Annotated in this window: 81 protein-coding genes and 3 pseudogenes; 48 read left to right on the forward strand and 36 right to left on the reverse strand. The window is 70.3% G+C overall.

What is annotated here, in order from left to right; genetic code table 11:
- A partial coding sequence (locus Pma05_RS35560; protein ID WP_203861921.1) for an FtsX-like permease family protein occupies window positions 1-2273 on the forward strand: 2273 nt, incomplete at its 5' end.
- Window positions 2274-2419: 146 nt separating this feature from the next.
- On the opposite strand, the gene Pma05_RS35565 is transcribed toward Pma05_RS35560, so the two are convergent.
- The gene (locus Pma05_RS35565; RefSeq protein WP_203861922.1) at window positions 2420-3250 is read right to left on the reverse strand and encodes an oxidoreductase; all 831 of its coding nucleotides are present in this window, start codon (window positions 3248-3250) and stop codon (window positions 2420-2422) included.
- A gap of 105 nt (window positions 3251-3355) precedes the next feature.
- On the opposite strand from Pma05_RS35565, the gene Pma05_RS35570 reads away from it, so the two are divergent.
- The gene (locus tag Pma05_RS35570; protein WP_203861923.1) at window positions 3356-4027 is read left to right on the forward strand and encodes a TetR/AcrR family transcriptional regulator; all 672 of its coding nucleotides are present in this window, start codon (window positions 3356-3358) and stop codon (window positions 4025-4027) included.
- A 78-nt stretch (window positions 4028-4105) separates the two neighbouring features.
- Here the strand turns inward: Pma05_RS35570 and Pma05_RS35575 are convergent, their stop codons facing one another.
- Complete coding sequence (locus Pma05_RS35575) at window positions 4106-4786, reverse strand: LysR substrate-binding domain-containing protein (RefSeq protein WP_239313803.1); 681 nt, start codon at window positions 4784-4786, stop codon at window positions 4106-4108.
- 39 nt (window positions 4787-4825) lie between these two features.
- Window positions 4826-5002: pseudogene (locus Pma05_RS44145) on the reverse strand (helix-turn-helix domain-containing protein); the annotation flags it as partial.
- Window positions 5003-5082: 80 nt separating this feature from the next.
- Between Pma05_RS44145 and Pma05_RS35580 the strand changes: the two are divergent.
- Complete coding sequence (locus Pma05_RS35580) at window positions 5083-6162, forward strand: 1-aminocyclopropane-1-carboxylate deaminase/D-cysteine desulfhydrase (RefSeq protein ID WP_203861925.1); 1080 nt, start codon at window positions 5083-5085, stop codon at window positions 6160-6162.
- A 43-nt stretch (window positions 6163-6205) separates the two neighbouring features.
- On the opposite strand, the gene Pma05_RS35585 is transcribed toward Pma05_RS35580, so the two are convergent.
- Window positions 6206-6439: a hypothetical protein gene (locus Pma05_RS35585; protein ID WP_203862000.1), complete on the reverse strand. Its 234-nt coding sequence runs from the start codon at window positions 6437-6439 to the stop codon at window positions 6206-6208.
- 111 nt (window positions 6440-6550) lie between these two features.
- On the opposite strand from Pma05_RS35585, the gene Pma05_RS35590 reads away from it, so the two are divergent.
- On the forward strand, window positions 6551-7453 hold the full coding sequence (locus Pma05_RS35590; protein ID WP_203861926.1) for a bile acid:sodium symporter family protein: 903 nt from the start codon (window positions 6551-6553) through the stop codon (window positions 7451-7453).
- Window positions 7450-10629 carry a BTAD domain-containing putative transcriptional regulator gene (locus Pma05_RS35595; protein ID WP_239313806.1) on the forward strand — a complete coding sequence of 1060 codons (3180 nt, stop codon included), beginning with the start codon at window positions 7450-7452 and terminating at the stop codon, window positions 10627-10629. Before Pma05_RS35590 ends, Pma05_RS35595 begins: the two co-directional genes overlap by 4 nt.
- Before the next feature lie 19 nt (window positions 10630-10648).
- Here the strand turns inward: Pma05_RS35595 and Pma05_RS35600 are convergent, their stop codons facing one another.
- Genes Pma05_RS35600 through Pma05_RS35610 form a run of 3 tightly spaced genes read right to left on the reverse strand, consistent with a single transcriptional unit; the run spans window position 10649 to window position 11906 of the window.
- Window positions 10649-10864: a hypothetical protein gene (locus Pma05_RS35600; protein WP_203861927.1), complete on the reverse strand. Its 216-nt coding sequence runs from the start codon at window positions 10862-10864 to the stop codon at window positions 10649-10651.
- Window positions 10858-11127 carry a hypothetical protein gene (locus tag Pma05_RS35605; RefSeq protein WP_203861928.1) on the reverse strand — a complete coding sequence of 90 codons (270 nt, stop codon included), beginning with the start codon at window positions 11125-11127 and terminating at the stop codon, window positions 10858-10860. The genes Pma05_RS35600 and Pma05_RS35605 overlap by 7 nt, the downstream gene beginning before the upstream one ends.
- Entirely contained in the window at window positions 11127-11906 is a 780-nt protein-coding gene (locus tag Pma05_RS35610) for an alpha/beta fold hydrolase (protein WP_203861929.1), read from the reverse strand. The genes Pma05_RS35605 and Pma05_RS35610 overlap by 1 nt, the downstream gene beginning before the upstream one ends.
- A 119-nt stretch (window positions 11907-12025) precedes the next feature.
- Here Pma05_RS35610 and Pma05_RS35615 point away from each other — a divergent pair, with 119 nt between their 5' ends.
- Complete coding sequence (locus Pma05_RS35615; RefSeq protein WP_203861930.1) at window positions 12026-12232, forward strand: 2TM domain-containing protein; 207 nt, start codon at window positions 12026-12028, stop codon at window positions 12230-12232.
- Window positions 12233-12285: 53 nt separating this feature from the next.
- Entirely contained in the window at window positions 12286-12414 is a 129-nt protein-coding gene (locus tag Pma05_RS43630) for a hypothetical protein (protein ID WP_275414805.1), read from the forward strand.
- A 173-nt stretch (window positions 12415-12587) separates the two neighbouring features.
- On the opposite strand, the gene Pma05_RS35620 is transcribed toward Pma05_RS43630, so the two are convergent.
- Window positions 12588-13271 carry a TetR/AcrR family transcriptional regulator gene (locus tag Pma05_RS35620; RefSeq protein WP_203861931.1) on the reverse strand — a complete coding sequence of 228 codons (684 nt, stop codon included), beginning with the start codon at window positions 13269-13271 and terminating at the stop codon, window positions 12588-12590.
- 107 nt (window positions 13272-13378) lie between these two features.
- On the opposite strand from Pma05_RS35620, the gene Pma05_RS35625 reads away from it, so the two are divergent.
- The 3 genes from Pma05_RS35625 to Pma05_RS35635 all read left to right on the forward strand — a co-directional run bounded on the left by Pma05_RS35625 (window position 13379) and on the right by Pma05_RS35635 (window position 16213).
- Window positions 13379-14281 (forward strand): alpha/beta fold hydrolase, encoded by a 903-nt coding sequence (locus Pma05_RS35625; protein WP_203861932.1) that lies wholly within the window; start codon window positions 13379-13381, stop codon window positions 14279-14281.
- A gap of 113 nt (window positions 14282-14394) precedes the next feature.
- Window positions 14395-14763, forward strand: a complete 369-nt coding sequence (locus Pma05_RS35630) for a hypothetical protein (protein ID WP_203861933.1) — start codon at window positions 14395-14397, stop codon at window positions 14761-14763.
- 604 nt (window positions 14764-15367) lie between these two features.
- The gene (locus tag Pma05_RS35635) at window positions 15368-16213 is read left to right on the forward strand and encodes a ribosome-inactivating family protein (RefSeq protein ID WP_203861934.1); all 846 of its coding nucleotides are present in this window, start codon (window positions 15368-15370) and stop codon (window positions 16211-16213) included.
- 86 nt (window positions 16214-16299) lie between these two features.
- Here the strand turns inward: Pma05_RS35635 and Pma05_RS35640 are convergent, their stop codons facing one another.
- Complete coding sequence (locus tag Pma05_RS35640; protein ID WP_203861935.1) at window positions 16300-17259, reverse strand: AraC family transcriptional regulator; 960 nt, start codon at window positions 17257-17259, stop codon at window positions 16300-16302.
- Window positions 17260-17381: 122 nt separating this feature from the next.
- On the opposite strand from Pma05_RS35640, the gene Pma05_RS35645 reads away from it, so the two are divergent.
- The gene (locus Pma05_RS35645) at window positions 17382-17978 is read left to right on the forward strand and encodes an NADPH-dependent FMN reductase (protein ID WP_203861936.1); all 597 of its coding nucleotides are present in this window, start codon (window positions 17382-17384) and stop codon (window positions 17976-17978) included.
- Window positions 17979-18049: 71 nt separating this feature from the next.
- On the opposite strand, the gene Pma05_RS35650 is transcribed toward Pma05_RS35645, so the two are convergent.
- The 3 genes from Pma05_RS35650 to Pma05_RS35660 form a co-directional block, all read right to left on the reverse strand.
- Window positions 18050-18985 (reverse strand): carbohydrate ABC transporter permease, encoded by a 936-nt coding sequence (locus tag Pma05_RS35650; RefSeq protein WP_203861937.1) that lies wholly within the window; start codon window positions 18983-18985, stop codon window positions 18050-18052.
- Complete coding sequence (locus Pma05_RS35655) at window positions 18985-19959, reverse strand: carbohydrate ABC transporter permease (RefSeq protein ID WP_203861938.1); 975 nt, start codon at window positions 19957-19959, stop codon at window positions 18985-18987. The genes Pma05_RS35650 and Pma05_RS35655 overlap by 1 nt, the downstream gene beginning before the upstream one ends.
- A gap of 109 nt (window positions 19960-20068) precedes the next feature.
- Entirely contained in the window at window positions 20069-21433 is a 1365-nt protein-coding gene (locus Pma05_RS35660) for an ABC transporter substrate-binding protein (RefSeq protein WP_203861939.1), read from the reverse strand.
- Window positions 21434-21626: 193 nt separating this feature from the next.
- On the opposite strand from Pma05_RS35660, the gene Pma05_RS35665 reads away from it, so the two are divergent.
- The gene (locus tag Pma05_RS35665) at window positions 21627-24161 is read left to right on the forward strand and encodes a glycoside hydrolase family 38 N-terminal domain-containing protein (RefSeq protein WP_203861940.1); all 2535 of its coding nucleotides are present in this window, start codon (window positions 21627-21629) and stop codon (window positions 24159-24161) included.
- Between the two features lie 21 nt (window positions 24162-24182).
- On the opposite strand, the gene Pma05_RS35670 is transcribed toward Pma05_RS35665, so the two are convergent.
- The 10 genes from Pma05_RS35670 to Pma05_RS35715 form a co-directional block, all read right to left on the reverse strand.
- Window positions 24183-27269: an alpha-mannosidase gene (locus Pma05_RS35670; protein ID WP_203861941.1), complete on the reverse strand. Its 3087-nt coding sequence runs from the start codon at window positions 27267-27269 to the stop codon at window positions 24183-24185.
- A 286-nt stretch (window positions 27270-27555) separates the two neighbouring features.
- The gene (locus tag Pma05_RS35675) at window positions 27556-30339 is read right to left on the reverse strand and encodes an alpha-mannosidase (RefSeq protein WP_203861942.1); all 2784 of its coding nucleotides are present in this window, start codon (window positions 30337-30339) and stop codon (window positions 27556-27558) included.
- The gene (locus Pma05_RS35680; protein WP_203861943.1) at window positions 30336-30917 is read right to left on the reverse strand and encodes a D-sedoheptulose-7-phosphate isomerase; all 582 of its coding nucleotides are present in this window, start codon (window positions 30915-30917) and stop codon (window positions 30336-30338) included. Before Pma05_RS35680 ends, Pma05_RS35675 begins: the two co-directional genes overlap by 4 nt.
- On the reverse strand, window positions 30910-31962 hold the full coding sequence (locus tag Pma05_RS35685; RefSeq protein ID WP_203861944.1) for an ROK family protein: 1053 nt from the start codon (window positions 31960-31962) through the stop codon (window positions 30910-30912). Before Pma05_RS35685 ends, Pma05_RS35680 begins: the two co-directional genes overlap by 8 nt.
- A 238-nt stretch (window positions 31963-32200) precedes the next feature.
- Window positions 32201-33244: a LacI family DNA-binding transcriptional regulator gene (locus Pma05_RS35690; protein WP_203861945.1), complete on the reverse strand. Its 1044-nt coding sequence runs from the start codon at window positions 33242-33244 to the stop codon at window positions 32201-32203.
- 22 nt (window positions 33245-33266) lie between these two features.
- Window positions 33267-35141: an MBL fold metallo-hydrolase gene (locus Pma05_RS35695; RefSeq protein ID WP_203861946.1), complete on the reverse strand. Its 1875-nt coding sequence runs from the start codon at window positions 35139-35141 to the stop codon at window positions 33267-33269.
- A 79-nt stretch (window positions 35142-35220) separates the two neighbouring features.
- Complete coding sequence (locus Pma05_RS35700) at window positions 35221-37128, reverse strand: hypothetical protein (RefSeq protein ID WP_203861947.1); 1908 nt, start codon at window positions 37126-37128, stop codon at window positions 35221-35223.
- A gap of 47 nt (window positions 37129-37175) precedes the next feature.
- The gene (locus tag Pma05_RS35705) at window positions 37176-37883 is read right to left on the reverse strand and encodes an aspartate/glutamate racemase family protein (RefSeq protein ID WP_203861948.1); all 708 of its coding nucleotides are present in this window, start codon (window positions 37881-37883) and stop codon (window positions 37176-37178) included.
- The gene (locus Pma05_RS35710; RefSeq protein WP_203861949.1) at window positions 37880-38782 is read right to left on the reverse strand and encodes a hypothetical protein; all 903 of its coding nucleotides are present in this window, start codon (window positions 38780-38782) and stop codon (window positions 37880-37882) included. The genes Pma05_RS35705 and Pma05_RS35710 overlap by 4 nt, the downstream gene beginning before the upstream one ends.
- Entirely contained in the window at window positions 38766-40346 is a 1581-nt protein-coding gene (locus Pma05_RS35715) for an FGGY-family carbohydrate kinase (RefSeq protein ID WP_203861950.1), read from the reverse strand. Before Pma05_RS35715 ends, Pma05_RS35710 begins: the two co-directional genes overlap by 17 nt.
- 89 nt (window positions 40347-40435) lie before the next feature.
- Here Pma05_RS35715 and Pma05_RS35720 point away from each other — a divergent pair, with 89 nt between their 5' ends.
- From Pma05_RS35720 to Pma05_RS35735, 4 genes are all read left to right on the forward strand, one after another.
- Window positions 40436-41299 carry a DeoR/GlpR family DNA-binding transcription regulator gene (locus tag Pma05_RS35720; RefSeq protein WP_203861951.1) on the forward strand — a complete coding sequence of 288 codons (864 nt, stop codon included), beginning with the start codon at window positions 40436-40438 and terminating at the stop codon, window positions 41297-41299.
- Complete coding sequence (gene otnK / locus Pma05_RS35725; protein WP_203861952.1) at window positions 41296-42618, forward strand: 3-oxo-tetronate kinase; 1323 nt, start codon at window positions 41296-41298, stop codon at window positions 42616-42618. The genes Pma05_RS35720 and otnK overlap by 4 nt, the downstream gene beginning before the upstream one ends.
- 306 nt (window positions 42619-42924) lie before the next feature.
- On the forward strand, window positions 42925-43653 hold the full coding sequence (locus tag Pma05_RS35730) for a response regulator transcription factor (RefSeq protein WP_203861953.1): 729 nt from the start codon (window positions 42925-42927) through the stop codon (window positions 43651-43653).
- Complete coding sequence (locus Pma05_RS35735) at window positions 43646-44668, forward strand: sensor histidine kinase (protein ID WP_203861954.1); 1023 nt, start codon at window positions 43646-43648, stop codon at window positions 44666-44668. Before Pma05_RS35730 ends, Pma05_RS35735 begins: the two co-directional genes overlap by 8 nt.
- Before the next feature lie 24 nt (window positions 44669-44692).
- Here Pma05_RS35735 and Pma05_RS35740 read toward each other — a convergent pair whose 3' ends face one another.
- Window positions 44693-45262: a DM13 domain-containing protein gene (locus Pma05_RS35740; protein WP_203861955.1), complete on the reverse strand. Its 570-nt coding sequence runs from the start codon at window positions 45260-45262 to the stop codon at window positions 44693-44695.
- 58 nt (window positions 45263-45320) lie between these two features.
- Entirely contained in the window at window positions 45321-46349 is a 1029-nt protein-coding gene (locus Pma05_RS35745) for a LacI family DNA-binding transcriptional regulator (protein WP_203861956.1), read from the reverse strand.
- A gap of 113 nt (window positions 46350-46462) precedes the next feature.
- Between Pma05_RS35745 and arfA the strand changes: the two genes are divergently transcribed.
- The 10 genes and pseudogenes from arfA to Pma05_RS43105 form a co-directional block, all read left to right on the forward strand.
- Window positions 46463-47986 carry an arabinosylfuranosidase ArfA gene (gene arfA, locus Pma05_RS44365; protein WP_203861957.1) on the forward strand — a complete coding sequence of 508 codons (1524 nt, stop codon included), beginning with the start codon at window positions 46463-46465 and terminating at the stop codon, window positions 47984-47986.
- Between the two features lie 12 nt (window positions 47987-47998).
- Window positions 47999-49336 (forward strand): ABC transporter substrate-binding protein, encoded by a 1338-nt coding sequence (locus tag Pma05_RS35755; protein ID WP_203861958.1) that lies wholly within the window; start codon window positions 47999-48001, stop codon window positions 49334-49336.
- 6 nt (window positions 49337-49342) lie between these two features.
- Window positions 49343-50299, forward strand: a complete 957-nt coding sequence (locus tag Pma05_RS35760) for a carbohydrate ABC transporter permease (RefSeq protein WP_203861959.1) — start codon at window positions 49343-49345, stop codon at window positions 50297-50299.
- Window positions 50299-51129 carry a carbohydrate ABC transporter permease gene (locus tag Pma05_RS35765; protein ID WP_203861960.1) on the forward strand — a complete coding sequence of 277 codons (831 nt, stop codon included), beginning with the start codon at window positions 50299-50301 and terminating at the stop codon, window positions 51127-51129. Before Pma05_RS35760 ends, Pma05_RS35765 begins: the two co-directional genes overlap by 1 nt.
- A gap of 74 nt (window positions 51130-51203) precedes the next feature.
- Window positions 51204-52112 (forward strand): glycoside hydrolase family 43 protein, encoded by a 909-nt coding sequence (locus Pma05_RS35770; protein ID WP_239313809.1) that lies wholly within the window; start codon window positions 51204-51206, stop codon window positions 52110-52112.
- A gap of 13 nt (window positions 52113-52125) precedes the next feature.
- Window positions 52126-53907: a family 43 glycosylhydrolase gene (locus Pma05_RS35775; protein ID WP_203861962.1), complete on the forward strand. Its 1782-nt coding sequence runs from the start codon at window positions 52126-52128 to the stop codon at window positions 53905-53907.
- A gap of 178 nt (window positions 53908-54085) precedes the next feature.
- A complete protein-coding gene (locus Pma05_RS35780; RefSeq protein ID WP_203861963.1) occupies window positions 54086-54433 on the forward strand; it encodes a DUF4190 domain-containing protein in 348 nt (115 codons plus the stop codon).
- Window positions 54434-54612: 179 nt separating this feature from the next.
- Complete coding sequence (locus Pma05_RS35785) at window positions 54613-55890, forward strand: low temperature requirement protein A (protein ID WP_239313812.1); 1278 nt, start codon at window positions 54613-54615, stop codon at window positions 55888-55890.
- Window positions 55891-56099: 209 nt separating this feature from the next.
- Window positions 56100-56249, forward strand: a pseudogene (locus Pma05_RS43635) (phosphodiester glycosidase family protein); the annotation flags it as partial.
- Between the two features lie 154 nt (window positions 56250-56403).
- Window positions 56404-56532 (forward strand): annotated as a pseudogene (locus tag Pma05_RS43105) (IS3 family transposase); the annotation flags it as partial.
- Window positions 56533-56677: 145 nt separating this feature from the next.
- Here Pma05_RS43105 and Pma05_RS35795 read toward each other — a convergent pair.
- The gene (locus Pma05_RS35795) at window positions 56678-59473 is read right to left on the reverse strand and encodes an AfsR/SARP family transcriptional regulator (protein ID WP_203861964.1); all 2796 of its coding nucleotides are present in this window, start codon (window positions 59471-59473) and stop codon (window positions 56678-56680) included.
- Between the two features lie 402 nt (window positions 59474-59875).
- Here Pma05_RS35795 and Pma05_RS35800 point away from each other — a divergent pair, with 402 nt between their 5' ends.
- Window positions 59876-60826: an LLM class flavin-dependent oxidoreductase gene (locus Pma05_RS35800; protein WP_203861965.1), complete on the forward strand. Its 951-nt coding sequence runs from the start codon at window positions 59876-59878 to the stop codon at window positions 60824-60826.
- A gap of 115 nt (window positions 60827-60941) precedes the next feature.
- On the opposite strand, the gene Pma05_RS35805 is transcribed toward Pma05_RS35800, so the two are convergent.
- Entirely contained in the window at window positions 60942-61355 is a 414-nt protein-coding gene (locus Pma05_RS35805) for a hypothetical protein (protein ID WP_203861966.1), read from the reverse strand.
- A 239-nt stretch (window positions 61356-61594) separates the two neighbouring features.
- On the opposite strand from Pma05_RS35805, the gene Pma05_RS35810 reads away from it, so the two are divergent.
- Window positions 61595-62713, forward strand: coding sequence for a hypothetical protein (locus Pma05_RS35810; RefSeq protein ID WP_239313815.1), 1119 nt, complete (start codon window positions 61595-61597; stop codon window positions 62711-62713).
- Between the two features lie 323 nt (window positions 62714-63036).
- Here the strand turns inward: Pma05_RS35810 and Pma05_RS35815 are convergent, their stop codons facing one another.
- Both Pma05_RS35815 and Pma05_RS35820 read right to left on the reverse strand, forming a co-directional pair.
- The gene (locus Pma05_RS35815; RefSeq protein ID WP_203861967.1) at window positions 63037-63747 is read right to left on the reverse strand and encodes a DoxX family protein; all 711 of its coding nucleotides are present in this window, start codon (window positions 63745-63747) and stop codon (window positions 63037-63039) included.
- Entirely contained in the window at window positions 63744-65033 is a 1290-nt protein-coding gene (locus Pma05_RS35820) for an NAD(P)/FAD-dependent oxidoreductase (protein ID WP_239313818.1), read from the reverse strand. The genes Pma05_RS35815 and Pma05_RS35820 overlap by 4 nt, the downstream gene beginning before the upstream one ends.
- Before the next feature lie 137 nt (window positions 65034-65170).
- Between Pma05_RS35820 and sigJ the strand changes: the two genes are divergently transcribed.
- The 8 genes from sigJ (at window position 65171) to Pma05_RS35860 (ending at window position 73923) form a co-directional block, all read left to right on the forward strand.
- Entirely contained in the window at window positions 65171-66139 is a 969-nt protein-coding gene (sigJ, locus tag Pma05_RS35825; protein ID WP_239313820.1) for an RNA polymerase sigma factor SigJ, read from the forward strand.
- 174 nt (window positions 66140-66313) lie between these two features.
- The gene (locus Pma05_RS35830) at window positions 66314-66496 is read left to right on the forward strand and encodes a hypothetical protein (protein WP_203861968.1); all 183 of its coding nucleotides are present in this window, start codon (window positions 66314-66316) and stop codon (window positions 66494-66496) included.
- Window positions 66497-66932: 436 nt separating this feature from the next.
- A complete protein-coding gene (locus tag Pma05_RS35835) occupies window positions 66933-67472 on the forward strand; it encodes a TetR/AcrR family transcriptional regulator (RefSeq protein WP_203861969.1) in 540 nt (179 codons plus the stop codon).
- A 104-nt stretch (window positions 67473-67576) separates the two neighbouring features.
- A complete protein-coding gene (locus Pma05_RS35840; protein ID WP_203861970.1) occupies window positions 67577-69211 on the forward strand; it encodes an FAD-dependent monooxygenase in 1635 nt (544 codons plus the stop codon).
- A 179-nt stretch (window positions 69212-69390) separates the two neighbouring features.
- The gene (locus Pma05_RS35845) at window positions 69391-69744 is read left to right on the forward strand and encodes a DoxX family protein (RefSeq protein ID WP_203861971.1); all 354 of its coding nucleotides are present in this window, start codon (window positions 69391-69393) and stop codon (window positions 69742-69744) included.
- Window positions 69745-69934: 190 nt separating this feature from the next.
- Window positions 69935-70435: an IS5 family transposase gene (locus Pma05_RS35850; protein ID WP_203861972.1), complete on the forward strand. Its 501-nt coding sequence runs from the start codon at window positions 69935-69937 to the stop codon at window positions 70433-70435.
- A 118-nt stretch (window positions 70436-70553) separates the two neighbouring features.
- Entirely contained in the window at window positions 70554-70922 is a 369-nt protein-coding gene (locus Pma05_RS44160; protein ID WP_372441611.1) for a transposase domain-containing protein, read from the forward strand.
- Between the two features lie 502 nt (window positions 70923-71424).
- Window positions 71425-73923: a golvesin C-terminal-like domain-containing protein gene (locus Pma05_RS35860; protein ID WP_203861974.1), complete on the forward strand. Its 2499-nt coding sequence runs from the start codon at window positions 71425-71427 to the stop codon at window positions 73921-73923.
- A gap of 58 nt (window positions 73924-73981) precedes the next feature.
- Here Pma05_RS35860 and Pma05_RS35865 read toward each other — a convergent pair whose 3' ends face one another.
- From Pma05_RS35865 to Pma05_RS35875, 3 genes are all read right to left on the reverse strand, one after another.
- A complete protein-coding gene (locus Pma05_RS35865) occupies window positions 73982-76114 on the reverse strand; it encodes a golvesin C-terminal-like domain-containing protein (protein ID WP_203861975.1) in 2133 nt (710 codons plus the stop codon).
- Window positions 76115-76234: 120 nt separating this feature from the next.
- On the reverse strand, window positions 76235-77293 hold the full coding sequence (locus tag Pma05_RS35870; protein WP_203861976.1) for a LacI family DNA-binding transcriptional regulator: 1059 nt from the start codon (window positions 77291-77293) through the stop codon (window positions 76235-76237).
- Window positions 77294-77426: 133 nt separating this feature from the next.
- Entirely contained in the window at window positions 77427-77780 is a 354-nt protein-coding gene (locus Pma05_RS35875) for an aldo/keto reductase (protein ID WP_239313822.1), read from the reverse strand.
- A 119-nt stretch (window positions 77781-77899) separates the two neighbouring features.
- Here Pma05_RS35875 and Pma05_RS35880 point away from each other — a divergent pair, with 119 nt between their 5' ends.
- From Pma05_RS35880 to Pma05_RS35915, 9 genes are all read left to right on the forward strand, one after another.
- Window positions 77900-79048: a LacI family DNA-binding transcriptional regulator gene (locus Pma05_RS35880; protein ID WP_203861977.1), complete on the forward strand. Its 1149-nt coding sequence runs from the start codon at window positions 77900-77902 to the stop codon at window positions 79046-79048.
- Window positions 79049-79181: 133 nt separating this feature from the next.
- Window positions 79182-80108 carry an ABC transporter permease gene (locus Pma05_RS35885; protein WP_203861978.1) on the forward strand — a complete coding sequence of 309 codons (927 nt, stop codon included), beginning with the start codon at window positions 79182-79184 and terminating at the stop codon, window positions 80106-80108.
- A 76-nt stretch (window positions 80109-80184) separates the two neighbouring features.
- Window positions 80185-81096 carry an ABC transporter permease gene (locus Pma05_RS35890; RefSeq protein WP_203861979.1) on the forward strand — a complete coding sequence of 304 codons (912 nt, stop codon included), beginning with the start codon at window positions 80185-80187 and terminating at the stop codon, window positions 81094-81096.
- A gap of 37 nt (window positions 81097-81133) precedes the next feature.
- The gene (locus Pma05_RS35895; RefSeq protein WP_203861980.1) at window positions 81134-82642 is read left to right on the forward strand and encodes an ABC transporter substrate-binding protein; all 1509 of its coding nucleotides are present in this window, start codon (window positions 81134-81136) and stop codon (window positions 82640-82642) included.
- Window positions 82639-84501 (forward strand): MGH1-like glycoside hydrolase domain-containing protein, encoded by a 1863-nt coding sequence (locus Pma05_RS43110; protein ID WP_239313823.1) that lies wholly within the window; start codon window positions 82639-82641, stop codon window positions 84499-84501. The genes Pma05_RS35895 and Pma05_RS43110 overlap by 4 nt, the downstream gene beginning before the upstream one ends.
- Window positions 84498-86111 carry an FAD-dependent oxidoreductase gene (locus Pma05_RS35900; RefSeq protein WP_239313824.1) on the forward strand — a complete coding sequence of 538 codons (1614 nt, stop codon included), beginning with the start codon at window positions 84498-84500 and terminating at the stop codon, window positions 86109-86111. Before Pma05_RS43110 ends, Pma05_RS35900 begins: the two co-directional genes overlap by 4 nt.
- A 41-nt stretch (window positions 86112-86152) precedes the next feature.
- Window positions 86153-87112 (forward strand): ABC transporter ATP-binding protein, encoded by a 960-nt coding sequence (locus Pma05_RS35905; RefSeq protein WP_239313827.1) that lies wholly within the window; start codon window positions 86153-86155, stop codon window positions 87110-87112.
- Window positions 87109-87981: an ATP-binding cassette domain-containing protein gene (locus Pma05_RS35910; protein ID WP_203861983.1), complete on the forward strand. Its 873-nt coding sequence runs from the start codon at window positions 87109-87111 to the stop codon at window positions 87979-87981. The genes Pma05_RS35905 and Pma05_RS35910 overlap by 4 nt, the downstream gene beginning before the upstream one ends.
- Window positions 87962-88906: a dihydrodipicolinate synthase family protein gene (locus Pma05_RS35915; RefSeq protein WP_203861984.1), complete on the forward strand. Its 945-nt coding sequence runs from the start codon at window positions 87962-87964 to the stop codon at window positions 88904-88906. The genes Pma05_RS35910 and Pma05_RS35915 overlap by 20 nt, the downstream gene beginning before the upstream one ends.
- 23 nt (window positions 88907-88929) lie before the next feature.
- Here the strand turns inward: Pma05_RS35915 and Pma05_RS35920 are convergent, their stop codons facing one another.
- Window positions 88930-89826, reverse strand: coding sequence for a helix-turn-helix transcriptional regulator (locus Pma05_RS35920; protein ID WP_203861985.1), 897 nt, complete (start codon window positions 89824-89826; stop codon window positions 88930-88932).
- Window positions 89827-89925: 99 nt separating this feature from the next.
- Between Pma05_RS35920 and Pma05_RS35925 the strand changes: the two genes are divergently transcribed.
- Window positions 89926-90828, forward strand: a complete 903-nt coding sequence (locus tag Pma05_RS35925) for a phytanoyl-CoA dioxygenase family protein (RefSeq protein ID WP_203861986.1) — start codon at window positions 89926-89928, stop codon at window positions 90826-90828.
- 112 nt (window positions 90829-90940) lie between these two features.
- Here the strand turns inward: Pma05_RS35925 and Pma05_RS35930 are convergent, their stop codons facing one another.
- From Pma05_RS35930 to Pma05_RS44165, 4 genes are all read right to left on the reverse strand, one after another.
- A complete protein-coding gene (locus Pma05_RS35930) occupies window positions 90941-91933 on the reverse strand; it encodes an IS630 family transposase (RefSeq protein ID WP_203861999.1) in 993 nt (330 codons plus the stop codon).
- Between the two features lie 63 nt (window positions 91934-91996).
- Window positions 91997-92485 carry a site-specific integrase gene (locus Pma05_RS35935; RefSeq protein ID WP_203861987.1) on the reverse strand — a complete coding sequence of 163 codons (489 nt, stop codon included), beginning with the start codon at window positions 92483-92485 and terminating at the stop codon, window positions 91997-91999.
- Entirely contained in the window at window positions 92466-92990 is a 525-nt protein-coding gene (locus Pma05_RS35940) for a hypothetical protein (RefSeq protein WP_203861988.1), read from the reverse strand. Before Pma05_RS35940 ends, Pma05_RS35935 begins: the two co-directional genes overlap by 20 nt.
- Before the next feature lie 750 nt (window positions 92991-93740).
- Window positions 93741-94130: a winged helix-turn-helix domain-containing protein gene (locus Pma05_RS44165; RefSeq protein WP_372441612.1), complete on the reverse strand. Its 390-nt coding sequence runs from the start codon at window positions 94128-94130 to the stop codon at window positions 93741-93743.
- On the opposite strand from Pma05_RS44165, the gene Pma05_RS35950 reads away from it, so the two are divergent.
- Window positions 94030-94584 carry an SUKH-4 family immunity protein gene (locus tag Pma05_RS35950; RefSeq protein WP_203861990.1) on the forward strand — a complete coding sequence of 185 codons (555 nt, stop codon included), beginning with the start codon at window positions 94030-94032 and terminating at the stop codon, window positions 94582-94584. The two genes, Pma05_RS44165 and Pma05_RS35950, sit on opposite strands and share 101 nt — an antisense overlap.
- 169 nt (window positions 94585-94753) lie before the next feature.
- On the forward strand, window positions 94754-97126 hold the full coding sequence (locus Pma05_RS35955) for a hypothetical protein (RefSeq protein WP_203861991.1): 2373 nt from the start codon (window positions 94754-94756) through the stop codon (window positions 97124-97126).
- Window positions 97127-97222: the final 96 nt, after the last annotated feature.

Below are 97222 nucleotides of genomic sequence, written 5' to 3' on the forward strand. Positions count from 1 at the left end.
CCGGCAGCGGCAACGGAACCGGAAGCGCTGGCGACGTCGGCGGGACCGGGAGTATCGGCGGCAGTGGTGACATCGGCGGGACGGGGAGCGGGACCCGGAGCGCTGGCGGGGGTGCTGGCGCGGCGACCGGTGGTGGGGACGGCGAGGCCGGTGGCGGTACCGAGGCGCATCCGTGGGCGGCGAGCCGGTTTCATCCGTACCGGATGGTGGCCGGTGGGCCACCGGTGGCCGACGACCAGGTGGTGCTCACCGCTCCGACCGACCGGCGGCCCGGCGACACCGTCGTCGTGTCCACCGTGGATGGTCCACGGCGCTTCACGGTCAGCGGTGTCGTCGAGACCGCCGCCGGCCCTGCGCTGTACGTCACCGGGCCCACCGCCGCCCGGCTGGCCCGGGGCCGGGTGGCTGCGGTGGCGGTGTTCGCCGCACCTGGCACCGACCCCGAGGCACTGGCCGGACGGGTGACGGCCACCCTGAGCGGCCGGTATCCGCAGCTACGGGTGCTGACCGGTGCACAGCGGCGCTCCGCCGAACCCGACCCGGACGCCGGGCTGCTGGTGGCGACGGCATCCCTGGTCGGCAGTACCGCCGGACTTGCCGGGTTCGTCTGTGTCATCGTGGTCGCCGGTACGTTCGCGTTCACCGTCGCGCAGCGCCGACGGGAGTTCGCGCTGCTGCGTACCGCCGGTGCCACGCCCCGGCAGGTGCGCCGGCTCGTACTCGGGGAGGCCGCCCTGGTCGGGATGGTGGCCGGGGCGGCCGGCTGCGGCCTCAGCCCGGTCCTCGCCCCGCTCTTCGCCCGCTGGCTGGTCGACAACGGCCTCGCACCCGCCGGTTTCACCGCCCGGCCCGCTTGGTGGCCGCTGCTCGCCGCCTTCGGGCTCGGCCTGCTCGTCGCGGTAGCCGGTGCCGGCACCGCCGCGCGCCGGGCCGGTCGGGTACGACCGATCGAGGCGCTGCACGCCGTCACGGTCGAGCTTCGCGGCGGCACCGTGGTCCGCTGGATCTGCGGGCTCGGCTGCCTCGGCGGCGTCGTCCCGATGCTGCCGTTCCTGGCCACCCCAGAGGGACCCGCCTACCTGCTGGTGGTGGTGATGCTGCTGGTCGGAGGCTGCGCGCTGCTGCTGCCCGTACTGGTCCGGCCGGTCGGTCGGCTGCTGACCCCGGGCCGGGGGCCGGTCGCGGTACTGGCCCGGGCCGGGGTGCGGACGGAGCGCCGCCGGTACGCCTCGACGATCGCCCCGGTGCTGGTCACCATAGGGCTGGCCGGCGGCTCGCTCGCCGGCACCGGGACCATCTCGGCGGCCGAGGCGGCGAGCCTGCGCGCCCAGCTCACCGCCCCGCTGCTGGTGGTACCCGCCGGGCACGCCAGGCTGCCCGAGCCGGTGGCCCGGGCGGTCGGGGCGGTGCCCGGGGTGACCGCCGCCGCCCGGGTGAAGACCACCGGCGTGTTCGACGCCGGGCGGAACAACACACTGCGGCAGCGCACCGCCTGGTACGTCGACGGCCCCGCCGCCGCCCGGGTGGTGCGGCTGCCGGTCGCCGCCGGTTCGCTGCACGACCTGGCCGGCGCGACGGTGGCGGTCAGCGCCTCGATGGCCGGCGCGGCCGGCTGGCGGGTCGGCGACCAGGCCGAGCTGTGGCTGGGCGACGGCGCGCGGGCCTCGCTGCGGGTGGTCGCGATCCTCGACGACCGGCTCGGCCTGCCGGACGCCCTGCTGCCCTGGTCACTCACCTCGGCGCACTCCGGCGTCCCGCTGCCGGACTCGGTCTACCTGGGGCTCGCGCCGGGGGCCGACCGGGCCGGCATCGAGGCGGCGGTCGCCCCGCTGGGCGGGACGGTGACGGAGACCCGGACCCGGCTGGCCGTACTCGACGAGGAGTTCGACCGGCTGAGCCGGCTGTCGCTGCTGGCGATCCTCGGCATGGCGCTGGTCTACACCGCCATCTCGATCGCCAACACGTCGCTGATGGCGACCACCGGGCGGGTACGCGAGCTGCTGACCCTGCGCCTGGCCGGCGCGACCCGCCGGCAGATCCTCGGACTGGTCGGCCGGGAGGCGCTCACGGTCGGGTTCGCCGGGGCGGTGTTCGGCGCCCTGGTGACCGGGGCAACCCTGCTGACGGTACGGATCGCGTTGGGCGGCCACTCCGACACGGTACCGATCCAGGTGCCGTGGTCGGTGCTGCTCGTCGCCGTCGCGGCCTGTTCGGTGACCGTGTACGCCGCGAGCGTCGCGCCGGCGGCCGTCGCGCTGCGCCGTCGCTCCTGACCCGGCCGACCAGGCGGTGCGGCAGGGGGCGGTCGTCGCCCTCCGCGTCGGCAGCCCGCACCGCCTCCTCGACGATGGCACCACCGATCCATGGGCCGTTCCGGCGCCGACCTGACCGTCGCCACCGCCGACGCCAGGAGGAGGGGCTAATTGCGGGGCAGGCCCATCGCGGTGCCGATGACCCGGTCGAAGGCGCGGTCGGACAGCAGCCGGCGGGTGGTGATGAGCGGTTTGGCGGTGAAGCCGATCGCGTAGCGGGTGCGGGGCCGCCGGGCGGTGACGGCCTTGCCGATGGCGTCGGCGATGACCGACGGAGGGGACTGGCGCTTGGCGATGGCTTCCGAGCGCATCGTTTTCGCGACAGCCGTGATCTGCGGGGCGTAGGCGCTGCCCCGTGCGGTCTCCTCCAGGTGGTCCGCGGCGATGCCGGCCCACTCGGTGCGGATGCCGCCGGGCTCGATCACCACGACGTTGATTCCGAACGGGGCGACCTCCATGCGCAGGGCGTCGCTGAAGCCTTCGACGGCGAACTTCGTCGCGTGGTACCAGCCGCCGAGCGGGGTGTGGAGCTTCCCGCCCATCGATGAGACGTTGACAATCGTGCCGGATTTCCGGGCACGCATCTGCGGCAGGACGAGCTGGACCAGCCGGCCCAGTCCGAACATGTTGACCTCGAACTGGCGGCGGGCCTCATCGATAGGCACGTCCTCGATCGCGCCGTAGGAGCCGTAGCCGGCGTTGTTGACCAGCACGTCGATGCGGCCGGTCTCGGCGATGATCGTCTCGATGCCGGCGGTCATCGACGCGTCGTCGGTGACATCCATGGCCAGTGGTCGGATGCCCTCGCCGGCGAGCTTCTGGAGCCGGTCGGTGCGGCGGGCCGCACCGTAGACGGTGTAGCCCAACGACTGGAGCTTGCGAGCTGTTTCTTCCCCGATGCCTGCCGATGCCCCGGTGACCAGCGCGGTCTTGGTCATGATGACCCCTCCCTGTTAAAGTGAATCAGTGTTCAGTTTGTATCATGAACCATGATTCACCTTGGCGCAAGTTGCCAGAAGGGTGCCGGCACGTGAGGGGGACGCATGACGACGCCGAGAGGCCGGCGCGCAGACGCGGTGCGTAACCGGGAGAAGATCCTGGAGACCGCGCGGGCACAGATCACGGAACACGGGCCCGAGGTCGGCATGGTCGAGATCGCCAAGGCGGCCGGGGTTGCCGTCGGGACCCTGTACCGGCATTTTCCGACCAAGACCGATCTCGTTGCCGCCGTCGTGATGGAACACATCGGACGCCTCGCCGACGCCGCCGAACACGCCTGGGACCGGGTCGAGAGCGGGCGGTCCGATGCGGGCGAGGAAGTGCTGGCGTTCGTGGGCCGGGTACTCGAAGCCTCGGCCGGTGATCAGGCCGTCAAAGCCGCCGCCCGGGCGCTGGGCGCCGAACTGGAGTACTCCGAGGACGAGGCCCGGGCTACTCAGGCTCTGGCCCGTCTCGTCGAGGCCGGCAGCGAGACGGGGCTGCTGCGCTCGGACCTCACCGTCAATGACATCTACCTGCTTGCGACGACCGGCCCCGTCGAGCACCCGGTGGAGGTCCGGGAGCGCTGGCTCACCCTGGTTCAGCCCGGTCTGCTGCGGGCTGCCGAGAACCTGAAGCTGCCGGGAAGTCGGCAGGACATCGCCGACGGCAGCGGGCGGCACGGCGGCGAGGCACCTGGACCGTACCAACCGGCGAGCCCAGAACGGGCGCCGTGACGACGGCAACCTGGAGGAGAACCCGTCGCGCGGTGGCCCACCGCGCGACGAGATCCGGTGCCCGCCACTGTTGTCGGATCAGGCTGGTGCGAGGGCTTCGTGCAGGTATTGGCTGAGCTTGCGTACCGGCAGCGGTGTGTGGGTGGTCTGTAGTCGGCAGGTGTAGATGTAGCGGTTCAGACCACGGGTGATGGGGCGGCTGACGATTCCGGGCGGGGCGTCGGCCAGTGCGAGTTCAGGCAGCAGGGCTACACCGAGGCCTGCGCCGACGAGGTTCAGTACGGTCCGGAAGTCGTCTCCGTCGAACTCGAGCCGTTGCGGACTGCCGGCATCGGAGACCCGGATGTTCGGCAGGCCCTGCGCCTCGACCGGTGTCGCGATCCATTCCGCAGTGCTGATGCCATCGACGTCGATCTCATTCTCGCCAGCAAGTGGATGGCCCGCGGGCACGACGATGAGCACCGGGTCGGTACGGATCAGCTCGCGGTGGATGCCCTTCGGTGGCGGGTCGGCCGCCTGGTCGTAGTCGAAGGTGACCGCGATGTCGAGGTCGCCGCGGAGCAGCGCGTCGTAGCTTCGCAGTGTCTCGGATTGCTGGAGCCGGACGCTGATCCCCGGGTGCTCACGCCGGAGTCGCGCGAGGGAAGCCGGGACCAGAGTCTGCGCCGCGGACACGAAGGCCCCCACCCGCAGGCTTCCGGCCGCACCGTCGGCAAGCGCACCCAACTCGGCTGACGCCCTGCTCATGGCGGCCCGCACCGACGACTCGGCGTCGAGTAGGACGGACCCCGCGGCGGTCGGCCGTACCGGTCGGCGCGTGACGACGCGGGCGCCGACGCGGCGTTCCAGCTCCGCGATCTGCTGCGACACCGCCGACTGGGTGTATCCGAGGAACTCTGCCGCGGCGGCGAAGGATCCCAGGCGGACGACTGCTTCCAACGCGACCAGGGCGCGCGGCTCGATCGGCCATGACATGACGCGAATATTAGCCACACTTCTGGCCCTGTTAGAAACAATCGTTTGATCTTATGTTCGGTGGTCCGCATGCTGGCGTCATGGAAGCTTCGCAGTTGATCAACGCGATCTCGTCGCTGCCCCGCAAGCGCATCGGGTTCTATCCGACTCCGTTCCACGGTCTGGGTAACCTCTCCACGGCGTACGGCATCAGGCTCTTCATGAAACGTGAGGACCTGGCCGGGCCAGGAACGATCAGCGGGAGCAAGACGCGCCTGTCCGAGTTCATCCTCGGTCGGGCCCTACAGGACGGGGTGACGCATGTGATCACCCAGGGTGTCTATCTCACCAACTCAGGACTGCAGTTCGCGGCCGCCTGCCGCAGCACGGGTCTGACACCGATCCTGTTCCTCACCCGCGACGCCACCCGGCACGGCGAGATCGAGCAGTACCGCGGCAACCTGCTGCTGAACATGACCATGGACGTCGAGACGCACTTCTTCACCACCAGCGGCGGCGCCTACTGGGACGCCGAAGAAGACCTGGCCCGAATGAACGACGCCATGCACGCCCGCAAGACCGAACTGGAGGCACAGGGCCACCAGGTCCTGATCGTGCCGACCGGCGGCGCCCACGAGGACGGATTCGTCGCCCATGCCCTGACCTTCGCCGAGATGATCGAACAGGCCCGAGCAGCCGACGTGGAACTCGACTACGTCTACCACACCATCGGCACCGGCACCGCCTTGCCGGGAATGCTCGCGGCCAAACTCATCACCGGCAGCCGGGCGCGGTTCCGCTCGATCGCCATCTGCTCCTATGACGACGGCGACTGGATGAATCCCCAGATCATCGTCGACCGCACCAAAACAGTTCTCGACCGGCTCGGCGTGCCGGCGCCGGACGACAGGACCATCCGCGCCGAGATCGACGTCGACCAGCGGTTCATCGGCGAGGACTACGCCGTACCCTCCGCCGAGAGCACTGCGGCGATCCGTGAACTCGCCCGCCACGAGGGAGTGTTCGTCGGGCCGGTCTACACCGGCAAGGGCCTCGCGGGAATGCTCACCCACGCTCGGGAGGGCCGCATCGAACCCGGCAGCACCGTCGCCTTCCTGCACACCGGCGACACCGGAAACCTCTTCGAGATCGGACAGGTGGTCGGCGCCGTCACCGGATAGTTCTGGTGGCTCGACGCCGGCGCCCGGTTCGTCCTGCTCCCACTCATGTCTGCCAACGACTGCTCGCCACCGGCTTCCGCAGCCCCACACCACCCGACGAACTCGCCGCACCAACTGCCGCCACCGGTGAGCTGCCCGCCATCACCTTCAACGACCGCTTCGCGGTGGCGATGAGCGTCGTCGCGGCGGCGGCGATCCAGAACGGTGTGGCCAGAGCCCGTGTGCGGGCCAGCGCGCCGCCGAGGAGTGAACCGTCACCGCCACCCAAGGACATCACGACGGGCCGCGGGATTCCACCCGGAGCCAAGCGGAAGGTGGGTGTCGGAGTCCACGCAATAGCGGCGGAACGGGCCATTGACCGGCTGCGGCGTCCCGGTGAAAATGCACCGTGAACTCCGCGTTGATCATAGCCAGCCTGCCGATTGCCCTCGGCGTCGTCATGCTCGGCTTGGGCCTGAGCCTGACGATGGACGACTTTCGGCGGGTGGGCCGGCATCCGAGGGCGGCTGTGGTCGCCCTGTTGTGTCAGCTCGTGGTTCTGCCGGTGATCTGCTTCGGCTTGGTGCTCGCGTTCCGGCTTCCGCCGGAGCTGGCGGTCGGGATGATGGTGCTCGCCGCGTCGCCGGGTGGTCCCACGGCCAACCTTTACAGCCACCTGTTCGGCGGGAACGTCGCGCTGAACATCTCGCTCACCGCGATCAACTCGGGGCTGGTCGTGGTCACCCTGCCGATCGTGGTGAACCTGTCGGCCGGGTACTTCCTGCCTGACAGTGCCACTCTCGGGCTCCAGTTCGACAAGGTGTTGCAGGTCTTCCTCATCGTGGTCGTCCCGGTCGCGGTCGGGATGCTCCTGCGCACGCGGGCGCCCGAGGTGGCGCAGCGGCTCAACCGCCCGGTCCGTGCGCTGTCCGTCGTGGTCCTGGTCGTGGTCATCGGCGCCGTGCTGTACGGGGAGCGGGCCAACCTCGCCGGCTATTTCGTCGCGGTCGGGCTGGCGGTGCTGGCCTTCAACATCGTGAGCCTGCTGATCGGCTACGCGGTGCCGCGCCTCGCCGGGGTCGACCGCCGCGCGGCGATCGCGGCCGGGTTCGAGATCGGCATCCACAACACCGCGTTCACCATCACCGTCGCGCTGAGCCCGGCGCTGCTGAACAACGCCGAGATGGCCATCCCGGGCGCGGTGTACGGCATCGTCATGTTCTTCACCGCGGCCGCGTTCGGCTGGCTGGTCACCCGCCGCCGGGCCCAGAAGTCCGTTCCCGGTGCACCGACGCCGGTCGAACTCGGGTGAACGCACCTGTGCCCCCGGCCGGCACCGACTCCCTGCGCCTGCGGATCCTCGGCCCGTTACGGATGTGGCGCGGCGCTGCCGAGCTGGATGCGGGCCCCCGGCAACAGGCGTACCTGCTGGCCCTGCTCCTGGCCCGGGTAGGCCAGCCGATGACGACGAGCGAGCTGATCGGCCTGATCTGGGGCGACGACGCCCCCACCAGCGCGCTCAACGTCATCCAGAAGTACATCGGTGCACTGCGGCGGCTGCTCGAGCCCGCGATCCCCGCCCGGGAAACCGGCTCGTACCTGCACCGCCGCGGCAACGCGTACCTGTTCAGCGCCGGCCCCGGCACGCTGGACCTGGTCGCCTTCCGGGAACTGCTCGACGCCGCCAGGGCCGCCCTGGCGCAGCAAGAGCACGAAACCGCGCTCGAGCACTACGTCGACGCGCTCGCCCTCTGGCAGGGCCCCGCGGCGGAAGGGTTCACCCACGGAACAACCGCGATGGCGATCTTCGCCGCTCTCGACGACGAGTTCCACGCCGCCTGCACGGCTGCGGCCGACCTGGCCGTGTCGCTACGCCGACCAGAACGGGTACTCCCGGCGTTGCAGCTCGCCACCAAGATGGCGCCGTTCCACGAACCCGTACAGGCCAGTCTCATCTCCACCCTGGGCGCCGCCGGTCGCCAGGCCGAAGCGCTGTCAGCGTTCCGCGTACTCCGGGATCGCCTGGCCGACGAGCTTGGCATCGACCCTGGCCCGGCGGTGCAGGCGGCATACCTGCGGGTGCTGACCCAGGCCCCGGTGTCCGCGCCCGAGGCAGTCCCGGGCGGCGCGGCTGGCGGCGCGCCCGCACGGAAGGCCGCCAGCCTGATCGGCCGGGCCGAGGAACTCGCCGTGCTGTGGCAGTCCACGGCGGCGGCGCTCACCGGCAGCAGCGGCCTCGCCGTCGTCGAGGGCGAACCGGGCGTGGGTAAGACCCGCCTGCTGGAGGAGGCCGCCGACGTGGCGGACCAGCGCGGCATGCGCGTCGTCTGGGCCTCCTGCCTGGAAGGCGACGGAACTCCCTCGATGTGGCCGTGGGAGCAGGCGCTCACCACCGTCCTCGACAGCCTGCCCGCGTCGTCGCGGGAGAAGTGGCTGGCCAGCGAACTCGGTAGCCTCCTCGAATCGCGGTACGACGACACGGCGCCGGTGGTCTCCGGCGGCCGGGCCCAGTTCCGCCTGTTCGAGCAGGTCGTCACCGTTATCGGCCAGGCCGCCGCCGAACGGCCGATACTGCTCGTCCTGGACGATCTTCAATGGGCCGATGCCGCCTCGCTCCAGCTCTTCGGCCACCTGGCGGGCCGGCTGCCGACCGGCACCGCGATCATCGGCGCCCTCCGCGACCGGGCGCCCGCACCGGGCTCCGACCTTTCCCGGGTACTGGCCGCCGCCAGCCGGCTGCCCAGCCACCGCAGGATCCGACTCGGCCCTCTCAGCCTGGCCGACGTGGCCGAACTCATCCGCCGCGAAGCCGGCCAGGAGCCCGGCGCCGACGTCGCCCGCAGCATCCACGCCCGTACCGCCGGCAACCCGTTCTACGTCCGGGAACTGTCTCGGCTGCTCAGCGACCGTGGTGCGCTCGCCGACGACACGGCACCGGTGCGGGCCGGGGTGCCGTCGACGGTGCGGGACGTCGTCCGTGGCCGGATGGCCGGCCTCGACGACGGCGCCCGCGACCTGCTACAGATCGCCGCGCTCATCGGCCGCGACGTCGACCTCGGCCTGCTCGCCCGGGCCGCCGACGCCGACGCCGCGGACTGCCTCGAACGCCTCGAACCGCTGCAAGCGCTCGGTCTGCTCGAAACGAGACCCGAGGACCCGTACTCGTTGCGCTTCGCGCACGACCTGGTACGCGAGTCGATCACGGAGACGACGACGCCACAGCGGGCGATCCGGCTGCACCTGCGCGTCGCGGACGCGCTCGAAGCACGCCAGGCGGACGACGAGTCCAGTACCGAGAGCCTCGCCTACCACCTGTGGGCCGCCGGCCCCCTCGCCGACCCGGTACGCACCGCGGAGGCGCTCAAGCGCGCCGGCCGTCGCGCGGCGGCCAAGCTCGCGTTCGCGGCCGCCGACCGCCACCTGGAGACGGCCGCCCAGGTCGCACGGAACGCCGGCCTGCCGGAGCTGGAGCTCTCCGCCCTCTCGCTGCTCGCCATCGCCCCGCGCCGGCAGGCCGGGTTCGGCGGCACGACGTTCGACCTGCTGGAGCGTGCCGAACACCTGGCCCGCCAGCTCGGCCGCGACGTCGAGGCCGCCGGCCTCCTCTTCGCTCGCCTGTTCGGGGCCTACACCTTCCTGGAGCCGGACCGCGAACGTCTGGTCCGCCGGCTGTACGAGCAGGGGGAGGCGTCTCCCGATCCGATCCTCCGGGTGTACGGCCGGCAGGCATGGGGCCTGCACCAGTGGGACATCGGCAACATCGGCGAGGCACACCGGTACTTCATGGCGAACGACCCCGCCGTGCTGCACGGCGCCGTCTCGGCGCACAGCGAGACCTCCGTCCGGCGTGACGTCTCGGGTGAGTGGCCCGGCTGGCGGGCCGTCGTGACCGCACTGCACGGTGACGCCGAGACGGCGGGCACCATGATCGACGAGTGGAACGGCCCGGCCGACCCGATGGGGGTCGCGACCTGGGCCTACTACATCACCATCATCGCCTCCATGGCCGGTGACCCGGGCTGGGTGATCCGCACGATCGAGCGGTGGATGGCCATGGGCACCGGCCGCACCGCCGTCCAGCAGGAGCACTACGTGCGACTGAACTGGTACTGGGCCCGGGCCCTCACCGGCGACGATCCGGCCGGGATCGCGGTAGAGGCCGAACAGTTGCTGGCCACGACGCTGGTCGACCCGCCGCGCTGGGGCATCGCGTACCACAACGGCCTGCTCGCCGAGATGTGGCTGGCCGCCGGGAGGCCGGACGAGGCCGGCGCCGCCCTCGACCGGGCGGACCGGGCGCTCGAGGCCCACGGCCAGCGCTACGCCGAAGGACTTGTCCGCCTGCTGCGGGCGCGCCTGTTACAGGCCCGGGGCGAGCCCGTCGACGTCGTCCGGGCCGCCGCCGAAGCGGCCCGCGCCTGGTCCGCCGATCGCGAGACCCACCTCTTCGCCCGCCGGGCCGAGGAGTTCGTGGCCTCGCTCGACTGACTCCCGTCAGTGAACCTTTTCAACCTCCCCTTGCCTTGCGGTCCGACGAACCGCAAGGCAAGGGGAGGTGCCTGAGCGCCGCGCGGTTCAGGCTGGCGACGGTCACCAGGTACAGCAACAGCCCGGCCGCGGTGAGCATGAATCCGGCCCAGACGGTGGACGGCGTGTGGTCGTCCTCGATCACCTCCAGCACCTCGCCGCGCTCCGTCTCGTTGCCGCCGGCCAAGGTCAGCACGGCGTATGTGCCGCGCCGGTCATGGCTGACCAGTGCCGGGCTGCCGGTGCTCTAGACGTGACGGTCCTGGTCACCACGCTGCTGGGCAGTGCGTCGAGCGTCTCGGTGACCGCCCGCCGGAACGCCGGGTCGTCGAACCCTTCGGTGGTCAGCGCGCCGAAGATCTGCGTGCCCCAGATGCCGCCGAACGCCATGAAGGCCACGGCCGCGCTGATCACCCACCACCGGCGGCGGTACATGGTCCGACCGAGACGCTCGAACATCAGCGCGCTGCCCGCTTGACGATCTCGGCCGTCACGTCGGGCTGCGAGATCATCGCGACGTGCGATGCGGCGACCTCCCGGACCTGCGACCCGGCCCGCTGCGCCATGAACCGCTGCGCCGCGGCGGGCAGCACCTGGTCGTCGCGGGCCACCAGGTACCAGGACGGAATCGTCCGCCACGCCGGTGCGCCGGACGGCTCGCCGAGCGTGCGCGCGTCAGCCGGCCGCTGGCCGGCCCACATCAGCTCCGCGGTCGCCCTCGGCACGTCGCCGGCGAACACGTCGCGGAAGACCTCCTTCTTGATGTACCCGTCGACAAGGCCCTCGCCGTAGGGACGGAAGTCCAGCGCCGCCTCGTTCAGCCTGCTCCCCGGGTACTTCGTCTGTAGCCCCAGGAGGGTTTCACCCTGGTCGGGTACGAACGCGGCCACGTAGACCAGCGCCTTCACGTTCGGGTTGGCGGCCGCCGCGTTCGTGATGACGATCCCGCCGTAGGAGTGCGCCACGAGCACCACCGGCCCGCTGAGCGTCGCCAGAACGCTGGCCAGGTAGGCGGCATCGCCGGAAACGCTGCGCAGTGGGTTGGCCGGGGCGATGACCGGGTAGCCGTCGCGGACCAGCCGTGCGGCGACGCCGTTCCAGCCGGAGGCGTCCGCGAAGGCGCCGTGCACGAGTACCACGGTCGGCTTCGGCTTGTGCGCCTGCGCGGCAGGCGCCCCGAGGAACGCACCGGCGGCGGCCACGGTTGATCCGGCCAGTATTGTTCTGCGAGTCGTCATTGTAGGGATTTCCTTTCCAGCAAGGGGTCGATCGCCGGCCAGCGTAGGGACGGCCACTTGACGGCCACTGACGGAGCGGATTCAGTCGCCGTAAAGTGCGCGGCCCTAGCCTTCCCACCATGCGATCGACGAAGAGCGAAGCCGCCACCAAGTGGGGCCTGCGAATCCACGCCCTGGGGTATGTCCTGGCCAATGTCGGCCAAATCTTCACCTGGTACTACGCCACGCCCGAACACTTCTTCTGGCCGCTGTGGTCAATCGTCGGCTGGGGCATCGGACTCGCGTTCCACGCCTGGGCGGTCAACCGAACCCCGCACCGGGTCTGAACGGTGTCGTTCTTCCTGGAGCCCTACAGCGGATCCGCGAACACTGCCTGCCGTTGGAGTTCCAGCGGGTGCAGGAGGCGACCGGGCAAGGCTCGTTCGTCGGGAAGATCCTTATCTTCGAACGCGAGGCGATCCCGGACCGAACGGCGGTCATCCTGATCCGGGAGCCCATCGGTTTTTGAGTCCCCTTAAGACGCACGAACGCGGACGGAGATGCCCGGACTTAGGGGCGGCACGGCCTGTCTGAGGCAAGATCAGGTGCACTCACAAGCCGCAATTCGCGTGCTGCGAAGCGTGGCTGGCTTGCCGGGTAGAGCGTCGTCTGGGCGGGCGTTCCGTATGGCTCGGCTCCTGATCAGGCGGCTCCCAGCAGGCCGGTGAGGATCCGGGCCAGGGTGTCCTCGAAGCGCTCTGCTGGTGTGGCCGGCATCAGGGAGGCTCCGGTCAGTGCCGCCGCTAGGTGGGAGTGTCGGCCTGCGGCGACCGCGTGGGCGAGGTAGGCGCCCTGCCGGTGACGGGTGCCGGAGGTGATGCTGAGTTCGTTCAGAGCGAGGGCGGCGGTGAGGGTGTTCATGACGGCGAACGCCTCCATCTTGCGCGTCGTGTCCGCCGGGTGTTCTGCGAGGACCGCCAGGACGTGTTCGAGCAGGTCGACGCCGTGTGGGCCGAGGGCGGGCCGGGTGAGCACCAGTTCGGGGAGCCAGCGGTGGCGGAGCATGAGTACCCGTCCCTGTCGGCCCACCTCCAGCAAGCCCGTCAGCCACGGGCCACCCGGGGCCGGCAGGTCGTAGCCGGCCGCGACCTCGTCGGCCATGAGGTCGAGCAGGTCGTCACGAGCGGCGACGTAGCGGTAGAGCGATGCCGCTCCGGTGCCCAGCTGAGCGGCGACGCGGCGCATGGAGACTGCCGCCAGACCCTCCCGGTCGGCCAGTGCGATCGCTGCGGCGGTGACCTCCGCCCGGGAGCGCTCCGCAGGCCGGCCCACCCCCGTTCGACGTTCCCGGAGCCATACCGGGATCGCCTGTTCCCCTGCCTCCATGGTCCTCCTCCCGTCGGTCGGGCTCACCGTACCAACGCTGTTACCATCGTTCGCGAACAGTGTTCCCAAAGGTGGTCTGCTTCCGGGCAGGGCTTCAGGAGGTCGAGATGGCCAGGACGCCGCGCATCGCACACAACGGCGACGTGATGCTCGCGGTCGACGAACTCGGGGGCGTCGGCGGCGAACCGCTACTGCTGGTCATGGGCCTCGGCGTCTCGCGGTACTGGTGGCCCGACGGCCTGGTCGACGCCCTGGTCACCGCCGGATTCCACGTAGCGGCCTTCGACGGCCGCGATGCCGGGGGCTCCACACACTTCGACGACGCCCCGGCCGGCAACCCCCTCAGCACGCTGCTGCGACCGCGACCAGCCGCCTACACCGCCGAGGACATGACCGACGACACCGTTGCCGTGCTCGACGCCCTCGACTGGCAACGTGCCCACCTCTTCGGCCTCTCGCAGGGTGGACTGGTGGCTCAGCGCACCGCGCTACGCCACCCGCAGCGGGTGCGGACGCTGACCTCCTTCGCCGCCGCGCCCAGCGACGCCCGCGGCGCCGCCGTCCTGCGGTACGTGCGCCTGCCCTTCCTGGCGCGCCTGGCGCGCCACCGCTTCCCCGCCGGCCACGAGGGCGACGTGGCGGCCGGCCTCGCTCTGGCGCGATCGGTCGCCTCACCCGGGTACCCCTTCGACGAGCAGGACGCCCGAACCCGAGTGGAACGCGAACTCGACGCCGGACTACCCAGCGGGATCCGCGACACCCGCGCCCAAGCACGGCAGACCGGCGCATCCTGGCACGGCCCACGGCTACGGGATCTACCCGTACCGACCCTGGTGCTCCACGGCGAGCAGGACCCGCTCCTACGCCCGGCCGCGGGCCGCCGCATCGCCAAAGCGGTGCCGAATGCACGCTACGTGGAACTGCCGGGCACCGGTCACGACCTGCCCCGAGCCATCTGGCCCACCGTGGTGCAGGAGATCCGCGCACTGGCAGACGCCGCACGCCCCTGATGGGCACGCCGCACCGCACGTTCACCGCCCCGGTGTCCACTCATAGCCGCGATGCGAGCGCGTGCTGCCGCAACTCTGTCGCGTACGCGGCGGACACCACCGTACGGTCGGGCGTGGACGGCACGGTGCTCCGGGTAGATCGGGCCGACGTACGGAAGGCCGATGACGAGCTGACACTGATCCTCGGCGCTGCCGGCGTCCACGTTGTGCTGATCCGGTTGCGCTACGACGGCTGGGTGGACGAGGTGATCAATAGCGCTGGCTCGGTTGCGAGAGGGCCGACTGCCTGGGCCCTCATGGATCACAACCTTTCCCTCGAACTCGATGCTCGGTCCGCCGCCGCACTCGGCTTTTCTCGCGATTGCCGACTGCGACTCGACCTGGACGAGGACACGATCCGACGGGTCCGCGCCACGCTTCTGGAGATCCTGCAATGCGCGTGCTTCGTAGTCGATACTCCGGAAGGCCGTATCGTCGGCTGAACTCCTCAGCGGGGACGAAGGCGAACTCCCGCCGTGTCCGTCGGCACGCCAAGCAAGGTCAGTTGCGCGGTAGCCGCAGAGCAGGCGCGGCGACGGGCTGTGGACCGGCCACGGAGCATGGCGGCGTACGGCTGGCGCAGCGCCCGGTCAGTCAGTAGCCGAAGAGCGGATCCGCTGTGACCGGCGTCGGGCCGGGGGCCGGCCCGTACAGCACCCCCTTTTACTGAGGCGGGGACGAGCCGCCGTAGTCTACGTTGATCATCGACGCCGGAGGCAAGATCGATGGGCGCCAAGACCGCACTGCTCGCTTTCACCTAGGCGATCTGCGCCCTGCTCTGTGCGGAGCGGTCCGGTCGGACCCGGGCACCGAACCTTGCCAACCACCGCCCAGAGGATGTCATCACCGCCGCCGATGGACTGAACGCGGACTGAACGACGAATCAACTATCCATCCAGAGTGGCATGACACGATCGCTCCGAATTCGACGGCTTGCGTCGGGCAGGGTGCCCGATCAGTACATTGTCGTCGCCGTCGGCGGAAAGGTGTGATCCGGAGATGCGAAATGCTGGTGCGCGAGGTGCGCTCGCTTGGCTCGTCTCGTTGGTGACCACGGTGGCGTTCCTGATGGCGGTACACCCGTCGGCTGCGAAAGCCGACCCATCGAGACCGCACACGACGATCGATTGGGATGTGTCTCATCTTTCGGACGAGACGAACTACGGCCGCCAGATGGCGGCGCAAGCCTACGTCAACATGGTTACCAACCTGCGTCGGGTCGCCGGCCACGAGTTCCTGAATCGAGTCGGCGAGACGACCGACCGTGGCCAGCAAGTGATCGAGATCCGAGTGCTGCGCGACGGAGCCCACGACCTGTCGATATACCTCTGGGCCCGGAGCCTGTACGTCATCGGATTCTGGGCGCGCAGCGGCGGGCTGGTCGGGCACCGTTTCTTCAACGATCCTGCGGTGACCGCGGCGGCTGGGGTCTTGGGGCTCCAGCAGCAGCCGCCGCGCCTGCCGTGGACTGGCAACTACGCGACGATGCCCGGCGGTTCGTACCGCCAGGACATGCGCTTCACGGCGGAACACCTGAACGAAATGCTCTACACCCTTGAGGACATGCCGGCCCAGTTGAACGGGAGCAACGCGCAGCGGAATCATCTCGCTCAGGAAATGGTTCGCATCATCGGCGCCGTGGCAGAGGCAGCCCGCTTCGGGGCGATCGAAAATTTTGTCTATCACCGCATCCAGGATCAGGTCGATGTCGGGCTCGGCAACGCGAACCGTGAGATCGAGAATAGCTGGGCTCGCGTCTCGGACTGGATCCTGGACATCGCCTACGACCCCTCAACGGCGCCGCTGCTCCTGAACAACACATATTTCCGCACGCTGGCGGCCCTCGTGAACACGATCCATTACGTGATGATCCGGAACCCGAGCACCAAGTAAGCGGGATTACGTCGGTGTCCTCATACGCCGCGACCAGGCGGGCGATTGAGGGCACCGGCGTTCCGGACGCCGACGCTGATCGGAACCTACGCGGCCGTCTGCTTCTGCGGCCAACCTCGGTACCGGCCTGGTGGTACGCCGTACTGGCGCTTGAACGCATTCGCGAAGGCGAACTCGGAGCCATAGCCGATCTGCCGTCCCACCGATGCCAGCGGTGCGTCGGATTCGCGCAACAGACGAGCGGCGAGGGTCATCCGCCACCAGGTGAGGTAGGTCAACGGCCCCTGGCTCACCAGGCGTTTGAACCGGCGGGCGAAAGCGGCTCGGGACATGCCGGCAAGCGCCCCCAGATCCTCGACCGTCCACTGCCGCGACGGGTCGTCGTGGATCGCCCGTAGCGCGGTGCCGACGACCGGGTCGGTGAGCGCGGCGCCCCAGCCGATGTCAGGGCTGCCTTCGTACCAGGCACGAAGCAGGTGTACCAGGAGCAGATCGAGGATCGCGGTGACCGCTGCCTGGGTGCCGGGACGGGGCGCTCCGAGTTCGTTGGCGAGTAGGTCGACCGTGGTTCGCAACTGGTGGTGCTGCCCCAGCCGGGCTGGCAGATGCACCACATCGGGCAGATCTCGGATGAGCGGGTGCGGGCGCTCCCGCGCAAAGCGGTACATGCCGCACAGCATCACGGTGCCAGGGCCGTCGTGAGCGGCGCCGTCCGGTCCGATCCGTACGGTGTGTGGATCGGTGGGCCGGCGCTGTTCCCGCGCCGGGGTCTGGTCGGGCCGGTACGTCATGGGCAGCAGGGGAGTTCCCGGCCGGTCGACCATCCCGTGCCGGTCTCCGTGTGGCAGCAGAAGGATGTCGCCGACGCCGAGTGCGACCGGTGGACCGGTCTGATCGACCAGCCAGCACGATCCTTCGAGGATGACGTGGAAGCCGGCCCCGGCGACCGGCTGGTACCGGCGGCCCCACGGCGGCCGGCACTCGACACGGTAGGACGTCGGCAGGCCGGTCCGGGCAGCGGTGACGGCATCGCTCAGTACGTCCACGGTCCGCAGACTACTCGTCTGCCCGATCGAGACGATCGCGTATGCAACGGGCACGCTGCGGCATGGCTCGTGCCCGTGCACCCGCCTAGCGTTTGCCGGCAAGGACAGACCGAGGGGGCAGGATGACGAAGATCGCCATCATCGTGGGCAGCACGCGGCCGGCTCGCGCCGGCACCGCCGTGGCGCGTTGGGTCCATGAGATCGCGCTGCGGCACGGCGACGCCGACTACGAACTGATCGACCTCAAGGAGGTGGATCTTCCCGCGCTGGACGAAGACCTGGCGCCAATGCTGGGGCGGTACAGCCAGCCACACACCCGTCGATGGTCCGAGCGGATCAGTCCGTTCGACGGGTACGTGTTCGTGACGCCCGAGTACAACCACGGAATGCCGGCGGCCCTGAAGAACGCGATCGATTTTCTCTACGCCGAGTGGACCAACAAGGCCGCCGCGTTCGTCAGCTACGGCAGTGAGGGCGGGGTTCGGGCGGTGGAGCAGCTCAGGCAGGTGATGGCCCAGGTCAGGATCGCGGACGTGGGCAGCTCCACGACGCTCTACCTTGCCGAGGACTTCGTCAACTACACGGAGTTCCGGCCCCGGCCCTTCCAGGAGCAGAGTGTGCGTACCATGCTCGCCGAACTGATCTCGTGGAGCGAGGCGCTGCGTACCCTCCGCGGCCGGTCCGGAACCGGACAGGCCACCCTCACGTCCGCCCGTTAGAAGGCCCGGCCGCGCCGGGCTCACCGTCAGGTGACCGGGTACCCGGCCGACTTCCGGGCACCTTCGGGAAGTCAGCCCTTGCGGCCCTGGGTGGCGACGCCCTCGACGAAGTAGCGCTGGCCGACGCTGAACAGCAGCAACATCGGCAGCGTGACGAGCAGCGAGGCGACCATCACGTACTGGTAGTCACCCTGCCCGCCGGCCGTCGGGCTGTACTTCGTCATCGCGTACGCGATCCCGAGCGGGGCGGTGAAGTCCTCGACCGACTCGCCGTTGAGATAGATCAGGGCGGCCTGGAAGTTGTTCCAGGCCGCCTGGAACTCGAACAGGAAAACGATGATGAACGACGGGATGGACAGCGGCATGGCGATCCGCCAGAACAGCTGCCAGTAGCTTGATCCGTCGATCCGGGCGGCCTCGAACAGTTCCCGCGGCAACCCGAGGTAGAACTGTCGTTGCAGGAAGATGTAGAAGGCGGAGCCGAACAGGTTGGCCCCGAACAACGGCACCCAGGTGCCGAGGAGGCCCGTCTCCTTCCAGATGAGGTAGGTCGGGATCATCGTGACCGAGCCCGGCAGCATCATGGTGCCGAGGACCAGCCCGAAGAGGATGTTGCGGCCGGGGAAGCGGAAGTAGGCGAATCCGAACGCCACCACCGAGCTTGCGATGGAAACCGTCGCCGCGGCGAGCAACGCGATCGACACGCTGTTGAAGATCCAGTGTAGTAACGGCAGTTCGTCCCAGACCTGGACGTAGTTGTCGAGGCGCCACGTCTCCGGGACGAGCGAGTTGTCGAAGACCTGACTGGCCGGTTTGAGACTGGCCGCGACCAGCCACAGCAGCGGGTACAGGAACAACGCGGCGAACCCGACGAGCGGGATCGTCAGCAGGACCCGTCTCACCGTCCAGCTCTGCCGTCGAGGGCCGGTTTCCCGAGGCTCCTCGGCGGGACCGACGGCCGCCGCCGGCCCCGGGGCGGGTACGGTGCCGCGGCTGATCGTCGCCATTACCGGCCTCCCTCGTAGTACACGAAGCGGTTACCGACCCTCACCTGGATGAAGGTCAGGATCATCAGGATGACGAAGAGCAACCAGGCCATGGCGGCGGCGAACCCGAAGTTGAACTGCCGGAACGCCTCCTGGAACAGGTAGACGGCGTAGAACAGCGACGCGTCCGGCGCCGCGTTGTTCTGGTCCCGCCAGAACAGCAGGTACGCCTGGTCGAACACCTGGAAGGCGTGGATCGTCAGGATGATGACGTTGAAGAACATCGCGCCGGAGATCATCGGAAGGGTGATCGAGAAGAACTTGCGTACCGGTCCGGCCCCGTCCAGCGAAGCCACCTCGTAGAGGTCCCGCGGTACGTTCTTCAGGGCCGCCAGGAAGATGACCATGGTGCCGCTGACGCCCCAGAGCGTCATCAGCACGATCGACGGTTTGACCCAGCCGGGGTCGACCAGCCACTGTGGGCCGTCGATCCCGATGGACCGGAGGCCCTGGTTGATGGCGCCGGTGTTGCCGTTGAGCAGGAGGAGGAACATCGACGCGGTGGCGACCATCGGTGTCATCTTGGGCAGGTAGTAGACGGTCCGGAAGAAACCGGCGCCACGTCCCACCCCGTTGAGCAGCATCGCCAGGAGCAGCGCGAAGCAGATCTCCAGCGGCACGGCCAACACCGCGTAGAACAGGGTGTTCCCCAACGACGTGGCGACCTTCGGGTTCTCCAGCAACTCCTGGTAGTTGCTGGTCCCGGCCGGCCGGATGACGTTCGTCGCCAGGTTGTAGTGGCTGAACGAGATGACCAGGCTGTAGATCATCGTCCCGGCCGTGAAGACGAGGAAGCCGACGATCCACGGCGAGATGAAGAGGTAGCCGGCCAACGCCTCCCGGCGGTTGTACCTGGCCGTCCTGGCCGGCCGCGTCGATCTGCGGCTGCGGCTGCGGGTGCCGGTGTCGCGCGGTGTGACGGTGCTGGGTGTCATCCAACGCCTTCCTGATCTGCCGCAGGCCGGAGGGAGGTCTCCGGAATGGGGTGTGGCGGGCCCGCGCCGCGCGGGGACCCGCCACGCCCGTCGTGAACGCCGGTGTGGGTCAGCCGCCGGTGACGGTCTTGTAGGCGTCCATCGACGCCGCCTGCGCGTCGGCGAGCGCCTGTTGGGCGGTCTTGCTTCCGAGTAGCGCCGCCGTGAGGGCGTTCAGCAACTCCTGCTTGATCTGCTGGCCAGCCGGCGACGCGCCCACGCTCTTACCCTTGTCCACGATGTCGTAGTAGGTGCTGATCACCTGGTCGAAGCCGGCGTTTCCGCTGGGCTTGACGAACTGCTCGCGGATGGCCTTGTCGGCCACGGGCGACCCGGTGAACAGCCCCGTGTCGATCGAGTTCTTCTGCTTGACGGTCGCGGCCCGGGCCTCGGCGGCTGCCGTCCACGACCCGTCCTCGGTGAGCGCCAGCGCCCACCTGCACGCGGCGGCGGGATTCTTGGCCTTGGCGGGAACGACGAAGGACGTGCCGCTCGACGCGGTGACCGGATTGCCGTCCTTGCCCCTGAACGGCACCGCGGCCAGCTTGATCTTGTCTTTGTACGGGGAGAGGACGTTCGGGTACCACTGGGCGTCCACTTCCGCGCCGACCTGGTTCTGGACGAACTGGTTCTTCTCCCCGAACATGTCGAACGAGTCGGTGAAGCTCTTGTACTTCGCGAATCCGCCCTGCGCGTCGACGATCTTCTTCAGCAGTTCGAGCGCCGCGACGTTGTTCGGGTCGTCCAGCGCCGGCTGGCCGTTTTCGTCGGCGAGCCGGCCACCCATGCCGACCAGCCAGAGGTTGGTCTGACCGATGGCCTGGGGGTTGAAGCCGAGCGTGCTGGGCACGTCACCGTTGGCCTTGTACATCTTGCCGATGGCGGCGAGCAGCTTGTCGGGGTTCGAGGTGTCGATGTCGGTGTCCTGTACGCCGGCGGCGTCCATGACGGTCTTGTTCAGGATGATGGCCGGCGGCTGGTAGAACTGCGGGACGGCCCAGATCTGGTCCTTGTACGTCACGCTGTCGACGACCGACGGGTACCAGCGGTCCTTCCCCACCTTGTTGGCCGACAGGCACGTGTCCAGCGGCAGGATGAGGTTCTGCGCGGCATAGGTCAACACCAGCTCCCGGTCCATCTGGACCACGTCCGGGACGTTGCCGCTGGCCAGTCGGGTGGTGAACTTCTGCGCGTCGAAGCCCGTCTGGTCCGATTCGATCGTCACGCCGTCGAGCTGCTTCGCCGCGTGGTCCAGCCGGGCCTGGCCGACGTCGTCGGGGTTGTCGAAGCCCCAGTAACTCATGGTGCCGGAGGGCTTCGCCTCGAAGTTCGCGGCATCGCTGCCGCCGTTGTCGCTTCCGGAACCGCAGGCGGTCGTCGCGGCAAGTGCGGCGGCAACGCCTGCGGCTACGAAGGCCGCTCGCCTCTTCCTCATCGGGGTCCCTTCGACAACGTGGGGGATCGGTGAAGCCGACCCAGAGGTGGTCAGGTAGATATGGAATCCGTACCAGGCGGGACCGTATCGGAACGAGAGACCGGACACAACAGCCGAGGTTTCCGAAAGATGTCTTAGCAGGTCAAAGGCCCTACGGGGTTGCTATCGCCACGACACTAGAGTTGGATCAGGCATGACAACGATGCCACATCCCCAGGGGGCAGACGTGCCCGCAATCGAGCAGATCCTGCTTATCGGTCATACACACCACGACGTCGGCTACACCAACAGTCCACGCATAGTGGACGAGCACCATCGGCGCATCGTGGCGGAGGTGCTGCGGCTGGCCGAGGCCGACGCCACGCCGCGGCCGGACCAGTTCCGCTGGACGTTCGAGGTGGCCCGGCCGGTCCTGCGCTTCCTCGACACCGCCGAGGCGCCAGAACGCGAGGCGCTGCGACGGCTCGTGACCGAGGGCCGGATCGCCGTGACCGGCGGCTACCTCAACATGACCCAACTGCCGTCGGACTTCGAGCTGGACGCCGCGTACGACGCCCTGGGCGCTCTTCGCGCCGCCGGGCTGCCGGTGCGTACCGAGCAGCACGGCGACGTCAACGGCATTGCCTGGGGCACCGTCGAGGCGGCACGCCGGGCGGGATTGTCCCGACTGGTGATGGCGCTGAACCCGGATCACGGCCGGCCCCCGTACGAGCAGCCCACCGGATTCTGGTGGGAGGGGCCCGGCGGGCACCGGATCTTCGTCTGGTTGTCGACGCACTACGGCTTCGGCGAGGAATGGGGGATCGTCGACGGTGACGTGGTCGCCGCCGAGCGCAACATCGCCGCCTTCGTCGAGCACCTGTCCGGCCGCCCGGACTATCCCTACGACCTGGCGCTGGTCCACGCGGGCAACGACAACCGCTGGCCGACACCGCTGTTCCTGGACGTGGTGCGGCACTGGAACTCCGTGCCCGGACGTCCACCCATGCGTACCGCGACCATCGACGAGGCACTCGACCTGCTCGAAGCGCAGGCGAGCCGCGCGGACGTCCCGGTCGTACGCGGGGAGTGGTCCGACTGGTGGGCGCACGGCCACGGGTCGACGGCCCGTGAGGTCGCCGTCTACCGGGAGGCTCGCTCCTTCGCCCGGGCGGCCCAGACGAGCCTCGGGCTGACCGTGCTCCGGCGGGCCGGCACGCCCGCCCTCGCGCACGTGCTCGGTTACCGGCGAGGCCCGGTACGGCTACGGGACGAGCGCGAGGTGGTCGCCGACCTGGCGCGGGTGGACGAGGACCTGCTGCTGTTCGGCGAGCACACCTGGGGCTCCTGGGAGACCTACTCGAAGCCGCACTCGACGTTCAGCCACTCGCACTGGAACGCCAAGGCCGGGTTCGCGTACCAGGCGTACGACCTGGCCCGGGATCTGGCGGTCGAGGGCATGTTCCGGCTCGCCGCGAGCGCGCCCGACGCGGTCACCGGCGACGGCGTACTCGTGGTCAACCCGACCGAGCGCGACCGGGTCGAGCCCGTGGACGTCGAGATCGACGGCGCGCGCCGGGGCCGGCTGGTCGCCCGGGCACCGGCCTTCGGCGTGGCCGTGCTGCCCCGGCCCGAACCGCTGCCGGCCGGCCGACCTGGACGAGAGATCACCAAGGGTGCCTACCGGGCGGTCGTCGACCCCGCGCGGGGCGGGGTCGTCTCCCTGGTCGACCTGCGTGACGGCCGGGAACTCGTCGACCGGGACGTCGCGCACGGGCTGGGCGCGATCGTCGTCGAGACCGTTCCGTCGGACTGTGACCATCCGATGATGCGCTCTGGAAAGGACTTCCATCCCGACTTCCCCGGCCCCGACTTCGACCGGCACGTCGCCCGGGGCGACGCCGATCCGGAGATCACCGAGTCGGACGACCTCGCGACGATCACCTGGCGAGCCGCCCCGTTCGGCCTGCCGACGGCGACCATGACGCTCACCCTCTACCGCGAGGTGGATGTCGTCGATCTCGACGTGCACCTGGTCAAGCCGGCTCGGCTGGAGCCGGAGAGCATCCTGGTGGCCTTCCCGTTCGCGGTGGCCGACCCGGAGTTCCTGATGGAGACCGCCGGGGCGGTGTACGCGGCCGGGACCGAGCAACTCCCCGACACCAGCATGGACTGGTATTCGATCCAGCACGCGATCGGCGTGACGAACCGGCGGCACGGCATCCTGTGGGGGAGCTTCGACGTCCCGCTGGTGCAGGTGGGTGGTTTCCACACCGGGTTGTGGGCGCGCACCCTCGACGTGGCCGGCGGGCAGGTGAACAGCTGGCTGATGAACAACCTGCACTTCACCAACTTCCAGGCCAGCCAGGACGGCACTCGGCGCTACCGCTACCGGTTCGCCGCCAGCGGGTCCGCCGTGACCGCCGAGCAGGTCCGGGTGTACGGCCGGAACCTGCTCGAACCGCTCCAGGCGAGGCAGTACGCCGGCCCCGTCGCCGCCGGAGGCAGCGGCCTGCGGGTGGAGCCGGCGGACCGACTGCTCGCCGAGGTCCGGCCGGTGGGCGACGGCGCGGTGCGGGTACGCCTGCGCAACATCGGTGCGGAGCCGGTGGCGGCGGAGGTCTGCTGGGACGGTCCAGGGGTGACCGGGGGCGGACCGGTCACCGTGCCCGGCCACGGCCTGGCTGAGGTGACCCTGCACCGCTCGCGCGCCGTTGCACCATCTACGCCTACAACGCGGGCCCGCTGACCGCGCCAGCGGTCACCCGGGTCAGCCCACCCGGGGCCGGAGCCGGAGGGTGACGACCTGGAACGGTGCCAGCGCGAGGTCGACCACGTTGCCCTCGACCGAGACCGGAGCCAGCGCGCTGACCTCGGCGTCCTCCCGTTCGAGCAGGTCGCGGACGCTGACGTCGGCCAGCTCGAAAGAGGCGCTGAGCCGGGTACGGGTCCGGCCGCCGAGCGCCTCGTAGAGCCGGACCACCAGGTCGCCTGACCGGTCGTCGGCCAGCTTCACCGCCTCGACCACGACGTTCGGGTTGGTCACCTCGACCAGCGGTGCCACCGGAGCCGCGCCCAGGCGCCGACGGGCCGGCAGGTTGCTCCGGTAGCCCTCGCGTACCGCGTCGGCGATCTCGGCACCGCAGACCAGCGCGTACCCGAAACGGTGCCGGCCCTGGTCGGTGTCCGGGTCGGGATAGCGGGGCCCGCGCAGCAGGGAGAGCCGTACGGTGGTCGGCCGCGCCCCGCGCGCGTCACCGGGCGGTTGTCGGGTCACGTCATGGCCGTACGTGCCGTCGTTGACCAGCGCCACGCCGTACCCGGGCTCGCCGACGTGCAGCCAGCGGTGGGCGCAGATCTCGAACCGCGCCGCGTCCCACGAGGTGTTCGTGTGGGTCGGCCGCCGCACGTGCCCGAACTGGATCTCCGAGCTGGAGTGGGCGGCCTGCACGTCGACCGGGAAGGCGACCTTGAGCAGGGTCTCCCGCTCGTGCCAGTCCACCTCGGTCTCGAAGCGCAGCACCCGCTCGCCGGCCGCCAGGGACACCGTCTGGACGTACGCCGAGTTCCGGTCGTCGCGGGTGACCTGGATCCGGGCCTGGCGGGGGTCGTCGGCCTCCACCGTGATCTTGGTGACCTCGGTCAGGTCGCGGCGCCGGTTGCGGTAGAACTCGTCGATGTCCCACGCGTCGAAGGCGTTCGGCGTGTCCGCGTGCAGTTGCAGGACGTTCGCGGCGGTGCCGGGCCGGAGCACGTCCCGGTCGGCGACCAGGTCCCGGATCGCGGCCACCGTGCCGTCGGGCGCGACGCGCACCCGGAGCAGGCCGTTGTCCAGGACCGTGCCGTCCGGTCCGGTCGACACCGAGACGTCCGGGGCGTCGCCGGAGGCGACCGTGGCCGGCGCTCCGGCGGTGGCGGCGGACCCGGTGGCGGACCCGGTGGCGGCGGCCACCCCGAGTGCCGGGACGCCGGCCCGCGCGTGCGGCGCGGCGTTGGCGACGAGCGGCACCGGCCCCGAGCCGGTCAGGGCGGTCAGCGCCGAGTCGATCACCGCCTCCAGCCGGTCCGCCAGCTTCGCGTACGTCTGCCGCGCCTCGCGGTGCACCCAGGCGATCGAGCTGCCCGGCAGGATGTCGTGGAATTGCAGCAGCAGTGTCTCCTGCCAGACGCTGTCGAGCTCCTCGTACGGGTACGGGTGCCCGCCGCGCAGCGCCGCCGCCGCGCACCACAGCTCGGCCTCCCGCAGCAGGTGCTCGGTACGCCGGTTGCCGCGTTTCATCGCCGACTGGCTGGTGTACGTGCCCCGGTGGTGTTCGAGGTACATCTCGCCGCTCCACACCGGAGCGTCCGGGTACTCCCGCTCCGCCTCGGCGAAGAACTCGGCGGGAGTGCGGATCTCGACCTTCGGCGATCCTTCCAGGTCGGCGACCCGCCGGGCCGTCTCGAGCATCTCCCGGGTCGGGCCGCCACCGCCGTCGCCGTACCCGAACGGGAGCAGCGACACCGTCGACCGGCCGTGCTCGGTGAAGTTGTCCACCGCGTACGCCAACTCCTTGCCGGTCAGCTCCGAGCTGTACGTGTCGGCCGGCGGGAAGTGGGTGAAGATCCGGCTTCCGTCGACGCCCTCCCACCAGAAGGTGTGGTGCGGGAAGCGGTTGGTCTGGTTCCACCACATCTTCTGGGTGAAGAACCAGCGGAACCCGGCCAGCCGGGCGAGCTGCGGCAGGGCCGCCGAGTAGCCGAACGAGTCGGGTAGCCAGACCTCCCGGGGTTCGACGCCGAACTCGCTGGCGAAGAAGCGTTTGCCCTGGGTGAACTGGCGCACCATGGCCTCGCCGCCCGGCATGTTGGTGTCCGACTCCACCCACATGCCGCCGACCGGCAGGAACTGCCCGGTGGCCACCTTCTCGGCGACCCGGCGGTAGATCCTGGGGTGGTGCCGGCGCAGCCACGCGTACTGCTGGGCGGAGGAGCAGGCGAAGACCAGCTCGGGGTACTCGTCGGCCAGGGCCACCACGTTGGAGAAGGTCCGCGAGCACTTGCGGATCGTCTCGCGTACCGGCCACAGCCAGGCCGAGTCGATGTGGGCGTGTCCGACGGCGGTGATCCGGTGGGCGCTCGGCACCGCTGGGGAGGCGAGTGCGTCGGCCAACCGGGCGCGGGCGGCGGCTGCCCCGCCGGAGATGTCGGCGACGTCGAGTGCGTCGAGCATCAGTTCGAGGGCACGACGGATCTCGTGGTGCCGGGGGTCCGTCTCGGCCAGCGTCAGCGCCAGGCCGTGCAGTACCTGCACGTCCAGGACGAGGGCGTGCACCTCCTCGTCGAGCACGGCGAGTTCGGCCCGGTCGAGTCGGTACAGCGGGCGGTCCGGGACCGTACCGGGGTCGCCGAGCGGGGAGACGGTGCCGTCGAAACGGGGGTTGGCGGCTGCCTCGACGTACACCTCGACCCGCTCACCGCCGGTCGCGGACCGGGTGATCGGTACGTAGCCGGTCCGTGGCTCGATGCCCTTGATCGGCGTCCCGTCGGCCGTGTACGCGAGTCCTTCGGACCGGAAGCCCGGCCCGGCCCCCTCGAAGCCGAGGTCGACGATCAGCTCGACCCGGCCGCCCCGCATCCGCTCCGGCACCTCACCGGTGAACCGGAACCAGGTGGTACTCCAGGCCCGCCCCCACGGCTGGCCCACCTGGAAGGGCGAGTACGCCAGAGCCAGCCCTTCGCCCGCCGCGACCGGCTCGCCGGGCAGGTGCGCCGCCTCGACGCGGACGGGTTCGACGTCCCGGTAGATCGCCGGGATGAGCCGTTGGTTGAGGGCGCGTTCGATTCGCAGGGTCAGGTTGGACAGCGACCGGTGCATCCGGAACTCCGGGGTGGGGGATGGGATGGGGACGGGCGTTGTGTGGAATCGTGGCCAGAAGCGCATCCGGTGCTTGCCAGCCATGTCAGTGCCGGCAATGGTAGCTCTGTGTCTCCTCAGGCCCAGGTGCTTCGGGTATGTTTTAGGCCCCGTATCTGGTATCGATCCCATCCACCAAGGGTGTGACTCGTACGGTGTCCAGTGCGCTACCGTCCCCGGTTTCCGTTCCCGACGGCGACGAGTCCGCACCCGGCCCCGGCACGGTCGAGCTGATCTTCGCTCGCGGTCAGTCTCCCTCGCGGCGGCGCTGGCTCGGTGCCATCCGTTCGGCCGGCATCGTCGCGTCGGACGAATCGTGGTCGGGTTCGGTGTGGCGCCGGCCCGTCGGGGCGGACGGCATCGGGGACTCCGACAGCGCCCCGGCCGGCCCGTCGGCCAGATCCCACTCGATCAGGTCGACCTCCCGGACGGCACCCCCGTCCGCCGGCAGCCGGAAGGTGCGGATCTGGCTCGGGCCGAAGTCGGCCTCGACGACCCGACCCGGCATCGGCAGCTCGATCCGGCCCCGGCCGGGCCGACCGGTGCTCTCCACCGCCCGGACGACCAGGTCCGGGGTACCGTCGCCGTCCTCGCAGCCCTTGACCGCGGTCACCATGATCTGCCCGCCGCCGTCGGAGAGGAAGCTCTGTTGTGCGGGGAGCGAGCCGGGGTGGAAGCTCTCCAACATGGCGCGTACCGGCGCGCCCAACTCGGCGGCCCGCCGGGGCAGGTCCGCGGTCCGCCAGTCGCCCGAATGCGGTACGAGAAGGTAACGGAACGACTGGATGCCCTGGTCCTGGTAGGAGTAGAAGCCCTCCGGATCGAGCTGCCGGGGATCGTGCCAGGAGTAGACGGGGCTGCGCACCGCCGTGATCCCGATGCTCGGGGTGTCCCCGCCCGGTGAGCCCGGCGACACGTCGTAGCCGTGCTTGGCGTTGTTGACCACCGCGAGGCCGGCCGGTCGGCCGGTCACCGTCCCGCTGACGTCCACCCAGGACTGGCCGGCGTTCTCCCCGCCGTCGACCGGCCGCTCGATGGACCCGAACGGGATCTCGTAGCTGGACACCGGGCCGGCCACGGCCGTCGGGAAGCAGAGCTTGAGCAGGTGGGCCTGCTCGCGCCAGTCGATCGTCACCCGGACCTCGAGCTGGTCGTCGCGGTGCCCGAGGACGAACTCCTCGACCATCGTGGAGCGGTTCCACTCCCGTTCCACCCGGAGCCGGGCCCGCAGCGGCCCGGTCTCCCGCAGAGTCACCCGGGTCGTCCGCATCGCGGCGCCAGGCCAGCGGTAGGAGACGACGCGGTGGCCCCAGGTGTCGGTCGGGTCCTGGCAGATCTGGGTGTGCTCGCCCCGGGCGCCGGCGACGAGGTCCACGCCGGTGCGCTTGTCCAGCAGCGAGGTTAGCCACCCGGTCTCGGGGTCGATCTCGGCCCGGAGCAGCTCGTTCTCCAGCACCGTGTCGGTGGCGTGCAGGAGACCGGCCGGCCGCTCGCTGACCGTCGCGTCCAACGGTGGCGTACCGGACCGCAGTCGGTAGAGCCGGTAGCCGAGCGGCGGCACGACCGCCTCGAACACGGTCGCCCCGCGCCCCTTGTCGTCCGTCGTCGCCACGGACTGGGTCCGTTGGGACGTCGTCACCCTGCCGGCGGCGTCGACCACGTGTACGCCGGTGGGCTGGGCGCCGTACTGCAACTCGACCTGCGCCGTCACCGGCCAGGGATGGGGGTTGAACACCAGCACCGGCTGGGTGCCCTGGTCAAGTGGAATGTGCACGTTGCGGGCGATCACGTTGTGGGTACGTGTGATGATCCGCTTCGCCACGGCCACCGCCTCGCCGAGCTGGTCGCGGGCGTCGTCGTACGCGCTCTCGATCGCGGACCCGGGCAGGACGTCGTGGAACTGGTTGAACAGGATCTGCTTCCAGGCGCGCCCGAGGTCCTCTCTCGGGTAGTCCAGCCCGAACAGCGTCGAGCCCACCACGCCCCACCGTTCGGCGGCGAGGATCGCGGCCTGCGCCCGGCGCTGCCAGAGCTTGATCCCGGAGTGTGCCGAGTAGCAGCCCGGGGCGTGCATCTGGAGGTCGTCGCGCCACACCGGGAGCCGGGCCAGTCCGTCGTCGCCCTGGTTCTTGGCGAACTCGTCGAAGTACCGGCCCGGCGAGGAGATGACCATCCGGCCGAAGGAACCCATCCGCTCGTACCGGTGGATGGACTCGATGTTGGCCCGGGTCGGCCCGCCGCCGTGGTTTCCGACGCCGAAGAAGATCATCATGTCGCCCAGCCCGTGGTCCAGCACGCCGAGCGACTTGTCGGTCTGGCCGGCCACGTCACCGGGGGGACTGCAATACTCGAACGGGATCCGGTACGCGAGCACCCGCGACCCGTCCGGCGCCTCCCACCAGAACGCGGTGCCGGTGAGACTGGATTCGTGCGGACCCGGCCGGAGGAAGCAGTACGCGTGCATGCCCTGGCCGCGCAGGATCTGCGGCAGCATGCCGTTGTGCCCGAACGGGTCGACGTTCATCCCGACCGTGGCGGTGACCCCGAACTTCTCCCTGAGATAGCGCTGGCCGTACAGGCCCTGCCGGACGAACGACTCGCCGGACGGCAGGTTGCAGTCCGGTTCGACCCACCAGCCGCCGACCAGTTGCCAGCGGCCGTCCGCGACCCGCTCGCGGATCCGGGCGAACAGCTCCGGGTCGGACTCCTCGACCCAGGACAGCAGGACCACCTGGTTGCAGGTGAAGACGAAGTCGGGATATTCCTCCATCCGGTGGATCGCCGACCAGAAGGTGGCCCGTGCCTCCTGGTAACCCTCCTGCCACGGCCACAACCACACCGGATCGAGATGGGCGTTCCCGATCATGTGCAGGGTGCGGTCGGGGGTGGCGGCGGGACGGTCCGCGGGGTGCGGGTCGGCCGGCTGGTCCCCGGACGGGGCGTTCGACACCGGTGCCACCGGGCGTTCCGGGCGCGGGTGGTCGGTGGGGGTGACGTCCGTCGGGCCTCCGACGCCTTCGATCGTGGTCACGCCGCCGGCTCCTCTCCGGCGGCCCACGCGTCGACCATCTCGCTGATCACGTGCAGCATCAGGGTGTGCATCTCCTGGATCCGCTGGGTGCTCTTGGACGGGACGAGCAGCGTACGGTCGGCGTGGTTCGCGGCCGGACCACCGTCCCCGCCGCTGAACAGCAGCGTGGTGGCCCCCCGCGCCTGCGCGGCGGCGAGCGCCGCCACCACGTTGGGTGAGCGCCCCGACGTCGTGAAGGCGACGACGACGTCGCCGGGCCGCGCGAGCGCCTCCACCTGCCGGCGGAAGACGTCCTGGTACGAGTAGTCGTTGGCGATGCAGGTCATCGCGCTGGCGTCGGTGCTCAGGGTCACCGCCGGCAGCGGACGGCGGTCGCGGTCGTAGTGGCCCACGAGTTCGCCGGTCAGGTGCTGGGCGTCGGCCGCGCTGCCGCCGTTGCCGAAGGTGTACACGGTGCCGCCGCCGGCGAGCCGCTCGCAGACGAGGGCGCCGGCCGCACGGATCTCTCCGGACAGCGTGGCCGTCGCCTCGGCGACGGCCACGTGCTCGCCCAGTTGCGTCTCGAGCCAGTCAGACATGTGCCTTCTCCACCCGTTGGTTCCGCTCCAGCTTCCGCTTCCGTCCTGCTTCTCCGGTGGGACCATCGCCGGTGAGCAGGTCATGCCCGATGGCCCCGGCGCCCACCACGCAGACCAGGTCGCCGAGTTCGGCCCGGACGACCCGGGCGGCCCGGCCGGCCGGCGCCATGGCCTCCCGCGCGACCAGTTCCCGGATGGGGTCGATCAGCATGGCGCCCGCGCGGGTGACCCCGCCCCCGAGCACGACCAGGTCGGGTTCGAAGACGTTCACCAGATCGGTGACCGCCGTGCCGAGCAGGTCCACGGTCTCGGCCCAGACCTCGGCGGCGAGCGGGTCGCCGGCGGTGGCCGCCGCCGAGACGTCCGCGGCGGTCGGGGCCGGCAGCGCGGCCAGTGACGACGGGACACCGTCCGCCAGCGCCTCGCGGACCCGCTCGGCGATGGACGTGCCCGAGGCGTACGCCTCCACACAGCCGCGCCGACCGCAGCTACAGAGCCGGCCGCCGCGGTGGACGGTCAGGTGGCCGAACTCGCCACCGTTTCCGGCGGCGCCGTGGTGCAGCCCGCCGTCGATGATCGCGCCACCGCCGACGCCCGTCGACACGGTCAGGTAGAGCATGGTGCCGGTGCCCCGGCCGGCACCGAACCGGTATTCGGCGATGGCGCCCACGGTGGCGTCGTTCTCCAGCGCGAACGGCACACCGAAGGAGTCCGCGGCCAGCGGCCCGATCGGCACGTCGATCCACCCGGGCAGGTGTGGTGGGCAGAGCAGCACCCCGGCGGGCGCGTCCAGGGGCCCGCCGCAGGCGATGCCGACGGCCCGGACCTGCCCGACCCCGGCCTGCTCGATCGCCCGGTGGCCCAGCTCGAAGAGCCGTCGGGTCACGACGGGCCAACCCTCCTCGCGCCGGGTCGGCTCCACCAGCACCCCCTGGGTGGAACCGTCCGCCGTCACGACGCCCACGGCCAGCTTCGTGCCGCCGATGTCGAGGGCCAGGACCGGGTCGCCGGCGGGCGAGGGGGCGAACGGGTCAGGGTCGGTCATGCGAGTCCTCTCGTCGGCTCCACCGATCTGCGGGAGGTTTCGGCGGGTCGCCGGTTCGGCGGTCAGCAGAGGAGCGCCGCCTTGTGTGGGATCGATCCCAGACAGAGCCTAGGAGCCCCTCGGATCGTCGTCAAGCGAGGTGGCGGGCACGTCGTCGTACCCGGTGTGGCCGCCGGGAACCGGGGGAGTCCGGGCGGCTAGGGGCTGTCTCGTGGATCTCGGTGGAGCGAGGCAGCCCCTAGGCCGGCGGGGGAGCCGTCGATCCGCGCGCGGCCACGGTGGCCGAGAGCAGGACGGTACGCACCGGCGCGTGCGGGGACTGGATGCGTTCGAACAGTTGGGAGATGGCAGCCTCGCCGAGCGCGACCGGGTCCTGGGCGACGGCGGTGACCCCGGGGCGGACCAGGCTCATCCACGAGACGTCGTCGAACGACACCAGGCTGAGCCGCTCGGGGATCGGCATGTTCAGCTCCGCCGCGGCACGCCAGACAGCCTCGGCCAGGACGTTGTTGGCCGCGAAGATCGCCGTCGGTGGCTCCGCCCGGCTGAGCAGCTTGTGTGCCTCGATCCGCGCCGCATCGACGTCCCAACCGGCGGTCACCACCAGCGAATCGTCCAGCGGGACACCGGCGGCGGCGAAGGCGCCCCGGTAGCCGGCCAGCCGGTCCCGACCGGTGGTCCAGTGCATCTCGTCGATCACCAGCGCGATGCGCCGGTGGCCGAGGTCCAGCAGTTGATGGATGACCCGGCGGGCCGCGTTCTCGTTGTCGACCACCACGGCGTCGCAGACGCCGACGGAGAACTGCCGGTCCACCTCCACCACCGGGATCTGTTGCCGGGCCAGATAGGTGCTGACCTCCGCCGACACGGGCGTCACGATGACACCGGCGACCCGAAGTGCGACGAACGCCTCGGCCGCCTCCACCTCCACCTCCGGCGAGCCGCCGTCGTCGGCCAGCATCATCGTGTACTGCCGCTTCCGCGCCTGCTGGCTGATGCCGGCGGCGAGCCCGGCGTAGAAGGGGTTGCTCAGGTCCGAGACCAGGACGCCGATCGACTGGCTGGCCTGCTGGCGTAGGTGGCGGGCGGTCGCGTCGGGCACGTAGCCGAGCCCGCGGGCGATCTCACGAACCCGGTCACGCACCGGCGGGGCCACGTAGCCGCGGCCGGTAAGTGCCCGGGACGCGGTGGAGCGGGACACCCCGGCCGCGTCGGCGACCTCCCGGATGGTCGCTCGGCGCGCCGGTTGGATCCCGTCGGGTGCCGGCATCCCACTCTTCATTCCGCCACCTGTCCAAGCTCCGTCATGTAGATCCGGTCGTCATCACATCCACCAGCGCCTCCGCGTGTTGCCCGAGGCGGAGGTCGCCGATGGTCACGTCCACCGCCAGCCTGGCCCGGCGCTGCGGCGGCCCGCCCACCGTCACCTCGATCTCGATCTCCTCCCGGCCGAGCGGGGGTAGCGAGATCGTCGTGACGTCCGGGACAGCGGTCCAGCCTACCGGCAGCACGAAGCGCAGCACCGCCATTATCGCGGTAGGCCGGGGATTGCCGACAGCGACGGTGAACCGCGTGACGTTGCCGGTCTCCGCCCGGGAGTAGTACGGCGCGATCCGGGCCAGTACGCCGTCGGCACCGAACTCGTACTCGTCGAGTGGCAGCAGCTCGTGGTGGATCCGGTCGAGTTCCTCCCCCTCGGTGGTGAGCAGGTCGAGGTAGTCGTCGGTGACCCACCTGGGCGCCCAGTGCCCGGAGATCATCAGGCCGGGGGCCACCCGCCGGTACAGTTCGGCGCTCGCCACGTAGTCACCGATGCGGAACCGGTTCCGGTACTGGTAGTTGAGGATCTCCCGGCGGTCGCCCGGAACGCCCATCCCGACCTGCTGGTCGCCGGTGACCAGCACCTTGACCCCATCGACCACGAACTCGTACGCGGCGGCGTACAGCGTGTGGCCGGGCAGGTCGTGGACCGTGATCTCGTACTCGTGCCAACGGAAGGTCTCGCCGAGCGGAAGTCGACGGTCCACCGGGATCGGGTCGTACCAGATGCACGGCAGATCCTCGACCAGCGGCGCCTCGAGAATCCCGGCCACGTGGGCCGGGGCCCATATCCGCGTGCCCTCCACCTCGCGCAGCAGGTTCATCCCGGCCACGTGGTCGTCATGGTAGTGGGTCGGCAGGGCCACCTCGATCGCCGTGACGCCGTGGTCGCGGCGCAGCGCCGGCAGCGAGGCCAGCCACGGGCGGCGGGACGCCCGGTCGTTGCCGGCCGGCAGGCCGGTGGTCATGTCGTAGCCGTAGTCGATCACGAGCGCCGCGCCCGTCTCCGACAACAGCACGTAGCTACAGGAGTTGGCGGTCCGGTTGAGCAGCAGGTGGTCGGTGAGCGGGGTGAACGGGTTGTCCAGGCGGTCCCGCAGGTCCCACGGGTACGGGCGCCGCGAGTCCACGTACCGGCTCATCCGCGAGGCGAGCAGTTCGAGGGCGTACCGAGGGTCGTCCATCGGCTCGCCGTGCGCCGGCAGCAACAGGTCCAGTTCACGTTCCACGAGCTGGTAGCAGCTCAGCACGGTCATCGCCGGACCCTCGTTCTCGGTGTAGGTCCACTGGGTGGAGGCGAGCGACCACACCTTGCCCGGTGCGTAGACGAGGTCGCCGGTGAAGGCCAGCCGGCGGCCGTCCCGCTCGACGAGGTAGCTGACGGAACCGGTGGTGTGCCCGGGGGTCGGCACCACCTCGACGGTCGTCCCCGCGTACGTCCGGCGGCGGTACTCCGGCACGACGTCGTGCACCGGCACGGACTCCAGCAACGAGAACCTGTCCTGCCGCAGGTTGTAGTCGTTGTAGAGGGTGCGGCTCTGCCACATCTCCTCGACGTCGCCGAACAGGTCCCGCTCCACCGGCGGCACGTGGATGCGGATGCCCTCCGCCGCGGCGCGCGGCAGCCCCTGCCCCTGGTCCCGATGGTGATGGGTCATCAGTACGTCGGTGATCCGGTCGACACCCATCTCGGCCAGGTGGTCGAGGACGATGCCGGAGCCGAAGTCGATGGCGAGCGCGGTCCGGACCGCCGGGTCGTCCTCCGCCGGCCGGGTCGGGGCGCACACGACGTACACGTTGCAGGTGTCGGTGATCCGGAAGATTCCCGGCGCAAGCTCCGACACGGGCGACTCCGTCATGTCGCGTATGGTACCGATCCCATGTCAGCGCCGGAAGGACGGCCGCTCTCACCATCACAAGCGGCAGGCTGGCAGGGACTTAGCCGACTGATAACGTTCCCACTGCTTGGTTCGAGGAGGACGACGTCGCGCCCCGCTCCGCCGACGCCGTCCGGCTCGCCCGGTAGTCCCGCCAGGTCGACGCGACCAGCGCCAGGTCGTGACCGGTCAACTCCTCCCCCGACTGGTCGATGCGGTCCGCGTAGTAGAGCGCGGGAACCCCGAGCCGGCTCTGCGTCATCACGTACGAGCGCCACTGCGCCACGTCCGCGATGGGCCACTGGTCGGTGTCGACGAGATGGCCGGGCAGGCTCGCCGCGACGACGGCGTGCCGGAAGGCGAGCTGGTCCACGGCCGGGACGATCGCGCCGCGCGGGTCGCGTTCGAGGATGTCGTTGAGCCGGATCATGTCGCAGACGTCCCCGAAGCCGGGGTGCGGGGTGTGGGTGACCACCAGGGCGTCCGGCTTGGCGGCTTTCGCCGCCTGGTACAACGTCGCCAGCATCCGGTGCAGCGCCGCGATTCCCCACGGCGCGTCCGGCGGGGCGCCGGGCCGGCGCAGCCCCCGCCCGGCCGGCGCGCGCTGGGTGAAGTCGACCTTGAAACCGTCCGCGTCCAGGCCGTCCGGACCGAGCAGCCGGGTGACGATGTCGGTCAGGTGACCGAGGTACCCGGGACTGCCCGGATCGGCGGCGACGGGTGTCCCGCCCGGGTCGGTCACGCACTCCGGCACCGGCAGGCCGGTCGGGTCCCACGCCTTCCACCACAGCAGGACGCGCTGGCCGGCGGCGTGCCGCTCGGCGATCCAGCCGCGCAGGTCCGGCCAGCGCTCGGGGTCCGGCTCGGCGGTGCCGTACGCCAGTTGCCAGCGGTCGTCGACGACCACCGTGCCGGGGACCACGCCGTGCTCGGCCAGCCGGCCCAGCCAGCCGTCGTACCGGTCCTGCCGGGCCAGGTCGAAGGCGACGGGCAGCACGTCCGGTACGACGGCCGGGCCGGGTTCCACCAGGTACCCCGAACGGGGCGTCGGCAGGTCCGGGACGCGCGCGGCGGCACACTGCGCCCCCCAGCCGCAGAAGATCGGCTCGGTCCACCAGTCGGCGGGAGTGGTGGCGGGCCCGGCCGGCGCGAAGCCGCGCTCCACCAGGTCCGCCCGGTACGCGGCCAGCCCGACCCAGGGATCGGCGGCCGGCCGCAGCACCAGCGTGGGGGTGACGAACTCCCCGCTCACCTCGGTGTGGCCGTCGTAGTCCAGTTCGAGCAGGAACCCGTCGTCCAGCGGGGCGTACCGCAGTTCGGTGAAGCGCAGGTCGTCGACGGCGGCCAGCAGACCGGCCGAGAGCCAGCCGCCGGCCGGTACGTGGGTGGCGTGCCCGGCCGGCTCGCGGCCGAACGCCAGGCACAGCGGCGGCGGGGAGAAGATCCCGTGCAGCCGTCCGGCGGACGCGTCGCCGACGATGCCGAGCGCCACACCGGCGGACGCGGCCCGGACCACCTGGATCGGCTCGGTCGGCGTCGGGTTGAACACCGAGGCGAACCCGACCGAGGAGCGGAACGTCCCACACGCCCCGGAGGACAGGAACGCCCGGCCGCCCAGCAGCCGTACCTCGCCGAGGGTGCCGGTGCCCTCGACCCGTGCCGTCACCTCGATCCGGTCCTCGAAACAGCGCAACAGCACCGACTTGGCCGACCAGGCGGTGCTCCGGCAGGCCACCTCTATCTCGACCACGTCCTCGCCGTCGCACCGGCCCGGGGACACCCGCGGTTCGCCGATGTCGTAAGACTCGTCCGGCAGGTCGGTGCGATCCACCGAGGCGAGCAGGCTCAACCGGGACCAGATCCGGCCGTCCGGGTCGGCGAGCGTCGCTGCGGGTTGCCCGCCGGGTAGCTGCAACAGGTAGCCGGCCGCCGTGACGGTGTGGCTGCCGGGCCCGTGGGTGAGTCGCATGGGGGTGTCTCCTCGATAAGGGGTCAGGCGCGGTCAGCCGTACGGGGTCACCGCAGGGGGCTTTCGGTGATGGCCCGCAGCAACGACGCCACGCCACCGGCCGGGGAACTGAGCACCGGAACCGGCACGTCGACGAGCGCCGCCGCGCGGGCCATCGACGCCTGGGCCAGCACGACCACGTCCGCACCGGCCGCGGCCCGCTCGACGGTCGCCGCGACCAGCGACTCCGCGTGTTCCCGGTCGCCCCGGTGGTGCGCCTCGGCCGCGCCCGCGACGAGTTCGGCGGCCACCTCGACCGAGCGGTGCGTGGCGGTCGTGGGCCGGTGTGCACTCGCGGCCCGCTCCACCAGCCGACCGGTCGGCCCGAGCGTCGAGGCGAGCGTGGCGAGCACCGCGATCCGGCCCCGCGCGCCGGGCCGGGTGGCGATCTCCGCCGCTTCGTCGGCCATCGTCGCGTCCACCCGGATCACCGGTACGCCGACCCGCTCGGCGGCTGCCTCCGTCGCCTCGCCGATCGAGGAGCAGGTGACCAGCACGGCGCTTGCCCCGGCCGATTCGAGGTACCGGACGTGGGCGAGCACGGCGTCCCGTACGGCCGGGGTGACGCCGTCGCGGCGCGCGGTGTCGAGTAGCCAGGCGTCGGCGAGGTGGATCCGCCGCAGGTCGGTGGCCGAGGTACGGACCAGGTCGTCGAAGGTGGCGGCCAGGGCCGGCACGGTGTGCAGCAGTCCGGCCGCCAGGGCCTGGCCGCTCATGCCTTCCGCCAGGGGGTCGCCTCGCGGTCGACCACGTCGACGAGCCGTTCGAGCCGGGGCACCGAGATCTCGGCGAGCGCCTGGTCCAGGTCCGGCCGGCCGACCACGTCGCTCCACAGCGCCCGGCCGGCCAGGAATCCGCTGGCACCGCCCTGGCACGCCGCGCGGACCGCGCCGAGGAAGTCGGCCCGGTCGACGCCCTGGGAGAGCACCACCCACGGCCCGGCGATGGCGGAGCCGAGGGCCTCGGACGCGCGCCGGAGTTCGGCCAGGGTGCCCTTGCCCCGGCGCGGCACCTGCGCCTTGTAGAGGCTCGGCCGGAGCGGGGAGAGTTCCCGGGCCGCATCGAGAATGGACTCGTCCTCGTCCCATCGGCCGGTCGCCCGCTCCTCCGGGGTGGGCCGGACGACCGGTTCGAGCACCGACAGCACCCCCCGTCCGGCGGCGAGCGCGACGAACCGGCGGGCCAGTTCGACGCGTTGCTCGCGGCGGGCGTCGCGGCGCCAGAGCAGCAACAGCTTGATCGCCCGTACGCCGGTGAGGTCGAACTCGGGCGCGGCGACGACCTCGTCCAGCCAGGTTTCCTCGACCGGCTGGCCGGGTTCCTGGGCCAAGCCGTCGGCCGCGAGGATCAGGCCGCAGTCGTCGGGCAGCATCCCGGCGCGGATCTGTTCAAATCCGAACGTTCGGTCGACGAGGAAGCCGGAGGCCCGGGGGCCGAGTGCGCGGGCGACGGCCGTCTTGAAGGCGATCATCCGGTCGTCGTCCGGCCGGCCCGCCCCGGCGTCGGCGAACATGGTGCGCAGGCTCTCCCGCTGGTCCATTGCCACCATCGCGAATCCGCCTGACGGGCGGGCGATGGCGTCGAGGGTCGGGGGAGGGCTACCCGTTTCGGTCACGTGATCTCTCCTCCTGGTCGGTCGCCTCGGCAGTGCTGGCCCCGGTGCCGGTCGCCGCCGCCACGAACCGGGCGAACGGCTGGTCGTAGTCGACGCCCGCACCCGCCACCGCCGGCCCGGGCCGCCAGTCCAGGGCCGGCACCACCGGCCCGACCCGGTGCGCCCGGACCGCGGCGACCAGGGCCGCACCCGCCGCCACCGGCTCGTCGGCCGGGACCACGCGCAGCGCGTCGGTGAGGACGTGTGCCTTGATCCGGACCCACGCCGGGTTGCCCGCGACCGCCCCGCCGAGCAGGGTCACCGTCCCCGGCCCGGTACGCCCGGCGAGCCGGGCCTGTTCACGCAGCATCCAGCGGGTCTGTAGGCAGAGCCCTTCGAGCATCGCCCGAGCGAGGTCGGCCGGGGTGTGCGCCGGTCGGCGCCCGAGTATCCGCAGTCGGGCGGCAGGGTCCGGCGCCGGCGCCTGCCGCCCGCGCAGGTAGGGGAGGACGATGACGTCGCTCGGACGATCGCCCGATTCGAGTACCCGGCCGAACAGTTCCGCCGCCGTCACACCGGCCGACTCGTGTGCCAGCCACCAGCCGACGGTGGCACCGGCACTGGACGACCCGGCGAGGATCGCCCGATGCCGACCGCTGACCGGTACGACGCTGCTCATCCCGGCGCGGGCCACCTCGATCGGGTCGGGGGCACCCGCGACGACGGAGAGCACCGCCTCGGCCGTACCGAGCGAGTCGGCGACGTCGCCGGGCTCCCGCACGCCCCCGGCGTACGCGCCGACGGGATGGTCGTGGCCGGCCACCACGACGGGTGTCCCGGCCCGCAGCCCGCAGGCGACGAAGTCGGGATCGCGTAGCGGGGCGGCGGCCCCGTCGGGGGGTACGACGGTGGGCAACTGCTCGGGGCGCAGCCCCACCTCGGCCAGCAGGTCCGCGTCGAAGCCGTCCGGCACCGGCCGGCCGGGATCGGGCAGGCGGTAGGCCATCGTCCGGCCGGCGAGCGTGTGGTCGGTGCAGAGGCGCCCGGTGAGTAGGTGGCAGACGAGGTCCGCTGCCCCTGCCCAGGCGGCCATCTCCGTCCACTGGTCCGGGCGGTTGGCGCGCAGCCAGGCCCAGGTGGCCAGCGGCACCTTCCCGGTCGGCCGTACGCCGGTGGCCGCGACCAGGTGGTCCCGGCCGAGCCGCCGGGACAGTTCGTCCGCCTCGGCCCCGGCCGGATGACTGTTCCAGCGCAACCACGGCCCGAGCGGTTCTCCGGACCGGCCGAGCGGCACGCCCGTCTCGGCCATCGAAGCGATGCCCACGGCGTCCGGCGCTGGCGCCCCGCGCAACACCTGCCGAAGCAGTGCGAGCAGCACCGGCTTGACCGCGTCCGGCTCGGGCGTGGGGGCCGAGGCGAGGGCGCGCACCCGTACGCCCGACTCGTCGACCGCGACCAGGGCGGCTTTGGTGTTGGTCGTCCCGAGGTCGATGCCGACGCTGAGGAAGGGCGCTCCGGCGCGGCCGGGCGGTTCGTCCGGCCGCCCGGGAGCGGTTGCGTCGGGCTGACGCGGGCCCCCATTCACCGAGCCATTGTGTTCGCTATCGAACGAACTGGTCAACCTCGAATGTTCAGAGATTGACAGATCGACGGCCTGGGGACTTTCATGGACGGGTGCGCTACACCCAGGCACCCGAGCGGCGCCGAGAGCTGCTGCGCCGGGTGGGCGAGATGGGCTATGTCTCCTCGACCGAAGCGGCGGCGGCGCTGGGTGTTTCGGAGATGACCATCCGCCGCGACCTCCGACAGCTTGCCGCCGAAGGGCTGGTGAACCGGGTCGCTGGCGGCGCGAGCATCCCGTCACCCACGGCCGGCCTGCCGTTCGAGCAGCGACGGGTGGCGGCGCCAGCGGAGAAGGCGGCGCTCGCCCGGGCCACCGTGCCGCTTGTCCGGTCCGAAGCGGTGGTCGCACTCGACGCCGGCACCACCGTCGCCGCCCTTGCCGCCCGGCTGCCCGGCGGTCACACCGTGGTGACGCACTCCGTCCCGGTGATCGTGACCTGTGCCGAACGGGAGGACATCGAGCTGATCGCCCTCGGCGGCAGCTACGATCCGCAGACCCGCTCCTTCACCGGTCCGGTCACCCGGCGAAACCTCGACGACCTCGCGGTGGACGTGGCCGTGCTGTCCGCCACGGCGGCGGGGCCGGGCGGTGCCTATTCCGCGAACGCCTCGGACGCCGACACCAAGCGGGCCATGGCGCGCATCGCCCGTCGCGTCATCCTGCTGCTCGACCACGGCAAGCTCGAGGCACGCGCCCCGATGCGGTTCCTGGACCTGGCGGCGGTGGACGCGGTCGTCACCGACGCGGGTGCGACCGCCGAGCAGGTGGCGATGCTGCGCGCGGCGTGCCGGCAGGTGGTGGTGGCACCGTTGACCACCCCGGCCCCGGTCTTGGCCACCCCGGCCCCGGCCCCGGCCCCGGCCCCGGCCGCCGTCGCTGGCGATCCGGCGATCGCCCCGGTGGGCGCCCGGTGACCGGTCCGTGGCTCGGCGCGGTGGCCGACGACCTCACCGGGGCGTGCGACCTGGCGGACGCGGTGAGCGAGCAGGGCGAGTCGGCCATCGTCGTGGTGGGAACTCCCGGCGGGCCGCCACCCGCCTGCGGATGTGCGGTCGTCGCGCTGAAGTCCCGTACCGCGCCGCGCGCCGAAGCCGTCGGTGATTCGCTCACCGCGGCGCGCTGGCTGGTCGAGGCCGGCTGCACCACGATCTACCAGAAGTACTGCTCGACGTTCGATTCCACCGACGAGGGCAACATCGGTCCCGTGGCCGACGCGTTGGTCCAGCTCGCCACCGCCGGCCGGGCAGGGCCGGCCGGCGGCGCCCCCAGTGTCGGCACACCAGCGACGCCACGGGTTGGTCGCACCCTCTACCAGGGGCAGCTCTTCGTCGGCCGTCAGCTCCTGTCGGAGTCCCCGCTGCGGGATCACCCACTCACCCCGATGCGCGACAGCGATCTCGTCCGGGTGCTCTCCCGGCAGACCCGGGCCACCGTCGCGCTCGTCGACTGGAACACGGTCGCCGCCGGTCCGGAGCGAATCCACGCCGCGATCGACGCCGCGCGTCGGACCGGCGCTGGCCACGTCCTCGTGGACGCCCTCACCGAGACGGACCTCGACAACCTGGCGACCGCGCTGCTGCGGGCACCCACCGGGGACGCCCCGCTCGTGGCGGGCGGTGCCGCCGGGTTGGCCGCCGCGCTGGCCCGGGTACGGGGCGGCGGCACGCCGAGCCCCGGACTCAACAGAGCCGCCGCACGAGCCGTTCCAGCGGTGCCGAACGGGCGGCGGCTGATCCTCTCCGGAAGCTGCTCGGCGAGGACCCGGGAACAGGTGGCCAGGTTCACCGGCCCGCTGGTCTCCCTCTCACCGGTGGACCTCGACGCCGACTTCGGGCAAACCGTCGACGCCGTACTCGCCGCCGTCGCCGAGGCGTACCGGACGACCGACGACCCCGTACTCGTGTCCTCCTCGGCCGATCCGGTGCTGGTCGCGCGCTACGATTCCCAGCTCGGTCCTGGACGGTCCGCGGAGCTTCTGGAGGCGGCGGCCGGCGAGATCGCCGCCCGGGCGATCGCCACGCTCGGGGTCCGCCGCCTGCTGACGGCGGGCGGGGAAACAGCCGGAGCGGTGGTACGCGCGCTCGGGCTCGGTGTGCTCCGGGTGGGACCGGCGGTCGGTCCCGGCCTGCCGTGGATGGTTCCCGACCCCGACCCGAAGCTGGCCATCCTGTTCAAATCGGGAAACTTCGGCGAACCAGACCTCTTCCACACGGCCTGGAAACTCGCCCCCTGAAGCCTCCGGCCACAACCGGCGGAAATTCCCGACCGGGCCATCTTGGGCGCGGTGCGCGCCAGCATGACGGTGCGCCGGTCCGGCGCGCACGATCGGCGGCAACGACCCTACCGAGGGTGCCTCCAGATATCGACACTCAGCAATGTTCGCCGGTGTTGCTTCTCGTGCCGTCGAATGGACGTTGCGGTGCGTGACAGAGGAGCGGGCGGTGCGCCGGCGTACCCGTCGCGCGGCTGCCGCAGCCGTAAGAGCCTCGCAAGATCTCGCCCCAGCGGCCGTGGTCCCTTGCGTGGCTACGCTGGCCCGATGGACGTGGACGGGCGGGAGCAGAGGCCGCAGGAGACGAAACGGGTCCTGGTGGTCGACGACGACCAGACCGTCAGCGACGTGATCTGCCGCTACCTGGAACACGACGGCTTCCAGGTCAACCACGTGGGCGACGGGGCGGCAGCCCTCACGGCCGTCGCGAGGCAGGCGCCGCATCTGGTCGTACTCGATCTGATGCTGCCCGGGGTCGACGGTCTACAGGTGTGCCGCGAGCTGCGGGCCCGACCGGACAGCGTACCGATCATCATGCTGACCGCACGTGGTGACGAGGCTGACCGGATCCTCGGCCTGCAACTCGGCGCGGACGACTACCTGACCAAGCCTTTCTCCCCTCGGGAACTGGTGCTGCGGGTCCGATCGGTGCTCCGCCGCGCCAGCGGTGAGCCGGCGCCCGGCCGGCCGGAGGTGCTCACCGACGGCGACCTGGCGGTACGGACGGATTCCCGGACCGCCCAGCTGTCCGGTACGGAGCTGGCGCTGACCCTGCGCGAGTTCGACCTGCTCGTCCACCTGATGCGGCATCCGTCCCGGGCCTTCACCCGGGCCGAACTGCTGGAACAGGTCTGGGGCTGGAACTTCGGCGACCACTCGACGGTGACAGTGCACGTACGCCGGCTCCGCGAGAAGATCGAGACGGACCCGGCCGCCCCGCGACGGATCGTCACGGTCTGGGGCGTCGGCTACCGGTACGAGCCGACCGATGCGTGACCTGGCGCTGATCTTCGCGATCGCCCTGGGAGTGGCGCTCGTCGTCGGGCTCGTCGGGGCACTGCTGCTGCGGATGCTCCGGCGCAGTTCGATCACCGTACACCTCTGCGTGCTGCTCACCACCACGGTGGTCGCGGTCGTCCTCGGGGTGGTGGCGGTCGCGGAGGCGATGTTCCTCTCCCCACACGACCTGGAGGTCGTGCTGATCACCGTCGGCGCGGCGGCCCTGGTCAGTCTCGGCGTCGGCGGGCACTTCGGCCGCCGGCTGGCCGCCGCCGCCATCTGGGCCGACCAGGCCCGCCAGCGGGAGCGACACCTGGAAAAGGGCCGCCGGGACCTTGTCGCCTGGGTTTCCCACGACCTGCGTACCCCGCTCGCCGGTCTGCGGGCGATGGCGGAGGCCCTGGAGGACGGGGTGGTCCGCGACCCGGAGACCGTCGGGGAGTACCACCGGCGGATCCGGCTGGAGACGGACCGGATGACCCGACTCGTCGACGACCTCTTCGAGTTGTCCCGGATCAACGCCGGGGCGCTGCGGCTGTCGATGGCCGCGGTGCCACTGCGCGAGGTGGTCTCCGACGCGCTGGCCAGCAGCGCGCCGCTGGCCGCCGCGCGGCGGATCCGCCTGGTCGCCGCCGAGTCCGGCTGGCCGACCGTTGCCGCGAGCGAACCGGAACTGGCCCGGGTCGTGGCCAACCTGCTGCTCAACGCGGTCCGCTACACCCCCGAGGACGGCACGGTACGGATCGAGGCCGGCCGCGAGCGGGATCACGCCTGGCTGTCCGTGGCCGACACCTGCGGCGGTATTCCTCCGGCCGACCTGCCCCGGCTCTTCGACATCGCGTTCCGGGGCGAACCGGCCCGTACCCCCGGCGCGGGCAACGGCAGCGGCGAGGCGTCCGGCGGGCTCGGACTGGCGATCGTGCACGGGCTCATCGAGGCGCACGGCGGCCGGGTCGAGGTGGCCAACACCACCGACGGCTGCCGGTTCGTGGTCCGGCTCCCCGCCGTCTGACGACGCGAGGCGGTAGCCACCGGTTCAGACGGTCTTCAGCTCCGCAGCGCCGAACGAGACGCTGAAGCGCTTGCACCAGACCGAAACGCTCCGGAAGTCCGCCGGATCGACGGAGGCGGGGAGGTCGTACACCTGATCGCCGCGGTTGCCCTTGAGCCGAGCCACCTCGAGCCACACGCCGTCGTCAAACACCCGCCACCCGGCCACTCCACTGACCACCGGCTGGTCGGTCAGCCATACCCGCAGGTCCGGCCCGTTGGACGTGTCGAGATCGCGTAGCACGAGCCGGTGCCGGCCGTCGGCGAGCCGGACGATCTGAGCCGTGCCGGTCGTCTTGTGTTCGTGGGTCACGAAGTCGCCAGCGGCCAGGACCTGGTTCCCGGTCGCCGCGGTGGCAGACGGACTGGACACCGGGCTGGCAGACGCGACACCGGTTGGCGTGGCAGACACCTCGATGACCGGTAGCGCGTCGTCGACACGCGTGTCGGTGAACAGTTTCCACGGCTGGAACCAGAAGAGGCCGAGAACCGCGACGATTCCGACCAGGACCACGGTGGCCCACGACACCGGCGACCGAAGTAACTTTGTCCACATCCGGCCAGGCTACGGCGTAGTCGTCGGCCGAATCGGGCCGTCACCCATTACGGAACTCTTACGGCCCGACGGGCTCGTCACGGTGCGGGCTGAGCGTCGTGCTCTCGCGGGGAATCAGCCGGTGCGGCACGGTCTGTTCGCGCGGTGGCGGATCGGTGGCTGTCAGCCGGGCGGCGAGTAGGTCGACGGCGATCCGTGCGAGATCGGCCTTGTCCGGCGCCACCGTCGTGAGCGTCGGCATGGAGAAGCGACCGTCCTCGATGTCGTCGAACCCGGCCACCGCGACGTCGTCCGGCACGCGCAGGCCGGCGTCGTGAAGCGCCCTCATCGCGCCCAGTGCCAGCGTGTCGTTGAAGCAGACCACGGCGTCGGGGCGGGCTCCCGTGGCCAGCAGGGCGCGCATCGCCTCGGCGCCGTCGGCCCGGTGCCAGGCCAGCGCCGGGGCGATCAGTGCCTCGTCGCGGGCGAGGCCGGCGGCGCGCAGCGCCTCGCTGTAGCCGGCCAGCCGCAGTCGGGCGGTGGCGGCTTCGGCCGTGTGCTGGGCGCCGATCGCGGCGATGCGCCGGCGCCCCAACCCCACGAGGTGCCCGGTGGCGTCGCGCGCGGCGGCCACGTTGTCGATCGCGACGTGGTCGGCCTGACCGTGGGCGACCCGTTCGCCGAGCAGGACCAGGGGAGTGGCTCCGGCGTCGAGGTCGGCGCCGGCCAGTGCCAGCGGGCTGAAGATGAGGCCGTCGATCATGTGGTCGCGGATGCCCGCCGCCACCAGCCGCTCCTGCTCCGGGTCACCGTTGGTCTGGTCGATCAGTACGGTCCAGTCGTGCCGCGCGGCGGCGCTGACCACGTGCTTGGCGAGTTCGGCGAAGTACGGGATGTCCAGCTCGGGCACGGCGAGCGCGATGATGCCGGTACGGCCGCGGCGCAGGTTGCGGGCGCTGATGTTGGGCCGGTAGTCGAGCGCGGCGATGGCCTCCAGGACGCGGGCGCGGGTGTCGGGTCGCACGTGGATGTACCCGTTGACGACGTTCGAGACGGTCTTCACCGAGACCCCGGCCAGTTCGGCGACGTCCTTGAGCCTGTGCCGCACGGCCGTACCCTCTCTCCCCGACGTTACGAATCGCACCCTACCGCGTTCCGAGATCTTTACAACGTTGCCTACAACGTTGTAAAAAGCTAGCAAGATCGACGGGAAGGGTTGGTGTGGACGCGGCACAGTTGAGCGTAGATCCGGCATTTCGGATTGGGCCGGTCAGCCGGCGCCTGTTCGGATCGTTCGTCGAGCACATGGGTCGGTGCGTCTACGGCGGGGTGTACGAGCCAGCGCACCCCACCGCCGACGAGCACGGCCTGCGGCGCGACGTCCTCGACCTCACCCGTGAGCTGGGCGTGTCGGTGGTGCGGTACCCGGGCGGCAACTTCGTCTCCGGATACCGCTGGGAGGACGGCGTGGGTCCGGTCGCCGACCGGCCGCGCCGACTCGACCTGGCCTGGAAGACCATCGAGACGAACGCGTTCGGGCTCGACGAGTTCATGCGCTGGGCCCGCGCCGCCGGCGTCGAGCCGATGATGGCGGTCAACCTCGGCACGCGGGGTGTGCAGGAGGCGTGCGACCTACTCGAGTACGCGAACCACCCGGGCGGCACGCACTTCTCGGACCTGCGCCGCAGGCACGGCGCCGAGGAGCCGTACGGCATCCGGCTGTGGTGCCTGGGCAACGAACTCGACGGCCCCTGGCAGGTCGGGCACAAGACGGCCGACGAGTACGGCCGGCTGGCCGCCGAGACGGCAAGCGCCATGAAGATGATCGACCCCTCGGTCAGCCTCGTCGCGTGCGGCAGCTCCAACCGGGGGATGCCCACGTTCGCCGCGTGGGAGGCCACCGTCCTGGAACACACCTACGAACACGTCGACTACATCTCCGCGCACACCTACTACGACCCGTCCGACGGCGACCGGCCCAGCATCCTCGCCTCCGCCGTCGACATGGACGCGTTCATCCGCGAGGTCGTCGCCACCGCCGACCACGTCGCGGCCAAACAGCGGCACAAGCGCCGCCTCATGGTGTCGTTCGACGAGTGGAACGTCTGGTACCAGCAGCGCCTGCGAGCCGACCTGGACCGGCGTGGCTGGGTCGAGGCGCCGGCACTGATCGAGGACACCTTCACCGCGACCGACGCGGTCGTGGTCGGCGACCTGTTGATCACGTTGCTGCGCCACGCCGACCGGGTCGGCGTGGCGTGCCAGGCCCAGTTGGCCAACGTCATCGCGCCGATCCGCACCATCGACGGCGGGCCGGCGTGGCGGCAGAGCATCTTCCACCCGTTCGCGCTCACCGCGCGGTACGCCCGCGGCACGGTGCTGCGCACCGAACCGATCGGGCCCTCGCACGACACCGCCCGCCACGGAGAGGTGTCCTCGGTGGACACCGTTGCCGTACACGACGAGGAGACCGGAGGGCTCGTCGTCTTCGCGGTCAACCGCGGCGGCACGGACATCCGGCTCGACATCGACCTGCGCGGCCTGCCGGGCCTGGCCGGCGCGGAGCACCTCGCTATCGACGCCGGCACCGAACCCGACGCCGTGAACACCGCGGACGACCCGGACCGGGTCGTGCCGCACCCGCGGGAGCGACCCTCGGTCGACGCCGGGCGGTCCGCCGTCCGGCTCGCGTCAGCCTCCTGGAATCTCATCCGCTATCACCTTTCCACCTCCGAAACTCCCTGAAGGAGGGTCCCCATGACTGTCCAGCGCGCCGAGCTCAGCCGTCGTCGGCTGCTCGGTTTGGGCCTCGGCGTCGGAGCCGCCGCCACCCTGGGTCTCGCCGGTTGCGGCAACGACGACGAGCAGGGCGGCGCCGCATCCGGCAACGGCGGCAAGACATATGACGGCCCGAAGGTCTCCCTGAACCTGTGGAACGGGTTCACCGGCGGCGACGGCGACATCTTCAAGAAGCTTGTCGACCAGTTCAACGGCGAGCACGCCAACATCGCGATCACCGTCGCCACGTACCGATGGGAGGACTACTACGCCAAGCTGCCCGGCGCGGTGACCAGTGGCAACGGCCCCGATATCGCGGTCATGCACATGGACCAGCTGGCGACGTTCGCCGCTCGCAAGGTGATCCAGCCGGTCGACGACGTCGCGTCGGCCCTCGGCCTGACCGAGGCCGACTTCGCTCCGACGGTGTGGAAGGGCGGCCTCTACCAGGACAAGCGGTACGGCATCCCGCTGGACATGCACCCGGTGGGCTTCTACTACAACAAGACGCTGCTGGAGCGCGCCGGCCTGGACCCGGCCAAGCCGCCGACGGACCGATCCGAGCTGGAAGAGGCGCTGGCCGCCCTGAAGGGCAAGGGAATCCAGGGCTTCTGGATGAGCCCGTTCCAGTTCACCGGCGGCATGACCGGATACTCGCTGGTGTACCAGTTCGGTGGCTCGCTCTACAACGCGGACGCCACCAGGGCGACGTTCAACTCGCCGGAGGCGGTGGAGGCGGTCACCTGGTGCGTAGAGCTGGTCACCGACGGGCACTCGCCGGCCAACGTCGGCCAGGACGCCGACTACCTCGCGCTCAAGAGCGGCAAGAACGCCTTCAACGTGAACGGGATCTGGCAGGTCAACGATCTGAAGAAGAGCCCGGAGGTCCAGTGGGGCGTGGCGGCGATGCCGCAGATCGGGTCGAAGAAGTCGGTCTGGGCCAACTCGCACAACTTCACCATCGTCCAGCAGCCGCGCGGCGTCGACGCCAACAAGGTCGCCGGCGCGAAGGTGTTCGTCAACTGGCTCAGCCAGCACTCGCTGGACTGGGCCGCCGGTGGCCAGGTGCCGGCACGTCGTTCGGTGCTGGACGACCCGAAGTTCGCCGAGCTGACTGAGGTCAACACGCTGGCCACCGAGCTCCCGGACGCCGCGTTCCCGCCGGCCGCACCGGGTATCGGCGACGTGACGAACCTGTTCTACGTCGCCTTCAACGAGGCCGTGCTCGGCAAGAAGTCACCGAAGCAGGCGCTGGACGACGGCGTCGCCAAGGCCGACAAGCTCCTGGAGGACAACCGCAAGAAGTACGGGAGCTGACAGACGATGGCCGCGCCAACTGTGGCCGAACCGACCGTGACGGAGGCGGCGCGGGTCGACGCGTCGCCCCCGGCAGCCCGGGTCATGCACGGCCGGGCGACCCCCTACCTGTTCCTGCTGCCGTACCTGCTCATCTTCGGGGTCTTCGGCCTGTTGCCGATCGCGCTGGGGGTGTGGCTCAGCCTGCACCAGTGGGACTTCCAGCTGCCGAACAAGCCGTTCGTCGGCCTGGACAACTACGCGGACCTGTTCTCTGCCGACTCGCTGGTGTACGGCGACTGGTGGGAGAGCGTCCGGGCAACCGCGACCTTCACGGTCGCGTCGGTGCCGCTGCTGGTCGTGCTGCCGCTCGGCATGGCGCTCCTGCTCAACCGGTCGTTCCCGGGACGAACGTTCTTCCGCGCCATCTACTTCGCCCCGTACGTGCTCGGCGTGGCGGTCATCGGCCTGCTGTGGCGGTTCCTGCTCGACGCCAACCTCGGCTTCGTCAACCACCTCCTCGGCCTGGTCGGCCTGCCGTCGGACACCCCGTGGGTGACGGCCACGCCGTGGGCGTGGGTGTCCCTGGTGGGCGTCACGGTGTGGTGGACCTGCGGCTTCAACGCCGTCATCTACCTCGCCGGGCTCCAGGACATCCCGGCGGAGCTCTACGAGGCGGCCACAATGGACGGCGCGAGCACCTGGGACAAGTTTCGCAACGTGACCCTGCCGGGACTACGGCCGGTGCTGCTGTTCGTCGTCACCACGACGATCCTGGCCTCGGCCAACATGTTCGGCCAGTCCTACCTCATCACCCAGGGCGCGCCGGGCAACGAGACCCGCACGGTCGTGTCGTACATCGTCGAGCGGGGCCTCGCGCAGAACGACGCCGGCCGGGCAGCCGCGATGAGCATCACGCTGACGCTGATGCTGGTCGTCGTCAGCGTGGCCAACTTCCGGATCTTCCGGTACCAGGAGGACTGATGAGGAACGCAAGGAGCCAGATCCCGCGCTACCTCGTCCTGGTCGTCCTCGCGGCCGTGTTCGTCGTCCCGCTGGTCTGGATGGTGCTCACCTCGGTGAAGAGCTACTCCGCGGCGCAGCAGAGCCCGCCCAGCTGGCTGCCGGACCCGGTCTCCACCTACGGCTACGACCGGCTCTTCCAGCCCGGCTCGCAGAACCCGGTGCTGCTGTGGTTCGTCAACAGCATGGCCGCCGCGACCCTGCACGCCGCGCTGGTACTGGTGACGGCGTCGACGGCCGCGTACGCGTTGGCCCGGATGCGCTTCGCCGGCCGGCGACTGGTCTTCGCCATGATCGTCGCGACGCTGTTCGTACCGCCCGCCACGCTCATCATCCCGAACTTCCTTGTCGCCGACACCCTGGACTGGTTGGACACCCTGGCCGTGGTGGTGGTGCCCAGCGCCGCCAGCGCGTTCGGCGTGTTCTTCCTGCGGCAGTTCTTCCTGACGCTGCCACGCGAACTCGAGGAGGCCGCGATCCTCGACGGGGCCAACCAGTGGCAGGTGTTCCTGCGGGTGGTGCTGCCGCTGTCCAAGCCCGCCCTGGCCACGCTCACGGTGCTGTCGTTCCTGAGCAACTGGAACGACTTCCTGTGGCCGATCTACGTGTTGTTCAGCGCCGACCGGCTCACGCTGCCGGCCGGGCTGGGCCTGTTGCAGGGCGTCTACATCGCCGACTACCCGGTCATCATGGCCGGTGCCGTGCTGGCCAGCGTTCCCGCGCTGGTGCTGTTCGTGCTGGCCCAGCGGTACGTCATCGAAGGCGTCTCGCGCAGCGGGTTGAAGGGGTGAGCCGTGCATTGGCCGCAGTTGTCCTCGCCGTCCTCCTGTCCAGTGGGTGTGGGCCGTCCGGCAAGGCCCCCACGGTGAGCACCTTCACCAACCCGGTGTACGCCGGCGACGCGCCCGATCCGCAGGCATTCCGGGTCGGCGACACGTGGTACCTGGTACACACCAACGCCGGTGGGCGCAACGTACCGGTACTGACCTCACCCGACCTGGTCACCTGGACGCCCGCCGGCGACGCGCTGCCAGCACTGCCGGCCTGGGCCGACCCGGGCAGGACGTGGGCGCCCGAGGTGATCGCGCTCGCCGCCGACCGGTACGTGATGTACCCGACCGTCGCCGACCGTGCCTCTGGTCGGCAGTGCGTCGCGGTCGCGGTCGCCTCGCGGCCGGCCGGCCCGTACACCGGCCACGGCACCGGGCCGCTGATCTGCCAGGCCGACCTGGGTGGCTCCATCGACGCCAGCCCGTTCCGGGACACCGACGGATCGCTGTACCTGCTGTGGAAGAACGACGGCAACGCGATCGGCGTCGACACCTGGCTGTGGGCGCAGCGCCTGTCCGCCGACGGGCTGAGCCTCACCGGTGAGCCGGTGCGGCTGCTCAAGCAGACCGAGCCGTGGGAGGGGCGGGTCGTCGAGGGCCCGTTCCTCTGGCGGCAGGACGGCCGGCTGTACCTGTTCTACGCGGCCAACGCCTACGACAGGGCCGAGTACGCGGAGGGCTACGCCGTCTGCGAGACGCCGCTCGGCCCGTGTGTCAAAGCGGCGGAGAACCCGATCCTCAGGTCCGGCGACGGAGCCTCCGGCCCGGGACACGCCTCGGTGGTCGAGCACGACGGGCGAACCTGGCTGCTGTACCACGCCTGGCCCGAAGGTGCCGAGGGCGCGGTCGACCCCGGCCGCAGACTCTGGCTCGACGAAGTGACCTGGTCCGACGGCCGGCCGGCCGTCAACGGACCGACCGCAGGCCCGCAACGCCGTCCGTGACCGAGGAGCGCTCATGAAACCGTCCCGCCGGATCGCCGTCGTCGCTACCGCTACCGCTGCCGTTGCCGCGACGCTCACTGTGCCCAGCGCCGGCGTAGCGCCGCCGGCGAACGCCCACCCGGGGCAACCGGCGAACCAGCCCGCCAGCTATGTCAACCCGGTCTCCGCCCCCGCGGCGGACACGCTCGCCGATCCGGCCGTGATCCGCGGCGGCGACGGATCCTGGTACGCCTTCGGCACCAGCGACCCGCTCAAGGCCGGCGAGACCGCCCACCGGCCCATCCCGATCCTCCGCTCGGACGACCTCGTGAGCTGGACGTACGCCGGTGACGCGGTCACGAGCCGACCAGCGTGGGCCACGCCCACCGCTGGCCTGTGGGCGCCGGACATCCGGCGAATCGGCGACCGGTACGTCCTCTACTACACGGTCACCGACACCACGCTCAACCCCGGCGACGACTCGGCGATCGGCGTCGCGACCGCGCCCACACCGCTCGGACCGTGGACCGACAGCGGCGGGCCTGTCGTCGGACCGCGACCCGCACCGGGCGGCGGCTTCCTGTGGACGTTCGACCCGGCCCACCTCGTCGACGCCGAGGGCCGGCAGTGGCTCTACTACGGCTCCTACTTCGGCGGCATCTTCACCGTGCCGCTCACGGCCGACGGGCTACGGACCGCCGGTACGCCCACCCAGGTCACGATCGACAACCGCTACGAGGGTGCGTACGTCGTCCGCCGTGCCGGCTGGTACTACCTCTTCGGGTCGGCGGCCAACTGCTGCGCCGGTCCGACCACCGGATACAGCGTGTTCGCGGGCCGCTCCCGCAACCCCGCCGGTCCGTTCCTGGACCGGGCCGGGGTGTCGCTGCTCACCTCGCGGGTCGGCGGCACCCCGGTGATCCAGCCCAACGGCAACCGCTGGATCGGCACCGGGCACAACGCGGTCGTCACCGATCTCGCGGGTCAGGACTGGCTCGTCTACCACGCTATCGACCGCAACGTGCCGTACCTCAACGAGCCGTACGGCATCAACCGCCGACCGATGCTCATCGACCGGCTCGACTGGGCGCACGGCTGGCCGACCGTCCGCAACGGACGGTGGGCCTCCGACACGCCGCAGCCCGCGCCCGTCACGCGCCGCCACCAGGGTAGCGGCGGTACGGAGCCGCCGGCGCGCGATCCGCGTCAGGGCCAGCCGATCCGGTCGGCGTCCGACGAGTTCGGCGGTACGACGCTCGGCCCTGCCTGGAGCTGGGTCCGGCGGGATCCGAACGCAACGGTCGGCGGCGGCGCGCTGCGGTGGCCGACGCAGGCCGCCGACCTGGTCGGCACCGGCAACACCGCCTCGGTTCTGGTCCGCGACGCGCCGGCCGGCGACTACATCGTCGAGACCAAGCTCAGCATCGACCTGGGCGTCGACACGGTGCGAAACTTCCAGCAGGCCGGCCTGATCGTGTACGCCGGCGACGACGACTTCGCCCGGCTGAGCCACGTCGCCATCTGGAACACCCGCCAGATCGAGTTCGGCCGCGAGATCCCATACGCCGGACGGCTTTCGTACGGCGGCATGGTCGAAGGCCCGCCCGCCGACACGACCTGGCTGCGCCTCGCACACACCGAGGTCGGGGGCGAGCACCGGTACCGGGCCGGCTACAGCCGCGACGGCCAGCACTGGACGTGGGGCGGGACATGGACTCTCGGCGCCGGTACGACGCCTCGGATCGGGCTGATCTCGCACGGCGGCGACGATCCACAAGCGACGGCGGTGTTCGACTACTTCCGCGCGTACCGCTGACCCGCGGACGCGGAGACGCCGGTGGGCAGGACTCTCGTCCTGACCCCTGTCATCCCAGCTTGTGCCTGTTGAATCCGGAGACTCCGCACCCACCGGGGCCTTGCTGCTACCTTCTCGGCTCGCCGAAGACGCCCGCTACCCATGATGAAAATGGCTCAAAAGATCTAAACTGATTAACGTGACCCATCCCAGTCCAGAGTCGACGCCGGCCGCACACCGGGAGCGGCGTACCTCTGCCGCCGCTACCACCAGCCTGATCTTCGCCATTTTTGGCGTGGTGGGGGGCTGCCTGATCTGCGGGCTGCCCCCGATCATCGCCATCATTACCGGACATATCGGCGTCGCTCGTACCCGTCAAGGCGAGCTCAAAGGGCATGGGATGGCTCTCGCCGGTCTGATCATGGGCTACGTGTTGATACTCCCCACCGCCGTGATTGCCCTGGCAATCGTCGTCAACCCGGCGAGTGTGACGGATATCTTGGAGGGCTTCCGACATTTCTTCGAGAATCTGGTGGCCCGCATCTGAGGGGTATGAGATTGAGCCATTTCGGGCACCCGCCCGTAAGCACGGCGCTTGATCATTCCTCGCATGTTCGGATCTTGACAAACCACCTATCCACCGGAACGCGCACAGCACACGCTGGGCGCGGCGGCAGCCCTCTCCGGCGATCAGGCCCTTCAGCCATCGGGAGGTGCGTCTTACCCGTGGGCGGCGCGGCGACGTGGTACGACTGCTTCAGCGACAAGCCGATGAAGCGGGGCGGGCCGGTGACGACGAACAGAGTGGCCAATCTGCTGCGCAAGCGTGGGAGTCCGCAGCGGCCGACCTTCCTGGAACTGTTCTTCGATCTGGTGTACGTCTTCGCGCTCACCCGGATCGTAGCCGAGTTGGTGCTGGACTACACCAGCGGCCACGTCGCCGAGACGTTGACCACTACCCTTTCGGAAACCGGCGAGACTCTGCTGCTGTTCCTGGCCATGTGGTGGATCTGGACCCAGACGGCGTGGATGACCAGCCGATTCGACCCGTTCCAGCCGGCGATCCAGTTCGTTGTCCTCACGACGATGCTCGGGAGCCTGTTCCTGGGGGTCGCGATATCCGGGGCTCTCGCCGAGACCGGCCTGCTCTTCGCGAGCACGTACGTTGCGATCCAGTTGGGCCGCACCCTTTTCTTCGTAGTCACCCTGCGGGGCCACGATCTGCGCCATGTCAACATGCGGGCGCTCGTCTGGTTCGGCGCATCGGCCGTACCGTGGCTCACCGGAGCTTTCGCACCAGAGTTGACACGCAATTTGCTGTGGCTGCTGGCTCTGGCGATCGACTACCTGGGGGGCACACTCGGCTGGCCGGTACCGCGGCTGGGGCGCCCGCACGTATCCCCGTGGGCCGTCGCGGGCGACCACCTGGCCGAACGCTACTGGCTCCTCGCCATCGTCGCGCTTGGTGAGACGATCCTGACCGCCGGATCGACTCTTCTACACGGCCCGATCGTGGCTCAACGAATATCGGCCCTTGTCCTGTCGTTCGTCACCACGGTGTTGCTGTGGCGGATCTACTTCTACCGAGCCGGCCAGATCTTGGGCGAGGCCATCGCGGCATCCGCCGATCCCGGCCGACTCGGTCGGTCAGCCGAACTCTCCCACCTGCTCATGGTGGCCGGCATCCTCCTTACCTCAGCCGGTTCCGAACTCGTCCTCAACGATCCATCCGGGCACGCCAAACCAGCCTGGGTCGGCGCCATCCTCGGCGGGCCCGCCCTTTACCTCGCCGGGCGCGCAGTATTCGAGCACGTGGCCTTTGCTCGCGTGTCTCGGCCACGACCGATCGGGATCCTCGTCCTGGCGGCCATCGCACCGGTGATGGTCGGCCTGCCGCCACTCGGGGTCGCCGCAGCCGCTGCCGCCGTCCTGCTCGGTGTCGCCGTCTCGGACGCGATCCGAGCCCACGGACGCCCACTGGAGCGGGCCTCGCCGCCCCGCTGACGCATGCCCGTTACCCCGCCGGATCAGAGTCGATCTAACGATCTCGTGCATGGTCGCGGGTCCTTGGGCATCGGTGACCGTCGCTTCGGTCAGTTCTGTGGCGAGGTCCGCCCCGGCTCGGTGCAGGACGTCACCCAGGCCCGTACCGCCGGGCTCGTCGACCTCCTCCTCCACACGCCGCTCGGCGTGTCGGCATTACGTAGGTCGAGCTGGCCAACTGTCTGAAGTCGCTCGGTGCCGACGAGGCACTCGACCTCGACGGCGGCGGATCCAGCACCCTGGTGGCCCGGTTGCCCGGCTCCTCCTCGCTCTCGGTCCGCGACACTCCCTCCGACGGCACCCAGCGTGCCGTGCCGAACGGGATCGGCTTCGTCTCCACCGCCCAGCCCCGCACGTGCCTGACCGCGAACCTGAACGTCACCGCGTACCCGGCGCTGTCCTCGGGTGCCACCGGTGCCGCGGTCACCGCCGTGCAGTGCCTGCTCAACAACGTCGGGTTCGACCCCAGGCACCACGTCGTTCCGGTTCACCACCCACCTGCTCGATGCCGGTATCGACGCCTCGATCGGCAGCGTCGGTGACGCCCTGGACAACGCGCTGATGGAGTCCACCATCGGCCTCTACAAGACCGAGCTGATCGAGCTACGGCTGGAGTATTGACCAGCGCAGACGGCATTCTCGACACCCGCAGGGTCGCGGTTGCGGCGGCGTGCCCGACGATGCCTTCAGCTTGACCGGGTTGGACGATCGGCCCATCCGACAGTGCTCGACAAGGCCCCAGCACTGCTCACGGGCGGTCAATGTGGCGTCCATCGGGTCGGACTTCTCCGTGGGTGGTGCCGAGTTCCGCCAGCCGAGCCCTGACCTCGGCCGCCGCGTCGGTGTCACCGATCTCGGTGAACAGCAGGTGCGCCTCGCGCAGGTGGTGGACGGTGCGTGCCTGGCGGAGGTCAGCGAGCCGTACCAGCGATATCGCCGCTTGCCAGCGGTCGCCCTGCGTTAGGCTCGTCTCGACCGCGCGACTGTAGTAATCCGCGGCCCGACCAAGCTGGCCCGAGTCCCGGTGCAGATCGCCGAGGCTGCACAGGGTGAAGCGCTGCCCGTCGGAGTCGCCTACCGCTCGCTGGATCTCCAAAGCTCGCCGCAGGTGGTCGGCGGCTTTGGCGAAGTCCTTGCGCTGCCGGTGAACGTCCCCGAGGTTGTTCAGGCTGTATGCCTGTCCCCTTCGGTCGCCAACCGCGCGAAACAACGTGAACGCTTCCCGGTGCCGGTCGAGCGCCTCGTCGAAGCGGCCGAGGCGATCGTAGGTCACCCCGAGATTGTTGAGGTTCCAGGCCGCCAAGTGGTCATTGCCCGTGCCGGCGAACAGTTCGGCGGCCCGCAGGTGACACTCCAGTGACGCGTCGAACTCGTGGATGTCGTCATAGGCCACGCCGAGCCCGTTCAGCATCGTGGCCTCGCCGGCCCGGTCACCTACCCGCACCGCCGAGTCGAGGCCGGTTCGGTGAGTGGCGATACAGTCGTCCCAGTGTTTGCTGATGTTGAAATAGGCCAGCGATGCCGCGGCGATCCGCCAGGCCAGGTCGTGCTCCCCGCGTTCGGCTGCCGCCGTGACCAGAGACGCCAGCGTGGGCCGTTCCACGCCGTACCAGGCCAACGCCTCGGCGATGTCCGAGAAGACGATTCCCGGTGACTGTGCGTCATGTTCCACCGGTAGCTCGGGTGACTGCGGGATCAGTACGTGCCTCGCGGCGATCGCGGTGTGCAGATACCAGGTGAATACCCGGCGGAGTGCGGCCTGCCGGATGGCCGGACTCTCGTCCTCGGCGGCCCGTTCGGCGGCGTAGGCGCGGAGCAGGTCGTGCATGCCGAACCGGCCGTCGGGCAGCTCATCGACCAGATAAGCACGGGCCAGCGACTCAAGTGCCCGCCGGGTCGTCCGCTGATCGTGGCCCCCCAACGCGGCGAGCGTATCCGTCGCCGTATCCCACGGATGCAGTCCCATCAAGCGGAAAAGGGTCGCTGCGTCCGGCGGCAGGTGGCGGTAGGACCAGGAGAACACCGCGCGGATGTTGGTATGTGGGTCAGCGCCCGCGTCGAGTACGTCGAGCCGACCGACATCATCGCCGAGCGCGGCCACCAAATCGGCGACCCGTAGCCCGTTGCGTGTTCGGACGGACTCCGCCGCGATTCGTAGCGCCAGCGGGAGGCGGGCACAGCGGTCCACCAGAGCGGTCAGCGCGCCCGGGTCACCCTGCTCCCCGATCAGCGCACGCACTAGGGTCAGCGCCTCATCGGGAGCAAGTCGGTCCAGGTCGATACGGCGCGCTCCATCCCGCACGACAAGACCCGCCAGCGAGTCCCTACTCGTGACCAGGACGAAGCAAGACCGGCTGCCGGGCAGCAGCGGCCGCACCTGTTCCACGGTCCGGGCGTTGTCCAGCACCACCAGAATCCGCCGGTTGTGCACCAACGAGCGGAACCTGGCCGCACGCTCGACCAACTGGACCGGGATGGCCGCACCGTCCACGCCGAGCGCGCGCAGGAATCCGGCCAACGCGTCCCCTGCCGTAACCGGGTCGCCCGGACCGTAGCCGTGCAGGTCGACGTAGAGCTGCCCGTCGGGAAACTCCCCGCTGTTGCGGTGCGCCCAGCGGACCGCGAGCGCCGTCTTGCCCACGCCCGCGGTGCCGGCGATCGCGGCGACCGGCGCCGCATCGTCCGCATCCGACCACATGCCGTCCAGAGCGGACAGGTCGGTGGCGCGACCGACGAAGCCAGGCGTGTCACGGGGTAGCTGAGCTGGTACTGCCAGACCTCCGGCGTTGACGGCCACCGGTCTGGTTGGTGCGGCATCGAGCGGCTCCCCGGCGAGAATCCGCGCCTGCAGCCAGCGAAGCTCCAAGCCGGGCTCCACGCCCAACTCGTCGCTGAACGTGGTGTGCGCGCTCCGGTAGGCCGCCAGCGCATCGGCTCGGCGGCCGGCCCCGTACAGGGCGATGATGAGCAGTTGGCGGGACCGCTCCCGCAACGGGTGCAGGCGCACGAGTTCGGCAAGTTTCGCGACTGTGGTCTCACCGTGCCCGCAGGCGATCTCTGCTTCGTAGAGATCCTCGGTCGCGATCAGCTTTCGCTCGGTCAGCCGGGCCGACTCGTCGGTGAGTATCGGTACGTCCAGACCGGCGAACGGATCACCACGCCACAGGCCCAGTGCCTGGCGAAGAATCTCCGCACGGCGATTGGGCTCGCCGTCCGGCACACGGATGCCGTCATCAAGGAGCGCGTCGAACCGCTGAGCGTCCAGCTCGTCCGGCGCCACGTTCAGACAGTAGCCGTCTTGGCCGAACCTGATGTGGTTCACGTCGCCGAGCACCCGGCGCAGCTTGTGCACGTGCTGCTGGAGCTTCGGCCCTGCGCGCTCGTCCGGCTCGCCCCACAGCGTCTCGGCCAGCACATGTGTCGGCACCTCGACATTGGCGCGGGCTAACAGCACGGCGAGCAGGATGTGCTGCAACCGTCCCCTGACGGGCAGCGATCGGCCATCCTGCCGCACCCGCACCGGTCCGAGAACCTCGAAGTGCATCGCACCTTCCTCCCTGCGAAGGAGCAGGTGACGCCGGTTATGTGCGCCCACGCCTACCTCGCCGTCACCGCCGCACACGCGGAAAAGGGGGCTCTAAATCCCATCGGTACGGGCTCATCGCACTCACCTTGGGCGAGGTCCGCCGTCTCCTGGCACACCTGATCACCAGCATCCGCCCACTCGATCACATATATCGATGGTCGCAGTGGCGCCGTCGCCACCAGTACCGGGCTAAAGTAAGCCACTACCAGCGAAGACTCCGGATTCAGCAGGTGCGGCTGGAGTACTAGAGGCTGTTGTGTGCGGCCGCGGCGCTGCCGGCATCGACAGCGGCGCGGCCGCCCGAGCGCACCGCCATTTGAACATCTACCATCCAGGACGCTTGATCGATACAGTCTCTCTGTGCCTGACCATGGACGCACTCTGACCTTCGGCTACTTCCTGGTGCCCAACGTGGACGATCCCCTGCTCGCGATTGCGCAGGAGGCTGAGCGTCGCGGTCTGGATTACCTGGGAGTGCAGGACCATCCGTATCACCCACGCTATGTGGAATCGTGGGTACTGATGAGCATGATCGCGGCGAGCACGTCGCGGATCGGCCTCTTCTCCGACGTGGCGAACCTACCGCTGCGTCCACCCGCGACGCTCGCCAAGGCCGCTGCGTCTCTCGACGTGCTCAGCGGTGGACGTTTCGATCTCGGTCTCGGCGCGGGTGCGTACTGGGACGCGATTGAGGCGTTCGGCGGTCCCCGGCGGGCGCCCAAGGACGCCCTGGCCGCGCTGGCCGAATCCATCGAGATCATTCGGTTGCTCTGGTCCGGTGAGGGAAACCTACGCCACGAAGGCTCGCACTACCGTCTGGCCGGTGCCCGGTCGGGCCCGGTGCCCGCCCATGACATCGGCGTTTGGCTCGGCGTCTATGGGCCGCGCGCGATCGAGTTGACCGGCCGGATCGCCGACGGCTGGGTGCCGTCGCTGCGCGGCGACCTTCAGTCGATCCTCGACATGTCGGCCCGGCTGGACGACGCCGCTGCGGCTGCCGGGCGGAATCCGGGCGCCATTCGGCGGGTCCTCAACGTACACGGCGAGATCACCGGCGGGACGGCGGGCGGATCCGCCACCGGCGGCAACGCGTCTGGAGGGTTCGTCGGCGGGTTGGAAGGCATGCTCCGCGGCCCGGTCGAGCGGTGGGTCGACGAGCTGAGCCAGCTCGCCCTCGGCCCAGGCTTCGACACGTTCGTGCTATGGGCCGACGACTACGCGCAGCTCGCGGTGTACGCAGAGGAGGTGGTGCCGGCGATTCGGCACCAGGTCGCCAAGGAGCGCGGCGTCGGCGACGACGCTCGGGCATAGGAGAACTCCCGCCGGTTGCGGCAGCTTACGGGCCTTGGCTTCCGCTGACCCTGCGCCCATGACCCTGCGCCCGGTCCGGCCAGTGCCGACGCTCCTGGCCGGACCGGGCGCAGGGTCAGCCGGGCTGGTCGGTTCTGCTGGAGTCGAGGAGCAGTATGTAGTTCAACGGTTCGCGGCGCGGCGTCAGGATGGTGGTCTTCCGGGCGAGGAGGGCGCCCGTGCGTTCATCGAAGATCAGCGCGTGCTGGTACTGATGGCGGTCGCCACTGTCGGCCGGCGGCATCACGGTCACGCTTATTGCGACGCCCTCGCGTCCCGCCCGGTCGGTGGCTGTGCCGCGCCAGAGGAACCCGTCAAGGTCAGTCAGGGTGAGCAGGACCTGCGCGCACACCTGCCGAGGCACGACGTAGCTCCGGTACAGCTCCATGGTCCACTTCTCGGCGACGGGTGCGCCGTGCTTCGCCCGCCGAACCGTGGCGACCGCGGCGGGATCCGTAGGCGGTTGGGTCCGGTTGGCTGGAATGGTCAACCGGGCATCTGCAAATCCGGACCACGACGGCACAGAGTGGCCGGGCGATCGGCGTGGCAGCAGAGGAGCGGCGGTGAGCATTCAGCCTCAACCTGGTCTGGGTCCAGCCTTATCTGCACTTTCCTCGGGCCTCAGCCACCGGCTCCAAGGTGCTTGACGGGGCGCACTGCTTGCTGAAGCGGCGAGTGGGGTGGCATCATCGCGGCCATGATCGGAAGAATCGAGTCCTCCGTCCGCCGGTGAGCGTGACGACCGAGCCTGGACTGCTCGGACCCCAGATCACCCTGTTCGAACACGCTCTACGTCTCCATCAGCAGCATCCCGACGGTGTTCTGCCTCGCGACGGTGAGCCGTATCCGGATGAAGAGCGTAACCACCTGCGGCCGGCAACCCGGCGTGCGAGGGATCGACGACTCGACGGAGCCGATGTCGCTGTCATCCTCGACAGGCACTTCAGTCAGCCTGACGCGTTGGCGAGTGAACTTGTCGACGCCTTCCGCGATGCCGACGTCCCGATCCATCGCAACGACCACATCGTTGTCGCGGCGCTGCGCGCGGATCGGCAGCGAGTGCGGCAGACCGGCCGGTGGTTGGTGCGGCACAGCGCCGACCGCAATGCCGCCACGGTCGGACTCGCGCTGCTGGCCGCCGATTGGGCCGAGGACGACATCCCGCTGATCCAGACCATCGGTCTGTTGTCGAACTGGTTCGGGCCGTTGGCGGCAGAGGCGTTGCAACGCCGCCGTGGAGGTGGGGCAGCGCTGCTGTGGCTCGCCGAGCGCGTCGCTGGCTGGGGCAGGGTCTACGTCGTCGAGGCGCTATGCCGACAGGGTGCCGCCAGTTCCCGGGCGTGGCTGCTGCGCCATGCCTGCGACGGCGACTACCTCAACGGCTACTTCGCCGGCAAGGTCGCCACCGTAGCGCACCTGCACGAAGCGATCATCAGTGCCGATGCCGACGGCGACCTGATCGATCACACCGGCCGGCTCCTGAGGATCATGGCCGACTGCAATGGCATGGGCATGACCCTCGAGCACTACCCGCCGGCGCCTGTCGTGCTGGCCGCGCATGCTGCTCACCTCGCTCAGCAGACGCCGACGGCGAACCGGTACGTCGATGCCGCGATCATCGCCGACTATCTGACGGCCAAGCCTCCGAACCGATGCGGCTGCACTACCGAGCAGCGGGACCGCATCGTGCAGCAGTACCTCGTAGTACTCGACCGGCCGGACTGGCGCGATGCGGTCCGCGCGGGCCTCGGTCCGACCAGCGACTTCTTCGCCTGGTTCGCCGGCCACGTAGCGGCGCGGCTGCGTATCGGCGCGTTTTCCGACGTGGCAGAAAGTGACGAACGATGAACCACGCCGCCAATCAGCACCGGGTCGAAGCGGTGCAAGTCGGCGACGGGTGTCCCCGCATCGCCATCGCCGTTACGCCTTGTCCGCATGTCTGCTGAGCAGGGCGGGCGACCATGCGGCCGCCCGCCCTGCTACCTAGTTCACCTGCCCGCGCTCGCGAGTGCGGGTTCCGGATCGGTCTCGCCGGCCGACGGCTGGGGTCGTCACCCAGTGAGCGCCGTCTTGCCCCGGGGGTCCGTCCTTGCGGGTGTCGCTCCGCTTCTTCTCGCGCAGCGTGTTCTCGACATGATCTCGTTCCGGTTCGCCGCCCGTCTGATGGCCCCCTACGGGTTGATCCAGCCGAGCTCGACGGCTCGCTCGTACATGACGGGTTCGACTGCGGCCAGCGTGAGGAAGGAGACGGCGTACAGGACGACGAGCAGCCCGAGCGATACGGCCCACGCGCGAGGGCCGGTCTCGAACGCGCGGGGACGGCTCTCGCGCGAGCGTGCGCCGGCCGGTCCGGCATCGGCGGGGCGGTAGTGGCGGAGCTGTGTCTCCGGAAGCCGGCGGTCGGCGGGCCGCAGCGCCCATGACGCGATGGCGCACACGCCGAACATCAGCGGCACTCCCCACAGGTCGGGGCTGTCGCCGACGATCAGGTGCGAGACCACGGCACCGGACCACAGGAAGAAGGAACCGGCGTACGCCCACTCCTTGATCAACGCGAACCCCGGCACGATGATCACGACGGCCGCAGCGACCTGCCACGCACCGAGGATGTAGGCGAGGAAGCGTGGGTATCCCAGGTGGCGCAGCTGGGCGACGATCCACTCGATCGGCAACAGGTTCCAGACCGATCCCGAGGCCAGCTCAAGCACGATGACGATCGTGGTGGCCCAGTAGAGGATGGTGCGGATCCGGTTCCGATCCCATCCGCTTCGCGTGGCCGCGTCAGACTCCTGGTTGGCGGCATCCTGGAGTGCCTTGGTCGGCGGACCTTGCACCCCGTGCTCCGCAGGGTGACGTCGCAGAGCTCTCTCGTCGGTGGTCACGAGGATGCGACCGCCCGTCCATCGGAGACCGGCTGCTCGGGCCGTGGTCCACCCTTGGGCCACGGCATGGAGCCCGGCTTGCGCGCCTCAAGGCGGATCTTGAACAGCCCGAGCTTGCAGGTCAGCTCCTTGTAGGCTGCGACGATCCGACCCCCGAGGTATACGTTCAGGGAGGTGTCGTCCTTGCGAGCGAACTGCCGCACGCCGTTACGCCGGCCGAGACTGACGCAGGAGCCGGTGAAGGCGAAGTCGATCACCGCCGGCTCGGTTCCCGCTATCCGGCTCAGCACGGTGTCGGCGGCCCGCGCCCCCAGTGGGGCCGCGGCCTGGCAGCTCATCCGCAACGGCTGCCCCGACGGCGCGGCAGCGTCCCCGGTCGCGACGATCCGATCGTCGTCGACGCTCGTCAGCGTCTCGTCGGTGAGCAGCCGGCCGAGGTCGTCCGTGCGCAGCCCGCTCGTGGCCGCCAGCTCTGGCACGCCGAAACCGGCAGCCCAGATGGTCAACGCGCTCGGCCGCACGTCGCCGTCGGCGAGAACGACGGCATCCGTCCGGACCTCGGTCACCTCGGCCGACTCGAGCACGGCGACACCGTGGCGGGACAGCCACCGGGAGACCGATCGGCGAGTCGACGCGCTCAGCGACGGCGCCAGACTCCCGCCGCAGACCAGTGTGATCGTCCGCCCTTGCTCGGCCAGCTCGGCGGCCGTCTCGATGCCGGTCAGTCCGGCGCCGACGACGGTGATCGGAGCCTCGGAAGGCAGCTCGTCCAGCGTGGCGCGCACCCGCTGCGCGGACTCCCATTCGGCGACGGGGACGGCGAACTCGGTCGCGCCGGGCACCGACGTCGGTATCGCTCCGGTGCTGCCCACAGCGTAGATGACGTAGTCGTAGTCCAGGTCGCGGCCCGAGGCGAGCCGGACCATGCGGGCTGCGGTGTCGATACGCGTGGCGCTGTCGACGACGAGGGCGACGCCCTCACCGAGCAGCGAGCCGTAGTCGGCGGTGGCCTCCCCGGTACCGGCCACGAACTGGTGGAGCCGCATGCGATCGATGAACCTCGGGCGGGGGTTGACAAGGGTGACGTCGACGTCGTCGCGTTTGCGTAACCGGTTGGCCGCGAGCGTGCCGGCATAACCGCCGCCGACGACGACGACCTTGTGGATGGTGGACCGCACAGGCATGGGGAGGTTCCCTTCTCGATTCCGACAGCTGTCTGCGCCCTCCGCCGCGCAATTGCGGGTAGCAGCGCGGTTCTCGACAGCGAGCCACCAACCAGCCCGCAACTGCCTTGCTCGATGGACGGTGTCGCACTCTTCCGACAGCGCAACACCCAGGAATGTGAGGCGAGGTGGCTCACAGTCCGCTGCGCTGTCTTGTCGGACTACTGAGAGCAGAACGCGACCGAGGGAGTGCCGAGACCATGACCGACCAGTTCGAGCAGGAGCGCGGCCCCCTCGACCCGAGCCTGAGCGCGATCATGAGCGAGCGACGTCGGCTGATCAACCTGGCGTATCGGCTCCTCGGCTCCTTGGCTGAGGCCGAAGATGTGGTCCAGGAGACCTACGCGCGCTGGTACGCGATGTCCCGACAGCAGCAGGACGCCATCGAGGTACCCGGCGCCTGGCTGAGCAAGGTGGCGAGCCGCTTGTGTCTCAACGTGCTCTCCTCGGCGCGCATGCGGCGAGAGCTCTATGTGGGTGAGTGGATTCCCGAACCGCTACCGGAGCCCTCCGAGTGGATCGGCGGGCGATCGGACGGCTTCACCATCGATCCGGCCGACCGGGTCACGCTCGACGAGTCGGTCAACATGGCCTTCCTCGTCGTCCTCGATGCGATGACCCCGGCGGAACGCGTCGCCTTCATCCTCCACGACGTCTTCCGCTACCCCTTCGCCGACGTGGCCGAGATCGTCGGCCGCACCCCGGCAGCCTGCCGCCAGCTGGCCTCCTCTGCCCGCCGCCGCATCCGCGCAGCGCATACCCCGACGACGCCGACGGTCCGGCAGGCGCGGATCGTCAAGGATTTCAAGCGGGCCTGGGAAGCCGGGGACATCAGCGCCCTCATCGGTCTCCTGGACCCCGACGCCACAGCGATCGCCGACGGTGGCGGCCGGGTCAGCGCCGCGCTCCGCCCGATCGAGGGCGCCGAGCGAATCGTGCGCTTCATGGTCCAACTCGCGCGCAGCCTCCGCGACCTGACAATCCTGGAACGTACCGTCAACGGTCAACCCGGCCTGGTGCTACAGCAGGACGGGGTCACGGTCACGGTGGCGGCGCTCCAGATCGAGGGCGGGCGGATCAAGCACATATGGGCGATACGCAACCCCGACAAACTCCGGCCGTGGACGGCCCGCCGGCCGGGTGGTCGAGGCCGCACAGGATCGGCGTGAACTCCGCCCTGTCGGGCACGTGCAGGGTCGTGTAGCCGTCTCATCCCCTCCAGCGGCACGGATCGGCGACCCCGGCACGGACGTCGTCCGCACGGCCGACCTCGGATTCCTCGCGGACGGCGCCGCGCCTGTCGTCCGGGGCGCCTGGGCGGTCGCGAAGGAGACCAGGCGTTCGTGGACCGCATCGCCGCCGCCGTCCCCGTCCTCGTTGAGGGTCACCCGGGGGCGGTGATCGCCCCTGGCGGGCACCCGTTCGCATTGATCCGGATCCGCGTCCACGACGGTCTCGTCACGAGCATCGACATCGCGCCCTATCAGCGCGGCACCGTGTCCCTCCCCGCTGCCTTGAGTGCGTGATTCTCTGTCCGTCCAAGGATCCGAGTGGTAGCTGGTGCCGACGCAGGCCATTGGGCGGGCCGAGCGCAATGGCCTCTTGGCCTGCTGCGCTCGGCTTTTGTTTCTGCTGGTAGGAGCCTGATCGCTGGATCGATCATGTGTCGATGGCGTTGGCAAGCAGTGGTGCGCCTCGTCGTCCAAGGCCACCCGGAGGGTGCCGGCGTGGGGTTGGGGCCGAACACTCGCTCCTTGAAGAAGCGGACGATCCGATCTACGAGCAGGTCTTCCCGGATCCCTCCTCTTCGTTCCGTCCCACATACGCCGGTCGCACTTGTCACAGAAGAGATAGGGCTGGAGTCGGTAGTTTCGGGTGGTTTGCGGGTGAGCGTTGTTTCCGGCGCTGGTCGAGATCCTTGCCGGAAGATCTCCATGCCATACCGTATGGTACGCTCCTTTGATGGGAACGCGTGATCTGTGGCTCGGCGAGGGTGTCGTGGTACTGGCCGACGAGGGACCGGCGGGTGTGCGGATCGACCGTCTGGCTGCCCGCCTCGGCCTGACGAAGGGGTCGTTCCATCACCACTTCACGGGGGTCGCCGACTACCACGCGGCGTTGCTGACTCATATCGAGTACGGACAGGTCGCCCTGCTCGACGGGCTGTCAGGCGAGCTCGCGGCCGTCGATCCGGTCGACGCCCTGCGGGCCCTTCCCTCGCGGCTCGACGAGCTGTTCGACGCCGAGCTGGATCGGGCCCTGCGGGCTTGGGCGATCGGGAACGACGGTGCGCGTGGCGTGGTCGAACGCGTCGACAGCGCGCGCCTCACTTTCCTCGAGACCCTCTGGAGCCGCGCTGTGCCCGACCCGACCCGGGTGCGCGCCGCCGCCCTGCTGCCGCATCTTCTCCTGATCGGAGCGAATGCCATCCGCCCACCGCTCGACGCTGCCAGTCGACGTGCGGTGTTCGACCTACTGCCAGACCTGATTCCCCATGTCTGAGGTCCCCCCCGCCTGCGGACGGGCGCCGTGATTGCCGTCGCTGTTGCGCTCGCGCCGGGCATCGTGACGGCTACCGGGGTTCATCGCCTAGAAAGAGGAAACAGATGGCCGCTGTCGATGTGTTGATCGTCGGGGCTGGCCCGACCGGGCTCACCCTCGCGGTCGATCTGGTCCGCCGTGGAGTTCGCGCGGTGCTGATCGAGGCCGCGCCCGCACTGCCTCGTCAGTCCCGAGGCAAGGGCCTGCAACCTCGAAGCCTGGAGGTGCTCGACGATCTCGGTGTTATCGACGCGGTTCTGGGACACGGCCAGTCACGCCAGGACATCACCCTGTACCGCGATGGCCGGCGCCTTGCGCGGATACCCGCCGGTCTCGCCGAGCCCCGGGCGGATTTGCCGTACCCGAACATCGTGATGATTCCTCAGTGGCGCACCACCACGCTACTCGCACGGCGGCTGCACGAACTCGGTTCCGCGATCCGGTTCAACACCCGCCTCGAGTCGTTCACCGCTGGTAACGACGCGGTGCGCGCCGTGGTCACCACACCGGACGGCGGCCGGGAGGATTTGACCGTCCGCTACCTCGTCGGCTGCGACGGCGCGCACAGCATCGTGCGCCGCACACTCGACCTCGAGTTCGCCGGTTCCTCCGACGAGACGCAGCGCTACCTGCTCGGTGATGTCACCGTTCCTGGTTGGCACCCCGAAGTCGACGGAGCCGTTCGCTCACACGCATGGTTCGGCACGGACGGGTCGTTCCTCGGTCTGGCTGGCCTGCCCGAGACCGGGCAGTGGCAGATCGGCGGGAGCATCACCGTCGACGACAACCTCGAGCCCACCCTGGAGGCCCTCCAGCGGCTATGGGACGAGCGCACCGGCCACCCGCAGGTCCGCCTGTCCGACGCGACCTGGTTGTCGAACTTCCGGGTCAACGTCCGCATGGTCGAGGACTACCGCCGCGGCCGAGTCCTGCTCGCCGGCGACGCCGCGCACGTGCACCCGCCCACCGGAGGGCAGGGAATGAACACCGGCATCCAGGACGCCTACAACCTGGGCTGGAAGCTTGCCGCCTGCCTCAACGGCCACGACGACACCCTGCTCGACACCTACCCGGCCGAACGCCTCCCCGTCGCCCGTCGTGCGTTGACGCAAAGCACCAACATCCTCGACGTGGTCACCAACCGCAACCCACTCGTCCGGTTCGCCGTGCAACGACTGCTCCTGCCGCTCCTCAGCCGACCCTCGATCAACCGTGGGCTCACCGCTCGTGTGTCCCAGATCGACATCGGCTACCGCGACGGGCCCCTGGCAGACGACGAGATGTCCGGCGGCCGCGTTCGACCTGGCGATCGGGCCCCCGATGCCCACCTCGTCGATGCCGAAACCGAGCAGCCGCTGCGGCTGTTCGACCTGCTCCGCGGGCCACGATGGACGCTGCTCCTCGTCGGCGACGCCGCCGCCAGCCACCTCGACTGTGATGCTCTTCCCGACGAGGTGCACACGTGCTTGATCACGCCCGCGCGATCGACGTCGTTCTCCGGCCGGGTGGTCATCGACCGCGACGGGACGTTTCGCCGGGCCTACCGAGCAAAGCCCGGTACCGCGTTGCTCATTCGCCCGGACGGCTACCTCCACTGGCGCGCGTACGCTCCCTGCGCCGATGCGGTGACCAAGCACGTCCTCGGCGCGGGCGCGCACCCCCCACCCGCTGGCGCTACCCGACGACAGCCGGGCACGTGAGAAGGCCAAGACACGGAGAAGGCTGAGCTTGTCCGCCGCGGCAGGGTGGCTGGTTGGCTCGGCAGCAGGAGTCGGGAACGGGTCGCAGACGATGGCGGGTCACCGTCGTCCGACGTGGTGAGGCTCCACCTACGTCCAATGTGGTCGATTGTGACCATTTACCTGAGGAGTCCTTCGAGATGGTGCAACCCTGGTGGCCGCTGGCCTTGTTGGCAGTGATCCAGCTCTGCGACGCGGTGTTATGCGCAAAGCCGGTCGCCTTCATCCGGCAGTGTCTGATCGACGTCCAGTTCCCCGAACGCTTCTGGAAGTTTCTCCCTCCGCTCAAGGCTGCCGCAGCGGCTGGGCTTATCGTCGGGATCTGGGTTCCGCCGTTGGCGGTGCTTGTGTGCGCGGCGCTGGTCTGCTACTTCGTGGTGGCGGTCTCGGCGCACGTCCGCGCCCGCGATTTCGGCCGCAACCTGTTCCTGAACGCGACGGCGATGTTGGTCATCTGCTCGGCGGCGCTGGCCTTCACCGTCCAGGCTGCATGATCGAACACGCGACGATGGCGCGTGGGTGTGTCAACGGTTGGGTCATCGCGCGTAACGCTTCGTATTCGGCGGGTGGGAACTTGAAGCGCCTGCGCCGGATCGCGACCTGCAGCGCGTCCAATGCCAGGTCGATGTACAGTAACCTTTGCGTTGTTTGCGGGCGGTGATCGTCAGGTCACGCTTGACGGTTTTGCCGACGCGTTGGTCGACTCCCAGTCCGTACGGGGCGGAGACCGTCTGCCGCCCCAGCCGCGGCTACGACGCGGGCAAGCGGGTCAACGGCCGCAAACGACACATCGCCGTCGACACCCGCGGACTACTCCTCGCGGTCCTGGTCACCGGCGCGAACGTCCAGGACCGCGCCGCCGCCCCGGCCCTGCTCCAGGCGCTACGCACCTGCTTCCCCGTGATCCGTCTCGTGTGGGCCGACAGCGGCTACGCCGGCAGGGTCGTGGGCTGGGCCGCCGCCCACCTCGCGCTGACCGTGCGGATCGTCGCGAAACTCGCCGGGCAGACCACCTTCGTGGTCCTACACCGCAGGTGGGCGGTGGAGCGCACCTTCTCCTGGATCAACCGATGCCGACGTACCGTCCGGGATTACGAACGGCTACCCGACCACCACGCCGCGATGGTCCAATGGGCGATGATCATCGTCATGACCCGCCGACTCGCCCGCCATCAACACACCTGAAACCCTTATTTTGCCAGGCTCTAACACCTCAACGAGCACCGCAGGCACCTCGTCGACATCGTCCACCCGCGCACGTGCGACGTCGACAATCTCCCAGAAAGAGCGGCAATCCGCCGCCATGCGGGGCTGTGGCTTCTTCTGGCCCCGGACCACGTACGCCGCTGCCGACGAGGCTCGGTCGTACGTCAACCGGGTCGCCGCCCCGGCACTGGGTGCGGTGGCCGAGCTGGTGCCATCGGACCTCGTCGACGAGGTAATCAGCGAGTGTGGCCGTGGGGACCAGCGGATTCGATCATTGCCGAACCGGGTCACGCTGTACTTCGTACTGGCATTGTGGCTATGTGATTCGGGTCGGGGGCGGGAGTACGGGGCGGCGGCCGAAGTGCCGCAACCCAGGCGGGAACCTCGCCCCGGCTGTCCTACCGGGAGCTTCGTCCTATCCGGAGCAACGACACGCGACCTCCATCTGCCTGCTCAACCGCCCTGATCACGATAAAGATGGCGCCATGATCCGTCAGACGCGCTCTAGCATTCGGGTCTGCTCAGGGCCGCGGGACCAGTCAGCTCCCAGTGGTGATGGGAGCTTCGCCGCCGGCGACGCCGTATACGACGACGCGGCCGTTGACCCTTGGCCGCGGCCAGTGCGTGGCGCTGGGTCAGGCGGCTGGCACCGCGGCGGCGATCGCCGCGGACGGTACCGTTGCCGGGCTCGCGGTCGAGTGGCTGCGGGACTGGCTCCGGGCGGCCGGAGCCGTTGTATAGGCCGTCTCCTGCCGCACATGTCGAGCCGAGGCGGGATCCCGGCGGTGATCCGGAAAGGTGGGGATTTCGTTTGGATACCCGTGTGGTATCCAGACGAATCACCACCACCACCACCACCGGCGGCGTCGTCTGAGCCCGACGCAGGCCGGCAATGATCGGCAGGACACGGCCGAGCCGTCCCCGGGATGAGGCGCGGACCAGGTGTTGCGTGAGTTTCGAGGAGGATCATGAAGGACGAGGCGCGAGTCACCCGCCGGACGGTCACCGTCGGCCTGGCGGCCACCGCCGCGCTGGCCGCCGTACCGGGCAGCCTGCTCGGGCGGCGGCCAGCCGTGGCCGCACCGGCGCCGGCCTTCCACGAGGTGGCACTCTGGGACTCCGTCGCGGGTCCGCGGGTCAACTACCACGTCCAGGGTCTGGCGGTGCTGCCCGACGACACGATCCTGGCGGCGGCCGAGGGGCGCTACGAGGAGTGCGACGCCGGTCCCCGCGAGCTGGTGCTGCGACGCAGTACGGACGGTGGGGCGACGTGGAGCGCCAGCCAGGTCCTACAGCCGTCGGTCGGCGGGCAGTCGTGGGGGAATCCGACGTTCGTGGTCGACCGCACCGCTGGAAAGGTCTTCTGTTTCTTCGCTCTGTCGACCCGGCTGCCGGGCAATACCAGCTGCTCGGGCGACAGCGGCGAACTCTACGTCACGTCCAGTGTGGACGGTGGTCGGCAGTGGTCGGCGCCGACCTCCCTGGCGGGGATCTTCGACCACTTCCCCTACGACTGGGCGATGCACGGGCCGGGCCCCGGGCATGGCATCCAGCTCGCCGGTGGTCGCCTCCTGCTCCAGGTTCTGCACCGCCGGGTCATCGTCGGCAACAGCGTCGCCGAACGCAACTACGGCGTGTCGGTGCTCTACAGCGACAACGGGGGCTCGACCTGGCAGGCGGGCGGCGCCATCCCGGTGTCGGTCGACTATCCGTTGAACGAGTCGCGGCTGGTGGAGCTGGCTGACGGACGGGTACTGGTCAGCGCGCGGGCGAGCGCGGGCGGCAACCGGCAGCGGATCGTCTCGACCAGTGCCGACGGGGGGCTCACCTGGGCGGCACCGAAGCTGGAGGGTGCGACCGGGGTCTTCAACGCGGTCGACGCCGGCCTGCTGCGCTACAGCGGCGGACCCGGCAGCGACGAGGTCGACCGGATCCTGTTCAGCCGGCCGGACGCCCCGGTGCGGCGGAACATGACCGTCTCCGTCAGCTACGACGACGCCCAGTCGTTCCGATACCACCGGGTCGTCAACCCCGGCCCCTCGTACTATTCCGACCTGGCCCGGCTCTCGGACGGGACGATCATCCTGCTCTACGGCCGGGACGGCGACATCGCGGCCGCCCCGCGGCGGATCGTCGCCGCCCGGTTCAACGTCGAGTGGCTGACCCGGGGCCGGGACAACCTCGCCGACGGTCCCGGGCTCACCCAGCAGCACCGTGACCTCAGCATGGCCCAGGCCCCACGGGGAACGCTGACGGTCGTGTCCGAACCGACGGCGCGCGGCGGCGCCCGGGCGAGCTTCGCGCCCGTGGCTGTGGGCGACTTCATCGAGTGCGCCGTCACCCTGCCCCAGGCCGGGCAGTACGAGGTGATCCTGCGCTACTACCGCTCACCGGACGGTGGGCTGATGACGGTGGCCCTGGACGGGCAGTCGTTGCGCTCGTCGGCCGTGGACACCACCGCCGAGTCGGCCGCCGGTTACGACGTCGTCAACCTGGGCCGTACCCAGCTCGCCGCCGGCCAGCACGTCCTGCGGTTCACGGCGGCCGGTCCGGGGCGGGGTGGCGGGACGCGGATCTCCGTCGACGAGGCGAGCTTCGTCGTCGCGTCGTCGCCGGCCGACCCGCAGGACGTCGTCACCGTCGACAACAACGACGCGCTCGGCTTCAGGATCGTCTCGGGCACGTGGGGCAACAGCACCGGCGTCGCGGGCACCTACGGTCCGAGCTACCGCCACCACGCCGCGGGCACCGGCTCCAGCGTCGTGCGTTGGCAGCCGCCGCTCCCCGGCCAAGGCCGGTACGAGGTCTGGGTGTCGTACACCGCCCACCCGAACCGGGCGACCAACGCGCCGTACGTGGTTACCCACCTGACCGGGTCGACGACGGTCCGGGTCAACCAGCGGGTCGCCGGCACGCCGGGACCCGGTGGCGGGGAGTGGGTCTCGATCGGCAGCTTCACGTTCCCCGCCGGGCTGGCGAGGATCGAGCTCACCGACAACGCCAACGGCTATGTAGTGGCGGACGCGGTCCGGCTCGTCCGGGAACCGGCCGAGATCACGGTCGACAACGGCACCGCCGGCTTCACGCTGGTCTCCGGGACCTGGGGGCGCAGCGCCGCCCTGGCGGGCACCTACGGCGCCGACTACTACCGCCATCCCGCCGGCACCGGGTCCAGCGTCGCCCGCTGGCAACCGACCATTCCCACCGCCGGCTACCACCTGGTCGAGGTGGCCTACGCGGCGCACGAGAACCGGGCCTCCGACGCGCCGTTCACGATCACCCACGAGTTCGGCACCACAACCGTACGGATCGACCAGCGGGTGGCGGGAACACCGGATCCGCGCGGCGGCAACTGGGCCCGCCTCGGCATCTTCGCGTTCGACCCCGGGTCCGGCGCGAAGGTGGAGCTGAACGACGACGCCAACGGTTACGTCATCGCGGACGCCGTACGGCTGCGGCGGTTCTGACCCGGGGAATCCCGGGCGCCGTCCGGCCGGGCGGGCAGGGCGGCGCCCGGGCGTCGGGTCACTTCCGGAGGAACCGCACCGCGTCGGCGATGACGAACCCGTTGGCGTTGTCGCTGAGCTCCACCGAGCCGCTGATGCCAGCGGTGAAGGTGAAGATGCCGAGCGAGGCCCACTCGCCGCCGCGCGGCTCGGGTACGCCCCGCACCCGCTGGTCGACGGGTACGACGTCGTTGCCCTCGGCGTGGTGCACGGTGTAGGGGGTGTTGGTGGCCCGGTTCGACGCCGCGGGGTACGAGACCAGCACCTCGTACCGGCCGTCGCCAGGCAGGGCGGGCCGCCAGCGTACGACGTTGGCGCCGGTGCCGGCCGCCCGGGAGAGGTAGTTGGACCCGTAGTAGCCGGCCACGCCGGTGCCCGCCGTCCAGGTGCCGGAGACGGTCTCGAAGCCCTTCTCGCCGTTGTCGACGGTCACCTCCTCGCGGACGTCCGCGCGCGGGCCCTCGATCAGGCTCAGTTCGTCGAGGGAAACCCGGGTACCGCCGCCCCGGCCGGCGCTGACCAGCGTGAAGCGCACCCGGGACCGGCCCGGGCGCAGCCGGACGGTTCCGAGGTTGACGATGTCGTAGCCCTCGGAACTCTCCGCCGTCGTGTCGACGGTCGAGTTGCGGGGTTCCGCGCCGTCGATGGTCACGGTGACCACACCACCGTCGACCGGGCGGTAGTACCGCAGCACGGCCTCCCGTTCACCGCCCCGGCCGACCGTGATCGGGTACTCGATGAAGTCCCCGACCGCGGTCGGGGTCCAGACGGACCGTGCGGCCCGGTTGCCGCCCCGGGCGGTGGGTTCGGGTACCACCGCGACGGTTCCGCCCGACCGGCGGGCACCGTGCACGGTGGCGCCCAGGTCGTACGTCCGCTCGTCGAGGTCCGGGCCGGTCGCCAGGCTGTCCCGGCCCTGAGTGAGCCATTCCAGGTTGAAGCGGCAGATCGCCACCCGGCGAGGGAAGCTGGGGATGTCGCCGTCGCAGCCGTACAGCAGGATGATGGTGCCGTCGGAGAGCCGGGCCAGGTCGGAGTAGTAGGACCGGTTCGGGTTCACCACCCTGCTGTAGCGGAACGAGTAGCCCTCGTCATAGCTCACCGACACCGTCATGTTCCAGCGCATCGGCGAGTCCGGCCGGCTGAACAGGATCCGGTCGACCTCCCTGCTGCGCGGGCCGCCGGTGTAGCGGGCCAGACCAGCGTCGACCGCGTTGAACACCCCGGTCGAACCGTCCAGTTTGGCGGGTGACCAGGTCAGGCCACGGTCGGCGCTAATCGAGACGATCCGCTGCCGGTTACCACCGGACGCGGCCCGCCCGTTGACCAGGACCGAGCCGTCGCTGCGCTGGACCACCCGAGCCTCGTTGATCGGATAGTCGACCGACACCGGCACCTCGCCGGTCGCCTGCCAGGTACGACCGTGGTCGTCGCTGTAGATCGAGGCGACTCCGTAGAAGCGCTGGGCGACGGTGTTACCGACGATGACCCTCCGGTGCAGCACGTTGAGCAGCAGCCGCCCGTTGTCCAACTGGATGCCGTGACCGGGGCCGGGGCCGTGCAGCGCCCAGTCGTACGCGAAGTGGTCGAACAGCCCGGACATGCTGCGCGGCTCGCTCCAGGTGACCCCGTCGTCCCGGCTCGACACCACGAACAGGTCGCCGCTGTCGCCCGAGCACGAGGTGTTCTCCGGCAGGCGCAGCGAGAGCATGTAGAACAGGAACACCTCGCCGGTGGTGCGGTCGACCACGAGCGCCGGATTTCCCCACGACTGACCGTCGACCGACCGGACCACGGTCTGGGTCGGGCTCCACGTCTCGCCCCGGTCGGTGCTCCGCCGCAGCAGCAGGTCGCGCGGGCCGGCATCGCAGACCTCGTACCGGCCCTCGGTGGCCGCCAGGATCGTGTCGTTCGGCAGTACGGCGAGGCCGTGCACGTGGTAGTTCTCCAGCGGGTCGAGCTCGGCATCCCAGAGGGTGGTCTCCGCGAAGAATGGGGCCGCGGGATGCGGGTGCTTCTTCCTTCCGGTACCGGCGGTGGTGGGGGAGGCGATGGCAGGGGTGGCGGCCAGCGCGGGCAGGCCACCGACTGCGGCGGCCCCGGCCGCCAGGCCGAGGGTGAACTTTCTGCGTCCGATCCGTTCGTGCGACATGCTGCTCCTTGCCTCAGAGGGAAGTGGCGTGGTGCGTCAACGGGTCACGACGGTGCTCCGGGCGCGGGCTGCGTACCGTGCCGGATCACTCGGGGGATTAGCTGAATGTCGGGGCGGCGCTCAGCGTGGACTCGCGCCGCGGCGGGCCGGCCCTACCGTGCTGCCGGGGACGATCGGGCAGCCGACGCTCTCGTGCACCGCGGTCTGTTCCGCGTCGTCCAGCGACCGGATCAGGAGGCGGGTGGCCACCCGGCCCATCTCCTGCCGCGGTACCTCGAGACCGGTCCACGCCACCTCGTCGCCGCGGGCACCGGTCGGGTCGCCGAGGACCACGATGCTCAGGTCCGCCGGAACCGAGAGCCCACGGCGGCCGGCGGCGCGCCGGACCTCCTCGGCGAGCAGTTGCTGTTCCGCGACGACGGCGGTGATGCCGGCGCCGACGACGTCCTCGACCAGGCCGTCCACCTCGTCGCGGGACGCCAGCGTCCACACCGGGCCGATGGGGCGCCGGAGCGAGCCGGCCCGCTGCGCCTGCCGGAAGCCCTTCTCCCGGTCGGCGCTGGGCTGCGCTTCGCCCTCGCCGAGTCGGGCGTACGCCACCCGCTCGTGGCCCTGCTCGAACAGCCGCTCGGTGAGCTCTCGGGTGGCACTCGCGTAGTCGGCGGCCACGTAGGAGACCGGCGCACCGGACACCTCGCGGTGTCCCACGTACACGAACGGGTAGCCGGAGTCGCGGAGCCGTTCGATCTCGTCGATGTTGGGGATGCGGCCGAGCAGCAGTGCGCCGTCGGCCAACGCCAGCCGGGTCGCGCCGTCGCGGTACATCTGGCGTTCGCCGCCCACGCTGGTGAACAGCAGCAGGTCGTGCCCCAACTCGGCCGCCTCCTGCTCCATCCCGAGCAGGAACGGGAAGTAGAAGTCGACGCTGGTCGTCGGGAAGACCGGCTCGAAGGTGTAGACGCCGATGATCCGGTTCCGGCCGCTGGCGAGTGAGCGGGCCGAGGCGTTGGCGACGTAACCCCACTCGCGCATCACGGCCAGCACCCGGTCCCGGGTCTCCGGGCTGATCCGTGCCCCGGAGTCGCGCTCGTTGAGCACGAGCGACACGGTCGCCTGGCTGACCCCGGCAAGGCGCGCTATGTCGGCCTGGGTCGGCCGCTTCGGAACGCCTCGCCCCATCCGCACCTCCTGCTAATGCGCTTAACCGACGGAGGCAAAGTTTCGGTCGTGTGTCAGAGCCGTGTCAATAGTGCTCCCGGCTTTACCTGTTCAACCGCAGCTCCGCGCCATGAGCCAAGCCTGCTAATGGCTATTAGTAGCCATCCGCCCGGCGTGCGGATGCGGCGTCCGGTGGCTGACCGGAGCAGTTGCCGGCCCGGCGCGGACCGTGGGCGCTCGCGTCGAACTCGTCCGACGGAGGATCGGCGCGGCGGCGCCCGTCAGGGCAGGGCGGCGCCCCGGGCGGTGACCCAGAGCGCGTACCACTCTTGCCCTGCCGATAGATGTCGGCGAGGTCGAACATCGTGATGCCGCAGTCCAACGCGGCGTTGATGGCCGCCTCGGCCTCGTCGATGTCCGCCGAACGATGGGGCTCGGCGGTCCTGGTCCCGCCGAGTCGCATCGCGCCGTAGAGCAGCCGTTGCGTCCGTACGCGCGACTCCGACACCTGGTCAGCCTAGGTCGGACGGGACGCCGAATCGGAGCCGGATCCGGTATTGACGGGCCAATTTCACCGTTGTAACGTCCTCGCAACTCATGCGCATTAGTAACCGGAGGAGGTGCCAGATGGGCCGACGGATCCGGCAGGCCGACATTGCCCTGAAGCTCGGCATCTCCCAGGCGACGGTGTCGGTCGTGCTCTCCGGCCGGGCCGGCCGGGACATCGCGATCAGCCCCGAACTGCGAGATCTGGTGCTGTTCACCGCACGGGACATGGGCTACCACGCCGACCCGGTGGCCCGTAGCCTCGCCGGAGGCCGCAATCGCCTGCTCGGCGTCTTCACCTTCGAACCCGTGTTCCCCGTCGGGCAGCGCGACTTCTTCCATCCGTTCCTCCTCGGCATCGAGCAGGAGGCCGAAGCTCAGCGTTACGACCTCGTCCTGTTCACCAGCGCGACCGACGGCGCCGGCCGGCGGTCGATCTACGGCTCCGGCACCAACCGGCTCCGGCTCGCCGACGGCGGGCTCCTGCTCGGACTGGCACCCGACCGCGAGGAGTTGGCCCGCCTCGTCCGGGAGCAGTTTCCGTTCGTCTTCATCGGCCGCCGGGACGTGCACGGCGCCGGACTGTCCTATGTGGCTGCCGACTACGTCGGGGCGACCGCGAGCCTGGTCGGCGAGCTGATCGCGCTCGGCCACGAGAACATCTGCCTGGTCACCGGCACCGCCGACCTCGAGCCGACGGTCGACCGCAAGACCGGATTCGTCCGCGCCCACGACCTCGCCGGCCGGACCGTACGGCCCGCGTCGGTGTGGGAGGTCGAACCGGCCGGGATCGGGCCGGCGGAACTACTCTCCCGCCGCGACCAGGGCGTCACCGCGTACGCGGTGGAGGGCGCCGCCGACGGTGAGCTTGTCGGCGCCTTCCTCGCGGCCGCGGCGCAGGCGGATCTCGCCGTGCCGGACGACGTGTCGTTGGTGGTGCTCGGCGACGTCGACGAGGACGGCGTGGCGCAGCGGTGCACCCGGTTCGCGGTTCAGCGCGAAGAAATGGGTCGGCGCGCCGTCCGGCTGCTGATCGACAAGCTCGAAGCGGAGGATCCCTCAGAGGTGAGCCGGGTGACGGTGCCGTGCGTCGCGATCCCGGGCGACACGGTGGGCGTCCGGCGCGACCCTCGACCGACGGCGACCCCGCCGAGGGCGCGACCGGCGGTTCGCCCGCCCCGACCCAGGCCCGGGCCGACCGACCAGCCAGCAAAGCGACCCAGCAGCTAGTCGACCCGACAGCCAGACCGACCCAGCCAGCTTCCGAAGCGCGACGGTCCCGCCCAGCGGTACCGGTACGCGCGGTACAGGCGGTTACTAATGCGCATAAACGGATGTGTGTTCAGGGGGAGGTGACACGGAGATGACCCGGGTGGTGCTGCGGCGCCTCGCCAGCTCAGTGATCGTGATGTGGGGTGCCGCCAGCCTGATCTTTCTGATCATCCGGCTAGCGCCCGGCGGACCCGCACTGGTGCTGCTGGGTCCGGACGCGCAGCCCGAAGAGGTGGCCGAGTTGACCACACGGCTGGGCCTCGACCGGTCGCTGCCGGAGCAGTACCTGGCCTATCTGTGGGACGTGTCGAGGTTGGACTTCGGCGACTCCTACCGGCTGGGCCAGCCGGCGATGGAGGCGGTCCTCACCCGGCTGCCGGCGAGCCTGGAACTCGCCGCCGCAGCGGCGGTGATCGCCGTCTGCGTCGGGCTGGTGCTCGGCCTCATCGCCGGATACCGCCGGGGCGGCGTCGTCGACAGGGTGACCTCCGCGTTGACGATCGGCCTCCAGGCGTTCCCGACGTTCTGGGTCGGGATCATGCTGATCCTGCTCTTCGCACTGGTGTTGCGGGTACTGCCGAGTTCCGGTGTCGGCACTCCGGCCCACCTCGTACTCCCCGCGGTGACACTGTCCCTCCCGTTCACCGCCATCGTGGCGCGGCTGACCCGCAGCAGCCTGGTCGAGGAGATGGACGAGCCGTACGCCACGACGGCCCGCGCCAAGGGGCTCACCGACCGGCAGGTGCTGATCGGGCACGCCCTGCGCAACTCGCTCACCCCGGTCCTGACGGTGGTCGCCCTGCAACTCGGCGCGCTGATCGGCGGCGCCGTGGTGGTGGAGAACGTCTTCGCCTGGCCCGGACTCGGATCCCTCATCGTGTCGGCGGTCAACAACCGCGACTACGCGGTGGTGCAGGCGGCGACCCTGACGATCGCCGGAATCATCGTCCTGCTCAACCTGCTGGCCGATCTCGCCACCGCACGCCTGGACCCGCGCATCCGGCTCGGTGCCGCATGACCGGGCGCAGCGAGCGAGTCGGCCGAGTCGGCGGGGACGAGCCTCGTGACGGCACGCGGCGAAGCGGAGTGACGGCATGAGCGCGCCGCCGGTGTCCACCCAGACAACCGCGGCGGAGACGGTGACGTTCGCCCCGGCGCGGCGGCGCGGCCGGGTCCGGCGCGGCGGGGTGTGGGTCCCGCTGAGCATCGTGCTCGGCTACGTTCTGGTCGCGCTGGTGGCGCCCGTCCTGATCGGGTACGACCACGTGGCGACGCCCGTCGGGGACCGCCTGCTGCCGCCCGGCGCGAGCACGTCGGATGGGACCACCGCGTGGCTGGGCACCGACGGCCTGGGCCGCGACATCGCCGCGCAGATCGTCTACGGCGCACGGACCTCCCTGATCGTCGCGACCGTGGCGGTGACGCTCTCGGCGCTCGTCGGGATGATCGTCGGCGCCGTGGCCGGCCTGATCGGGGGCTGGCTCGACGTGGTGCTGTCCCGGCTGATCGACGTCCTGCTCACCTTCCCCGGCGTGCTGCTGGCGATCGTCATCGCCGGCCTCTTCTCCCGTGGCCTGCTGACCGTCGTCATCGCCCTGTCGGTCACCGCCTGGACACCGTTCGCGCGGGTCGCCCGCAACGTCACGCTCAGCATCAAGGAGCGTGAGTGGGTCAGCGCGGCCCGGCTGATGGGCATCCGCCGGCCGGCGATGCTGGTCCGGCACATCCTGCCGTTCGTCGTCCCGCCGATGGTGGCGATGGCGACGGTGGAGTTCGCCCTCGTCGTCCTCGCCGAGGCGGGCCTGAGCTTCCTCGGCATCGGGCTGCCGGCCTCCGTGCCCTCCTGGGGACAGACGGTGGCCAACGGCAAGGAGTATCTCGACACCGCCTGGTGGATTTCCGCATCTCCCGGGATCGCCCTGTTCGTGCTCGTCGTCAGCGTCGGGCTGCTCGGTGACCAGATGTCGGCGAGGCTCGGCCGGACCGGACGGTCGACCGGTTCATGAAACCCCACCCACCCCACCACCACGGACTGGAGTTGCCATGAAAGCCTTCGTACGCACCGCGCTGGCGGCCGTCGCCGTCGTCGCCACCCTGTCCGCCTGCACCACCACGAGCGGCGGTACGGACCCGGAGGGAGCCGGGTCGATCGTCGTCAGCGGCACCTATCCGATCGAGTCGATCGACCCGCACAGTGCGGAGGGCGGCGCGTCCGGCAAGGACCTGATCGGCCAGGAGATCTTCAGCCGGCTCACCCGGCCCGACCCGCAAGGCAAGATCATCGGTGACCTGGCGACCGACTGGTCCGCCGATGCGGCCACCACCTCCTGGACGTTCACGCTGCGCAGCGGGGTGAACTTCTCCGACGGCTCCGCGCTCACCGCCGACGACGTGGTGGCCTCGTTCCGCCGGCTGCTGGGCGGCGACAGCCCGGCCGCCTCGAACTTCACCGGTGCCAGCATCGAGTCATCCCGGCCGGACCAGGTCGTCATCAAGACGGCCAAGCCCGACGCCGCGCTGCCGAGCAAGCTGGTCACCTTCTTCATCCTCCCGAAGACGGTTGCCCAGAAGGACGCCGGCTTCTTCAAGGCGCCGGTGGGCTCGGGTCCGTTCACCGTCAAGTCGTTCACCCCGGGCGAGACGATCGTGCTGGCCGCCAACGACAAGTACTGGGGCGGCAAGCCGAAGCTCGAAACGGTCACCATCCGCTCGATCCCGGAGATCGCGGCCCGGTTGACCGCCCTGCGCACCGGCGAGGTCGACCTCGTCTGGGGCGTACCGAACGACCAGTTGGCCGACCTGAAGGCGGACAGCAACCTCAAGACCGAGGCGGTCGCCACCAACCAGGTCTACACGATGTGGTTCAACTCCTCGGTCCCGGCGCTGAAGACCGCGGCCATCCGCAACGCGCTGTGGAAGGCGGTCGACTTCAACACGATCATCAAGAGCCTCTACCCGGAGACCGGCGCGCTCGCCGACGCCCCGGTCGCCCCGACCGTGTTCGGCTACAGCCCGCAGCAACCGAAGACGTACGACCCGGCGGCGGCCAAGGCCGAGCTCACGGCGGCGGGTTTCGACTTCGGCAAGCCGCTGCGCCTACAGTTCGCCAACCCCGAGTTCCGCCCGTTCAACCAGGCGGTCGTCTCCGACCTGTCGAAGATCGGCGTCAAGATCGACCTGCTGGAGAAGGAACAGGCCGTCTTCATCAAGGATCTGATCGCCCTCGACTGGGACGTCAACTTCCAGATGCTCGGCACCGCCGGCTTCGACGCCGCCTCCAACCTCGGGCGGCTCTACACCTGCGCGGCCAAGCGCAACGGCTACTGCAATCCGCAGCTCGACGAACTGCTCGCCACGGCGGGGAGCACCAGCGACGAGGGTGAGCGGAAGACGGCGTACGCGGCGGCCAGCAAGATCATCTGGGATGACGCGGTCGGCATGTACCCGATGACCGTGCAGACCGCGTACGTCTGGAACAAGCGCCTCCAGGGCTTCACCTTGGACGCCGGCGGCTACCCCGACTTCGCCAAGGCCAGGGTGAACCGGTCGTGACGCAAGGTGCGGATTCCTACCGGGCGGCGCAGCGGCGCCTGGCCCGGGGCTGGAACACCTGGGACACCCGCAGCCTGCTCACCCAGGTGCTGCTGCCCGAGGGGCTCGCGGTCACGCTCGGCCTGAAGGAGTACTACCGGGGCAACGACCTACAGCGCGTCCAGATCGGGCGACGGGAACCCGACGCGGAAGAGGTGACCCTCGGCCCGCACGCGGTCGACGGCGGCTACACCGCGGTGACCGTACGCTGGCGCGACATCGAGGTGCTGGTGGAGAGCGCCCACACCGGCGCCGACCTCGTCGTCCTCGCCACGCCGCGGGCCAACCAGGCTCAGCCGGCGACGCTGACCGTCTCCGTGGCACTGCTGTGGAATCGCCCGGGCACGGTCCGGCGGGTTGGCGCCACAGTCGTCGCCGACCTGCCGGAGCGCCCCGAACCGGTCGGCGTCCACGGCACCGCCCCGCAGGTCGACGACCCGTACGTCGACCTGACCGGGCCGTACCTGGCGATGCGGCTCGACGGGCCGGTCGGCGTGTCGACCGGTACGCCGCGGGACCTCGCCGAGATCCGGCGGCTGGTCGACCTCGCCCGGATATCGCCGGCCGCACCCGAGGACGCCGACGCCGTGCATCGGGAACTCGTGCGCGACGCGATCGCCTGGAACACGATCTACGAGCCGGCACACGATCGGGTGGTGACCACGGTCAGCCGGCTGTGGAACGTCGGCAAGCGCGGCGGGTATGCCCTTTTCTGCTGGGACAACTACTTCAACGCGCTGCTCGCCGGCACCCTCAGCAAGGACCTGGCGTACGCCAACGCGGTGGAGATGACCCGGGAACTCACCCCGGACGGGTTCGTGCCCAACGTGGCCCAGGGCACCGGTCGACGTACGCTCGACGGCTCCCAACCCCCGGTCGGGTCGATGGCGTCGTGGCAGCTCTATCTGCGCTTCGGCGACCGGTGGTTCCTCGAGGAGGTCTTCGGTGGCCTGTTGAGCTGGAACCGGTGGTGGTGGCGGGTCCGCCGGCACGGCGACCTGCTCTGCCTCGGCTCCACCGCGTTCCAGCCGGAATGGCCGTCGCCGCAGGACATTCCCCGCATCGACCAGCACTTCGGGGCCACCTGCGAGAGCGGCTGCGACGACCACCCGATCTTTGCCGACATCCCGTACGACCCGTCGGTCGGCCTGATGCTGGCGCACGACGTGAGCCTCAACAGCGAGTACGCCATGGACTGCGAGGCCCTGGCGAACATCGCCGACGCGCTGGGGCACGACGCCGAGCGTGACGAACTTCGTGAGCGGGGAGGGGCGATCATTGCCGCCATCGAGGACCGTCTCTGGTCCGACGAGACGGCGTCCTACCGCAGTCGCCGTACCGACACCGACGGGTTCACCGCCGACATCTCGCCGATGAGCTTCTATCCACTGCTGGCCGGGATCGGCGCGGACGGCCGGGGCAAGCGGATGGTCGCCCACTACCTGCGCGACGAGACGTACTTCGGCGGCCGGTGGGCGGTGCCGTCGACGCCGCGCAGCGACGTCGACTCCGCCTCCCGCAGCTACTACTGGCACGGTCGGGTCTGGCCGCCGATGAACTTCCTGGTCTACCTGGGGCTGCGCCGGCTCGGCCTGGCGGACGACCAGCGGTGGCTGGCCGAACGCAGCGGTGACCTGGCGTTGCAGGAATGGCGTGCGCACCGCCACGTGCACGAGAACTACTCGGCGCACACCGGCGAGGGCTGCGACAAGGCCAACAGCGAGCCGTTCCACTCGTGGGGCGCACTGCTCAGCCTGGTCGCGCTCATCGAGAGCGGCGCCGAGCCGTATTTCCGGGTTCCCGAGGAGGACAACCAGTGAAACTCGCGCACAACCGGGCGGACGTGCTCGTCGTCGGCGGCGGTCTGGGCGGTGTGGCGGCAGCCCTCGCGGTGCTGCGGCGCGGCCGGACGGTGCTGCTGACCGAGGAGACCGACTGGTTGGGCGGTCAGCTCACCACCCAGGCGGTGCCGCCCGACGAGCATCCGTGGATCGAGCGGTTCGGCTGCACGGCGAGCTACCGCGAGCTGCGCGACGGCATCCGCGAGTACCACCGGCGGTGGTATCCGTTGAGCGAGCGGGCGCGGGCGGCACGGTTCCTCAATCCGGGCGAGGGCACGGTCAGCCCGCTGTGCCACGAGCCTCGGGTGGCGGCCGCCGTGATCGACGCGATGCTCGCGCCCTGGATCGCCGCCGGCCGGCTGCGGGTGCTGCTCGGGCACCGGCCGGTCGCGGCGGAGGTCGACGGCGACCAGGTCCGCGCGGTCGTCGTGGAAGACCCGGCGGGCAATCGGGTCGCGCTCGGCGCGCCGTACGTGCTCGACGCCACCGAACTCGGCGACCTGCTGCCGTTGACCGGTACCGAGCACGTCACCGGCTTCGAGTCGCAGGCGGAGACCGGCGAGCCGCACGCCCCCGCGCAGGCGCAGCCCGCCAATATGCAGGCGTTCTCCTGGTGCTTCGCGCTGGAGCACCGGGCCGGCGAGAACCACACCATCGACAAGCCCGACGAGTACAACTTCTGGAGCACGTTCCGTCCCGACTTCTGGGGCTCGGAACTGGTGTCCCTGACCGCCCCGGATCCGCGCACGCTGGCACCGTACACCCGGACGTTCATCCCCAACCCCGCCACCGACGGCGAGATCGTGGCCGATCAGAGCGTGAGCGCCGGCGACAGCGATCTCTGGATCTTCCGGCGGATCGTCTCGCGCCGTACCTTCGCCCCCGGTCTGGTCGACAGCGACGTCACACTGGTCAACTGGCCGATGATCGACTACTTCCTCGGGCCGCTGATCGGGGTCGGCGAGGAGGAGAAGGCCAAGCACCTGGCGTCGTCGCGGCAGCTCAGCCTGAGCATGCTCTACTGGCTACAGACCGAGGCGCCCCGGCCGGACGGCGGCACCGGCTGGCCCGGCCTACGCCTGCGCGGTGACGTGCTCGGCACGGCCGACGGGTTCGCCAAGGCCCCCTACATCCGGGAGTCGCGGCGGATCCGCGCCGAGTACACGGTCGTCGAGCAGGACCTGTCCCTCGAAATCCGCGGCGAGCGGGGATCCGTGGTCTACCCGGACAGCGTCGGCGTCGGCGCCTACCGGATCGACCTGCACCCGTCCACCGGCATGGACAACTACATCGACGTGGGCTCGACCCCCTTCCACGTGCCGTTGGGCGCGCTGTTGCCGGTCCGCACGGAGAACCTGCTGGCGGCGTCGAAGAACATCGGCACCACGCACATCACCAACGGCTGCTACCGGATGCACCCCACCGAGTGGAACATCGGCGAGGTCGCCGGCGCGCTCGCGGCACACTGCCAGGACAACGGCCTGACCCCTCGGCAGGTACGGGCCGACCCCCGCCGGCTGGAGGGCTTCCGCGCGGAACTGGCCGCCGACGGTGTCGAGCTGGGTTGGCCACGGATCGGCGGGTATTGATGACCACGACGGATGCAACTTCGACCGCTCCCGTACTGAGCGTGCGGGACCTCGTCGTCGAGGCCCGCCGGCCGGACGGTGCACCGCTGCGCATCCTCGACGGCGTCGGGTTCGACGTGGCGGCCGGGCAGACGCTCGGCGTGGTCGGCGAGTCGGGCAGCGGCAAGACGATGACCGCGACGGCGGTGCTGGGCCTGCTGCCGCCGGGGGTGTCGGTCACCTCCGGCGGGATCCGGTTCGCCGACCGGGAACTGGTCGGCCTGCGCGAGTCGCAGCGCCGGGAGTTTCGCGGCAAGGGCATCGCGATGGTCTTCCAGGATCCGCTGGCGGCGCTGAACCCGGTGCAGCCGGTCGGCCGGCAGATCGGCGAGATCGCCCGCCGCCGCGACGGAATGTCCCGGGCCGCCGCCGGACGGCTCGCCGTCGACCTGCTCGAACGGGTCGGCGTGCCCGATCCCGCCGGGCGGGCGCGGGCCTACCCGCACCAGCTCTCCGGCGGGCTGCGCCAGCGCGCGGTGATCGCGATGGCGTTGGCCGGCCAGCCGAGGCTGATCCTCGCCGACGAGCCGACCACCGCGCTGGACGTCTCGGTGCAGGGCCGCATCCTCGCCCTGCTGACGAAGATCCAGGCCGAGGACGGCGTGTCGGTGCTGCTGATCAGCCACGACCTTCGGGTGATGTCGCACACCGCGCAGCACGTCGCGGTGATGTACGCCGGGAAGGTCGTGGAGCGCGGTCCCACCCGCGAACTGCTGCACGCGCCGCGGCACCCGTACACGGCGGCGCTGGTCCGCTCGGTGCCCGCGGTGCACAGCCGCTCGGCGCCGGTCGCGCCGATCCCCGGGAATCCGCCACGACTGGCGGCGCTGCCGTCCGGATGCCGGTTCCACCCCCGGTGCCCGCTCGCCGTCGAACGGTGCCGGGTGGAGGAGCCGGTGGCCAGAGAGGTCGAGCCCGGCCGGGTCGCGGCCTGCCACCGCGCCGAGGAGGTTCTGCCATGACCGAGCCGCTGTTGTCGGTGCGGGAGGTGTGGACGACGTTCAAGGCCCCCAGGGGGAAGGGTGGCCGGCGCCAGGAGATCCAGGCGGTCGCCGGCGTCGACCTGACCGTCGCCGAGGGCGAGACCGTCGGGCTCGTCGGCGAATCGGGCTCCGGCAAGTCCACGCTGGCCCGGACGATCGTCGGCCTGGAGCGGGCCCGCAGCGGCACGGTGACCTTCGCCGGTACCGACGTCACCACCGGGTGGTCCCGGCGGCTGCGCCGGGATGTCCAGATGGTGTTCCAGGACCCCCGCTCCTCGCTCAACCCCCGGATGACCGTGCGGGACATCGTCGCCGAGGGCTGGCGGGCGCACCCCGGACTGGTCCGGCCCGGCGGCCACGACGCGGAGGTCGCCCACCTGCTTGAACAGGTGGGCGTCGACCCGGCCCTGGCCGGCCGGCGCCCCGCCGAACTCTCCGGCGGGCAGTGCCAGCGGGTCGCCATCGCCCGGGCCCTCGCGCTCCGCCCCCGCCTGCTGGTCTGCGACGAGGCCGTGTCGGCGCTCGACGTGTCGGTCCAGGCGCAGATCCTCGCCCTGCTCGCCCGCCTGCGCGAGGAACTGGGCCTGGCGATGCTGTTCATCTCCCACGATCTGGGGGTGGTGCGTCAGCTCTCCGACCGGGTCGCCGTGATGTACCTCGGGAAGATCGTCGAAACCGGGCCGGCCGAGCAGCTGTACTCCTCGCCCGAGCACCCGTATACCCAGACGTTGCTCGCGTCGGCACTCGAACTCGACCCGGACGCCACCCCACCGGCCTTCGCCGCCGAGCCGCTCGAAACCACCCCGTCCCGTTCGGAGGACCGCACCGATGCCGCCCCATCTGCTTGATGGTGTAACCGTTCCCCTGGTCACCCCGCTGGACCCGGACCGGCAACCGGACCCGTCCGCCGCCTGCCCGCTGCTGGACGCGCTGGCCGGCGCCGGCGTCACCACGGTGATGCTGCTGGGCAGCAACGGCGAGGGCCCGTCGGTCCCGGCGGCGGCGGTCAGCCGCTATGTCGTCCCGGTCGCCAGGGACTGGCGGGAGCGGGTGGGCCCAGCGGCGCGGGTGCTGGTCGCCGCGTCCGGCGCCGGCACCGCCGAGACCCTCGACCGGGCCCGCGCGGCGCTGCCCGCCGAGCCGGACGCGTTCGTCGTCACCGCCCCCTACTACTTCCGGCACACCGCGGCCGAACTGCGCGCCCACTTCGCCGCCGTGGCCGCGCTCGGCGTGCCGACCGTCGCCTACAACATCCCGCGCTACACCGGCAACCCGCTGGACCCGGAGCTCGTGGCCGTCCTCGCCGACGAACTCGGGGTGATCGGCATCAAGGACAGCTCCGGCGACGCCGGACACCTCGCGCGGCTCTGCGCGCTCGCCGCGGAGCGGCCCGGGTTCGCGGTGAGCCAGGGCGCCGAGACGGCGCTCGTCGACGGACTCCGCCAGGGCGCCGCCGGCATCACGCCGGGCCTCGGCAACCTCGCCCCGGCGCTCTGCGTCGGCCTGGTCGACCGCTGGCGGGCCGGGGACGAGGCCGGTGCCCGCGACCGGCAGGCGCGGCTGGACGCCGTCGGTCGCATCCACACCGTACGGCCGGGGGTGGTCGCGATGAAGACGGCGTTGAGCCTGATCGGCCTCTGCCCGCCCACCGTGGGCGCCCCGTTTCTGCCGTACGACCCGGCCGAGGTGCGGGCGCTGCGCGCGGTCCTCGAACCACTGGCCGGCGACCTCGCCGCGTTGCTGACCGGCTTCCCCGGGACGGCACCGGCGTAGCGGACCTCGGGACGCGGGTCGCTCTAGAGGTCCTCGACCAGGAGCCGCTGCGCCAGGGCGAGCAGGCCGGCCCGGCGTACCGGGTCGAGCGGGTCGAGCGGACGGCTGGTTCGGTAGCCGCGTGGCGCGGTCCCGTAGGCCGACCGGAAGCGGCGGGAGAAGTGGAACGGGTTGACGAACCCGCACGCCTCGGAGATCGCGCCGACGCTGAGGTTGCTGCGCTCCAACAGGATGGCGGCCCGGGCGAGCCGGATCAGTTCGACGGCGCCGACCGGACCGAGGCCGAACTCCTGCCGGAAGATCCGGGCGAGGTGTCCGGGGGACACCCGGGCCGCCGACGCCATCTCGTCGAGCCGCAGCGCCAGTGCCGGCCCGCCGCGCCAGGTGGCGCGGAGGTGGTCGGCCAGCCGGACGAGGTGCTCGGGCAGCGCCGCGTCGGCCGCGTCGGCGACCGGGCCGTTGACGAACAGTTCGAGGAGCCAGCCCAGGACCTCCGGCGTCCGCGCCGGTGCGCCATCGACGTCCGTTCCGCCGAGCCAGAGCAGGTAGCGACAGAGCGCGGGGAGCGGATCGGCCGCCGACAGCGGTCGGATCAGCGGCCACCGCGTGGGTGTCCCCAGCGGACCGGACTCGTCGAGATAGAACGTGACGTACGCGTGGACGCAGGGCTGGTCGGGGTCCCAGGCGTAGCGTTCCCGCAGGCCGGGGCGGGAGAGCAGCAACTTGCCGGGCGCCAAGGTGTGCTCGCGGGTGGCCGAAGGGTCACCGCCGGCCTCGGAGTACTGCCACGAGGCGCGTCCGGCCAGCATCCAGACGAACTCGAAACAGGGCAGCACCCGGGGGCCGAGCGTCGCTCCGGGTGGATAGTGCGCGACCGCCGGTCCGTTGCGGATCCGTACCCGGACCGGCAGCGATGTCATGAACAGACAGGTTACTCGGGAGCTGCGGACATGGTCCGGCGACCCGCCCCCACCGATACTGGACAAGGCAAATCACCTTTTCAAAGCCGGGGAGAACCGATGTCCACCAGCCAGTTGGCCGCGCCCTCGACGCGATCGGTCGTCCTGCACGACACCGTTTCCGAGGCGCTGATTGAACAGGTTCGCGAGGACGGTTACGGCGTCCTGCGTGACGCGCTGTCGCCGGCCGAGGTGGCCGAGATCAACGCGGAGGCCGTCCGGCTCTGCCGCGGCGAACTGGGCGAGATCGGGCAGGGGCCGCAGACCTCGGCCGACGAGTCCGACGCCGACGTACTGCGCCGCTACCTCTGCGTCCACCACCCGCACAAGCTGTCGGACGTCGTCGTGCGGTCGCTGTCGTGCCCGCAGATCGTCGACGCGCTGACCGGCGTGATCGGGCCGAACGTCAAGTCCATGCAGTCGATGCTGTTCATCAAGGCCGAAGGCCGGCCCGGCCAGCCCTGGCACCAGGACGAGTACTTCATCCCGACCCGGGACCGGTCGCTCACCGCAGTCTGGATCGCCCTGGACGACGCGACGGTGGAGAACGGCTGCCTCTGGGTGCTGCCGGGCTCGCACCGCCGGGGGGTGCTCTATCCGGACCGGGAGCAGGACGACCCGCGCTTCGACTGCTCGATCGAGGCGTACGACTTCCCGTACACCGACGCCGACGCGATACCGGTCGAGATCCCCGCGGGCGCCGCTGTGATCTTCAACGGTTACCTGCTGCACCGGTCGCTGCCGAACTCGGGCCGACACGGCTACCGCCGTGCGCTGGCCCACCACTACATGAGCGCCGAGTCGCCACTGGGCTGGAAGATGCCCGCAGACACCTCCCCGGCGCACTGGGACTTCCGCGACATCGTCTTGGTGGCGGGCGAGGACCCGTACGCGTACAAGGGCATCGCCGACGTCACCCGGGCCTACGTGCGGCCCGACAAGGAGGGCGGCTGCGACCGCTGACCGCCGCCGCACCGAAAGGCCCGGGTGCTCGATGACACCCGGGTCCTCGTCGCGCGTCACCCGCGCTTAGCTAAGCGCCTGGCCAGAAGTCTTGTCCGTAACCCTCGGGTAGTCAGGGTGAGGTCCAGGGTGCGGTGGTGGTGAGGTTTTGGTCGGGGGTTCGGTGTCGGAAGAAGGCGTGGGCTTGTCGGATGCGGTCGGCCATGGTGGTCGGGGCGGTGTTGGCGATGTGTTGTTTGAGTACGGCCCACATCCGTTCGACCGGATTGTCCTGAGGGCTGTACTTCGCGCCCTCGATCAACATCAGGCGGGGGTGCGCGGCCAGCCACCGTCTGGTGATTCCGCTGTGGTGGGTGGTGCCGTTGTCGCAGATCACGGCCACGATCGGGGCGTCGGGGTAGGCGGTGAGCAGCATGTCGAGGAAGTAGCAGAGGACCACGGAGACGTTGCGGACGCTGACGTGGTGGTGGAAGGCCCCGGTGGCCAGGTTGACCGCGCCGTGCAGGGTGCGGCGCAGGTTCGAGCCGGGGGTCATCACCCGGTGGCGGACACCGGTGGGCGTCCAGCAGGCCCGTACGCGGGCGAGTAGGTCGAGGTGCGTTTCGTCCTGCGCGAGTACGACCGACCCGGCCGGCAGTCCGGCGATCCGCTCGCGGATCGCGGCACAGACTCGGTCGTGGTCGGGATCGCTCTTGGCGATCAGGCGGGGCCGGCGGGCCTGCTCCCGCAGCCGGCGGTACACCGTGCGCAGGCTCATGCGCGGGCGGCCCAGGGCCCGCCATACCCTGCCGGTGGTCCACGCCCGAGGTGTGCCCAGCAGGGTACGGATCCGCTCGCCCAGGCGCGGGCTGCCCAGCCGGGGACGACCGGGGCGGGGCCGGTCGGGCAGCCCGGCCAGACCTTCCAGGTCATGGCGGGTGATCCACCGGCGGACGGTGGCCGGGTCGTAGTGCAGCAGGGCGCCGATCTCGCTGGCGGGCATCCCACCAGCGGACAGCAGGATCATCACCGCGCGGGTGGCGACCCTCCACTGCCGGTGCAGGGCGTCCACGAGTTGGTGGTACTGCTCGTCGGACACGTTGGCGTACACGTGCGCGGGGCGCATACTGACGAAGACCTCGTCGGGCTGATCGTTGTTTGGAAACTCGATCAAACCCCGGCGAGGTCTTCACGTCGGTACGCGCATCAACCCGGGCGAGTTACGGACATAACTTCCGACAACCTGCTTAGGTAGTCGGCGGGGTTTGACCACCCGGTGGGCGGGGCTGGCGGCGGGATCGATGAGCCCGTCGGCGATGGCCCGGTTGTAGATGGCGCGTGCAGCGGCGATCACGTGCTCGCCCGCGTGGCGACCGCTGCGGCTGTTGCGTCGCGACCGGGCGGTCGCGGCGATCTCTCGCTGCATTGCCTCGATGTCGCTGGCTGCGACCGCGTCCAGGGGACGGGCGCCCCAGGCGGCGGCCATCCGATGCCAGTAGGTGCCATACGTACGGCGGGTGCTCGACCCGGCCGCCGCGACCACCTGTGGCAGGTACTCGGCCAGCGTCGGCAGCCCCGGACCAGGCTCAGCCTGCAGATCGGCGAGGGTAACGCCCAAATGAGCCAGCAACTGCCGCGCAGTAGCGACACGGGCGGGATCAGCAGACACGACGACCACTGACCACCTGCGCGTGAAGGTCGACCAACAGCCGTACGACGGTATTGGCCGGATGAATCACCAACAGATCGTGGGCGACCAGAGCGGCGAGTAGCAGCGGCTGCCCAGGAACGATCGCGCACATCTGCCGGACGCTCGCCGGTAACGGCAGTTCCCCTCGACTGCCGACCACGTGTTGTCCGGCTGATGCTGACGAGACAACGAGCATTCCGCTGTGCGGGCGGATGTCGATGCGGTGGCCGGCGGGCCAGCGCAACGCCCCCAGCAGGCTATGTTCGGTCACCCGACCGGATCGGTCCGGACGCGCCACACCGATCAAGACCTCGTCCAGTGAAGCGGTCGCTGGCGGACGTGGAGCGGGCAGCGCCGGCATCGGCGCAGGGCCGGGTCGCGATCTGGCGGGAAGCGGGGCCGGAATAAGCACGCCGATGATCTGCTCGCGGTCGAGACGGCGAGTTGGTGTCATGACCGGTCCAACCGCGAACACGTCGTTGCGCGCCAGCAATGATGTACTACTCGCCGACGCCCGCGAGCATGCGTTACCGCAGGTATGCCGGGCAAACACCAGTACGGAATCGAATTCGACTCACGACTGGTGGAACTCCACCAGAACTGGTGTCCGAGGGGGGATCGGTCACACGTACCCAGCACACCTGCCGGAAACAGGTGTTCATGCGTCGCACAGTAGAGTCCCGGCGCCCCACGGTCAATCAGAGGCACCCTGCGCCGCCGCGCTCGGAGTAGCGGCGCACCCGCGCCCCTGACGAATCGCTCTGCTGCCGAGCGACCGTACGACGAGCCGGAGCGGTATCGATCCGGACGGCTGACCTGCCAAGGCAGGATCGCAACCTGGTGACGCAGCACAAGGACCTCGACCTCTTTGAACCGCTCGCCGCGCAGACCGAGCACGATCAACTGCATGGCCTGGCATAGAAACAGGTAGCCACACGACAGGATCATGGGCGCCAGCAGGGCCACCGATGCGCCCTCGACGTCGCACAAAACCACGTGTCAACGCCCCGAGGCCGAGTTTTCGAACGGTACAAGACGTCGGGTCCCGGGACTGTACCGGGCCGTCGCGCTGACCCTGTTCCTGCTGCGCCGTAACGAGTCCCAGGGCGTGGCCGCCGAGGTGTTCGGCTGCTCACGGGCCACCTATGAGCGTGATGCCGTCGGTCCCAGGTGCGGGCCCTCGGTGGGCGCAGCGTCTGCCCGGCCTCGTCTTCGACGACGATCCACGCCTTACACTGTGCCGCTACCGCTTTCCCGCCGGCCACGCCTCCTGCCGCCACCTGGTGACCGCAGCCCCGTCGCGTTCGGGCGGCCGATGCCCGGAGACCTGCACCGACCAGCCGATGCGGTGCAGCAGGTACGAGGTGCGGCGCACGCAACGGTCGCCGACACGCACCTGTTTCCTAGATCCCGGTTGTGGGCAGGGCGGGATGGCCGGAACTCGACAATGGCCCCTGTAGTACTCTGCGGCCGGTGTTACGTCCGTGGCCATGTCGCGCCGTGTAGCACGGAGCCTCGACAAAGGAATATCCATGATCACCCACGAAGAGCTGGTTGAAGCCTTCGGCGAGGACAATGTTGTCCTCCTGGACGCCGAGAAGGCAAGGAGTGCCGGGCTCTCCGAGATGGACATGCTGATCCTCACGCATGTCGGCTTTCCCCGATACGCGGGCCCCCTCTTCACCACCGATATAGTCGGACAGCCCGCACTGTTCCAGGTGGAAGAGTTTCCTGCCAATGGCGTGATCAACAGGGTGATGTTCCTCGGCGGGCCGGAAGACGACGACCAGGCTCGGTTCTTCCTTGATATCCCGGATGGATTCATCGTCTTCATGGCGCTCACCGACGACGGCTCCGAGGCAGAGGTAATCAACAGTACTCTCAGCGATTTTCTGGAGTTCGTATACCGATTCGGCGTGCGCTATCAGTCACCTGCTCCTGAGACGATCGAAGAGGTACGCCAGGAAACCGACGAGCTAGACGCGCTCTTGCGAGACCGAGACCCGCACGCATTTCGTCAAGCCCAGACGTGGTGGTCGATGGCGATCGACGCCATCCGAGAGCAGAGCGAGAAGAAGTACGCCTAAGCTAAGCAGAGCGGCTGGTCAGCTTCGTTGGCCAGGTCGCACTGCTTGACGTGGTTGACTACCGTCTCCTCGTGGCCATCGCGGAATGCCTTGGCACCGGCGGCACATCCTTGTGTGTCACAAGCGCGTGAAGCTGGTCGTAGTTAGGCATGGCGTCGAAGCACTGACCGTGGACCTCCTCGGTCAGGTCGACGTCGTCGGCGTGGAGATCCTGGGGAGCCCGAGCATGGAACTGCAAAGCGTGGAGCTGCGAACGGTGGCACCGGCCGTGGCCACACTTCTGGCCGCGATAGCTGGCGACGACTGCGAGCAGCTACTGAACCGGACGGGTCACGCCCTGGCGCCGCTGCTCCGGAAGGAGCCGGCGCTGCCGCACGTCCTCGTCGAGGGGGTGCTGCGTACCGCCGATCCGGTTCTGGTCCGGTCGTTGGCCCACAACGACTCCGCCCGGCCCGCCCACCAAGACCTCTGGCGAGCGTACGCAGACAAGGACGAGGGGGTGGTCGGGAGCGCCTGGCGAGCGTACGACGCTGGGGACGACACCGTTACCGGCGGCTCCGCTCCGGACAACTCCGCTCCGGACGGCCCCAACCTGGCGGTGTCCACGCCGGAGCCGGATCCGGTCGACACCGAGGCCACCCGCTTCTTCGTCGCGCACCTGTACCAGGTCGCGAAGGAGCACAAGGGCAGGCGGGACCTGTCGTGGAACGAGCTACAGGCGCCGAGACACGCGATCAGAGACCAGCGCGGGCTGGACTGGCCCACGGTACGGGAGGCACACCGGGCTCGGCGGCTCCGACCCGACTTCGTCGAACACCTTCTGGAGCGGCCGGACTGCCCGGAAGACGTACTCGCCGAACTGGCGCCCGCGGTTTCCCGTCCACTCGACTTCGTGCTCGGGTTGGGTCGGCCGCTCTCCGCGGCGACCGTTCGGCCGCTGCTGCGTACCGTGGCGAGCGCCGAAACCTTGACGACGCTGGTGGCCCAGCGGCTCGGCCGGGACGTCTCCGGTGCCGACCTGCTGGCCGAGGCACGACCGGCCCGTACCGTGCTCAAACTGGCCTTGGAGCGCACTGGCGACGCACCGGGCAAGCCTGGGCCGGGGCCGGACGAGCGGGCCGGGTGGGCGGAGTTCCAGGATCGGCTGACCGAGTTGGTGACCGGAGGGCTGGCCGACAACGTGGCGGCCTGGCGGGCGCTCCGGGGCCGGTTGCCGAAGTACGACGGCAGCGTCACCGAACTGGTGGAGGAGGCGCTGGCCGCCGCGCCGCCAGCTCCGGCCTCACCGAGCCCGACCGCGCCGGACACGGCCTGGCCGGACGCCGCCGAGACCCCAGGGTTCTTCGACACCCCGTCCCTGCACGTCAACCGAGCCGCGTTCGTGCTGCTGCTGAACGCCGCGAGCACCGACGTCCAGTGGATGTTGCTGCCCCACCTCGACGACCGCACCCGGTACGACCTACTGGCCCAGGGCGAATGGCGGAACGAGTGGCTGTCCCGGGCGATTGCCGAGGACGACCGGCCAATCCTGGTGCTGCTGTCCCGGCATCTCCACCTCTCCACCGAGGTGATCGAGTCCCTGGCGGCCCTGGACGATCCGGCGGTCAACGCCGGACTGATCTACCAGCGGCACGCCACCGACGAACAGAAGTGGAAACTGGCCAGCGGCACGCCGTTCACACCGGGCCGGGCCGGACCGCTGCCGATCGACCCGGACCTGCGCAAGCTGGTGCTCGGCATCTGGTACCCGTACCAGATGCTGCCGTTGTTGCAGAGCAGGGACGCGGAGCTGGTCAGCTACGCGCTGCGCATGCTCAAGCTCCCGCAGAACCGGGTGCTGCGCTGGGTGCTGGAGCGGTGGGAGCGGTACGGCCCGGACGGCCTGCTGGAGCTGCTGCCGGAGACCATCCAGAAGGGCGTCCGGACCCTGGTCACCGAGCTGGTCGAGGATCCCGACCCGGAGCGGGCGCTGGGCCGGCTCCGGGACGCGGTGCACGACGCCGAGTCGCCGAAACACCTCTTCCGGCGGCTGCGGAGCGGCGCGAGCCCGGCGGATCTCCGCGCCGAGGGCTTCCGCTGGGACTGGGACGCGCTGATCGCCGAGCACCGGACGAACCCGTTCGACGTTTTCGTCCTCCCGAAGCTTCAGGCGTTGGACGACTGCCCGGAGCGGCTACGGCGCTCGGCACCGGTAGTTCTGAACGGCATCGAGCAACGCGCCATGAAGGCCCTGGCCGGCGGGAAGCCCGCGGCCACCGTGCTGACGAAGACGCCAGTGCGCGACCACCACTCGTGGGCACTGCACGCGGTACGCCTCGGCTGCCTTCCCCCGGTCGACGTACTGCGCCACGGCCAGCCGGCGTACCGGGCGCTGGACCCGGGGCTGGTCGACGACGCGTACCGGGCCGAACTGGCGGCATTGGTCCACGAGCACCTGGCCGGCCGACCCGAGGCGTGGGTGGTGGTGCTGACCCTGCTGCCCGACTTCGCCGGCACCGTGCCGGAGTTGCTGCGTACCGTCGCGCTGGCCACGGCCCCCTGAGCCGAGCAGAGCGGCTGACTGGCGGCCGAGCGACAGCCAACTGGCGGCTCAGCGTCAGGGTCCACCTCGCGGTAGACGCTGAACGAGCTGCCACCA

This window comes from Plantactinospora mayteni, from assembly GCF_016862935.1.
Classification (GTDB): domain Bacteria; phylum Actinomycetota; class Actinomycetes; order Mycobacteriales; family Micromonosporaceae; genus Plantactinospora; species Plantactinospora mayteni.

Excerpts from the sequence above, each read along its gene's own strand:
- Pma05_RS35615 (WP_203861930.1), top strand. The coding sequence starts at position 12,026 with ATGCGATCGACGAAGAGCGAAGCCGCCACCAAGTGGGGCCTGCGAATC.
- Pma05_RS35890 (WP_203861979.1), top strand. The coding sequence starts at position 80,185 with ATGAGCGCGCCGCCGGTGTCCACCCAGACAACCGCGGCGGAGACGGTG.
- Pma05_RS35845 (WP_203861971.1), top strand. The coding sequence starts at position 69,391 with ATGGTGCAACCCTGGTGGCCGCTGGCCTTGTTGGCAGTGATCCAGCTC.
- Pma05_RS35645 (WP_203861936.1), top strand. The coding sequence starts at position 17,382 with ATGACGAAGATCGCCATCATCGTGGGCAGCACGCGGCCGGCTCGCGCC.
- Pma05_RS35860 (WP_203861974.1), top strand. The coding sequence starts at position 71,425 with ATGAAGGACGAGGCGCGAGTCACCCGCCGGACGGTCACCGTCGGCCTG.
- Pma05_RS35895 (WP_203861980.1), top strand. The coding sequence starts at position 81,134 with ATGAAAGCCTTCGTACGCACCGCGCTGGCGGCCGTCGCCGTCGTCGCC.
- Pma05_RS35685 (WP_203861944.1), bottom strand. The coding sequence starts at position 31,962 with ATGACCGACCCTGACCCGTTCGCCCCCTCGCCCGCCGGCGACCCGGTC.
- Pma05_RS35740 (WP_203861955.1), bottom strand. The coding sequence starts at position 45,262 with ATGTGGACAAAGTTACTTCGGTCGCCGGTGTCGTGGGCCACCGTGGTC.
- Pma05_RS35610 (WP_203861929.1), bottom strand. The coding sequence starts at position 11,906 with ATGACGACTCGCAGAACAATACTGGCCGGATCAACCGTGGCCGCCGCC.
- Pma05_RS35650 (WP_203861937.1), bottom strand. The coding sequence starts at position 18,985 with ATGGCGACGATCAGCCGCGGCACCGTACCCGCCCCGGGGCCGGCGGCG.
- Pma05_RS35670 (WP_203861941.1), bottom strand. The coding sequence starts at position 27,269 with ATGCACCGGTCGCTGTCCAACCTGACCCTGCGAATCGAACGCGCCCTC.
- Pma05_RS35565 (WP_203861922.1), bottom strand. The coding sequence starts at position 3,250 with ATGACCAAGACCGCGCTGGTCACCGGGGCATCGGCAGGCATCGGGGAA.
- Pma05_RS35680 (WP_203861943.1), bottom strand. The coding sequence starts at position 30,917 with ATGTCTGACTGGCTCGAGACGCAACTGGGCGAGCACGTGGCCGTCGCC.
- Pma05_RS35885 (WP_203861978.1), top strand. The coding sequence starts at position 79,182 with ATGACCCGGGTGGTGCTGCGGCGCCTCGCCAGCTCAGTGATCGTGATG.
- Pma05_RS35865 (WP_203861975.1), bottom strand. The coding sequence starts at position 76,114 with ATGTCGCACGAACGGATCGGACGCAGAAAGTTCACCCTCGGCCTGGCG.
- Pma05_RS35930 (WP_203861999.1), bottom strand. The coding sequence starts at position 91,933 with ATGCGCCCCGCGCACGTGTACGCCAACGTGTCCGACGAGCAGTACCAC.
- Pma05_RS35880 (WP_203861977.1), top strand. The coding sequence starts at position 77,900 with ATGGGCCGACGGATCCGGCAGGCCGACATTGCCCTGAAGCTCGGCATC.
- Pma05_RS35625 (WP_203861932.1), top strand. The coding sequence starts at position 13,379 with ATGGCCAGGACGCCGCGCATCGCACACAACGGCGACGTGATGCTCGCG.
- Pma05_RS35870 (WP_203861976.1), bottom strand. The coding sequence starts at position 77,293 with ATGGGGCGAGGCGTTCCGAAGCGGCCGACCCAGGCCGACATAGCGCGC.
- Pma05_RS35620 (WP_203861931.1), bottom strand. The coding sequence starts at position 13,271 with ATGGAGGCAGGGGAACAGGCGATCCCGGTATGGCTCCGGGAACGTCGA.
- Pma05_RS35950 (WP_203861990.1), top strand. The coding sequence starts at position 94,030 with ATGATCACCCACGAAGAGCTGGTTGAAGCCTTCGGCGAGGACAATGTT.
- Pma05_RS44160 (WP_372441611.1), top strand. The coding sequence starts at position 70,554 with ATGCGGGGCTGTGGCTTCTTCTGGCCCCGGACCACGTACGCCGCTGCC.
- Pma05_RS35580 (WP_203861925.1), top strand. The coding sequence starts at position 5,083 with ATGGAAGCTTCGCAGTTGATCAACGCGATCTCGTCGCTGCCCCGCAAG.
- Pma05_RS35920 (WP_203861985.1), bottom strand. The coding sequence starts at position 89,826 with ATGACATCGCTGCCGGTCCGGGTACGGATCCGCAACGGACCGGCGGTC.
- Pma05_RS35925 (WP_203861986.1), top strand. The coding sequence starts at position 89,926 with ATGTCCACCAGCCAGTTGGCCGCGCCCTCGACGCGATCGGTCGTCCTG.
- Pma05_RS35695 (WP_203861946.1), bottom strand. The coding sequence starts at position 35,141 with ATGACGGAGTCGCCCGTGTCGGAGCTTGCGCCGGGAATCTTCCGGATC.
- Pma05_RS35755 (WP_203861958.1), top strand. The coding sequence starts at position 47,999 with ATGACTGTCCAGCGCGCCGAGCTCAGCCGTCGTCGGCTGCTCGGTTTG.
- sigJ (WP_239313820.1), top strand. The coding sequence starts at position 65,171 with ATGACCGACCAGTTCGAGCAGGAGCGCGGCCCCCTCGACCCGAGCCTG.
- Pma05_RS35700 (WP_203861947.1), bottom strand. The coding sequence starts at position 37,128 with ATGCGACTCACCCACGGGCCCGGCAGCCACACCGTCACGGCGGCCGGC.
- Pma05_RS35765 (WP_203861960.1), top strand. The coding sequence starts at position 50,299 with ATGAGGAACGCAAGGAGCCAGATCCCGCGCTACCTCGTCCTGGTCGTC.
- Pma05_RS35655 (WP_203861938.1), bottom strand. The coding sequence starts at position 19,959 with ATGACACCCAGCACCGTCACACCGCGCGACACCGGCACCCGCAGCCGC.
- Pma05_RS35705 (WP_203861948.1), bottom strand. The coding sequence starts at position 37,883 with ATGAGCGGCCAGGCCCTGGCGGCCGGACTGCTGCACACCGTGCCGGCC.
- Pma05_RS35730 (WP_203861953.1), top strand. The coding sequence starts at position 42,925 with ATGGACGTGGACGGGCGGGAGCAGAGGCCGCAGGAGACGAAACGGGTC.
- Pma05_RS35660 (WP_203861939.1), bottom strand. The coding sequence starts at position 21,433 with ATGAGGAAGAGGCGAGCGGCCTTCGTAGCCGCAGGCGTTGCCGCCGCA.
- Pma05_RS35915 (WP_203861984.1), top strand. The coding sequence starts at position 87,962 with ATGCCGCCCCATCTGCTTGATGGTGTAACCGTTCCCCTGGTCACCCCG.
- Pma05_RS35910 (WP_203861983.1), top strand. The coding sequence starts at position 87,109 with ATGACCGAGCCGCTGTTGTCGGTGCGGGAGGTGTGGACGACGTTCAAG.
- Pma05_RS35775 (WP_203861962.1), top strand. The coding sequence starts at position 52,126 with ATGAAACCGTCCCGCCGGATCGCCGTCGTCGCTACCGCTACCGCTGCC.
- Pma05_RS35690 (WP_203861945.1), bottom strand. The coding sequence starts at position 33,244 with ATGAAGAGTGGGATGCCGGCACCCGACGGGATCCAACCGGCGCGCCGA.
- Pma05_RS35570 (WP_203861923.1), top strand. The coding sequence starts at position 3,356 with ATGACGACGCCGAGAGGCCGGCGCGCAGACGCGGTGCGTAACCGGGAG.
- Pma05_RS35835 (WP_203861969.1), top strand. The coding sequence starts at position 66,933 with ATGGGAACGCGTGATCTGTGGCTCGGCGAGGGTGTCGTGGTACTGGCC.
- Pma05_RS35840 (WP_203861970.1), top strand. The coding sequence starts at position 67,577 with ATGGCCGCTGTCGATGTGTTGATCGTCGGGGCTGGCCCGACCGGGCTC.
- Pma05_RS35605 (WP_203861928.1), bottom strand. The coding sequence starts at position 11,127 with ATGTTCGAGCGTCTCGGTCGGACCATGTACCGCCGCCGGTGGTGGGTG.
- Pma05_RS44165 (WP_372441612.1), bottom strand. The coding sequence starts at position 94,130 with ATGTCCATCTCGGAGAGCCCGGCACTCCTTGCCTTCTCGGCGTCCAGG.
- Pma05_RS35665 (WP_203861940.1), top strand. The coding sequence starts at position 21,627 with ATGACAACGATGCCACATCCCCAGGGGGCAGACGTGCCCGCAATCGAG.
- Pma05_RS35795 (WP_203861964.1), bottom strand. The coding sequence starts at position 59,473 with ATGCACTTCGAGGTTCTCGGACCGGTGCGGGTGCGGCAGGATGGCCGA.
- Pma05_RS35760 (WP_203861959.1), top strand. The coding sequence starts at position 49,343 with ATGGCCGCGCCAACTGTGGCCGAACCGACCGTGACGGAGGCGGCGCGG.
- Pma05_RS35735 (WP_203861954.1), top strand. The coding sequence starts at position 43,646 with ATGCGTGACCTGGCGCTGATCTTCGCGATCGCCCTGGGAGTGGCGCTC.